This window comes from Kitasatospora sp. NPDC087271 (assembly GCF_044744605.1).
Taxonomy (GTDB): domain Bacteria; phylum Actinomycetota; class Actinomycetes; order Streptomycetales; family Streptomycetaceae; genus Kitasatospora.
On the sequence record NZ_JBIUYQ010000019.1, the window covers coordinates 1 to 115,034 of the forward strand.

86 protein-coding genes (1 of these 86 running past the window's edge) are annotated in these 115,034 nt (G+C 74.3%); 41 read left to right on the top strand and 45 right to left on the bottom strand.

The window, feature by feature from the left end; all coding sequences use genetic code 11:
- The coding region (locus ACIO9K_RS27365) for an IS1634 family transposase (RefSeq protein WP_400333904.1) at positions 1–1,080 on the bottom strand (1,080 nt) is incomplete at its 3' end.
- A 402-nt stretch (positions 1,081–1,482) separates the two neighbouring features.
- Here ACIO9K_RS27365 and ACIO9K_RS27370 point away from each other — a divergent pair.
- The 16 genes from ACIO9K_RS27370 to ACIO9K_RS27445 all read left to right on the top strand — a co-directional run bounded on the left by ACIO9K_RS27370 (position 1,483) and on the right by ACIO9K_RS27445 (position 37,538).
- Positions 1,483–2,778, top strand: a complete 1,296-nt coding sequence (locus tag ACIO9K_RS27370; RefSeq protein WP_400333907.1) for a helix-turn-helix domain-containing protein — start codon at positions 1,483–1,485, stop codon at positions 2,776–2,778.
- Between the two features lie 180 nt (positions 2,779–2,958).
- A complete protein-coding gene (locus ACIO9K_RS27375) occupies positions 2,959–3,426 on the top strand; it encodes a cobalamin B12-binding domain-containing protein (protein ID WP_400334124.1) in 468 nt (155 codons plus the stop codon).
- Positions 3,423–4,712, top strand: a complete 1,290-nt coding sequence (locus ACIO9K_RS27380) for a methylaspartate mutase (protein WP_400333910.1) — start codon at positions 3,423–3,425, stop codon at positions 4,710–4,712. Before ACIO9K_RS27375 ends, ACIO9K_RS27380 begins: the two co-directional genes overlap by 4 nt.
- A gap of 97 nt (positions 4,713–4,809) precedes the next feature.
- Complete coding sequence (locus tag ACIO9K_RS27385) at positions 4,810–5,802, top strand: asparagine synthetase A (RefSeq protein WP_400333912.1); 993 nt, start codon at positions 4,810–4,812, stop codon at positions 5,800–5,802.
- On the top strand, positions 5,799–7,070 hold the full coding sequence (locus ACIO9K_RS27390; protein ID WP_400333915.1) for a glutamate synthase-related protein: 1,272 nt from the start codon (positions 5,799–5,801) through the stop codon (positions 7,068–7,070). The genes ACIO9K_RS27385 and ACIO9K_RS27390 overlap by 4 nt, the downstream gene beginning before the upstream one ends.
- A gap of 150 nt (positions 7,071–7,220) precedes the next feature.
- A complete protein-coding gene (locus ACIO9K_RS27395; RefSeq protein ID WP_400333918.1) occupies positions 7,221–12,014 on the top strand; it encodes an amino acid adenylation domain-containing protein in 4,794 nt (1,597 codons plus the stop codon).
- 32 nt (positions 12,015–12,046) lie between these two features.
- Positions 12,047–16,519: an amino acid adenylation domain-containing protein gene (locus ACIO9K_RS27400; RefSeq protein WP_400333921.1), complete on the top strand. Its 4,473-nt coding sequence runs from the start codon at positions 12,047–12,049 to the stop codon at positions 16,517–16,519.
- A 9-nt stretch (positions 16,520–16,528) separates the two neighbouring features.
- Positions 16,529–18,286, top strand: coding sequence for a non-ribosomal peptide synthetase (locus ACIO9K_RS27405; protein ID WP_400333924.1), 1,758 nt, complete (start codon positions 16,529–16,531; stop codon positions 18,284–18,286).
- A complete protein-coding gene (locus tag ACIO9K_RS27410; RefSeq protein WP_400333927.1) occupies positions 18,283–19,080 on the top strand; it encodes a thioesterase II family protein in 798 nt (265 codons plus the stop codon). The genes ACIO9K_RS27405 and ACIO9K_RS27410 overlap by 4 nt, the downstream gene beginning before the upstream one ends.
- Positions 19,081–19,082: 2 nt before the next feature.
- Positions 19,083–20,267 carry a cytochrome P450 gene (locus tag ACIO9K_RS27415; protein ID WP_363621040.1) on the top strand — a complete coding sequence of 395 codons (1,185 nt, stop codon included), beginning with the start codon at positions 19,083–19,085 and terminating at the stop codon, positions 20,265–20,267.
- Positions 20,268–20,386: 119 nt separating this feature from the next.
- Positions 20,387–20,599 (top strand): MbtH family protein, encoded by a 213-nt coding sequence (locus tag ACIO9K_RS27420; protein WP_063350320.1) that lies wholly within the window; start codon positions 20,387–20,389, stop codon positions 20,597–20,599.
- A gap of 8 nt (positions 20,600–20,607) precedes the next feature.
- Positions 20,608–21,603, top strand: coding sequence for a TauD/TfdA family dioxygenase (locus tag ACIO9K_RS27425; protein ID WP_387812888.1), 996 nt, complete (start codon positions 20,608–20,610; stop codon positions 21,601–21,603).
- A gap of 45 nt (positions 21,604–21,648) precedes the next feature.
- The gene (locus ACIO9K_RS27430; protein ID WP_400333930.1) at positions 21,649–34,920 is read left to right on the top strand and encodes an amino acid adenylation domain-containing protein; all 13,272 of its coding nucleotides are present in this window, start codon (positions 21,649–21,651) and stop codon (positions 34,918–34,920) included.
- 6 nt (positions 34,921–34,926) lie between these two features.
- Positions 34,927–36,249 carry an MFS transporter gene (locus ACIO9K_RS27435; protein ID WP_363621044.1) on the top strand — a complete coding sequence of 441 codons (1,323 nt, stop codon included), beginning with the start codon at positions 34,927–34,929 and terminating at the stop codon, positions 36,247–36,249.
- A gap of 104 nt (positions 36,250–36,353) precedes the next feature.
- On the top strand, positions 36,354–37,166 hold the full coding sequence (ddaH, locus tag ACIO9K_RS27440) for a dimethylargininase (protein WP_400333933.1): 813 nt from the start codon (positions 36,354–36,356) through the stop codon (positions 37,164–37,166).
- Positions 37,167–37,301: 135 nt separating this feature from the next.
- Positions 37,302–37,538 (top strand): hypothetical protein, encoded by a 237-nt coding sequence (locus ACIO9K_RS27445; protein WP_363621049.1) that lies wholly within the window; start codon positions 37,302–37,304, stop codon positions 37,536–37,538.
- Between the two features lie 99 nt (positions 37,539–37,637).
- Here the strand turns inward: ACIO9K_RS27445 and ACIO9K_RS27450 are convergent, their stop codons facing one another.
- Positions 37,638–40,814, bottom strand: coding sequence for an AfsR/SARP family transcriptional regulator (locus ACIO9K_RS27450; RefSeq protein WP_400333936.1), 3,177 nt, complete (start codon positions 40,812–40,814; stop codon positions 37,638–37,640).
- A gap of 257 nt (positions 40,815–41,071) precedes the next feature.
- On the opposite strand from ACIO9K_RS27450, the gene ACIO9K_RS27455 reads away from it, so the two are divergent.
- On the top strand, positions 41,072–42,145 hold the full coding sequence (locus tag ACIO9K_RS27455) for a hypothetical protein (protein WP_363621053.1): 1,074 nt from the start codon (positions 41,072–41,074) through the stop codon (positions 42,143–42,145).
- 149 nt (positions 42,146–42,294) lie between these two features.
- Here the strand turns inward: ACIO9K_RS27455 and ACIO9K_RS27460 are convergent, their stop codons facing one another.
- From ACIO9K_RS27460 to ACIO9K_RS27485, 6 genes are all read right to left on the bottom strand, one after another.
- On the bottom strand, positions 42,295–44,148 hold the full coding sequence (locus tag ACIO9K_RS27460) for a glycoside hydrolase family 15 protein (protein ID WP_400333939.1): 1,854 nt from the start codon (positions 44,146–44,148) through the stop codon (positions 42,295–42,297).
- Between the two features lie 256 nt (positions 44,149–44,404).
- Positions 44,405–45,406 carry a 2-hydroxyacid dehydrogenase gene (locus tag ACIO9K_RS27465; RefSeq protein ID WP_400333942.1) on the bottom strand — a complete coding sequence of 334 codons (1,002 nt, stop codon included), beginning with the start codon at positions 45,404–45,406 and terminating at the stop codon, positions 44,405–44,407.
- Between the two features lie 124 nt (positions 45,407–45,530).
- Positions 45,531–46,556: a 6-phosphofructokinase gene (locus ACIO9K_RS27470; RefSeq protein ID WP_350886672.1), complete on the bottom strand. Its 1,026-nt coding sequence runs from the start codon at positions 46,554–46,556 to the stop codon at positions 45,531–45,533.
- 355 nt (positions 46,557–46,911) lie between these two features.
- Positions 46,912–47,640, bottom strand: a complete 729-nt coding sequence (locus ACIO9K_RS27475; protein ID WP_363589322.1) for a glutamine amidotransferase — start codon at positions 47,638–47,640, stop codon at positions 46,912–46,914.
- Between the two features lie 46 nt (positions 47,641–47,686).
- Positions 47,687–48,949 (bottom strand): MurT ligase domain-containing protein, encoded by a 1,263-nt coding sequence (locus ACIO9K_RS27480; protein WP_350886666.1) that lies wholly within the window; start codon positions 48,947–48,949, stop codon positions 47,687–47,689.
- 261 nt (positions 48,950–49,210) lie between these two features.
- Positions 49,211–49,915 (bottom strand): GNAT family N-acetyltransferase, encoded by a 705-nt coding sequence (locus ACIO9K_RS27485; protein WP_363625926.1) that lies wholly within the window; start codon positions 49,913–49,915, stop codon positions 49,211–49,213.
- 293 nt (positions 49,916–50,208) lie between these two features.
- Here ACIO9K_RS27485 and ACIO9K_RS27490 point away from each other — a divergent pair, with 293 nt between their 5' ends.
- Complete coding sequence (locus tag ACIO9K_RS27490; RefSeq protein WP_363589325.1) at positions 50,209–50,451, top strand: hypothetical protein; 243 nt, start codon at positions 50,209–50,211, stop codon at positions 50,449–50,451.
- A 116-nt stretch (positions 50,452–50,567) separates the two neighbouring features.
- Here ACIO9K_RS27490 and ACIO9K_RS27495 read toward each other — a convergent pair whose 3' ends face one another.
- The 5 genes from ACIO9K_RS27495 to ACIO9K_RS27515 all read right to left on the bottom strand — a co-directional run bounded on the left by ACIO9K_RS27495 (position 50,568) and on the right by ACIO9K_RS27515 (position 55,013).
- Positions 50,568–51,779, bottom strand: a complete 1,212-nt coding sequence (locus ACIO9K_RS27495; RefSeq protein WP_400333947.1) for a sensor histidine kinase — start codon at positions 51,777–51,779, stop codon at positions 50,568–50,570.
- Positions 51,776–52,576: a response regulator transcription factor gene (locus ACIO9K_RS27500; RefSeq protein ID WP_363589697.1), complete on the bottom strand. Its 801-nt coding sequence runs from the start codon at positions 52,574–52,576 to the stop codon at positions 51,776–51,778. Before ACIO9K_RS27500 ends, ACIO9K_RS27495 begins: the two co-directional genes overlap by 4 nt.
- On the bottom strand, positions 52,573–53,457 hold the full coding sequence (locus tag ACIO9K_RS27505; RefSeq protein WP_363625933.1) for a hypothetical protein: 885 nt from the start codon (positions 53,455–53,457) through the stop codon (positions 52,573–52,575). The genes ACIO9K_RS27500 and ACIO9K_RS27505 overlap by 4 nt, the downstream gene beginning before the upstream one ends.
- A gap of 175 nt (positions 53,458–53,632) precedes the next feature.
- Positions 53,633–54,442, bottom strand: coding sequence for a class F sortase (locus ACIO9K_RS27510; RefSeq protein ID WP_363625935.1), 810 nt, complete (start codon positions 54,440–54,442; stop codon positions 53,633–53,635).
- A 79-nt stretch (positions 54,443–54,521) separates the two neighbouring features.
- Complete coding sequence (locus tag ACIO9K_RS27515; RefSeq protein ID WP_400333952.1) at positions 54,522–55,013, bottom strand: hypothetical protein; 492 nt, start codon at positions 55,011–55,013, stop codon at positions 54,522–54,524.
- A gap of 409 nt (positions 55,014–55,422) precedes the next feature.
- On the opposite strand from ACIO9K_RS27515, the gene ACIO9K_RS27520 reads away from it, so the two are divergent.
- Positions 55,423–56,163: a DUF2306 domain-containing protein gene (locus ACIO9K_RS27520; protein WP_400333955.1), complete on the top strand. Its 741-nt coding sequence runs from the start codon at positions 55,423–55,425 to the stop codon at positions 56,161–56,163.
- A 96-nt stretch (positions 56,164–56,259) separates the two neighbouring features.
- Here the strand turns inward: ACIO9K_RS27520 and ACIO9K_RS27525 are convergent, their stop codons facing one another.
- From ACIO9K_RS27525 to asnB, 4 genes are all read right to left on the bottom strand, one after another.
- Positions 56,260–56,781: a hypothetical protein gene (locus ACIO9K_RS27525; protein WP_400333958.1), complete on the bottom strand. Its 522-nt coding sequence runs from the start codon at positions 56,779–56,781 to the stop codon at positions 56,260–56,262.
- A 76-nt stretch (positions 56,782–56,857) separates the two neighbouring features.
- Positions 56,858–58,282: a pyridoxal phosphate-dependent decarboxylase family protein gene (locus tag ACIO9K_RS27530; protein ID WP_400333961.1), complete on the bottom strand. Its 1,425-nt coding sequence runs from the start codon at positions 58,280–58,282 to the stop codon at positions 56,858–56,860.
- Between the two features lie 161 nt (positions 58,283–58,443).
- Complete coding sequence (locus tag ACIO9K_RS27535; RefSeq protein WP_400333964.1) at positions 58,444–59,562, bottom strand: hypothetical protein; 1,119 nt, start codon at positions 59,560–59,562, stop codon at positions 58,444–58,446.
- Between the two features lie 239 nt (positions 59,563–59,801).
- Positions 59,802–61,652 carry an asparagine synthase (glutamine-hydrolyzing) gene (gene asnB, locus ACIO9K_RS27540; protein ID WP_363585840.1) on the bottom strand — a complete coding sequence of 617 codons (1,851 nt, stop codon included), beginning with the start codon at positions 61,650–61,652 and terminating at the stop codon, positions 59,802–59,804.
- Between the two features lie 204 nt (positions 61,653–61,856).
- On the opposite strand from asnB, the gene ACIO9K_RS27545 reads away from it, so the two are divergent.
- Positions 61,857–62,132, top strand: a complete 276-nt coding sequence (locus tag ACIO9K_RS27545; protein WP_063350341.1) for a hypothetical protein — start codon at positions 61,857–61,859, stop codon at positions 62,130–62,132.
- A gap of 100 nt (positions 62,133–62,232) precedes the next feature.
- Positions 62,233–64,059, top strand: a complete 1,827-nt coding sequence (gene glmS, locus ACIO9K_RS27550; RefSeq protein WP_363629411.1) for a glutamine--fructose-6-phosphate transaminase (isomerizing) — start codon at positions 62,233–62,235, stop codon at positions 64,057–64,059.
- Positions 64,060–64,133: 74 nt separating this feature from the next.
- Here the strand turns inward: glmS and ACIO9K_RS27555 are convergent, their stop codons facing one another.
- Both ACIO9K_RS27555 and ACIO9K_RS27560 read right to left on the bottom strand, forming a co-directional pair.
- Positions 64,134–65,486: a lanthionine synthetase C family protein gene (locus ACIO9K_RS27555; RefSeq protein WP_363629409.1), complete on the bottom strand. Its 1,353-nt coding sequence runs from the start codon at positions 65,484–65,486 to the stop codon at positions 64,134–64,136.
- Positions 65,483–68,953 carry a lantibiotic dehydratase gene (locus ACIO9K_RS27560; protein WP_363629408.1) on the bottom strand — a complete coding sequence of 1,157 codons (3,471 nt, stop codon included), beginning with the start codon at positions 68,951–68,953 and terminating at the stop codon, positions 65,483–65,485. The genes ACIO9K_RS27555 and ACIO9K_RS27560 overlap by 4 nt, the downstream gene beginning before the upstream one ends.
- A 255-nt stretch (positions 68,954–69,208) precedes the next feature.
- Between ACIO9K_RS27560 and ACIO9K_RS27565 the strand changes: the two genes are divergently transcribed.
- Entirely contained in the window at positions 69,209–69,340 is a 132-nt protein-coding gene (locus tag ACIO9K_RS27565; protein WP_279634947.1) for a hypothetical protein, read from the top strand.
- Positions 69,341–69,441: 101 nt separating this feature from the next.
- On the opposite strand, the gene ACIO9K_RS27570 is transcribed toward ACIO9K_RS27565, so the two are convergent.
- The 5 genes from ACIO9K_RS27570 to ACIO9K_RS27590 form a co-directional block, all read right to left on the bottom strand.
- Complete coding sequence (locus tag ACIO9K_RS27570) at positions 69,442–70,362, bottom strand: JmjC domain-containing protein (RefSeq protein ID WP_400333970.1); 921 nt, start codon at positions 70,360–70,362, stop codon at positions 69,442–69,444.
- 482 nt (positions 70,363–70,844) lie between these two features.
- Positions 70,845–72,230, bottom strand: a complete 1,386-nt coding sequence (locus ACIO9K_RS27575; RefSeq protein WP_363585835.1) for an MFS transporter — start codon at positions 72,228–72,230, stop codon at positions 70,845–70,847.
- A gap of 531 nt (positions 72,231–72,761) precedes the next feature.
- Positions 72,762–73,517 (bottom strand): heparin lyase I family protein, encoded by a 756-nt coding sequence (locus ACIO9K_RS27580; protein WP_363625957.1) that lies wholly within the window; start codon positions 73,515–73,517, stop codon positions 72,762–72,764.
- Between the two features lie 204 nt (positions 73,518–73,721).
- The gene (locus ACIO9K_RS27585; protein ID WP_363585833.1) at positions 73,722–75,140 is read right to left on the bottom strand and encodes a solute carrier family 23 protein; all 1,419 of its coding nucleotides are present in this window, start codon (positions 75,138–75,140) and stop codon (positions 73,722–73,724) included.
- A 260-nt stretch (positions 75,141–75,400) separates the two neighbouring features.
- On the bottom strand, positions 75,401–76,354 hold the full coding sequence (locus tag ACIO9K_RS27590) for a helix-turn-helix transcriptional regulator (RefSeq protein ID WP_363629402.1): 954 nt from the start codon (positions 76,352–76,354) through the stop codon (positions 75,401–75,403).
- Between the two features lie 191 nt (positions 76,355–76,545).
- Between ACIO9K_RS27590 and ACIO9K_RS27595 the strand changes: the two genes are divergently transcribed.
- The 4 genes from ACIO9K_RS27595 to ACIO9K_RS27610 all read left to right on the top strand — a co-directional run bounded on the left by ACIO9K_RS27595 (position 76,546) and on the right by ACIO9K_RS27610 (position 80,037).
- The gene (locus ACIO9K_RS27595) at positions 76,546–77,256 is read left to right on the top strand and encodes a G1 family glutamic endopeptidase (protein ID WP_363625963.1); all 711 of its coding nucleotides are present in this window, start codon (positions 76,546–76,548) and stop codon (positions 77,254–77,256) included.
- Between the two features lie 188 nt (positions 77,257–77,444).
- On the top strand, positions 77,445–78,095 hold the full coding sequence (locus tag ACIO9K_RS27600; RefSeq protein WP_363625965.1) for a TetR family transcriptional regulator: 651 nt from the start codon (positions 77,445–77,447) through the stop codon (positions 78,093–78,095).
- A 42-nt stretch (positions 78,096–78,137) separates the two neighbouring features.
- The gene (locus ACIO9K_RS27605; protein WP_363629396.1) at positions 78,138–78,905 is read left to right on the top strand and encodes an SDR family NAD(P)-dependent oxidoreductase; all 768 of its coding nucleotides are present in this window, start codon (positions 78,138–78,140) and stop codon (positions 78,903–78,905) included.
- A gap of 91 nt (positions 78,906–78,996) precedes the next feature.
- Positions 78,997–80,037, top strand: coding sequence for an NAD(P)-dependent alcohol dehydrogenase (locus tag ACIO9K_RS27610; RefSeq protein ID WP_363625969.1), 1,041 nt, complete (start codon positions 78,997–78,999; stop codon positions 80,035–80,037).
- A gap of 86 nt (positions 80,038–80,123) precedes the next feature.
- On the opposite strand, the gene ACIO9K_RS27615 is transcribed toward ACIO9K_RS27610, so the two are convergent.
- Together ACIO9K_RS27615 and ACIO9K_RS27620 are read right to left on the bottom strand one after the other, a co-directional pair.
- Positions 80,124–80,714, bottom strand: a complete 591-nt coding sequence (locus ACIO9K_RS27615; protein WP_363585827.1) for a lytic polysaccharide monooxygenase — start codon at positions 80,712–80,714, stop codon at positions 80,124–80,126.
- Between the two features lie 198 nt (positions 80,715–80,912).
- Entirely contained in the window at positions 80,913–81,944 is a 1,032-nt protein-coding gene (locus ACIO9K_RS27620) for a medium chain dehydrogenase/reductase family protein (RefSeq protein ID WP_400333979.1), read from the bottom strand.
- Positions 81,945–82,077: 133 nt separating this feature from the next.
- Between ACIO9K_RS27620 and ACIO9K_RS27625 the strand changes: the two genes are divergently transcribed.
- Complete coding sequence (locus tag ACIO9K_RS27625) at positions 82,078–82,758, top strand: TetR/AcrR family transcriptional regulator (protein ID WP_363624571.1); 681 nt, start codon at positions 82,078–82,080, stop codon at positions 82,756–82,758.
- Positions 82,759–82,833: 75 nt separating this feature from the next.
- On the opposite strand, the gene ACIO9K_RS27630 is transcribed toward ACIO9K_RS27625, so the two are convergent.
- Both ACIO9K_RS27630 and ACIO9K_RS27635 read right to left on the bottom strand, forming a co-directional pair.
- A complete protein-coding gene (locus ACIO9K_RS27630; protein WP_363624569.1) occupies positions 82,834–83,196 on the bottom strand; it encodes a hypothetical protein in 363 nt (120 codons plus the stop codon).
- Between the two features lie 179 nt (positions 83,197–83,375).
- Positions 83,376–83,603 (bottom strand): hypothetical protein, encoded by a 228-nt coding sequence (locus ACIO9K_RS27635; protein WP_063350359.1) that lies wholly within the window; start codon positions 83,601–83,603, stop codon positions 83,376–83,378.
- A 439-nt stretch (positions 83,604–84,042) separates the two neighbouring features.
- On the opposite strand from ACIO9K_RS27635, the gene ACIO9K_RS27640 reads away from it, so the two are divergent.
- Together ACIO9K_RS27640 and ACIO9K_RS27645 are read left to right on the top strand one after the other, a co-directional pair.
- Positions 84,043–84,246 carry a cold-shock protein gene (locus tag ACIO9K_RS27640; RefSeq protein ID WP_063350360.1) on the top strand — a complete coding sequence of 68 codons (204 nt, stop codon included), beginning with the start codon at positions 84,043–84,045 and terminating at the stop codon, positions 84,244–84,246.
- Between the two features lie 354 nt (positions 84,247–84,600).
- Positions 84,601–86,043, top strand: a complete 1,443-nt coding sequence (locus ACIO9K_RS27645) for a DEAD/DEAH box helicase (protein ID WP_363585823.1) — start codon at positions 84,601–84,603, stop codon at positions 86,041–86,043.
- A gap of 92 nt (positions 86,044–86,135) precedes the next feature.
- Here ACIO9K_RS27645 and ACIO9K_RS27650 read toward each other — a convergent pair whose 3' ends face one another.
- The 3 genes from ACIO9K_RS27650 to ACIO9K_RS27660 all read right to left on the bottom strand — a co-directional run bounded on the left by ACIO9K_RS27650 (position 86,136) and on the right by ACIO9K_RS27660 (position 88,738).
- Entirely contained in the window at positions 86,136–87,014 is an 879-nt protein-coding gene (locus ACIO9K_RS27650) for an alpha/beta fold hydrolase (protein WP_400333985.1), read from the bottom strand.
- Between the two features lie 161 nt (positions 87,015–87,175).
- Entirely contained in the window at positions 87,176–87,586 is a 411-nt protein-coding gene (locus tag ACIO9K_RS27655) for a hypothetical protein (RefSeq protein WP_363585821.1), read from the bottom strand.
- Positions 87,587–87,808: 222 nt separating this feature from the next.
- Positions 87,809–88,738: a glutaminase gene (locus ACIO9K_RS27660; protein ID WP_363585848.1), complete on the bottom strand. Its 930-nt coding sequence runs from the start codon at positions 88,736–88,738 to the stop codon at positions 87,809–87,811.
- 301 nt (positions 88,739–89,039) lie between these two features.
- Between ACIO9K_RS27660 and ACIO9K_RS27665 the strand changes: the two genes are divergently transcribed.
- Positions 89,040–91,133, top strand: coding sequence for a HelD family protein (locus ACIO9K_RS27665; protein ID WP_400333988.1), 2,094 nt, complete (start codon positions 89,040–89,042; stop codon positions 91,131–91,133).
- 49 nt (positions 91,134–91,182) lie between these two features.
- On the opposite strand, the gene ACIO9K_RS27670 is transcribed toward ACIO9K_RS27665, so the two are convergent.
- Positions 91,183–91,884, bottom strand: a complete 702-nt coding sequence (locus ACIO9K_RS27670; protein WP_363624563.1) for a DUF3152 domain-containing protein — start codon at positions 91,882–91,884, stop codon at positions 91,183–91,185.
- Between the two features lie 447 nt (positions 91,885–92,331).
- Between ACIO9K_RS27670 and ACIO9K_RS27675 the strand changes: the two genes are divergently transcribed.
- Positions 92,332–92,547 (top strand): heavy-metal-associated domain-containing protein, encoded by a 216-nt coding sequence (locus ACIO9K_RS27675; protein WP_363585818.1) that lies wholly within the window; start codon positions 92,332–92,334, stop codon positions 92,545–92,547.
- Positions 92,548–92,643: 96 nt separating this feature from the next.
- Here the strand turns inward: ACIO9K_RS27675 and ACIO9K_RS27680 are convergent, their stop codons facing one another.
- On the bottom strand, positions 92,644–93,186 hold the full coding sequence (locus tag ACIO9K_RS27680) for a DinB family protein (RefSeq protein ID WP_363624561.1): 543 nt from the start codon (positions 93,184–93,186) through the stop codon (positions 92,644–92,646).
- Between the two features lie 98 nt (positions 93,187–93,284).
- Here ACIO9K_RS27680 and ACIO9K_RS27685 point away from each other — a divergent pair, with 98 nt between their 5' ends.
- Both ACIO9K_RS27685 and ACIO9K_RS27690 read left to right on the top strand, forming a co-directional pair.
- A complete protein-coding gene (locus tag ACIO9K_RS27685; RefSeq protein WP_363624559.1) occupies positions 93,285–94,259 on the top strand; it encodes a YafY family protein in 975 nt (324 codons plus the stop codon).
- Positions 94,260–94,297: 38 nt separating this feature from the next.
- Positions 94,298–94,624, top strand: coding sequence for an enoyl-CoA hydratase-related protein (locus tag ACIO9K_RS27690; RefSeq protein ID WP_400333993.1), 327 nt, complete (start codon positions 94,298–94,300; stop codon positions 94,622–94,624).
- 319 nt (positions 94,625–94,943) lie between these two features.
- Here ACIO9K_RS27690 and ACIO9K_RS27695 read toward each other — a convergent pair whose 3' ends face one another.
- From ACIO9K_RS27695 to ACIO9K_RS27705, 3 genes are all read right to left on the bottom strand, one after another.
- Positions 94,944–95,855: an immunity 49 family protein gene (locus tag ACIO9K_RS27695; RefSeq protein ID WP_400333996.1), complete on the bottom strand. Its 912-nt coding sequence runs from the start codon at positions 95,853–95,855 to the stop codon at positions 94,944–94,946.
- Between the two features lie 124 nt (positions 95,856–95,979).
- Complete coding sequence (locus ACIO9K_RS27700; RefSeq protein WP_400333999.1) at positions 95,980–96,768, bottom strand: maleylpyruvate isomerase family mycothiol-dependent enzyme; 789 nt, start codon at positions 96,766–96,768, stop codon at positions 95,980–95,982.
- Between the two features lie 64 nt (positions 96,769–96,832).
- On the bottom strand, positions 96,833–98,185 hold the full coding sequence (locus tag ACIO9K_RS27705) for an aldehyde dehydrogenase family protein (protein WP_400334128.1): 1,353 nt from the start codon (positions 98,183–98,185) through the stop codon (positions 96,833–96,835).
- 118 nt (positions 98,186–98,303) lie between these two features.
- Between ACIO9K_RS27705 and ACIO9K_RS27710 the strand changes: the two genes are divergently transcribed.
- Complete coding sequence (locus ACIO9K_RS27710) at positions 98,304–98,753, top strand: MarR family winged helix-turn-helix transcriptional regulator (RefSeq protein ID WP_400334002.1); 450 nt, start codon at positions 98,304–98,306, stop codon at positions 98,751–98,753.
- Positions 98,754–98,790: 37 nt separating this feature from the next.
- Here ACIO9K_RS27710 and ACIO9K_RS27715 read toward each other — a convergent pair whose 3' ends face one another.
- Entirely contained in the window at positions 98,791–100,140 is a 1,350-nt protein-coding gene (locus tag ACIO9K_RS27715; protein ID WP_400334005.1) for an erythromycin esterase family protein, read from the bottom strand.
- A gap of 386 nt (positions 100,141–100,526) precedes the next feature.
- Between ACIO9K_RS27715 and ACIO9K_RS27720 the strand changes: the two genes are divergently transcribed.
- On the top strand, positions 100,527–101,189 hold the full coding sequence (locus tag ACIO9K_RS27720) for a DUF6461 domain-containing protein (RefSeq protein ID WP_363624548.1): 663 nt from the start codon (positions 100,527–100,529) through the stop codon (positions 101,187–101,189).
- Positions 101,190–101,259: 70 nt separating this feature from the next.
- Here the strand turns inward: ACIO9K_RS27720 and ACIO9K_RS27725 are convergent, their stop codons facing one another.
- Genes ACIO9K_RS27725 through ACIO9K_RS27735 form a run of 3 tightly spaced genes read right to left on the bottom strand, consistent with a single transcriptional unit; the run spans position 101,260 to position 103,417 of the window.
- Entirely contained in the window at positions 101,260–101,766 is a 507-nt protein-coding gene (locus ACIO9K_RS27725; RefSeq protein ID WP_400334009.1) for a GNAT family N-acetyltransferase, read from the bottom strand.
- A gap of 59 nt (positions 101,767–101,825) precedes the next feature.
- Positions 101,826–103,049 (bottom strand): RNA polymerase sigma factor, encoded by a 1,224-nt coding sequence (locus ACIO9K_RS27730; protein ID WP_400334012.1) that lies wholly within the window; start codon positions 103,047–103,049, stop codon positions 101,826–101,828.
- Positions 103,046–103,417: a YciI family protein gene (locus ACIO9K_RS27735; RefSeq protein WP_350883944.1), complete on the bottom strand. Its 372-nt coding sequence runs from the start codon at positions 103,415–103,417 to the stop codon at positions 103,046–103,048. The genes ACIO9K_RS27730 and ACIO9K_RS27735 overlap by 4 nt, the downstream gene beginning before the upstream one ends.
- A gap of 310 nt (positions 103,418–103,727) precedes the next feature.
- Here ACIO9K_RS27735 and ACIO9K_RS27740 point away from each other — a divergent pair, with 310 nt between their 5' ends.
- A complete protein-coding gene (locus ACIO9K_RS27740; protein ID WP_400334016.1) occupies positions 103,728–104,648 on the top strand; it encodes a polysaccharide lyase in 921 nt (306 codons plus the stop codon).
- Between the two features lie 3 nt (positions 104,649–104,651).
- Here the strand turns inward: ACIO9K_RS27740 and ACIO9K_RS27745 are convergent, their stop codons facing one another.
- From ACIO9K_RS27745 to ACIO9K_RS27760, 4 genes are all read right to left on the bottom strand, one after another.
- Positions 104,652–105,056, bottom strand: coding sequence for a hypothetical protein (locus tag ACIO9K_RS27745; RefSeq protein ID WP_400334020.1), 405 nt, complete (start codon positions 105,054–105,056; stop codon positions 104,652–104,654).
- Between the two features lie 110 nt (positions 105,057–105,166).
- Entirely contained in the window at positions 105,167–106,993 is a 1,827-nt protein-coding gene (locus ACIO9K_RS27750) for an Ig domain-containing protein (protein ID WP_400334023.1), read from the bottom strand.
- Positions 106,994–107,482: 489 nt separating this feature from the next.
- Positions 107,483–108,088, bottom strand: coding sequence for an HAAS signaling domain-containing protein (locus ACIO9K_RS27755; protein ID WP_400334026.1), 606 nt, complete (start codon positions 108,086–108,088; stop codon positions 107,483–107,485).
- Complete coding sequence (locus ACIO9K_RS27760) at positions 108,085–108,465, bottom strand: PadR family transcriptional regulator (RefSeq protein ID WP_363624535.1); 381 nt, start codon at positions 108,463–108,465, stop codon at positions 108,085–108,087. The genes ACIO9K_RS27755 and ACIO9K_RS27760 overlap by 4 nt, the downstream gene beginning before the upstream one ends.
- Positions 108,466–108,727: 262 nt before the next feature.
- On the opposite strand from ACIO9K_RS27760, the gene ACIO9K_RS27765 reads away from it, so the two are divergent.
- From ACIO9K_RS27765 to ACIO9K_RS27785, 5 genes are all read left to right on the top strand, one after another.
- Complete coding sequence (locus ACIO9K_RS27765) at positions 108,728–110,323, top strand: alpha/beta fold hydrolase (RefSeq protein WP_400334029.1); 1,596 nt, start codon at positions 108,728–108,730, stop codon at positions 110,321–110,323.
- Positions 110,324–110,339: 16 nt separating this feature from the next.
- The gene (locus tag ACIO9K_RS27770) at positions 110,340–110,999 is read left to right on the top strand and encodes a DsbA family protein (RefSeq protein WP_400334032.1); all 660 of its coding nucleotides are present in this window, start codon (positions 110,340–110,342) and stop codon (positions 110,997–110,999) included.
- Between the two features lie 115 nt (positions 111,000–111,114).
- Complete coding sequence (gene ftsH / locus ACIO9K_RS27775; RefSeq protein ID WP_363585800.1) at positions 111,115–113,031, top strand: ATP-dependent zinc metalloprotease FtsH; 1,917 nt, start codon at positions 111,115–111,117, stop codon at positions 113,029–113,031.
- Between the two features lie 110 nt (positions 113,032–113,141).
- On the top strand, positions 113,142–113,975 hold the full coding sequence (gene nadE / locus ACIO9K_RS27780) for an ammonia-dependent NAD(+) synthetase (RefSeq protein WP_363624527.1): 834 nt from the start codon (positions 113,142–113,144) through the stop codon (positions 113,973–113,975).
- 120 nt (positions 113,976–114,095) lie between these two features.
- The gene (locus ACIO9K_RS27785) at positions 114,096–114,566 is read left to right on the top strand and encodes an SAM-dependent methyltransferase (RefSeq protein WP_400334131.1); all 471 of its coding nucleotides are present in this window, start codon (positions 114,096–114,098) and stop codon (positions 114,564–114,566) included.
- A 117-nt stretch (positions 114,567–114,683) separates the two neighbouring features.
- Here ACIO9K_RS27785 and ACIO9K_RS27790 read toward each other — a convergent pair whose 3' ends face one another.
- Positions 114,684–115,034 carry the final stretch of a hypothetical protein gene (locus tag ACIO9K_RS27790; protein ID WP_363624525.1) on the bottom strand. It continues 393 nt past the right edge of the window, so 351 of the gene's 744 nt are visible here — the last part of the coding sequence; its start codon lies beyond the right edge, outside the window — the gene reads right to left on this strand; its stop codon occupies positions 114,684–114,686.

Consider the following 115,034-nt stretch of genomic DNA (forward strand, 5'->3'; position numbering starts at 1 on the left):
GTTGATCGTCCAGCGCAGGCAGGAGGTGACGTGCCGCTTGGCTGCGATGACCCCGATCCGGGCCGTGATCTTCTGGTGGGTCCGATAGTGCTGGCCACCCGCCGCACTGGCGAGTTTGTCCATCTCCTCGCCGGCCCGGGCCAGTCGCTTCTCGCGAGCCCGGCGCTGGCCCGCCGCGACAGCGGTGGAGTGCACCAGGATCCGGCGCACCCGGTGCACCGGATCCCGCTTGCGGCGCCCGGCCATGGTGTGGATGTCCTCCAGCACCCGGTAGCTCTCCTGCTCGGCGGCCGGCTTGTCGGTGTCCCGCTCGGGCACCCAGTCCACCTCCTGCGCCTGCGCGAGGTCCAGAGCTGCGTAGACCTCGTCCTTGACCTGCGCGGCCGGGACCGGTGCGATGAAATCCACCCCGGCCGCGAGCAGTGCGGCGACATTCGTATAGGACACCAGCTTGGAATCGGCGACCATGAGGAACTTCTGTTCACCGGCCATGCCCCGCAGGTCCGTCATCGCGCCGACGACCTGGCTGACCTCGGCCGCACCCCCGTCGAAGACACGGGCATGGAGAGGAACGCCGCCATCGGCGGAGACCGCGAGTCCGGCCTGGACCTGCTTCAGGTCCACCCGCCGGTCCTTGGGGCGCCCGTAGCCGATGACCGGGTACTGCTCGTCCTGGTTCCCGGCAGGGAAGGCGCCATGGACGGACATGCTGGTCATGTCCCAGTGCAGCCTCGACACGTCGATCCCGAACTCGGTGATTGCCCGGGCGCCGACCGTCCCCGCGATTCTGTCCAGCTCCGGCGCGATCGCGTCCAGGGCCCGGGCCAGACGGTCGTCGTTGAGCAGAGCCGGCTCGATGCCGAAGACCTCCTCCACCGCCCAGGTGCGGGCCCAGTCCCCGACCCGCACCAGTGGTGCGGGCGAGGTCAGCCGGTTGGCGACCAGTGCCTCGATGACCTGTCCGTGCGTCAGATGCGCGCTCGCGCCGCCCGGACACACCTCGTCGACGATCCCGGCCACATCCAGCCGGCGCAGAAACTCGGCAGCGACAGGCAGAGCGCCCAGACGCTTCTCCACCACGGACGTCACCACAACTTCAAGGCGCTGACGCTGGGACCGTGGCCGCGGGGACCGGGAAGTCATCGACACATCCGGATCAACGCCACACGACCGGTCCGGGACACTCCCGGACCGGTCACACCATACGAATCAACGACCCGCGAAGTACGGGACTAGAGGAGCAGTCCGCCGACGGGCTGTGAGGCCCGCGTGAAGGTCGTGGGTGGGGCCGGTGATCGGCCGTTGATCGGGCGTAGACGGCGAGCCTGGAGCATCTGGAACCGGAGGGGACCGGTTCGGAGGCCACAGCCTGACCACCGGGTCCCACGCGGTCGGACCACGGACCGCGCGGGTGCCCAGCGCTGATGCCGCCACTGGTCCCGACCCCCATCAGGAGTCCGGACCACGAAGGGCAGACGAGGCATGGACGGCGGGCAGTGGGTGCAAGCGGTGAGGACGGCGGCGGGCTTCGGAGAGCAGTTGAGGGTGCGGCGCGAGCGGATCGGCCTGACCCAGCAGTGTCTGGCCGATCACGCCACCCTGAGCGTGCGGGCCATCCGGGACATGGAGAGCGGCCGAGTGAGACGGCCGCGGAACGAGACCGTCCGGCTGCTGGCGGACGCGCTGCGGTTGGAGGGCCGTAGCCGGGCGGACTTCGAGGAGGCCGCCCGTCGGCACCCGCTCGCCGATGAGCCGGCGGCCGTGGCGCCGGTCGCCCCGCCGGTGGCGCGCGGGGCCATCGTCGGGCGGGAGATGGAGGCCGAGGTGCTGTCCGACGCCTTCGCCGTGCACGGGGACCGGCTGGTCTCGCTGGTGGGGCTCGGCGGGGTCGGCAAGACCCGGCTCGCCCTGGAGGTGGCCCGCCGCCTGCACCTGGCCGCCTGCTGGTCGGTGCGCTGGGTGGACTGCGCCGGTGACTCGGCTCCCTGGCACGGCCGGGTGGACGACATCGTCCGGGACATCGGCGACCGGCCCGCCCTGCTGGTGCTGGACGGCGCCGACGGCGGGGTGGACGCCGCCCGGCTGGACGGGCTGTTCCACCACTGCCCCGGGCTGCGGGTGCTGATCACCGCCCGGGAGGCCTGGCCGCTGCCCGGCGGGCAGGTCGTCCCGCTCGCCCCGCTGCCCGTACCGGCCCCCGAGCTCGACGCCGAGCCGGAGGCGTTGGCGCAGATCGGCGCCGTCCGGCTGCTGCTCTCGCACCTGCGCCGGCTGCGCCCCGGCTACACCCTGGAGCGCTCCGAGGCCCCCGCCGTGGCCGCGCTCTGCCGCCACCTGGACGGCCTGCCGGGAGCGTTGGAGCGCGCGGCGGGGTGGACGCTGGTGCAGTCCACCGCCCAGCTGCTGGCCCGGCTGTCGGCCGGGCCGTTCACGCTGGCGGCACCGCCGGTGGTGTACGGCACGCGCGGTGACGTCCGGGACGAGGTGGAGCCGGCGATCCAGCGGTTGACGGAACGCCAGCGGGCCCTGCTGGACGTGCTCGTGGACGAGCCCGGCGACTGGTCGGGGGAGGACGCGGTGGTCCGCAGCGGCTGGGCGCCGCAGACCTGCCTGGCGACGGTGCACGAACTGCTGTCGCGCGGACTGATCCGCAGCGTGCCCGCCCGCGACGGGGTGCGCTTCACGGTGCTCAACGTGTGCCGCCGCCTCCTCCGGGAGGAGCCCGGGCACCGGTTCGCGCCGGCCGCGGACGTCCAACTGCTCGCCGTCGCGGGCTGACCGCGCGGCGGCAGGCCGGCCGGGTGTCGATACTGCCGCTTCTTGCCCGCATCTTGCCGCACGAGCTGCCGGTCGCCGGGCCCGATCGTTCCTAGCGTTCTCCGTGGGGCTGGACCGCCGCGGAATACGCGCCGGAATTCCCGGGCCGCCGGCTGGGGCGTCGGCGGAATTCCATCGACGATCGCTACCGACGAGGGCTGGGCTGTGGAGCACGGAAATACCGGAGAGAGAAGACTGGACGTCGTCGTGACGACGACGGCCTCGGATTCGCACACCTGGAACCTGGTGTTCCTGCAACTGCTGCTGGAGGAAATGGGCCACCGGGTGACGAACCTGGGCGCGTGCGTCCCCGACGCCTTGCTGCTCGCCGAATGCCGCCGGATCGAACCGGACCTGATCGTAATCAGCAGCGTCAACGGGCACGGTCACCAGGAAGGGCTGCGGGTGATCCCGGCCCTGCGCGCCTGCCCGGAACTGCGGCGCACCCCGACGGTCATCGGCGGCAAGCTCGGCATCGCCGGAACCGACGACCCCGACCGCGAGCGCACACTGCTCGCGGCCGGCTTCGACCGGGTCTTCGAGGAGGGCTCCGCGGTGGCCGGGTTCCGCGAGTTCGTCGACGGGCTGCACTCCCGGGTCCTGCTGTGACGAGCTTCGGCGCGTTCGTGGCGCAGGCCGCGGAGGCCGGCGCACTGGTGGTCCAGCCCCGGATGGGGATGGCGCGGGCGGCCCGGATGCGGGAGGGCCTGCTCGCCACCCGGGCGGCGGCCGCCGTCACCGTCGGCACCATCACCCTGGACAGCTACACCCGCACCGGCGACCTCGACGCCGCGCGGCGGGCACTGGCCGCCGGGGCCGGCCTCAACGGCTATCCGATCGCCACCCACCCGGTCGAGGTCACCCGGGCGGTCCTGGCCGGGGTGGCGGACGCGGGCTTCCCGGTACAGGTCCGGCACGGCTCGGCCGCGCCGGAGCACATCATCGGGGCGCTGCTGGCGGCCGGCCTGGACGCCACCGAGGGCGGACCGGTCTCCTACTGCCTGCCGTACGGCCGCACCCCGCTGCACGAGGCGGTGGCCCGCTGGCAGCGCAGCTGCGAACTGCTGTCGTCCATACGGGAGTTCGGTGCGGATCCGCACCTGGAGACGTTCGGCGGCTGCATGATGGGCCAGCTCTGCCCGCCCTCGCTGCTGATCGCCATCAGCGTCCTGGAGGCGCTGTTCTTCCGCCAGCACGGGCTGCGCAGCATCTCGCTCAGCTACACCCAGCAGGCCAACGCCGACCAGGACGAGGAGGCGCTGGCCGCGCTCGGCCGGATCGCGGGCGAACTGCTCGCGGACGTCGACCGGCACCTCGTGGTGTACGCGTACATGGGCGTGTACCCGCGCTCGCCCGGCGGCGCCCGGCTGCTGCTGGAGGACGCCGCGCGGCTCGCGGTGCGCGGCGGCGCCGCCCGGCTGATCGTCAAGACCACGGCCGAGGCGCACCGCATCCCGACCGTCGCCGAGAACGTCCGGGCGCTGGAGACCGCCGCCGAGGCCGCCACGGCGGAACGCTCCCGCCCCCGGCCCGCCGCCCCGCCGGACACCGGGATCGAGGCCGAGGCCAGGGCGCTGATCGGAGCGGTGCTCGACCTGGACGCCGACGTCGGGCGGGCCCTGGTGCGGGCGTTCGCGGCCGGCTACCTGGACGTGCCGTACTGCCTGCACCCCGACAACGCCGGGCGGACGCGCAGCTCGCTCGGCCCGGACGGACGGCTGCTGTGGTCCGCCGTCGGCTCGATGCCGATCGCCGGGCTCGCCGAGGGCGGCCGCGCGCCGATCCTCGGCTCGGCCGGGCTGCTGGCCGCGCTCTCCCAGGTCCAGCAGCGCTACGACGAGCGGGCCGAACGCTCGCCCGCACCCGCACTCCGGGGCCTGCCCGCCGCCCGGTGAGACGCCCGGTGAGAAGCCGGGTGGGACGCCGGGTGAGACGCCGGGTGAGAAACCACGCTCCACGCTCCACGAGAGAACGAGAGAAGAGGACCCGACCATGCCCGACCCCACGCTCCTGCCGCCGACCGACCCGGGCCGGCACCTGACCGCGCCGGCCACCCGCAGCGCGCTCCGGATCCAGCAGCACCTGCTCACCTCGGCCCGCGAGTTCCTGCGCGGCCGGGGCTTCACCGAACTGCTGCCGCCGATCATCGGCCCGGTCACCGATCCCGGTGCGCGCGGCTCCAAGCAGGTGGACATCGACTTCTACGGCCACCGCTACAAGCTGATGACCAGCGCGATCCTGTACAAGCAGGCCTCGCTGCTCGCCTTCGACAAGATCTTCTGCATCGCCCCGAACGTCCGCCTGGAACCGCTGGAGACCGCCGGGACGAGCCGCCACCTCGCCGAGTTCCACCAGTTGGACGTGGAGGTCGCCGGCGCGAGCCGGGACGACGTCGTCCAACTGGCCGAGGACCTGGTGGTGCACATGGTCGACAGCACCGTCCGCGCGCTGCCCAAGGAGTTCGCCGAACTCGGCCGGGACCCGCAGGCCTTCGCCGAACTGCTGCAGGGCTCCTTCGGTCGCATCCGGCACGCCGAGGCGGTCGCCGAACTCCAGGGCATCGGGCACCCGCAGAGCCCTGAGGCCGAACTCGACTGGGAGGGCGAGGCGTTGCTGTCGGCCCGCCGGGACCGGCCGTTCTTCGTCACCGACTACCCGAAGGGCTCGCGCGGCTTCTACGACCGCGAGCACCCCGACGACCCGGGCCTGCTGCGCAACTTCGACCTGCTGGCGCCCGAGGGCTACGGCGAGTTGTGCAGCGGCAGCCAGCGCACCAACGACTACGCGGAGATCGTCACCCGGATGCGGGAGACCGGCGAGAACCCGCAGAAGTACCGCTGGTACCTGGACCTGGTGCGCGAGGGCGTGCCGGCCAGCGCGGGCTTCGGCATCGGGGTCGAGCGGCTCACCCGGTACGTCGCCGGGCTGGACGCCGTCTGGCAGGCCAGCGCCTTCCCGAAGATCGCCGGGGTGGTGTCCCCGTGAGCGACCTCAGCGCGCCGGGATTCCCGGAGGAGGAGGTCCGGAACCGGGCCCGCGCCGGAGCGGCCGCCGCCTTCCCGCCCGCCGAGGAGTACGGACACGTGCTGTTCGGCGCCGGCCGGCCGGGCGCGGCGGACCGGGCGGCGCCGCCGGACGCCCTGGACGCGCTGCGGATCGTCCCGCCGCTGTTCCTGCCGCAGCGGCTGGCCAAGCTGATCGACCTCGGCCGCGAGCCCGACTACCGGGACGTCGAACTGGCCACCGTCATCGGAGGGTTCGCCTCCGCGCTGCCGGTGTACGTCTCCGCGACCGGCTCCACCCGGGCCGCCGGTGGTGACCTCGGGCTGGCACTGAGCCGGCAGGCCGGGGCACTCGGCATCCCGATGGTGATCGGCGAGAACGTGGTGCCGGTGAACGGCTACGGCCGGCTCGGCGAGGCGGCCGACCGCACGCTGCTCGGCCGGCTGCGCGCCTACACCGAGGAACTCCCGGACGGCCTCGGCGGCGTGGCCGTCCAGCAGAGCACCGAGGACGCCGACGCCGAGGTGTGGAACCTCGTCCACAGCGACCCGGCCGCCCTGCCCCTGCTGGAATCCGGACGGCTGGCCTTCGAGTTGAAGGTCGGCCAGGGCGCCAAACCGGGCCTGGGCGGCATGACCGTGCTGGAGGCCGAGGCCGCCGCCGCGCTGGGCGACCGCTTCGGGCTGGACCCGTTGTTCGGCGACGGGCGGGTGCTGCGCGCCGCCACCCCGGGCACCTTCACCGCGGAGATCCTGCGCCAGCAGATCCGGCTGATGCGCAACAACTACCCCCGGGTGCGGATCTGGGTGAAGCTCTACCCCGGCCGGGACGTGGCCGAGGCCGCCCGGGTGGCGCACGAGGCCGGGGCGGACGCCGTCGTGGTGGACGGCGCCGAAGGCGGAACCGGCTGGGCGCCCGGGGTGTTCCTGCCGCACGTCGGACTGCCGCTCGCGGAGTGCCTGCGCCGGCTGGCGGTCGCGCCGCCGCCCTCGCTGCTGGTCTCCGGGCGGATCTGGGAAGGCGCCAGAGCGGTCAAGAGCCTGGCCCTGGGGGCCCGCGCGGTGGGCCTCGGGCGGGCGGCGCTGCTCGCCGTGGCGGAGGACCGGGAATCCGGGCTCCGCCGTTTCGTGGACTGTCTGGCGCTGGAACTCCGACTGCTGATCAGTGCGCTCGGAAAGTACGCGCCACAGGCCCTGGACCGGGAGGACGTCTGGTCCCCCGAGGAATACGGAATCACCGCCGGCCGGTAGCCCCGGCCTGCCCGGGTCGATTCCTGCGGCAGGTCCGGAAAGCGGCGCCGGAAACTGCCGATTTCCTTCCTCATTTCCTGCCGATAGGGCCGTCGAATTCCCCCTATCGTCGAACTCGTCGCCGATTCATCTCACTTCTGGGGCTGGATGATGTCCTCTCGCGGTTTCCCTACTGAGAATGCTGCGCCCGAAATCACGGCGCCTGAAATCACGGTTTCCGCTTTCGAGCCGCCCACTTTCGAGCCGTTCGCCTCCGCCGTCCGCCGCTTTCCGGAGCGGCCGGCCGTCCGCACCGGTGGCCGGACCGTCAGCTACCGGGAGCTGGACGGCCTGACCGCCGCGCTCGCCGCCCGGCTCGCCCCCGGGTGGACGGTCGCCGTCACCGGCCGCGACCGGCTGGACCACGTGGTCGCGCTGCTGGCGGTCCTGCGGGCCGGCGCCACCTACCTGCCGCTGGACCGGGAGGCCCCGGAGGAGCGCAACCGCTGGATCACCGAGGACGCCGGGGCCTCCCTGGCCCTCGGCGGCGAGGAGCTCACCGAGCTCAGCGGGCTCAGCGACGGCGCGGGTGCCGTTGCCGGTGCCGGCTACGTCATCTACACCTCCGGCACCACCGGTCGTCCGAAGGGCGTGCACGTCCCGCTCGACGCGCTGACCGGCCACCTGGCCGCTGCCGTCCGGACCTTCGGCCTGACCGAACAGGACGTGGTGCTGCAGTTCGCCCGTCCGACGGTGGACGTGGCCGTGGAGCAGGTCCTCGGCGCGCTGTCCGCCGGGGCCTGCCTGGTCCTCCCGGAGCACCGACTCCTCTCCCCGGCCGAACTGCTGGACCTGCTGGACGCCGAGGGCGTCACCGTCGCCAACCTGGCCGCCGGCTACTTCCAGGACGTGGTGGCGGCCCTGGGCGGCCGGGTGCCGCGCACCCTTCGGCTGATGATCTCGGGCAGCGACAAGCTGGAGCCCGCCACCGCCGCCGCCTGGTGGGCCGCGACCGGGGTGCCGCTGCTGAACGCGTACGGACCGACCGAGACGGTGGTCACCGCCACCACCCACCGGCTCGCGGGCGAGCAGCCCGAGGCGGGCGTGCCGATCGGGACCGCGCTCGGCGGGCGGCGGCTCTACGTGCTCGACGAGCGGCTGCGTCCGGTGCCGCCCGGCACGGCCGGCGAACTGTACGTCGGCGGGCCGCTGCTGGCCTCCGGCTACCTCGGCCGCCCGGGCCTGACCGCCGACCGCTTCGTCGCGGACCCGTTCGTGGCCCCGCCCGCGGACCCGCCCGCGGCCCCGCTCGCAGACCCCGCCGCAGCGCCGAGCGGCGCTCCCGGCGCGCGGATGTACCGCACCGGCGACGTGGTGCGCCGCACGACCGAGGACGGCCCGCTGGAGTTCGTCGGCCGCAGCGACCACCAGGTGAAGGTCCGCGGCTTCCGGGTCGAGCCGGGCGAGATCGAGCAGGTGCTGGCCGGGTACCCGGGCGTCACCGGCTGCGTGGTGGTGGCGCGCGAGGGCCGGCTGGCCGGGTACCTGACCGGCGCCGCGCCGCGGTACGCCGAGGCGCGGGACTGGCTGGCCGAGCGGCTGCCCGAGCACATGATCCCGGCGACGCTCACGGCGCTGGACGCCTTCCCGCTGACCGGCGGCGGAAAGGTGGACCGCCAGGCCCTGCCCGAGCCGCAGGCCGCGCCCGAGGGCCAGCCCGCCGGCCGCCCGCCGCGCACGCCCGCCGAGCAGCTGATCGCGGCGGTCTGGGCGGACGTGCTCGGGGTGCCCGAGGTCGGGGCGGACGACAACTTCTTCCACCTGGGCGGCGATTCGCTGACGGCCGTGCGGGTGGTGGGCCGGGTCTTCGACGTCTTCGGCATGGTGTCCCCGTACACCATCTTCGACGCGCCGACGCTGGCGGAGTTCGCCGCCGCGGTGACCGCCGCCTCCGGCGGTGAGCGCCCGGCGCTGGTCCGCTCGGGCGCCGCCGGGGCCCCGCTGTCCAAGTTCCAGCGCGGCCTCTGGTTCCTCGACCAGTGGAACCCGGACGCGCCGACCTACGTGGTGCCCTGGGTGTTCCGGTTCGCCGGGCCGGTCGACCCCGAGCTGCTGCGGCAGGCGCTGGCCGGGGTGGTGGCGCGGCACGAGAGCCTGCGGACGACCTTCGAGCTCGCCGAGGACGGTCCGCGCCAGGTCGTCCACCCGGCCGTGGAGCTGCCGTTCACGCTCACCGAGACCACCGCCGACCAGGTGGACGACCTGGTGGCCGAGGCCGCGCTGGAGCCCTTCGACCTGGCGGTCGGGCCGCTGGTGCGGGCGCGGGTCTTCCGGGCCGCCGGGGCGACCACGCTGTTGCTGCTCCTCCACCACATCGTCTGGGACGAGGGCTCGCTGCCGGTGCTGGAGGCCGAGCTCCAGGAGCTGTACGCCGCGGCGGCCGAGGGTCGCCCGGCCGAGCTGCCGGAACTCGCCGTCCAGTACGGCGACTACGCGGCCTGGCAGTACCAGGACGACACCGCCGAGCGGCAGCTCGATTACTGGCGCGAGCAGTTGGCCGACGTTCCGGACGTCGACGCGCTGGCGCCGGACCACCCCCGCCCCGAGGAGCAGGCCTTCCGCGGCGCGTTCCACCGCTTCGCGATGCCGGATCCGGTGGCCGGGGCCGTGCGGGCGCTCGCCCGTAGCGAGGACGCCACCCCGTTCATGGTGCTGCTCGCTGGGCTGGCGCTCACCCTGCACCGCCGCTCCGGGCAGCGCGACCTGGTGCTCGGCTCGCCGGTGAACGTCCGTGGCCGGGCCGAACTCGACGGCCTGATCGGCTACTTCGTCAACCTGCTGCCGCTGCGTCTGAAGGTCGAGGAGGGCGTCTCCTTCCGCGAGCTGGTCCGGCACGTGCGCGAGGTGTCGATCGGTGGCTACCGGCACCAGGAGGTGCCCTTCGACGACATCGCGAACGCGGTGCTGGAGGAACGCCCCGAGGACCGCAACCCGCTGTGCCAGGTGCTGCTGGAGCTGCACCCGCTGGACACCCGCCCGCTGACCGTCGGCGGGTGCGAGGTCACCCGCGAACTGCACTCCAACCCCGTCTCCCGCTTCGACCTGTCCGTCTCGGTGGACGACCGCGGCACCGGCTTCACCGGCCGCTTCGAGTACGACAGCGACCTCTTCGAGGCCTCCACCATGGCCGGCCTGTGCGAGCAGTGGCTGGGCACCCTGGCCGCCGCCCTGGAGGTGCCGGGGCACGCCCTGTTCGAGGCGCAGGCCGCCCGGGCCCCGCAGGCCACCGCCCTGATCTCCGGTGAACGGGCCGTCCCGTACGGCGAGTTGAACGCCGCCGCGAACCGGCTGGCCCGCCACCTGGTGGGCCTCGGCATCGGCCGCGGCGACACCGTCGCCGTACTCGCCGAGCGCGGGCCGGAGATGGTCACCGCGCTGCTGGCCGCACTCAAGACCGGCGCCGCCTACACCCTGCTCGACCCGGACTTCCCGGCCGAGCGGCTGGCCGGCGCGGTCGCCGACACCGGCGCCGCCACGGTGATCACCCACCGCCACGCCACCGTGCCGTTCGCCGTCCGGCGCCAGGTGGACCTGGACGCCGCGGCCGCCGAGCTGGCCCGGTACGCGGCGCACGACCTCGGCGTGCCGGTCGACGGCGCCGATCTCGCCTGCGTGATGTTCACCTCCGGCTCCACCGGCCGCCCCAAGGGCGCGGCCGTCCCGCACCGCGCGCTCACCACCACCTACCTCGGCCAGGACTACGCCCGCTTCGGCCCGGACGAGGTCTGGCTGCAGTGCTCGCCGGTCTCCTGGGACGCCTTCGCGCTGGAGCTCTACGGCGCGCTCTGCTTCGGCGGCGCCTGCGTCCTGCAGCCCGGCCAGCGCCCGGACCCGCAGACCATCGCCGAGCTGACCCGCCGCCACGGCGTCACCGAACTCCAGCTCTCCGCCAGCCTGTTCAACTTCCTGCTGGAGGAGCTCCCGGAGACCTACGACGGCCTCAAACTGGCCATCACGGCCGGCGAGCGGGCCTCCGTCACCCACGTGGCCAAGGCCCTGGAGAACCACCCGGGCCTGGTGGTCGCCAACGGCTACGGCCCGGTCGAGAGCCTCGGCCTGACCACCTGCCACCAGGTCGGCCCGGAGGACGTCACCGGCAGCTCCGTCCCGATCGGCGTCGCGCTGAACGGCAAGGGCGTCCTCGTCCTGGACGAGCAGCTGCGCCCCGTCGAGCCCGGCGTGATCGGCGAGTTGTACGCCTCCGGCGGCGGTCTCGCCTACGGCTACCTCGGTCGGCCCGGCCTCACCGCCGAACGCTTCGTCGCCTCCCCGTTCGGTGCCCCCGGCGAGCGCCTCTACCGCACCGGAGACCTCGGCTACGTCAACGCCGGGGGCCTGCTGGAGGTCACCGGCCGGATCGACGACCAGGTCAAGATCCGCGGTTTCCGGGTCGAGCCCGGCGAGATCGAGGACGCGCTCACCCGGCACCCCGCCGTCCAGGAGGCCGCCGTCACCGTCCACGAGCCCGCCCCGGGCGACCACCGCCTGGCGGCCTACGTCACCGTCGGGGCCGACGCACCGGACCCGGAGGTGCTCCTCGACCACCTGGCCGGCCTGCTGCCCGAGCACATGGTGCCCGCCACCCTGGACGTCCTGGACGCCCTGCCGCTCAACCACAACGGCAAGGTCGACCGGAAGGCACTGCCCGCCCCCGCCGGGCGCCGGGCCGCCGCCCGCGACCCGCTGACCGAAGCCGAACGGCTGGTCGCCGAGGCCATGTGCGAGGTCCTCGACCTCACCGAGGTCGGCCGGGAGGACAACTTCTTCCGGATCGGCGGCAACTCGCTGGCCGCCGTCCGGGTCGCGATGCGGCTGTCCCGGGAGACCGGCACCCGCGTCCCCCCGCAACTGGTGTTCCGGGCCAGGACCGTGAGCGCCATCGCCGAACGGCTGGCCGCCCGATGACGGGCCGCACCGCACACGAAGGGAACGAGGCCGTGAGCCCGTCCGACCACCCGGCGCGCACCGCGCCCGCCTCGGGGCTGCAACGCGGCCTCTGGTTCCTCGACCGCCTCGATCCGCGGCAGGTCACCTACTGCACGCCCTGGACGGTCGACGTCACCGGCCCGCTCGACCTCCCGCTGCTCCAGCGCGCGCTGGACGCCCTGGTGGCCCGGCACGAGGTGCTGCGCACCACCTTCGCGCTGCACCCCGACGGCCCGCGCCAGCAGGTCCACCACACCCTCGCCGTGCCGCTCGCGGTGACCGACCTGCGCCCGCAGGGCGGCCCCGAGCAGGCCGGACGCCTGGAGGAACTGCTCACCGCCCGCTGCGCCGAACCCTTCGACCTGGCCGCCGGACCGCTGCTGCGCGCCGAGGCCTTCCACCTGGCGGACGAGCGCACCACGCTGCTGTTCACCGTCCACCACATCGTCTGGGACGGCTGGTCCGCCGAGGTCTTCGAGCGCGAACTCGCCGACCTGTACGGCGCCGCGGTGCAGGGCCGGGCCGCCGACCTGCCGGAACTGACCGTGCAGTACGCCGACTACGCGGTGGAGGAGCTCGACACCTCCTTCGAGGAGCACCTGACCTACTGGAAGGAGCAACTGCACGGCGCACCCGCCCTGCTGGAGCTGCCCACCGACCGGCCCCGTCCCGCCGAGCGGGGCGCGGCGGGACGGACCGAGGAGTTCGGGCTGGCCCCCGGCACGGCGGCGAAGGTGCGCGCCCTGGCCGAGGCGGAGGGCGTCACCCCCTTCACCGTCCAACTGGCCGCCTTCGCCCTGCTGCTGAACCGCTGGACCGGCGCCGACGACCTGGTGATCGGCACCCCCGTCACCACCCGCAACCGGCCCGAACTGGAGCACCTGCTCGGCTACTTCGTCAACCTGCTGCCGCTGCGCCTGCGGCTCGCGCCCGGGCTGAGCTTCCGCGCCCTGCTGGAGCACGTCCAGGACGTCGCCTTCGAGGCCTACGGCTACCTCGACGTGCCCTTCGACCAGCTGGTCGACCAGCTCGGCACCGCCCGCACCGCGCAGCACCCGCCGCTGGTCCAGGTGGTGTTCGGCGCCCACGGCGAGGACCGCACCCCGCTCGTGCTCGGCCGGGCCACCGCCGAGAGCCGGGTGCGCTCCAACGGCACCAGCAAGTTCGACCTCACCTGGTCCGTCTTCGACAGCAGCGGGACCGGCAGCGGGACGGGCGGCGACCCCGGCGGCGAACTGCGCGGCGAGGCCGAGTACCGCAGCGAGCTGTTCGACGCCGGGACGGTGCGCCGGCTGGCCGCCGACTTCGGCGCCCTGCTCACCGCGGCCCTGGACGACCCCGACGCCACCGTGCTGCGGCTGACCGGCCGCACCGCCGGGGCCGAGGCCGTCCGGGCCACCGACACCCCCGGCCACTGCCTGCACCGGCTGTTCGAGCAGGCCGCCGACGCCCACCCCGACCGGCCCGCCGTCAGCGACTCCGGCCACACCCTGAGCTACGCCGAACTCGACCGCCGGGCCAACCGCCTGGCCCACGCCCTGCGAGCCCGCGGCGCCGGCCCCGGCGACCGCGTCGGCATGCTGCTGGACCGCACGGCCGACGTCCTGGTCACCGTCCTCGGCGTGCTCAAGACCGGCGCCGCGTACGTGCCCGTCGACCTCGCCGCCCCCGCCGACCGCGCCGCGCTCGTCTTCGCCGACGCCGACGTCACCCTCGTCGTCACCGACCGCCCGGACCGGGCCCCCGAAGGCCCCTGGCAGGCCTACGACCTGACCGCCGAGGCGGCCGACCTGGCCGTCCGGCCGGACCACCGCCCGCCGGCCGCCGGGCGCCCCGGTGACGTCGCCTACATCATCTTCACCTCCGGCTCCACCGGCCGCCCCAAGGGCGTCGCCGTCGCCCACGAGCACGTCAGCCGGCTCATGGCGGACGGCGCGGAGCACTTCGGCTTCGGCCCGGAGGAGACCTGGACGCTCTTCCACAGCTACGCCTTCGACTGGACGGTCTGGGAGATGTGGGGCGCCCTGCTGCACGGTGCCCGCCTGGTCGTCGTCCCCTACGTCACCAGCCGCTCGCCGGAGGAGTTCGCCGAACTGCTGGAGCAGGAGCGGGTCTCCTTCCTCTGCCTCACCCCCTCGGCGCTGCGCCAGCTGGAGCCCGTGCTGCGGCGCGGCCCGCGCGACCTGTCCGCGCTGAAGTGGATCATGCTCGGCGGGGAGGCGCTGGACCCGGGCGTCGTCCAGCGCTGGTTCGAACTCGACCCGCCGCCCCCGGCCCGGCTCTGCAACCTGTACGGCATCACCGAGACCACCGTCCACGTCACCACCCACGACCTGGCCGGCAGCGCCGGCTTCGAGCGCAGCCTGATCGGCGCGCCCATGCCGCACCTCACCGCCCAGGTCCTGGACGACTGGCTGCGTCCGGTGCCGCCCGGCGCGGCCGGCGAGCTGTACATCGGCGGCGGCAGCCTCGCCCACGGCTACTGGGGCCGCCCCGGCCTCACCGCGGGCCGCTTCGTCGCCGATCCCTACGGCCCGCCCGGGGCGCGGCTCTACCGCACCGGCGACGTCGCCCGGCGCCTGCCCGGCGGAGGCCTGGAGTACATCGGACGCGCCGACTTCCAGGTCAAGCTGCGCGGCTTCCGGATCGAGCTCGGCGAGATCGAGAACGCGCTCGCCGCCCACCCGGACGTCGACGCCTGCGTCGTCACCGTGCACGACGACCGGCTCGCCGCGTACGTCACCGGGCGCGAGCCCGCCGACGTCCGCGCCTTCCTCGGCCGCTCGCTGCCCCCGTACATGGTCCCGGCCAGCTTCACCGTCCTGGAGTCGCTGCCGCTCACCGTCAACGGCAAGGTGGACCGTGCCGCGCTGCCCGCCCCCGGCCAGCGCAGCACGGCCACCGGAGGCCGCCACGTCGAGCCGCGCACCCCGGAGGAGGAGGCCTTCGCCGCCGTCTGGACGGAGGTCCTCGGGGTGGACGGCATCGGCGTCCACGACGACTTCTTCCACCTCGGCGGCGACTCCATCCGGGCCGTCCAGCTCGCCGGCGCGCTGCACGAGCGCGGCTGGGGGGTGAGCCTGCGGGACGTCTTCAACGCCCCCACGGTCGCCGCCCTGCTGCCGCTGGCCGAGCCCGTCGCCGAAGGCCCGGCCGACCACGAGCCCTTCTCCCTGATCACCCCGGAGGACCGCGACGACCTGCCGCCCGGCCTGGCCGACGCCTACCCGATGGTCTCCATGCAGCTCTCCATGGTCTTCCACATGGAGATCGCCGGCGGCACCGACAGCTACCACAACGTCAACTCCTACCGGATCTCGGGCGACCTCGACGAACAGGCCTTCCGCCGCTCGGTCGCCGAGGCCATGGAGCGCCACGCGGTGCTGCGCACCGGCCTCGACCTGTCCGGCTACGGCGAACCGCTCCAGCTCGTGTACGGGCGGCTGCCCGCGCCCGTCGAGTTCACCGACCTGCGCGGCGAGCCCGACCAGGACACGGCGGTCCGCGAGGTGTTCGACACCCACCGGTGGACGCCCTTCGACCTCACCGCCCCGCCGCTGTTCCGGATCACCGTGCAGCGCCTGGCCGAGGACGCCTTCCAGCTCACCATCTCCGAGCACCACGCCATCCTCGACGGCTGGAGCTTCACCTCGCTGTTCACCGAGATCCTGGAGCGCCACACGGCCCTGGCCGCCGACCCGCTCGGCGCCCCCACCCCGCCGCCGCGCACCGCCTTCCGCGACTTCGTGGCCGTCGAACGGCAGGCCGCCGGGGACGAGCGCTCGCTCGCGTACTGGCGCGACCGGCTGTCCGGCGTCAGCGGCCAGTCCTTCCCCGGCAGCGAGGACGTGCACGAGGCGCCGCGCACCGTCGAGCGGGTGCTGCCCGAGGCGCCCGAGCAGCTGCGGCAGGTCGCCGACGCACTGGCCGTGCCCCTCAAGTCGGTCGCGCTCGCGGCCCACCTGCACGCCCTCGCCGCCGTCACCGGGCGACGGCGCGTCACCACCGGCCTCGCCGTGAACGGCCGGCTGGAACGGCTCGGCGGCACCGAGGTGTACGGGCTGTTCCTCAACACCGTCCCGCTGAGCTGCGAGCCCACCGACGACCTGCTCGCCCTGGTGCGCGAGGTGCACCGGGAGGAACTGGACATGATGCCGCACCGCCGGGTGCCCTTCGCCCGGCTCGCCCGGCTGATGACCGACACCGCGCTGGACAGCCAGTTCGGCTACCTGCGCTTCCACGCCCTGGGCCGGCTCAGCTCCGCCCGCATCGTGGACGGCCGGATCGGCTGCGAGCCGACCCTGCGCCACGAGCCCAACAGCTTCGCGTTCGGCGCCTCGCTGATCCAGGACCCGGTCTCGCAGCGCGTGCTGCTCGCCGTGGACCACCAGCGCTCCCTGGTCACCGACACCACCGCCGAGCAGTTCATCGACACCTACACGGCAGCCCTGCACGCCATGGCCGCCTCCGTCCGAGAGTCCTGAGGAACCGTCATGACCGACCTCCTGCACCGCCTGCGCGATGCCGTCGCCGCCCACCCCGAGCGCACCGCCGTCCTCGCCGGAGCGGCCCGCCTGGACTTCGCCGAACTCGACCTGCGCACCGCCGCGCTGGCCCGCGCCCTGCGCGCCCACGGCGTCGGCCGCGGCGACCGGGTCGGCGTCCACCTCGCCCGCACCGCCGACCTGCCGGTCGCCCTGCTCGCCGTCTGGCGGGCCGGCGCCGCCTACGTCCCGCTCGACCCGGCCTACCCCGCCGAGCGGCTGGCCTTCATGGCCGCCGACGCGCGGCTCGCGGCCCTGATCAGTACGGACGGCCTCCCGGCGGCCCAGGACGTGCCGGTCCTGCGCCCGGACGCCGCCGCCGACGGGTCGGACCTGCCGGAGGCGGCCGACCCGCTCGACCCCGCCTACGTCATCTACACCTCCGGCTCCACCGGGCTCCCCAAGGGCGTCGAGGTGCCGCGCGGCGCCGTCGCCGCCCTGGCGGAGGCACTGGAGGCCGCCGGCGCCTACCGCGCCGAGCCCGGGGTGGTCGGCTGGAACGCCAGCGTCTCCTTCGACGCCTCCGTCCAGCAGTGGGCCCGGATCTGCCGCGGCGACACCGTCCTGGTCATCGGCGACGAAGACCGCGCCGACCCGGCCCGGGTGGCCGCCCTGCTGGCCGAGCACGCCGTCACCGACCTCGACCTGACCCCCTCGCACTGGGAGCTGCTGCGCGAGCCGCTCACCGGCGCCCGGGTGCCGCGGCTGTTCATGGGCGGCGAGCCCGTCCCCGAGCACACCTGGCGGGAGCTCGCCGACGGCGGCATCGACGCGCTCAACCTGTACGGGCCCACCGAGTGCACCGTCGACGCCGTCACCGCGCGGATCAGCGGCCCCGGTCCGCACCTGGGCGAGCCGCTGCCCGGCGTGCGCCTCCACCTGCTGGACGAGAAGCTCGCCCCGGTCGCCGACGGCGTCGTCGGCGAGCTGTACCTCGCCGGGCCCGGGCTCGCCCACGGCTACCCGGGCCGCCCCGGGCTGACCGCCGGACGCTTCGTCGCCGACCCGACCGCCCCCGGCGAGAGGATGTACCGCACCGGCGACCAGGCCCGACGCGGCGAGGGCGGCCGGCTGGAGTACGTCGGCCGGGTCGACCGCCAGGTCAAGCTGCGCGGCTACCGGATCGAGCTCGGCGAGGTCGAGCACGCGCTGGCCCGGCTGGACGGCGTCCAGGCCGCCGCCGTCACCGTCCACGAGCCCGCCCCCGGCGACCGCCGGCTCGTCGGCTACGTCACCGGCGCCGCCACCGCCGCCGAGCTGACCGAGCGCCTGCGGGCCACCCTGCCCGCGCACCTGGTGCCCTCGGCGATCACCGTGCTGGACGCCATGCCGCTCACCCCGAACGGCAAGGTCGACCACGCGGCCCTGCCCGTCCCCGCGGCGCAGCCCGCCCCCGCGGCCGAGGAGGCGCCCGCCGAGGGCCCCGGCGGGCTGGCGGAGCAGGTCGCCGAGGTCTGGCGCACCGTGCTCGGCCTGACCGGCGTCACGCCCACCGACGACTTCTTCTCGCTCGGCGGCCACTCGCTCGCCGCGCTGCGCGTCGTCCACCTGCTGCGCCGCCGGCTCGGCATCGAGCTCCAGCTGCGCCACCTGCTGGACTCGGCCGACCTGGCCGCCTTCACCGCCACCGTCGGCAAGGCCGTCGAGGCCGGCACCGCCGCCCCCCGGCCCGCCCTGACCGCCCGCGCCCGGGTCAGCGGCGCATGACCACCGCCACGCGGGTGCGCCCCCGCGTCGAGGGGGACTGGCTGCTCGTCCCCGCGCCCCAGCCGCACCGCCCGTTCCGGCTGTTCTGCTTCCCGCACGCCGGGGGCGACGCCACCGCCTACACCCCGCTCGCCCGCGCCCTCGCCCCGACCGCCGAGGTCTGGGCCGTGCGCCCGCCCGCCCGCGGCGGTCGCCTCGGCCACCCGATGCCCGCGAGCTTCGACCTGCTGGTCGACGCCGTCGTGGACGCCCTCACCCCGCACCTGACGGGCCGGTTCGGCTTCTACGGGCAGAGCTTCGGCGCCCTGCTCGGCTACGAGGTCGCCCGGGCGCTGCCCGCCGAGCGGCGGCCCGAACTGGTGGTCGCCGCCTCCGCCTCGCCGCCCGCCACCTGGGCCGGCCGGGACCGCCCGCAGCACACCGCGGACGACCTGCTGCGCCTGGCCGGCATGGGTGAACTCATCGAGGGTGACTCGGAGTTGAAGGAGCACGCGCTTCAGGGCATCCGTACCGACCTGGCCGTGGTCGCCACCTACCGCCCCCGCCCGCACCCGCCGATCGGCTCCGACCTGCACACCGTCGTCGGCGCCGACGACCCGATGCTCGGCTCCGCCGGACTCCAGGGCTGGGCCGTCCACACCCGCGGCGCCAGCGGCCACCACATCGTCCCCGGCGGCCACCTGCTCGCCACCGTCGACGGGCCCGGCCCGGTCGACCTGCTGACCTCCCTCATCGAGCGACCGGGCCCGGGCCACCGGGCCGGCGCCGCCGCCGACCAGTCCACGACGGAGTAGCCATGCTGACCACCACCGCGGTCGACCTCACCGACCCGGGCCTGTGGGCCCGCCCCGACACCCCCGCCCTGGTCGCGGAACTGCGCCGGGAGGCCTCCGTCCACCGCACCGACACCGTCGACGACGGGCCGATCTGGTCGGTGCTCTCCTACCGGCACTCCGCGGAGGTGCTGCGCAACGCCACGCTCTACAGCTCCGAGCAGGGCTCGCTGCTCGGCGCCGGCGAGGGCAACGTCCCGGTCGGCTCCGGCCGGATGATGGCCCTCACCGACCCGCCCCGGCACCGCGAACTCCGCGCGCCCGCCAACCCGTTCTTCGCCCCCGGCCCGGTGCGCGGAGCGTCCCGCGGCATCACCGAACTCGCCGCCTCGATCGTCGACCGGGCCGTCGAACTGGGCGAGGTCGACCTCGTCGACGCCGTCTCCGCCCTGCCGCTGTCCGTCATGTGCGACCTCCTGGACGTCCCCGAGAAGGACCGCGAGATGGTCGAGCGGGTCTGCGACGTCGCCTTCCTCGGCCGCACCCCCGAGGAGCGCCGGGCCGGCCACCAGCAGCTCATCCCCTACCTGCTGCACCAGGTGATGCTGCGCCGCACCGACCCGCGCGACGACCTGATCAGCAAGATGGCCACCTACCGGGTCGGCGGCAAGCTGCTGCCGATCGAGGACGTCGTCCTCAACCTGGACAACATCGTGGTCGGCGGCGTCCAGACCGTCCGTCACACCGCGGCCATGGGCCTGCACACCCTCGTCCAGCACCCGGAACTGTGGCGGCAGTTGCAGCGGGGTGAGGTCGGCATGGACTCGGCGCTGGACGAACTCCTGCGCTGGACGTCCGTCGGGCTGCACACCCTGCGCACCGCGAGCCGGGACACCGAGCTCGACGGCCGCACCATCCGGCGCGGAGACCGGGTCGCGGTCTGGGTGTGGTCCGCCAACCGGGACCCGGAGGCCTTCGACCGGCCCGAGGAGATCCTGCTCGACCGCGCCCCCAACAAGCACCTCGCCCTCGGCCTCGGCGCCCACTACTGCATCGGCGCGCCGCTGGCCAAGGCCGAACTCGGCGCCCTGTTCACGGCGATGCTGGAGCGCGTCGCCGTGATCGAACCGACCGGGCCGGTCGTCCACAACCGCTCGATCATCAACTTCGGCCTGGACCACTTCCCGGTGCGCCTCACCCCGCGCTGAACCGGGCCGCCGCGGACCGCCGACGGGCGCCCGAGCCGAACTGCCGCGTTCCTGCCGCGACTCCTGCCGTTGCGCCCCCCGGCCCGCCCCTACCTTCGAAGCAACCCAAGGAGGACACCATGAGCAACCCGTTCGAGGACGACAACGCCGGCTACCTGGTGCTGGTCAACGACGAGAACCAGCACTCGCTGTGGCCGGTCTGGATCGACGTGCCGGCCGGCTGGACCACCGTCCACGGCGAGGACACCCGCCAGGGCTGCCTCGACCACATCGAGGCCAACTGGACCGACATCCGGCCCGCCAGCCTGACCGCCTCCCTCGCCCGGCAGTGAGCGCGACCATGCTGACCTGGGAACTGAACCCCGGCCGTCCGGCCCTCGCCCACGCCCCGCGCACCGCCGACATCGGCGAGGCCCGCGCATGGCTGCGCGAGAACGAGACCGAGCTCACCGAAGCCCTGCACCGGCACGGCACGATCTTCCTGCGCGGCCTGCCGGTCGCGAGCACCGAGGACGTCGCCGCCGTGCGCGACGTCCTCATCCCCGAGCGCACCCCCTACCGGGAGAAGGCCACCCCGCGCAGCGACTACGGCAACGGCGTCTTCTCCTCCACCGACCTGCCGTCGCCCCAGCCGATCCGGATGCACAACGAGAACAGCTACACCCTCACCTTCCCGGGCCGGCTGCTCTTCGCCTGCCTGACCGCCCCCGAGGAGGGCGGCGCCACCCCGACCGCCGACTGCCGCCAGGTGCTCGACCACCTGCCCGCGCACCTGGTCGAGCGGATGCGGACGTCCGGCTGGACGCTCACCCGCAACTACTCGGACTACGTCTCCCTGGGCTGGCGCACCGCCTTCGCCACCGAGGACCGGGCCGAGGTCGAGGCCTACTGCCGGGAGAACGGCATCACCTGGGAGTGGCTGCCGGACGGCAACCTGCGCACCGGCCAGCTGCGCCCCGGCACCATCCACCACCCGGCGACCGGCGAGGAGGTCTGGTTCAACCACCTGGCCTTCTGGAGCGAGTGGTCGCTCGACCCGGACATCCGCGAGGCGATGACCGACGAGTTCGGCCCGGACGGCTTCCCGTTCAACACCGGCTTCGGGGACGGCGAACCGCTGGAGCGCGCCGACGTCGACGCCCTCAACGAGGCGTACCACGCCGCGACCGTGCGCGAGCGCTGGCAGGTCGGCGACGTGATGCTGGTCGACAACGTGCTGTGCGCGCACGGCCGGGACCCGTACCGCGGCGACCGCAGGATCGCCGTCGCGATGGGGCAGCCCCTCGACGTCCTGGACTGCCGGCCCAGCGTCCGGCCCACCCTGGCCGTCGCCTGACCGTCCCAGACCACCCCGTGCCGTGACGTGAGTAGAGGAAGCACCGTGATCCCGGTTTCGTACGCACAGCAGCGTCTCTGGCTGATCGACCAGATCGAGGGGCCGACCGCGCTGTACAACCTTCCGTTCGCCCTGCGCCTGCGCGGCGAGCTCGACACCGCCGCGCTGCGCGCCGCGACGGTGGACGTGGTCGCCCGGCACGAGGCCCTGCGTACGGTGTTCCCGGTGGCCGGGGGAGTCCCGGTGCAGCAGATCCTGCCGGCCGAGGAGGCGCAGCCGCGCTTCCTGGTCGTGGACTGCGCACCGGACGACTACCCCGCCCGCCGGGACGCGGCCGCCGCCGAGACCTTCGAGCTGAGCCGCGAACTGCCCATCCGGGTCACGGTGTTCACCCTCGCTCCGACCGAGCACGTGCTGCTCGTCGTCCTGCACCACATCGCCGGCGACGGCTGGTCGCTCGGCCCGCTGCTGCGCGACCTCGCCACCGCCTACCGGGCCCGGCTCGCCGGCCGCGCCCCCCACTGGGAGCCGCTGCCCGTCCAGTACGCCGACTACGCGCTCTGGCAGCGCGACCTGCTCGGCGACGAGCGCGACCCCGAGAGCCTGCTCGCCCGCCAACTCGACCACTGGCGAACCGCGCTGGCCGGGCTCCCGGAGGAGCTGGAGCTGCCGACGGACCGCCCCCGGCCGCCCGCCCCCACCGGCGCCGCCGACTCCGTCGACCTCGCCTGGGGCGCCGACCTGCACAGCGCCCTGCTCGACCTCGCCCGCGCGCACCGCACCACCCTGTTCACCGTCCTCCAGGCCGGCCTGGCCGCACTGTTCACCAGGCTCGGCGCCGGCACCGACATCCCGCTCGGCACCGGCCTCGCCGGCCGCGCCGACGAGGCACTGGACGACCTGGTCGGCTTCTTCGTCAACTCCCTCGTGCTGCGCGCCGACACGTCCGGCGACCCGAGCTTCGCCGAACTGCTCGGCCGCGTCCGGGAGGCCCAGCTCGACGCCTTCGCCCACCAGGACATCCCCTTCGAGCGCCTGGTCGAGGAGCTCAACCCGACCCGCGCCCTCGGCCGCCACCCGCTGTTCCAGACCCTGCTGGTGCTCCAGAACCACGGACAGGACGCCGAACTCGACCTGCCCGGGCTGGAGTCCGCGCCCGAACCGATCGGCCTGCGGGTCGCCAAGTTCGACCTCAACATCGGCATCGCCGAACGCCACGGCGCCGACGGCGCCCCCGCCGGGCTCACCGGCTCGATCGAGTACGCCGCCGACCTCTACGACCACACCACCGTCGCCGCGCTGGCCGCCCGGCTCGGCCTGCTGCTGACCGGTGCCGCCGCCGACCCGCACGCCCCCATCGCCACCCTCGACGTCCTCGCCCCCGAGGAGCGCACCCGCATCCTCACCGAGTGGAACGCCACCGGCGCCCCGGGCCGGCCCGGGACCCTCGCCGAGTCCTTCGAGCGCCAGGCCGACCGCACCCCGCACGCCACCGCCCTTGCCCACGACGGCGGCACCCTCGACTACGCCGAACTCGACGCCCGGGCCAACCGCCTCGCCCACCACCTGATCGCCCTCGGCGTCGGCACCGAGACCCCCGTCGCGATGCTGATGGAGCGCTCCGTCGACGTCGTCGTCGCCACCCTGGCGATCCTCAAGGCCGGCGGCTGCTACGTGCCCATGCACCCCGGCCTGCCGCCCGAGCGGATGACCGACGTGCTCGCCGACACCGGCGCCCCCGTGCTGCTCACCGACCGCGCCGACCCGGGCTTCCCGCACCGGGCCGTGGTGGTCCGCCCCGGCGACGAGGCGGCCGCCCCCGCCCACCGCCCCGGCGTGCCCGTCCACCCGGACCAGCTCGCCTACGCGATGTACACCTCCGGCTCCACCGGCCGCCCCAAGGGCGTCGCCGTCCGCCACCGTGACGTCCTCGACCTCGCCGCCGACCGGCGCTGGCAGGACGGCCGGCACGAGCGGGTCCTGCTGCACTCCCCGCACGCCTTCGACGCCGCCACCTACGAGATCTGGACGCCCCTGCTGGCCGGCGGCACCGTCGTGGTGGCCCCGCCCGGCGCCCTCGACGCCACCTCCCTGCACGCCGTCACCACCCGCCACGACGTCACCGCCGTCTTCCTCACCAAAGCCCTGTTCGACCTCGTCGCCGAGCAGGCCCCGCAGACCTTCGCCGCCCTGCGGGTCGTCTGCACCGGCGGCGAAGCCGCCTCCGGCACCCTGATGCGGCGCGTCCTGGACGCCTGCCCCGACCTGCTGCTCGCCCACGTCTACGGGCCCACCGAGACCACCACCTTCGCGACCCACCACCCGCTCGTCCACGCCGACCTCGACGGCCCCCGGGTGCCGATCGGCGGCCCGCTCGACGCCATGCGCAGCTACGTCCTCGACGCCCGGCTGTGCCCCGTCCCGCCCGGCGTCCCGGGAGAGCTGTACATCGCCGGTGCCGGGCTGGCCCGGGGCTACCTGAACCGTCCGGGGCTGACCGCCGAGCGGTTCGTCGCCTGCCCGTACGCGCCCGGGGAGAGGATGTACCGCACCGGCGACCTGGTGCGGCTGCGCGCCGACGGCGCCGTGGAGTTCCTCGGCCGGATCGACGGCCAGGTCAAGCTGCGCGGCTTCCGGATCGAACTCGGCGAGATCGAGGCGGCGCTCTCCCGCCACCCCGCCGTGCGCCAGGTCATCGTGATCGCCCGTGAGGACCGCCCCGGCGACACCCGGCTGGTCGCCTACTGCACCGCCGACGCCTCGCTCACCCCGGCCGAGCTGCGCACCTTCGCCGGCACCACGCTGCCCGGCTACATGGTCCCCGCCGCCGTCGTCCTGCTCGACGCGCTGCCGCTCAACGCCAACGGCAAGGTCGACCGCCGGGCCCTGCCCGCCCCGGACGTCGCCGCCGACGGCACCGGCCGCGAGCCCCGCGACGAGCGCGAACGGGCGCTGTGCGAGCTCTTCGGCGACCTGCTCGGCATCGACGACATCACCATCGACGACGACTTCTTCGCCCTCGGCGGCCACTCGCTGCTCGCCACCCGCCTCACCGGGCGGGCCCGCGCCGAACTCGGCATCGAACTCGCCATCGGCGACCTCTTCCAGGCCCCCACCGTCGCCGGGCTCACCGACCGGCTCGCCGACCGCGCGGCCGACGTGCCCGCCCCGGCCCGGCCGGCGCTGCGGCCCGGCCCCCGGCCCGACCGGGTGCCGCTCTCCTTCGCCCAGCGCCGCCTCTGGTTCCTCGCCCAGGCCGAGGGCCCCGCCGCCACCTACAACGTGACCCTCGCCCTGCGGCTGCGCGGCCCGCTCGACCCCGCCGCCCTGGCCGACGCCCTCGGCGACACCGTCCGGCGGCACGAGGCCCTGCGCACCGTCTTCGCCGTCCACGACGGCACCCCCCACCAGCACGTCCTCGACGGGCCGACCGCCCCGCTGCTCACCACCACCGACCGGCCGGTGGACGAACTCGCCCGTCACACCTTCGACCTGGCCGCCGACCCGCCCCTGCACGCCTACCTGCGGCCCGAGGGCCCGGACGAGCACGTCCTGGTCCTCGTCCTGCACCACATCGCCGGGGACGGCGCCTCGCTGGGCCCGCTCTACCACGACCTCACCGACGCCTACCGGGCCCGGCTCGCCGGCCGCGCCCCCCACTGGGAGCCGCTGCCCGTCCAGTACGCCGACTACGCGCTCTGGCAGCGCGACCTGCTCGGCGACGAGGACGACCCGCAGAGCCTGGCCGCCCGCCAACTCGCCTACTGGCGCGCCGCGCTGGCCGACCTGCCGGAGGAGCTGCCGCTGCCCGTGGACCGCCCCCGGCCGCCGGTCGCCACCCACCGCGGCGCCGTCGTCCCGCTGGAACTCGACGCCGAACTGCACGCCCGCCTCGGCGAGCTCGCCGCCCAGCACGGCGCGACCCTGTTCATGGTCCTCCAGGCCGCCTACGCCACCCTGCTGCACCGCTTCGGCGCCGGCACCGACCTGCCGATCGGCACTCCGGTCGCCGGCCGCCTCGACGAGGCCGTCACCGACCTGGTCGGCTACTTCGCCAACACCCTGGTGCTGCGCACCGACCTCTCCGGCCGGCCGGGCTTCGCCGAACTGCTGCGCCGCGTCCGGGACACCGACCTCGCGGCGTACGAGCACCAGGACACGCCGTTCGAGCGCCTCGTCGAGGAGCTCAACCCGGTCCGCTCGCTGGCCCGGCACCCGCTGTTCCAGGTGATGCTGACCTTCGCCACCGCCGCCGAGGCCGGACCGTCCTTCCCCGGTGTGGCGGCGGCGGAGGAGCCCGTCGACTACGGCACCGCCAAGTTCGACCTCAAGCTGTCGCTGACCGAGCGCCACCGCGCGGACGGCACCCCGGGCGGGCTCGCGGGCGGGCTGGAGTACGCCACCGACCTGTTCGACCGGGAGACGGCGGAACGGCTGGGCGCCGCGCTGGCCCTGATCCTGCGGCAGGCTGCCGCCGACCCGGACCTGGCCGTCACCGCCGCCGAGGTCCTGCCCGAGGCCGAGCGGGCCGCGCTGACGGCCGGCCCCGCGTCGGTCGGGGAACCGCCGCTGCTCCCGGCCGTGTTCGAGGCCCGGGCCGCGGCCACCCCGGAGGCGGTGGCGCTGGTCCACGGGGACACCGCGCTCACCTTCGCGGAGCTGAACGCGCGGGCCAACCGGCTGGCGCACCGGCTGATCGCCGCCGGGGTGGCCCCCGGCTCGGTGGTGGCCCTCGCCCTGCCGCGCTCGGCGGAGACGGTGGTCGGGCTGCTGGCGGTGCTCAAGGCCGGCGGCGCCTACCTGCCGCTGGACGCCGAGTACCCGGCGGAGCGGACGGCGCACATGCTCGCGGACGCCGCGCCCGCCCTGGTGCTGACCGACGCCCGCTGGCCGCTGCCCGAACTGCTGGCCGCCCTGCCCGTCCTGGACGTCACGGACGAGCCCGGCCCGGCACAGGACCCGCGGCCCCGCCTGCACGCGGCGGACGCCGCGTACGTGATCCACACCTCCGGCTCGACCGGCCGCCCCAAGGGCGTGCTGGTGCCGCACCGCAGCCTCGCGGCCCTGCTGGCCGGCCACCGGGCCACGATGATCGCGGACGCCGAGGCGGCGCACGGCCGGCTGCGGGCCGCGCTGACCGCGTCGCTCTGCTTCGACGCCTCGCTGGAGGTCGTGCTCTGGATGGTCGCCGGGCACGAGCTGCACCTGATCGGCGACGAGGTCCGCCGGGACGCCGCCCTGCTGGTCCGCCACGTGCGCGAGACCGGGATCGACACGCTGCACGTCACCCCCTCGTACGCCGAGCAACTGGTCGAGGAGGGCCTGCTGGAGGAGCCCGCGCCGAAGCTGCTGCTGCTCGGCGGGGAGGCCATCGGCCAGGGCCTGTGGACCAGGCTGTGCGCGTCCCCGCTGACCGCCGGCCACACCATGTACGGCCCCACCGAGTCCACCGTGCACGCCCTCACCCGGCCGCTCGACGGCACCCAGCGGCCGGTGCTCGGCCGGACGGTCGCCGGGACCGCCGGGTACGTGCTGGACGAGTACCTGAACCCGGCGCCGGTCGGCGTCCCCGGGGAGCTGTACCTGGCCGGGGCCGGTCTGGCCCGGGGCTACCTGAACCGGCCGGGGCTGACCGCCGAGCGTTTCGTCGCCAGCCCGTTCGCGGCGGGCGAGCGGATGTACCGCACCGGGGACCTGGTCCGCCGCACCCGCGACGGCGAGCTGGAGTACCTCGGCCGCACCGACCACCAGGTCAAGGTTCGCGGCTTCCGGATCGAACTCGGCGAGATCGAGAGCGTCCTGGCCGCGCACCCGCAGGTGCACCGGGCCGCCGTCCTGCCCGACGACAGCGGCCTGCGCCTGGTCGCCTACGTGGTCGCCGACGGCCCCCTCGACCCGGCCGGACTGCGCGCCTTCGCCGCGGAGACACTGCCCGGCTACATGCTCCCGACCGCCATCGTGCCGCTGCCCGCCCTGCCGCTGAACGCCAACGGCAAACTGGACCGCGCCGCGCTCCCGGCCCCGGACTTCGCCGCCCTCGCCGGCGGCCGGGCCGCCCGCACCCCGCAGGAGGAGATCCTCTGCGGCCTGCTCGCCGAGGTGCTCAGCCTGGACGCGGTCGGCGCCGACGACGACTTCTTCGCCCTCGGCGGGCACTCGCTGCTCGCCACCCGGTTGCTGAGCCGGGTCCGGGGCGCGCTGGGTGCGGAGTTGGGCATCCGGGACGTCTTCGAGGCGCCGACCGCGGCCGGGCTCGCCGGCCGCCTCGACGCGGGCTGCGACCGGCTCGCGCTGAGCGCCCGGGCCGAGCGGCCCGAGCGGGTGCCGCTGTCCTTCGCGCAGCAGCGGCTCTGGTTGATCGACCGGATGGAGGGCCCGAGCGCCCTCTACAACTCGCCGCTGGCCCTGCGGTTGGCCGGGGAGCTGGACACCGCCGCCCTGGAGCGCGCCCTCGGCGACCTGGTGGCCCGGCACGAGAGCCTGCGCACGGTGATCGTCGAGACCGACGGCGAGCCCCACCAGCTGATCCGCCCGGCCGACGCGGCGGCGGTGCCCTTCGACGTCCGGGACTGCCCGGCCGACGAGGTCGCCGAGGCCGTCGACGCGGCCTCTCGCCGGGCCTTCGACCTGGCCACCGAACTCCCGCTCCGGGCCGTCCTGCTGCGCACCGCCGACCAGGACCACGTGCTGGTCCTGGTACTGCACCACATCGCGAGCGACGGCTGGTCGACGGGCCCGCTGGTCCGCGATCTCGCCGAGGCCTACGAGGCCCGGGCGGCGGGCACCGCGCCCGAGCGGGCGCCGCTGCCGGTGCAGTACGCGGACTACGCGCTCTGGCAGCGCGAGCTGCTCGGCGAGGAGGTCGATCCGGAGAGCCTGGCCGCCCGCCAACTCGCCTACTGGCGGGACGCGCTGGCCGACCTCCCGGAGGAGCTGACGCTGCCGGCGGACCGCCCCCGGGGTGCCATCGCCAGCCACCACGGTGACCGGGTGTCGCAACTCCTGGGTGCCGAACTCCACCGCGAGCTGGTCGCGTTGGCGCGCTCGCAGCGGGTGACGGTGTTCATGGCCCTCCAGGCCGCCCTCGCCGCCCTGCTCACCCGGCTCGGCGCGGGCACCGACGTGCCGATCGGTTCGGTGGTGGCCGGGCGGTCCGACGAGGCGCTGGACGACCTGGTCGGCTTCTTCGTCAACACCCTGGTGCTGCGCACCGACACCTCGGGCGATCCGAGCTTCACCGAACTGCTGGCCCGCGTCCGGGAGACCGACCTCGGTGCCTACGCACACCAGGACGTGCCGTTCGAGCGGCTGGTGGAGGAGCTGAACCCGGCCCGCTCGCTGGCCCGCCACCCGCTCTTCCAGGTCATGCTGGTGCTCCAGAACAACGAGCAGGCCGACGCGCCGCCCACCGGCCTGTGGGGCGAGGCGCTGCCGGCGGCCACCGGAGTCGCCAAGTTCGACCTCAACCTGATCGCCCAGGAGTCCTTCGACCCGGAGGGCGAACCCGCCGGGATCGACTGCGCGCTCGACTTCGCGACGGACCTCTTCGACCGGGAGACGGCCGAGACGGTCGTCCGCCACTTCGCGCGGCTGCTGACGGCGGCCGTCCAGCGGCCGGACACCCGGATCGGGCTGCTCCCGTTGATCACCCCGGTCGAGCGGGCCGAACTGCTGGGCGGGGTGGTGCCGTTGGAGGCGGAGGTGCCGTTGGTTCCGGCCGTGTTCGAGGCTCAGGCCGTGGCGACTCCGCAGGCGGTGGCGCTGGTCCACGGGGACACCGCGCTGACCTTCGCGGAGCTGGACGCGCGGGCCAACCGGCTGGCGCACCGGCTGATCGCCGCCGGGGTGGTCCCCGGGTCGGTGGTGGCGTTGGCGCTGCCGCGTTCGGTGGAGTCGGTGGTGGGGCTGCTGGCGGTGTTGAAGGCCGGTGGTGTCTACCTGCCGCTGGACCCGTCGTATCCGGCGGAGCGGACGGCGTACACGCTGGAGGATGCGGCGCCGGTGCTGGTGTTGAGTGACGGGCGTTGGCCGTTGCCGGAGGTGCTGGCGGGGTTGTCCGTTCTGGATGTCACGGATGTGCCCGGTCCGGACGGGATTCCGAGCCGTCGGCTGGGCGCGGCGGATGCGGCGTACGTGATCTACACGTCGGGTTCGACCGGTCGCCCCAAGGGGGTGGTGGTGTCGCACGGGAGCCTCGCGGCTCTGCTGGCGGGCCACCGGATGGAGCTGATGGCGGGTGAGGAGCGGCGGAGGGTCGCGTTGACGGCCTCGCTGTGCTTCGACGCTTCGTGGGACGGCGTGCTGTGGATGGTCGCCGGGCACGAGCTGCACCTGATCGGCGACGAGGTCCGCCGGGACGCCGCCCTGCTGGTCCGCCACGTGCGCGAGGCCGGAATCGGCGTCCTGGAGGTCACCCCTTCGTACGCCGAACAGCTCCTGGCAGAAGGACTGTTGGAAACACCGGCACCAGGCCTCCTGTTGCTGGGCGGTGAGGCCGTCGGTCAGGCGCTGTGGACGCGGTTGCGGGAGGCACCGGGGACCCGGGCGTACAACCTGTACGGTCCGACGGAGTCCACCGTGGACGCGCTGGTGCAGCCGCTCGACGGCGCGGACCGGCCGGTGCTCGGCCGGACGGTCGCCGGGACCGCCGGGTACGTGCTGGACGAGCACCTGAACCCGGTGCCGGCGGGTGTTCCGGGGGAGTTGTACCTGGCGGGGGCCGGTCTGGCCCGGGGCTACCTGGGTCGCGCGGCGCTCACGGCGGAGCGTTTCGTCGCCAGCCCGTTCGCCGAGGGTACGAGGATGTACCGTACCGGGGACCTGGTCCGTCGCACCCGTGACGGCGGGATCGAGTACCTGGGCCGCACCGACGGCCAGGTGAAGATCCGTGGCTTCCGGATCGAACTCGGTGAGATCGAGCAGGCGTTGACCCGCCACCCCGCCGTCCGCCAGACCGTGGTGACCGTTCGGGAGAGCAGCGAAGGAGACCGACGGCTGGTCGCCTACTGCGCGGTGGACGGCGCCGCCGCCCCCGAACTCGCCCACACGCTGCGCCGGTTCGCCGGCGAGTCGCTGCCCGGCTACATGGTGCCCGCCGCCGTGGTGCCGCTCGACGCCCTGCCGCTGACCGGCAGCGGCAAGGTCGACCACCGCGCTCTGCCCGCACCGGACTTCGCCGCCCTGGCGGCGGCCGGCGGCCGGGCGGCCCGCAGCCCGCAGGAGGAGATCCTGTGCGGCCTGCTCGCCGAGGTGCTGGGCCTGGACGCGGTCGGCGTGGAGGACGACTTCTTCGCGCTGGGCGGGCACTCGCTGCTCGCCACCCGGCTGCTGAGCCGGGTCCGGTCCGTGCTGGGTGCGGAGTTGGGCATCCGGGACGTCTTCGAGGCGCCGACCGCGGCCGGGCTCGCCGGCCGCCTCGACGCGGGCTGCGACCGGCTCGCGCTGACCGTCCGCGCTGAGCGGCCCGAGCGGGTGCCGCTGTCCTTCGCGCAGCAGCGGCTCTGGTTGATCGACCGGATGGAGGGCCCGAGCGCCCTCTACAACCTGCCGCTCGTGCTCCGCGTGACGGGCGAGCTGGACGCCGCGGCCCTGGAGCTCGCCCTCGGCGACCTGGTGGCCCGGCACGAGAGCCTGCGCACGGTGATCGAGGAGGAGGACGGAACCCCGTACCAGCGGATCCGACCGGCCGAGGCGGCCCGCGTCCCCGTCGAGCCGCTGCCCGGCGGCACCGCGCCGGAGGCCTGCACCTCGCGCCCGTTCGACCTCGCCGCCGAACTGCCGATCCGGGCCCACCTGATCCCGGCCGGCCGGGACGAGCACCTGCTCGTCCTGGTGCTGCACCACATCGCCGGTGACGGCTGGTCGATGGGCCCGCTGCTGCGCGATCTCGCCGAGGCCTACGCGGCGCGGGTGGCGGGCGCCGCGCCCGAGCGGGCGCCGCTGCGGGTGCAGTACGCGGACTACGCGCTCTGGCAGCGTGAGCTGCTCGGCGAGGGCGAGGGCGAGGGCGAGGGCGAAGGCGAAGGCCAGGCCCAGGGCAGCCTCCTCGGTCGCCAACTCGCCTACTGGCGGGACGCGCTGGCCGACCTCCCGGAGGAGCTGACGCTGCCGGCGGACCGCCCCCGGGGCGCCGTCGCCAGCCACCGCGGCGACCGGATCGTCCATCCGCTGGGTGCCGAACTCCACCGCGATCTGGTGACGTTGGCGCGCTCGCAGCGGGTGACGATGTTCATGACCGTCCAGGCCGCCCTCGCCGCCCTGCTCACCCGGCTCGGCGCGGGCACCGACGTGCCGATCGGTTCGGTGGTGGCCGGGCGGTCCGACGAGGCGCTGGACGACCTGGTCGGCTTCTTCGTCAACACCCTGGTGCTGCGCACCGACACCTCGGGCGATCCGAGCTTCACCGAACTGCTGGCCCGCGTCCGGGAGACCCAACTCGACGCGCACGCACACCAGGACGTGCCGTTCGAGCGGCTGGTGGAGGAGCTGAACCCGGCCCGCTCGCTGGCCCGCCACCCGCTCTTCCAGGTCATGCTGGTGATGCAGGGCGACGGCGACGCGGCGCCGCTCGACGCGGCCGGTCTGGACGTCTCCGTCGAGCCGTCCGGCGGCGCGGTCGCCAAGTTCGACCTGAGCGTCGGCATCGGCGAGTCCTTCGACGCGGACGGCGCACCGGCCGGCCTGGAGTGCGTGATCGACTTCGCCACCGACCTCTTCGACCGGGAGACGGCCGAGGCGATCGCCCTCCGGCTCGGCCGGCTGCTGGCGGCCGTGGCGGCCGGGCCGGACCAGCCGATCGGTCGGGCGGACCTGCTGTCCCCGGTCGAGCGGGCCGAACTGCTGGGCGGGGTGGTGCCGTTGGCGGCGGAGGTGCCGTTGGTTCCGGCCGTGTTCGAGGCTCAGGCCGTGGCGACTCCGGAGGCGGTGGCGCTGGTCCACGGGGGCGTCGCGTTGACCTTCGCGGAGCTGGACGCGCGGGCCAACCGGCTGGCGCACCGGCTGATCGCCGCCGGGGTGGTCCCCGGGTCGGTGGTGGCGTTGGCGCTGCCGCGTTCGGTGGAGTCGGTGGTGGGGCTGTTGGCGGTGTTGAAGGCCGGTGGTGTCTACCTGCCGCTGGACCCGTCGTATCCGGCGGAGCGGACGGCGTACACGCTGGAGGATGCGGCGCCGGTGCTGGTGTTGAGTGACGGGCGTTGGCCGTTGCCGGAGGTGCTGGCGGGGTTGTCCGTCCTGGATGTCACGGATGTGCCCGGTCCGGACGGGATTCCGAGCCGTCGGCTGGGCGCGGCGGATGCGGCGTACGTGATCTACACGTCGGGTTCGACCGGTCGCCCCAAGGGGGTGGTGGTGTCGCACGGGAGCCTCGCGGCTCTGCTGGCGGGCCACCGGATGGAGCTGATGGCGGGTGAGGAGCGGCGGAGGGTCGCGTTGACGGCCTCGCTGTGCTTCGACGCTTCGTGGGACGGCGTGCTGTGGATGGTCGCCGGGCACGAGCTGCACCTGATCGGCGACGACCTGCGCCTCGACGCGGCCGCCCTGGTCCGCCACGTCGGCACGCACGGCCTCGACGTGGTGAACTCCACCCCGTCCTTCGCGGCCCAACTGGTCGAGGAGGGACTGCTCGACGCCCCCGCCCCGAAGCTCGTGCTGCTGGGCGGTGAGGCCGTCGGTCAGGCGTTGTGGACGCGGTTGCGGGAGACGCCGGGGACCCGGGCGTACAACCTGTACGGTCCGACGGAGTCCACCGTGGACGCGCTGGTGCAGCCGCTCGACGGCACCCAGCGGCCGGTGCTCGGCCGGACGGTCGCCGGGACCGCCGGGTACGTGCTGGACGAGCACCTGAACCCGGTGCCGGCGGGTGTTCCGGGGGAGTTGTACCTCGCCGGGGCCGGTCTGGCCCGGGGCTACCTGGGTCGCGCGGCGCTCACGGCGGAGCGTTTCGTCGCCAGCCCGTTCGCCGAGGGTACGAGGATGTACCGTACCGGGGACCTGGTCCGCCGCACCCGCGACGGCGGGATCGAGTACCTGGGCCGCACCGACGACCAGGTGAAGATCCGTGGCTTCCGGATCGAACTCGGCGAGATCGAGCAGGCGTTGACCCGCCACCCGGAGGTCGCCGCCGCCGTCGTCCGACCGGACGACAGCGGCAGCCGGCTGGTCGCCTACCTGGTCACCGACCGTCCGCTCGACCCGGCCGGGCTGCGGGCCTTCACCGCCGAGTCCCTGCCCGCCCACATGGTGCCCGCCGCCTTCGTCGCGCTGCCCGCCCTGCCGCTGACCGGCAGCGGCAAGGTCGACCACCGCGCTCTGCCCGCACCGGACTTCGCCGCCCTGCCGGCCGGCCGCCCGGCCCGCACCCCGCGGGAGCGCCTGCTGTGCACGCTGTTCGCCGAGACCCTCGGCCTGGAGCGGGTCGGCATCGACGACGGCTTCTTCGACCTCGGCGGACACTCCCTGCTCGCCATGAAGCTGCTCTCCCGGATCCGCACCGCCCTCGGCGTCGACCTCGGCATGCGGGCGCTGTTCGAGGCGCCGACCGTGGCCGGGCTCGACCGCCGGCTCGACCAGGGCCCGGCGGCCGACGCCCTGGACGTCCTGCTGCCGCTGCGCACCGGCGGCGACCGGGCCCCGCTGTTCTGCGTCCACCCGGCGGCCGGCATCAGCTGGGTCTACTCCGGGCTGCTGCGCCACCTCGACCCCGAGCTGCCGGTGTACGGCCTCCAGGCCCGTGGCCTGCGCGGCGGGGCGCCGGCGAGCGTCGCCGAGATCGCCGAGGACTACGTGCGGCAGATCCGCGCGGTGCACCCGTCCGGCCCGTACCACCTGCTGGGCTGGTCCTTCGGCGCGGTGGTCGCCCAGGAGATGGCGGTCCGGCTGCGGGCCGAGGGCGCGCCGGTCGGCCTGCTGGCCCTGTTGGACGGCGCCCCGGCGGTTCGCACGGACGCCGCCCCGCCCACCACCGAACCGGCCGACACGCTGGCCGAGTTGCTGCGCTCGCTGGGCTACGACCCGGCGGACGGCAGCGGCCAGGCCGACCTGGCGGCCGTGCTCGGCGAGGCCGCGGACATCCTGCCCGAGGTGTTCGACCGGCACCGCAAGCTGATGGCCGAGCACCTGCCCGAGCAGTACCGGGGCGACGCCGTGTTCTTCGGCGCCACCCTCGACAAGCCCGCCGACTGGCCGTACGAGCAGGCTTGGCGGCCCTACCTGGACGGCCGGATCGAGAGCCACCGCTTGGCCTGCGGGCACGGCGACCTGACCCGTCCGGAGTCCCTCGCACGGATCGCCGCCGTGCTCGCCGAGAAGCTTGGAGTGTGATCCGCGATGACCACCACCGTCCCCGCACCCGCCGCACCGCCGACCGGACCGCCTCGCGGCCGGTGGGGCCTGTGGGCCCACGGCGACTTCCGCCGGCTCTGGATCGGTGAGACCTCCAGCGGTCTCGGCACGGCCGTCGGGAGCGTGGCACTGGCCCTGGTCGCCGTCGTCACGCTGGACGCCGGCCCGCTCGCGGTCGGTGTGCTGAACGCCGCCGCCTGGCTGCCCTGGCTGTTCCTCGGCCTGCCGGCCGGCGCCTGGGTCGACCGCTGGCCGCGGCTGCGGGTGATGCTGGTCTGCGACCTGCTGCTGCTCCTGCTGTTCGCGAGCGTCCCGGTGGCCGGCTGGCTGGGCGTGCTCGGCATGCCGCAGCTGGTGGTGGTGGCCCTGCTCACCGGAGCCGTGAAGGTGTTCTTCTCCACCGCCTACGGGGCCGTGCTGCCGACCCTGGTCGGCAAGGAGGACCTGCTGGAGGGCAACGTCAAGCTGCGCTCCGGCGCCTCCGCGGCCGACATCGCGGGGCCGGGCGTGGCCGGTCTGCTGGCGCAGGCGTTCGGCGCGGCCAGCGGGCTGCTCGCGGACTCCGTCAGCTACGTGGTCTCCGCGATCTGCGTCAGCCGGATCCGGACGGTCGAGCAGCCGCCGCCGCGGTCCGCGCGGCGCGGCCTCCTGCGGGAGATCGGCGACGGGGTGCGCTTCCTGGCGCACGACCCGTACCTGCGGACGCTGGCGCTGTTCGGCGCGGTCGGCAACCTGGGGCTGAACGGCATCCAGGCGGTGCAGACGGTGTTCCTGATCCGGTCGGTCGGCGTCGAACCGGGCGCGGTGGGCATGGTGTTCGCGGTGGTCAGCGTCGGCGGCCTGGCCGGGGCGACGCTGGCCCGGCGGATCGCCCGCCGGCTCGGCAGCGCGCGCGGACTGCTGCTCTGCGAGCTGGTGGTGGCGCCGTTCATCCTCCTCCTGCCGCTCGCGGGGGAGCGACTGCCGCTGGCCGTGTGCGCGCTCGCCTGGGCCGTCGCGGTGGGCGGGGTGATCGCCGGGAACGTGCTGGCGGGAAGCTTCAACCAGGCCTACTGCCCGCCGGAGATGATCGGCCGGATCCGGGCCAGCGCGGCGACCCTGAACTACGGTGCGATCCCCGTCGGCGCCCTGGCCGGCGGCTGGCTCGGCGAGGCGCTGGGCGCCCGCACCACCATCTGGATCATGGCGGGCGTGCTGCTCTCCGCCGGAGGGGTGCTGTTGGCGAGCCCGCTGCGGGGCCTGCGCGACTTCCCCGAGCGGCCCGAGCCGCCCGAGCTGCCCGAGCGCCCGGGGCGTCCCGTCTCCTGACCGGACCGCCGCAGCACCCGGACCGCCGCAGCACCCGAACCGCCAGCCCTGCCCGTACCTGACCTGACCTGCCTGACCTTCCCTCCCGACCCCTGGAGCCTCCGATGACCCGCACCGCCCGCCCGCGCCACTACCTGATGTGCCGTCCGACCCACTTCGAGGTCACCTACGCGATCAACCCGTGGATGGACCCGGCGAAGCCGGTCGACACCGACCTCGCCGTCGCCCAGTGGGAGCGGCTCCACGCCCTCTACCAGGAGCTCGGCCACCGGGTCGACCTGATCGACCCGCTGCCCGGCCTGCCCGACATGGTCTACGCCGCCAACGGCGCCACCGTGGTGGACGGCAAGGTGCTCGGCGCCCGCTTCCGCAACGCCGAGCGGGCCGCCGAGGGCCCGGCCTACCTGGAGTGGTTCCGCGCCCGGGGCTTCGAGACGCGCGATCCGGAGCACGTCAACGAGGGCGAGGGGGACCTGCTGCTGACCGCGAGCTCCGTGCTGGCCGGGCGGGGCTTCCGCAGCGTGGCCGACGGGCACGCGGAGGCCCAGGAGTTCTTCGGGCGCCCGGTGATCGGCCTGGAGCTGGTCGACCCGCGCTACTACCACCTGGACACCGCGCTCGCCGTGCTGGACGGCGACGAGATCATGTACCACCCGGAGGCCTTCTCGGCCGGCAGCCGTGCCGTCCTGCGCCGGCTGTTCCCCGACGCCTTGCTGGTGGACGGCGCCGACGCGGCGGTGTTCGGCCTCAACGCCGTGAGCGACGGCCTGCACGTGGTGCTGCCGGAGGCGGCCGTCGGCCTGGCCGCGCGGCTGCGGGAGCGCGGGTTCCGGCCGATCGGGATGGACCTCAGCGAGCTGCTCAAGGGCGGTGGCAGCGTCAAGTGCTGCACCCTGGAGATCCGCGCGGCGGCCTGAACGACGGCCTCGACGGGCGGCCGTGATCAGTGGTGCTCGGCTGTAGATCCGCCGTTGAACGCTCCCGGCCAGACTGGTGGCACACCACGACGGAAGCCCTTCCCACCGGGGAAGCGAGCCAAGGGAGCACCAGAGATGACGCAGCGTCCGGCCACCGCCCCCACCCGCCTCCGGCTGTTCACGGTCGGTCTCGGGGTGGTCGTCGCCCTGGGCGCCGGCCTCTCCGCCACGGCCGCCGTGGCGGAGACGGCCGGCACCGGGACGGCGACGGTGGTGAGCGGCGACGCGACGCCGACGCCCACCCCCGCCCAGCCCAGCCCCACCGGCACCGTCCACGGCAGCACCGGCGACTGGAACAGCACCGGCTCCTGACCGCACCAGTTCCTGACCGCACTGGCTCCTGACCGCACTGTCTCCTGACCGCACCGGAAAGCGGCAGGATCGATTCTTCAGTGACCGGTCATCAGCTCGTCAGCGGCCCGGCCCGCAGCTCGTCACCGGAGCGCCCGACGCCCCCCGGCCACCGCCCCGACGCCCATCCGGGACGGACGGAGCCGACGACGTCGACGGAGCCGAAGAGGCCGAAGCAGCCGTAGCGGCCGAAGCGTTCGGACCCTCCCCCCGGGGCAGCAGCCCCGCCACCTCCTCCGCCTCCGGCAGCCCCAGCCGGACGAAGATCCGATGCGCCTCCCGCAGCCGGCCCCACGCCTCGGCCTCCCGCCCGAGGTCCGCCAGCGTCCGGCCCAGCACCACCAGCGCCTGGCCCTGGTCCCGCTCGGCCCCCAGCTCCTCGCACAGCGTCAGCGCCTGCCCGGCGTGCTCCAGCGCCTCGTCCGTCCGACCCAGCGAGCGCAGACTGTCCGCCATCCGGTAGCGGGCGTGCGCGGCCCGGGCCCGCAGCCCGGCCGCCGAGGCCACCGCCAGGCACTCGCCGAACCAGGTGACGGCCTCCTCGTGCCGCCCCAGCCCGTGCAGCGCCAGCCCCAGCACGTACAGCGTGTACGCCCGGCCGGGATCGTCGTGCCGGGTCCGCAGCTCGGCCAGCGCCTCGTGGCAGATCGGCACGGCCTCGGCGGCCCGCCCGCTGCGCACCCGGGCCAACGCGGCGTTCACCGTCGTCACCAGCGCCCCGGAGCGGTGGCCGAGTTCGCGGGCCAGCAGCAGCGCCTCGTCGTAGTGCCCGACGGCCTCGTCGTAGCGGCTGAGGAACTGGCAGACCAGGCCGAGGTCGTTCAGCGCCTGGCGCAGGATCACCGTGTCGCCCGCCGAGCGGGAGGCGGCCACCGCCAGCCGGGAGGCCGCCTCGGCCTCCTCCAACCGGGTGGCGGCCAGGGCGACGTTGCCGCGGAGGAAGTGCGCCCGACCAGCTGCCCGGTGGTCGGCGTGGTGGTCCGCGGCGGCGGCCAGGGCCTCCGCCGTACTGGCGAGCTGGCGGCTGGGCGGGGCGAGGACGAACGGCGTCAGCGCGATCAGCAGGTCGATCGCGGCGCGCAACGGGTCCGGTGCCGCGCCGTCGGCCGGGGGCGGCGCGGTGTCGTCCGCGACGGTCCAGCACGCCACCTGGGCGGCGAGCGCGATCGCCCCGGAACCCTCCGCCTCGGCCCAGGCCCGGGCGCCGTCCGGGCCGCCGAGGTCCACGCCCGCGCTGCGGGCCGGCCCGAGCGCACCGGCGGCCGGATCTCCCGGGACGGCGTGCTGGAAGGCCGCGCACGCGGTGGCCAGCAGGTGGTCCAGCAGCCGGTCACGGGCCTCCACGGCCGCGCCCGGGTGGTCCGGGCGCCGCCGGGCGAAGGCGCGCAGCAGGTCGTGGTACCGGTAGCGGCCGGGGAACGGCGACTCCATCATCGCCACGTCCACCAGGGACTCCAGCAGGTCCTCGGCGTCGTACTCGTCCAGGTCCAGCAGGGCGGCCGCGGCGGGCAGCCCGATGTCCCGGCCGTCCACCGAGGCGGCCAGCCGGAACGCCCGGGCCTGGGCGGGCGTCAACTGGCGGTAGCTCAGTTCGAAGGCGGCCTCCACCGCCAGGTCGCCGATGCGCAGCTCGTCGATCCGCCGCCGTTCGACCGCCAGCCGGCGGCCCAGCGTCTGGACGGTCCAGCTCGGCCGGGCGGCCAGCCGGGCCGCCACGATCCGCACCGCGAGCGGCAGGTGGCCGCAGACGAGCAGCAGCTCCCGGGCGGCCTCCGGTTCGGCGGCCAGCCGCTCGGTGCCGATCGTGCGGCCCAGCAGTTCGAGCGCCTCCGCCGGCTCGAACACGCCGAGGTCGGCCTGGACGGACGCGGGCAGGCCCGAGAGCCGGGTACGGCTGGTGGTGAGCACGGCGCAGCCGACCGCGCCCGGCAGCAGCGGCCTGATCTGCGCGGTGTCGTGGACGTTGTCGAGCACCAGCAGCAGCCGCCGGCCGTCGACCACCGAGCGGAACAGCGCCGAGCGGGCGTCCAGCCCCTCGGGCACCCCGTCGGCCGGCACGCCGAGCGCCACCAGGAAGCTGCTGAGCACCGCCTCCGGGTCGGCCGGCGTGGTGTCGGCGCCCCGCAGGTCGACGTAGAGCTGCCCGTCGGGGTAGGCGTCGCGGGCCCGGTGGGCGACGTGCAGGGCCAGCGCGGTCTTGCCGACCCCTCCCATGCCGACCACGGTCGCGATCACCAGCGCCTGCTGGTCCGGGGCGCCGAGGGCCTCGCCCAGCCGCTCGACCAGGACGGTGCGGCCGGTGAAGTCCGCCGCGTCGGGCGGCAGCTGGGCCGGTCTGGGCGACGCCGTGGTGGTGCCGGCGGGCGCGGCGGGCGCACCCGCCGCCGCGGGGCCGTCCGGCGGATCCTGCGCCTCGGGCCCGGGCCCGGCCGGCTTCACCGGGCTGGAGAGCAGCGCCGCGGGCGGCGCCGGGGCGGCGAGCGACAGGTCGCCCTCCAGGATCCGCCGGTGCAGCTGGTCCAGGTCGGCCCCGGGCTCCACCCCCAGCTCGTCCAGGAACAACTGGCGCACGCTCCGGTACACCGCCAGCGCGTCCGCCTGCCGCCCGGCCTGGTACAGCGCGCGCATCAGCAGCCCGTACGCCCGCTCGTGCAGCGGGTGCTCGGTGGTCAGCGCGGTCAGCTCCGGGATGCACCGGGAGAAGCGGCCCAGCGTCAGATCCAGGGCGATCCGTTCCTCCAGCAGGGTCAGCCGGAGCTCCTGCAACCGCTGGCGCTGCCGCTGCGCGAACGGGCCGGGGATGCCGGCCAGCGGCTCGCCCTGCCACAGCTCCAGCGCCTGGTTCAGCAGGTCACGCGCCTGCTGCGGCTGTCCGGCGGCCGCCGTGCGCTCGGCCTGCGCCGCCAGCTCCTCCCCTTGCGCCGCGTCCACGGAGTGCTTGGGCAGCACCAGCCGGTAGCCGTCCCCGACCGAGGTCAGCACGGTCGGCGCGTCCGGCTCGTCGCCGTGCAGGATCTTGCGCCACCGCCAGGCGTACGTCCGCACCGTCGTCACCGCGGTGCTCGGCGGCTCCTCACCCCACAGGGCGTCGATCAGGTCCGTGGCGCTCGCGCCGTGCCCCGGCCGGAGCAGCAGCACCGCCAGCATCGCCTGCTGCTGGGGACTGCCGACCTTCAGCACGGTCGTGCCGCGCTGCGCTCTCATCAACCCCAGCACCGAGAACCGGAAATCACCCATTCGTGCACCTGCCCGCTTCATGTGCCCGCCCCCGCCCACGCACGCGTCCGCCCCCCGATTGATGAGTCACTATCAACCCACGCCAGCCGGTGGGCTGTCGAGAGATCGTCGACCCCGTAGTGATCCGGTGTTGATCGCCCACCGTCACAATCACTGGTGTGGCCCCAGCCGTCGGCCCGGTACGACCCGCCGGGCCCGCCACACCCCCCGGGTGCCGCCGCCCGGGCGACCACCACGTCTCTCGGAGGCCGACGCCAGTGAACACCGACCTGCTCTACCGGTTGCTCGACGTCGACCCGGTCGCCGGACCGGTCGAACTGCTCCACCGCGCCCGCGGCGCCCGCGACCTCCCCTACCTGGTGCTCGCCGCGCTCGTCCGGGAGGACGTCCGGATGGGCGAGCACGCCCGCGCCGAGCTTCAGCGCGCCCGGGACCGGGCCGACTGTTACGCCCGGATCGCCCGCGACCTAGCCGACGCCACCGGGGTGCGCCCGATCCGCGACCTCCCGCTGGCCGGCTACTACCCGTCCGACCTGCCCCGGCCGCTGGGCGAGCTCACCCTCGTCAGCCCCACCGAGGCGGCGCTCTGGCAGGCCGTCAGCCGGCTGGTCACCGAACACCCGGTGGAGTCCGTGGAGGTCACCCTGATCGGCGAGCGCCCCCGGCACACCTGCGTCACCCTGCGCTGGCCGGCCGAGGACCCGCTGCTCGACCCCTGGTACCAGGTCCGGCTCGGCACCGCCGCGCTCACCGGCGACCTCGCCACCGTCCCGGTCCGGCCCTACCTGGCGGCCGACGACCACGTCGAGTGCCTGATCGCCCTCGCGGAGGAGGGACTCGGCCGCGCCTTCCGGGCGGGTGACGTGATCGACGTGGCCCGCCTGGGCCGGCAGTCCTTCGAGCCCGTCGAGACCGCCGCCGTGGTCGCCGCCTACCGGCTCGCCCCGGAGGCCGTCGCGCTGCTCGACCTCGCCGCCGAACACGTGCCGCTGGGCTCCCTGGGGGGCGTGCGCACCGTCCTGGAGGCCGAGGTCGCCCCCGAACTCCGCCGCCGCGAATCCCTCGCCCGCCCGCTCCGGCCGCGGCACGGCACCCTGCTGCGCCGCACCGTCGTCCGGCACCAGTGGGACGAAGCCCGCCTCCTCCCGGCCGGACCCGCCACCCTGCTGCTCACCCCGGTCGCCGACTTCCTGCTCGCCCCGGAGGGCGTCCGGCCGACGGCCCCCGCCCGCGCCGCCGCCCTCACGGCCCTGCGGGCCTGGGACACCACCGCCCCCGACACCCCGGACGGCGCCCCCTGCGCCCGCCTGCCGGAGTCGAAACACGGCTGAGCCCCGGGCCGCCTGCCTGACCGAACTGTGGGTCAGCTGCGCGAGGCCGGAACGAGGCCGCCCCAGAAAACCACGCTGGCCGACATCGAGCTCGCCGGGATCACCATCCCCAAGGGGGCTCCGCTCTGGCAGAACCGCAGGGTGTCCGGTCAGTAGCCGTGCTCTCGGTCAAGGGCCCTGTCCAGGGTGTCGTCGAGAGTGGTGGCCGCCATGATCAGCGAGAGATGGGTGAACGCCTGAGGGAAGTTGCCCAGTTGCTCGCCACTGGGACCGATCTCCTCGGCGAAGAGGCCGACGTGGTTGGCGTAGGTCTGCATCTTCTCGAAGGCGTAGCGGGCCGCCCGCAGGCGCCCGGCCCGGGCGAGGGCGTCGACGTAGAGGAAGGTGCAGAGGCTGAAGGTGCCCTCCGAGCCGCGCAGGCCGTCGGGCGAGGCCGCGGGGTCGTAGCGGTAGACCAGGCTGTCGGACACCAGGGTGCGCTCCATCGCGTCGAGCGTCTTCAGCCAGCTCTCCGTCCGGGGGGCCAGGAACCTGACCCTGGGGATGAGCAGCAGCGAGGCGTCGAGGACGTCGCCGCCGTAGTACTGGGTGAGGGCCTGTTCCCGCTCGTTCCAGCCGCGTTCCATCACCTGTTCGAGGATGGCGTCGCGGGCGGCGGTCCAGCGGAGGGTGTCGGCGGGACGGCTGAAGTCGGCCGCCAGCCGCAGACCCCGGTCGAAGGCCGCCCAGGACATCACCCGGCTGAAGGTGAAGTCCTTGCGTCCGCCGCGGGTCTCCCAGACGCCCTCGTCGGGACGGTCCCAGGAGTCGGCGAGCCAGTCCAGCGTGCGGGCGAGGTTCTTCCAGCCGTGGTAACCGGCCCGCATGTTGATCTCCTGGCCCTCCGCCAGGGCGTAGAGCGCCTCGCCGTAGATGTCGAGCTGGAGCTGGTCGGCGGCGGCGTTCCCGGCCCGCACCGGGTACGAGCCGCGGTAGCCCTCGAAGTGTTCGAGGATCTCCTCGGTGAGCTCGGGGTCACCGTCGACCCGGTACATGACCTGGAGGGGTTCTCCCTCGACACCGTCCATGTTGCGCAGGCGGTCGCCCAGCCGCTCGCCCAGCCAACTGGTGAACTGCGCGGCCTCCTCGACGAACCCGAGGTCGAGCAGCGCCCGTACGGACAGCGAGCCGTCGCGGACCCAGGTGTACCGGTAGTCCCAGTTGCGCTCCCCGCCGACCTGCTCGGGCAGGCCCATGGTGGCCGCGGCGATCGGGGCGCCGGTGGGGGCGTAGGTGAGCAGCTTGAGGGTGATGGCGGACCTGTTGACCATCCCGGGCCACCGGCCGCGGTAGCGGGAGCCGCGCACCCAGCGCTGCCAGAAGTCGACGACCTCCCACAACTGCTCGGACACCCCGCCCTGGGTCAGCGGAGGCGGCGGCTCACCGTCCGGTCCGTGGACGGTCAGCACGGCCGCCGCGTGCTCGCCCGTGTTCAGGGTGATCTCCCCCCGTACGTCCCGGGCCTCGGCACCGTCCGGCCGCAGTGGCACGGTGCTCTGCAGGTGTGCGGCGATGCCCGGTGCCCGGAAGGCCGCGGTGTTGTCGCGCAGGTCGAGTTCGTGGGTCGCCCGGCCGTAGTCGAAGCGCGGCCGGCACTCCAGGGTGAAGCGCACCGTGCCGCGTACGGCCCGCACCCCGCGGACCAGGACGTGCCGGTCGGTGGGCGTACCCATCCGGTCCGGCGGCATGAAGTCGAAGACCTCACCGACCCCGTCGGGTGACATGAACCGGGTCACCAGGACCGCAGTGTCCGGGTAGTAGAGCTGTTTGCAGGTGGTGGACTCCTCCACGGGGGCGAAGCGGAAATAGCCGCCGCGGTCGTGGTCCAGCAGGGCCGCGAAGACACTCGGCGAGTCGAACCGGGGGGCGGCGAACCAGTCGACGACTCCCCGGGAAGAGACCAGAGCAGCGGTTTGTAGGTCGCCGACAAGGCCGTGCTCGGCGATGGGCGGGTAGCGGTCCATGACCATCAAGCCTCCCTGAAGCCCACTCCCTCCACTCTCTGCCCGGTCCGACGGATACGCGAGGGGAGGAGAACCGCCACCGGGGAGCCGATCTGGGCGCGGTCGTGTGCGCGGCCGTGTGCGCAGGCACGCTAGAAGTGCTGGTGAGTGGCTGTTCGGGCGGTCGTCCTCGACGAGAGTCCCAACGGTTCGGCAACGGTGTTCGAGAACTCCGGGAGGGACGGAGCGCCCCGCTCCGTCCCCGGCTGGCGCTGGGTCAGCTGCGGGAGGCCGGGACGAGGGTGTTCTCGTTGGTCCGGCCGGCGGCGAAGTCGTCGATGTTGCGGGCGGTGGCGTCGATGATCTGGCCGACGGCGGTGTGGGTGAAGTAGGCCTGGTGGCTGGTGACGAGGACCTGGGGGAAGGTGACGAGGCGGGCGAGGACGTCGTCGGTGATGCCTTCGATGGAGCGGTCGGTGAAGAAGACGCCGGTCTCCTCCTCGTAGACGTCGAGGCCGACGCCGGACAGGCGCCCGGCGCGCAGGGTCTCGACGAGGGAGGCGCTGTCGATGAGGCCGCCGCGGCTGGAGTTGACGAGGATGGCGTCGTCCTTCATCCGGGCCAGCGCTGCGGCGTCGATCAGGTGGTGGGTGGCGGGGAGCAGGGGCACGTGCAAGCTGATCAGGTCGGCGCGGGAGAGGAGTTCGGGCAGTTCGGTGTAGGTCATGCCGAGGTCGAGGCAGGCCGGGTTCCGGGCGATGTCCCAGCCGAGCAGTTCGGTGCCGAAGCCGGCCGCGATGCGGGTGAAGCACTCGCCGATCTTGCCGGTGCCGATGACGCCGACCGTCATCCCGTGGACGTCCCGGCCGAGCAGGCCGTCGAGGCGGAAGTCGAACTCGCGGCTGCGCCCAGCGGCCCGGACGATCCGGCGGTTGACGGCCAGGGCCAGCGTCCAGGCGTGTTCGGCGACGGCGTAGGGGCTGTAGTAGGAGACGCGGGCGACGGTGAGGCCGAGGTCGGCGGCGGCGTCGAGGTCGATGTTGTTGAAGCCGGTGGAGCGTTGGGCGATCAGCTCGGTGCCGCCGGCGGCGAGGACGGTGAGGGTCTCGGCGTCGAGGACGGCGTTGACGCTGCTGCTGACGGCCGGGTAGCCGGCGGCGAGCGGGGCGGTGTCGCGGTTGAGGAACATGCTCAGGCAGCGCAGCCCGTGCCGGCCGGCGAAGGCCTGTTCCAGCAGCGGCCGTTCGTCGGCCTGCACCCCGTACGCGAGGATCTCCATCGGTTGCCCTTCCGCGAGTGGTCCGCTTCACCGGTCACGCTAGCGGGGCCGTCGCAGGGGCGCCCGTCGGACGCGCGAGGGCCCGGACCGGTAGCGGTCCGGGCCATCGACGGGGTGGGGGAGGTCAGATGACCGTCTCCGCCTCCAGGTAGCGCTCCTGCGGGACGGTCTTCAGCTCGGCGACGGCCTCGGCGATCGGCACCAGGTTGATGTCGGTGCCCTGCAGCGCGGTGATGTGCCCGAACGCGCCCTTGTGGACGGCCTCGACGGCGTGCCAGCCGAAGCGGGTGGCGAGCACCCGGTCGTACGCGGTCGGGGTGCCGCCGCGCTGGGTGTGGCCGAGGATCACCGGGCGGGCCTCCTTGCCGAGTCGGTGCTCCAGCTCGCGGGAGAGCTGGGTGGCGATGCCGGTGAACCGCTCGTGGCCGTAGATGTCCTTGGTGCCCTCTTCCCAGTGCATGGTGCCGGGCTCGGGCTTGGCGCCCTCGGCGCAGACCACGATGGCGAACTTCTTCTGCCGGTCGAAGCGTTCGCGGACGACGGCGGTCAGCTTGTCGATGTGGAACGGCCGCTCCGGGACGACGATGGCGTGCGCGCCGGCCGCCATGCCCGCGTTGAGCGCGATCCAGCCGGTGTGCCGGCCCATGACCTCGACGACCATGACCCGCTGGTGGGATTCGGCGGTGGTCTTCAGCCGGTCCAGCGCCTCGGTGGCGACCGAGACGGCGGTGTCGAAGCCGAAGGTGACGTCGGTGGAGGCGATGTCGTTGTCGATGGTCTTCGGGACGCCGACCACCGGCAGTCCGGCGTCGCTCATCAGCTTGGCGGCCTTCAGGGTGCCCTCGCCGCCGATCGGGATCACCGCGTCGATGCCGAGGTCCGCGCACAGTCGCTTGGCGCGCTCGACGCCGTCGCGCAGGTGGCTGGGCTGGACCCGGGACGAGCCGAGGATCGTGCCACCCTGGGCCAGGATGCCGCTCACCGAGTCGAGGGTGAGCGGCCGGTGGACGCCCTCCAGGAGACCGCGCCAGCCGTCCTGGAAACCGATGATCTCGTCGCCGTGGTCGACCACCCCCCGGTGGACCACGGAACGGATCACCGCGTTCAGGCCGGGGCAGTCACCGCCGCTGGTCAGCACTCCGATACGCATTAGCTTTGCAACTCCCGAGCAGAACCGAGGAACGGCCGGACTACAGGCTGGGACGACGAGCCGTCACCGTAGCGGGGCGCTCCCACGCCGGAGTGGCGGGGAGGTGGCCGCGGGGTGAAGGACCGGCCGATCCGGACAGAACGCCCGAAAACGGCCGCGAAGTCGAGCATACGGCCCCTGGTCCGGCCGGGCAGGAGCCGACGCGGGAGCGGCGCCGTCGGCGCCCCCGCGCGGAAAGTGCAGCCTGCTGCCGAGGAGGGTGTGCAGTAGGCAGCCCCATTGTGGTACGTCCGGGGCCGCCCCTGAACCGGGTGACCGCATCGCGGGCACCCGGGCGTCGGGGCGGACGGACGTACTACGCGGGGCGCGTCGTGGCGGCGATGCGCTCGGCGCGCAGCGCGTCGTACCAGGTGGTGTCGGCCGGCGGCAGGGCGTTGACGTCCAGCGCCAGCTTGATCAGCATGTCGGCCACGGCGGGGTTGCGGGCCAGCACCGGGCCGTGCAGGTAGGTGCCGAACACGGTGTCCCGCCAGGCGCCCTCGGTGCCGTCGCCGGTGCCGTTGCCCCGGCCGGCGACCACGGTGGCCAGCGGCTGGACGCCCTGGCCGAGGTGGGTGACGCCCTGGTGGTTCTCGAAGCCGGTCAGCTGCGGCAGGCCGAGGCGCGGGTCGACGTCGGCGAGGACGTCGCCGACGCAGCGGGCGCCGTCGCCGCGGGTGGTCCAGACGTCGAGCAGGCCGAGGCCCGGCTCGCGCTCGCCGAGGTCGTTGACGAACTCGTGGCCCATGATCTGGAAGCCCGCGCAGACGCCGAAGATGATCGCGCCGTTCTCGGAGGCCCGGATCAGGCCGCTGTCGTTGCGCAGCCGCTCGGCGGCGAGCCGCTGCGGACGGTCCTCGCCGCCGCCGATCAGGTAGATGTCGCCGCTGGTGGGGACCGCCTGGTCGGAACGGACGTCGATCCGGGTCACGTTGAGATGGCGCTGGCGGGCCCGGCGCTCCACGACCAGGGCGTTGCCGCGGTCGCCGTAGGTGCTGAGCAGGTCCGGGTAGACCCAGACCACGCGCAGGCTGCTCTCACTCATCCTCGAAGGCCTTCCGTCACGATCAGATGGGGCTGCAGGCGCGGCATCAGCCGGCCACGACCTTCCGCAGCTGCTGGAAGGCGGTGTAGTTGGCGATGGCCTCGATCCGGCCGGGCGGGGCCATCCGGACGGCCTGCTCCAGCGTGTCCACCACGTGGAACTGCAGTCCGGCGACCTCCAGGCGGACGGCCAGATCCAGCTTGCGCTGCCCCATCACGAACACCGGGTGCCCGGCGAGGCGCTCGTAGTCGACGTCCCACAGCCAGGAGGTGTCCGTGCCGTCGGCGTCGAGCGCGTTGACGGACAGGATCACCGGCGCGGGCGGGCCGTCGATCAGCGAGAAGGTCTCCAGCCAGCCGGCCGGGTTCTTGGCCAGCAGCAGCCGGATGTCCCGGCCCTGGTACTGGACCACGTCGTAGCGGCCGGCCACGGCCGTGACCGAGCGCATCCGCTCCAGCGCGACCTGCGGGGAGACGCCGAACACGGCGGCGACGGCGGCCGAGCTGGTGGCGTTGGCCAGGTTGGCCCGGCCGGGCAGCTGGAGCTGGATCGGCCAGGCGCCGCGCTGCGGGTCGATCACGTGGGTGCCCTGGAGCGCCCAGTGCGGGTTGGGGCGCCGGAAGCCGCACTCCTGGCAGAACCAGTCGTCGCCGGGGCGCTGCATCACACCGCCGCAGGCGGGGCAGGACCAGGCGTCCTCCTTCCAGGCCTGCCCGGCGGCCACCCAGACCACCTTCTTGCAGGACGAGGCGGCCCAGGTCACCAGCGGGTCGTCGGCGTTGGCGATGACCACGGCCTCGGTGTCCTGAAGGCCCTCGCGCCACTTCTCGGCCATCATCCGGGTCTCGGCGGCGCGGTCGAGCTGGTCGCGGGAGAGGTTGAGCAGGGCGATCGCCTTGGGGCGGGTGTCGCGGGCGACGCCCGCCAGGTACTTCTCGTCGACCTCGATCACGCCGAAGCGGGCGTCCGAGCCACCGGCCAGGGCGGAGGTGATGCCGGCCGGCATGTTGGCGCCCAGGGCGTTGGAGACCACCGGGCCGGCGGCGCGCAGCGCCTCGGCGATCAGGCGGGTCGTGGTGGTCTTTCCGTTGGTGGCGCTGACCAGGACGACGTCGAGGTGGTCGGCGAGGGTGGCGAGCAGGTCGGGGTCGAGCCTCAGGGCGACCTTGCCGCCGATCACCGAGCCGCTTCCGCGTCCGGCCTTGCGGGACACGGCGGCAGCGACCCGACCGGCCGTGACCGCGATCTTGGCGCGGGCCGGCAGCGAGGCGTCGCGTGCGCCTGTGGGCTCCGATTCGGTGCCTGCCATGCTCAGTGGTTCCTCCTTGCTGCGGCACCACCCGGGTCCGAATCAACGGGCCGTCGGGCGGCGGGGACGGGGCCAGCCTACCGACTCCGCCGCCCGGCTCGATGATCCGGACCCCAGGCAGCCTGCTGCGACACGGCCGGAGGCGCCGCCTCGGGCGTCCTGACGGGTCGTCGGGGAAGACGGTGTACGGAGGGGGCCTTCGCTGCTTGGGACGCTCTCCGGGCTCTCGGGGTTCCGGGTGAGGATGTGGTGAAGGAAAGATCAGCGGCCCGGGCGGGCGCAGGAGACCGGCTCGTCCGCGGCCAGCGTGGCGGTGATCACCAGGGTGCCGTCCTCGGCCCGGAAGTCCAGCGGCGCGGCCAGCCGGCGCATCGCGGTGATCAGCCCGGTGTTGGAGGCGTGGGTCACCGCGTACACGGTCGTGACACCGGCCGCCCGGGCCGCCGCCGACAGCTGCCGCAGCAGGGCCGGGCCGAGTCCGCGCCGCTGCCAGGCGTCCTCGACCAGCACCGCCAGCTCCGCCTCGTCGTCGTCCCACATCAGGTGCCCGAGGGCGACGATCCGCCCGTCGGCGGCCGTCGCGGCGAGGCTGTGGCCGTGCCGGGCGTCCAGCAGGTGGTCCAGGTAGCGGCCGGCGTCGCGGACCGGCCCGTGGTAGCGCAGCCGCAGCGAGGCGGGGGAGCAGCGGAGGTGCATCGCCAGGGCCGCGGCCCGGTCGGCCGGTCCGGCGGGGCGCAGCGTCAGCGCCGTCCCGTCCGCCAGCGTCAGCCGGGACGGCGCCTCCCGGTCCGGGTCCGTCACGGCTCGCGGCCGGTCGACCGGGGGGTGCGGGCGGGCGGACCGCAACGGGCCCCCGGTGAGCGCGGGCAGCCGGGCGGCCTGGCCCTCGGGCGCCGCGCACCTGCGGTCGGACCTGCGGAAAGGCCGGTGCCAGAGCCGTTCGGGGCGAGTGCGTGATGCCGTCATGCCGCCGACGCTACCGACGCCGCGCTTCCGGCCGGTTACGTGATCGTGAACGCAGGAATGACCTGGGCGGTTCCGGAGCGTGACCATGTTTCGGGGGGCCCGACCGGGCTCGGCCGGGCTCGGCCGGGCTCGGGCACCGGGGTGGCCGACGGGCCCGGGGCGATCGCCCGGCCCCGACCTGACCATTGACCTGGACACGCTCACGGATGGCGCAGAATCCGGGAACGGGTGAGCCCCTTCGGATAGGGATGGCTCGGCTTTTCGCCGATCCCACCTCCCCCGAAGGGGCTCACATGTCCTTCCCGTCGTCCTTCCTGAAGAAGTCCGCCCTCGTGCAGCGGTCCGTACTGGGCGTGGCGTGCTGCGCACTGCTGCTGGCCGCGCCGATCGCCCTCGCCCAGCCGGCCGCCGCCGCCGACGGGCCCAAGACGCCCCAGGAGGCTGCCGCCTGCAAGGCTGTCGTCTCCACGCTGCTCGGCGGCTTCGGGTCGATGCTCGCGAACTCGGCGTGCGTCGTCCAGCCGAGCGACAGCTGAGCGGCGACTGAGCGGCGGCCGTACGGGGGCCGCCCTCAGGCCCCGGCCGCCGTGTGGCAGCCGCTGCTCCGGCGGCCGCCACACGGCGGCCATGTCTCACGGCTGCGGTCGAGCGGTCAGGGGCGGGACGGGTCGTCGGGCAGGGTGAGGGTGGCGAGGGCGCCGCCGTCGGGGTGGTTGGTGAAGGTGAGGCCGGCGCCGATGACGCGGGCGTGGCCGGTGGCGATGGTGAGGCCGAGGCCGTGGCCGCGTCCGCGTTCGGGGGCGTTGGTGCGGAAGCGCTGGGGGCCGCGGGCGAGGAGGTCGTCGGGGTAGCCGGGGCCGTGGTCGCGGACGGTGATCCGGTGGCCGTCGACGTGCAGCCGGATCGGCGCGGTGCCGTGCCGGTGGGCGTTGATCAGCAGGTTGCCGAGGATGCGGTCGAGGCGGCGCAGGTCGGTGCGGACCTGGCGGTCGGCGGCCACGTCCACGTCGACCTCCAGACCGGTGAGCGTGACGGTGCGGCGCACCGCCCGCTCCAGCGGGACGGGGGCGAAGTCCGGGATCTCGGCGTCGGCGTCGAGGCGGGAGACCTCCAGCAGGTCCTCGACCAGCGAGCGCAGGGCCTGTACCCGGTTCTGGACGAGCTGGGTGGGGCGGCCGGGCGGGAGCAGCTCGGCCGCGGTGACCAGGCCGGTGAGCGGGGTGCGCAGTTCGTGGGCGACGTCCGCCGTGAAGCGCTGCTCGTCCTCCAGCCGCTGGTGCAGGGTGCGGGACATCAGGTCGACGGCGGCGGCGAGGTCGGCGACCTCGTCCTTCCCGTCGACGAGCTCGCCGATCCGGGTGTCCGTCCGGCCGGCGGCGATGCCCCGGGCGGCCGTCGCCGCGGTGCGCAGTCGGCGGCTGATCCGGTCGGCGACCAGGACGCCGGCCAGGACCGTGGTGAAGACCGCGGCGACGACGGTGATCAGGATGATCCGGTCGAGGTCGGCGATCGCCTGCCGGTCCTGGGTGAAGTCCACCCGGACGGAGAGCACCCCGGTCTGGACCGGTCGGGCCGCCCACATCGACTCGCCCTGCGGACCGCCGGCGAGCAGCGAGCCCTCGCGGCCGCCGGCCGCGAGCGTCCGCAGCCCCTCGGGCAGCGCCGGGTCGTCCAGGGCGAACCGGTCGGTGACCTCGCCGCGCTTGTAGGTGTCCACGGCCGAGCCGAGCGCGGCGAGCGCGGCGGCGCGGGCCTGGTCCACGTGCTGACGGATCATCGCCTGGTGGACCAGCAGGCCGACGGCCACCGCCACCAGGACGGCGATGGCGGCGACGGCGGTGGCGATCTGACGGCGCAGGGTCATGCCGGACGCCGCAGCTTGTAGCCGAACCCGCGGACGGTCTCGATCCGGCCGGAGCCGATCTTGGCGCGCAGCCGCTGCACGTGGACGTCCACCACCCGGGTGTCGGCGCCCCAGTCGTAGTCCCAGACGCGTTCCAGCAGGGTGGAGCGCTCCAGCACGATGCCGGGCGCGGCGGTGAACTCCAGCAGCAGCCGCAGCTCGGTGGGGGTGAGCGGGACGAGGTGGCCGTCGACGCGCACCTCCATGCTGTCGGTGTCCACCTGCATGCCGTCGAAGCTGCGCAGCGCGGGGGAGGGGGTGTCCGCGGGAACGGCGGTGGCGGGGACGGCGGTGGCGGGGACGGCAGCAGGCGCTGCGACGGGGACGGCGGGGTCCACCGGCTCCTCGGGCAGCGCGGGTTCGGCCGGGACCACCCGCACCCGGCGCAGCACGGTGCGGATCCTGGCGACCAGCACGGCGCTCTCGAAGGGCTTGACGACGTAGTCGTCCGCCCCGGCCTCCAGACCGGACACCACGTCGACCGGGTCGGTGCGCGCCGACATCATCAGGATCGGCAGCTGGCTCTCCTCCCGGATCCGGCGGCAGAGGCCGACCCCGTCGAGGAGCGGCAGCATGACGTCCAGCAGGAGGAGGTCGGGGCGCACGGCGTGGAAGGCCTCCAGGCCCTCCAGGCCGTCGGCGGCCGTGGTGACCGGGAAGCCGTAGCGCTCCAGGGCCATCCGGGTGGCCTCCCGGATCACCTCGTCGTCCTCGACGAGCAGGATGTGCGGGTGGGCGGGCGCGGCTGGGGGGTTCATGGCTTCGCTTCCGAGGGAGCCGAGGGCGGGCGGATGGGGACCGGGACGGCCGTCCTCGGGGAGGAGACGCCCGCGCCGGCGCCCGGCTCGGGTATGGCGGGCTTCGGTTGGGCGGATGCGCGGCCGTCGTGCGGGGAGACGGCGGGGCCGGCGCTGGGCGTGCTGGTGGGCGTCTGTGCGCTGCCGTTCGCGGGTCCGCCGCCCGGGCCGGCGATCGGGCCGGTGTCCTCGACCTTCCGCTCCAGCAGGCCGAGCCGGACGCCGTCCCACTGGTAGTGGCTGCTGGTCCGGACGAACGCGCCGGTGGGCTCGTAGAGCCACAGGTCGGATCCCACGGTCGCGGCGCTGAACCCCTTCAGCACCTCGACCTGGAGGATGGGCAGCAGCCGGTCGTCGGCCAGCAGGTAGACGTGCAGGACCACGGGCCCGGGGGTGACGACGGCGACGACCAGTTCGTCCCGCCCGTCGCCGGTGAGGTCACGGAACTCGGGGCTGCGGATGTCGCAGGCGGGGCAGGAGTCCAGGGCGCGCCGCTCCTCCGGGCCCACCGTGGAGTCCTTGGCGAGCACCGTGCGGACGTCGACCGTCCTGATGTCGTGCCCGGGGACGGTCACGTCCGGGACGGGTTGCGGCGCGGCCTGCGTGGCGGCCCCGGCGCCGGTGGCGGGAGGGCGCGGCGGCGGGGAGGCCGCCAGGTCGGGCCAGAGCGGCTGGGCCACCAGCGGCGGTGCCACCGGCTGGGTGGCGCCGTGGTCCTGGAGCCCGCCGGGGGTGGCACGGCCGAGGGCCAGGGCCGCGAGCGTCACGAGGACGGCCAGGGCGGCGAGGGCCGCCACCGGCACGGCGACGGGCCGGCGGCGGGGTGGGGATGCTGCTGCCACGGTCGGTGCTCGTCCTCCTGGTCTGCGGCGATGCGCCGGTTTGTCCCCGCACCGGCTTCGGTGGTAGGTCGCGTGGACGGCGGTCGGTGGTTCCCGTCCCGCCGTCCCGGCCGCCGCGCCGGTTCGACAGTCGAAACGACCCGACGGCCGGGACGACCGGGGCGGCGCGGCGGCTTCAGCCGGTCGCGCCGCCCGGACCGGCCAGGTCCGCCAGGACGATGATGTTGTCCGTCCAGTGCCCGTCCGAGCCGATCCGCCCGCCGCAGGTGATGAGCCTGAGAGCGGGTTCGGGAGTGTCACCGTAGACCGTTTCGGTCGGGAAGCGGTCCTTGGCGGCCTGGAGCAGCGAGCGGACCTTGAAGTCCACGGTGCTGCCGTCCGCGCGCCGCACCTGGATCAGGTCGCCCGGCCGCAGCTTCGGCACGCCGTGGAAGACCGCCGGGCCGTGCGCGGTGTCGTAGTGCCCGATGAGGACGGCGGGGCCGGCCTCCCCGGGCGTCGGCCCGTTGCGATACCAGCCGACCTCGTCGGCCCGGTCGGCTGCCGGCACTTCTACTGTCCCGTCGGGGTTCAGCCCGAGGCCGGTCACCGGGGCGTCCACCCCGGCGGCCGGGACCAGCAGCCGGGTCGGCGCCGAGGCGGCGAACGGCTTCGGCGCGCCGGCCGGGCTCCCGGCGGTCCCTGTGGTCCCCGCGGTTCCGGGGCCTCCCGAGGGCGCGGCCGCCGGGTTGTCGGTACTGCCGTGCACCGAGGGCTCGACCCGCACCACCGGGGTCTGCTGGCCGGACAACGCCACGGTGGTGCCCAGGACCAGGCAGGCCAGGCCCGCCGCACCGAACGCCGTCCGGCGCAGTGTGCCCGGGCCGGGGGAGGCCTTGCGGCGCCGCCGGCTGCGGCCACCGCGCGGGCGGCCGTGGCGGGCCGGCCCGTCGGCGCCGGGCGTGCTGTCGGGCTGCCCGCCGCCCGCCGGGGCCCCGGTACCCACCGGGCCCCCGGCGCCGCCTCCCCGCCCGGTCAAGGGCGGGGGAACGGCGCCGGGGTGCCCGGCGGACTCGGGGCCGGTGTCAGCCGCGCGCACCGGAGCGGCGGCGCAGCATCGCGAAGCCCAGCGCACCGGCGCCGACGGCCGCGACGGCCCCGCCACCGGCCAGCATCAGGCCGTTGCTGTCGGTCTCGCCGGATCCGTCGCCGGCCTGGGCCGCGCCCTTGGGCACCTCACGGACCTGGGCCTTGCCGTCACTGGAGACCCCGGCGCCACCGGCGGCGGGCTGTGCCGTGGGCGCGCCACTGACGACGGGCTGCGCGCTGGGCTTCGCGGTGGGCGTGACAGCGGCGTCCTTGCCCGCGACCGAGGGGGCGGCCGGGGCCGGCCGGGCCGGGCTGGGAGTCGAGGTGAGGGTGGCCGACACGCCGGCACCCGCAGCAGGCGTGGCGGACGGGGTCCCGTCGGCGAAGGCCTGTCCGCCGGTGACGACGGTCAGCAGCGCGCCGCCGGTCAGGGCGCAGACGGCCAGCACGCGGCGGGCGGGGGAGCGGTGGGTACGGCTCCTGCTCATACGGTGTTCTCCTTCGTCATGGACGCCTCCCGGCCGGGGCGGCCGGTGCGTCGTCCATGACGGTAGGAGGCCCGTGTCGCGGTCCCCGGCCGGTCGTGTCACGGCCGCCCATCGGCTGCGTAACGAACCCCGGGGCCCGTTGCGGCCGGGGTGGCGGGCGGTGCCTGCGCAGTGGGAGGCCGTCCGGTTGACGCCGCGTCGGGTCGTGGGGGTAACCCCCCTCCCGGCCCGGGGGGCCGCTCCATGGCCCGGGGCCGCGGGCCCGGCCACACTGGCTGCGGTTCGAACAGCGTGGTGGTAGGCCCCAGTTCCGGGGTGGTGGTGGGCGCCGCGAGCAGAGCGCCGGCCGACCGCGCGACGCGCACCGTGCACGTGATGCCGTCCCACCTCCAGCCGATCGGGGTCACCGATGACCAGTACCTCCGCCGACGCCGCGACCGCCCCCGCCCCCGCCCCGACGAGCAGGAGGGGAGGGCGCGTCCGCTGGACCGTCGTCCTGCTGACCTCGCTCGCGATCGTCGGGTACGCCGTGGGGACGTATGCCCAGGCCGGCCTGCCCATCGCCGCGTCGAAGGGCGGCGTGTCCGCCACCTACGCCGAGCGCCCGACGGCCGTCCAAGTCACCTTCTACGTCCACATCGTGACGGCCGCGCTGGCGCTGCTGGTCGGCCCGTTCCAGTTCTCCACCGCGCTGCGCCGGCGATCCCCCGCCGTCCACCGCTGGACCGGCCGCGTCTACGTCTTCGGGGTCGCGGTGGGATCCCTGGCCGCGTTCGTCATGGCGTTCTTCAACTCGGCCGCCTTCAACGGCTTCTTCGGCTTCGGCGGGCTCGCCCTGCTCTGGGCCTGGACCACCTGGCGCGGTTACCGCGCCGTCCGCGACCGCGACCTGCCGAGCCACCGCGCCTGGATGATTCGCAGCTTCGCCCTCACCTACGCCGCCGTCACCCTCCGGTCCTGGCTCGGCGTCCTCATCCTCCTCCAGACGCTCACCGCCCAGGGGCACGTCGACGGCGAGCGCTTCTTCGACAACGCCTACGCCGCCGTCCCGTTCCTCAGCTGGCTGCCCAACCTGATAGTCGCCGAATTCCTCATCCGCCACCGGGGCCTGCCCGCCTACCGTCTCACTCCGGCCGCCCCGCGGTCCTGAGCCGGACGCGGCGGGCCGGCTCGCGGGAGGGGCGTCGAACCCCCTCCTGCGGAGCGGTATTGGGGAGCCCGCCGCGTCGCCGTGGTCGCGCCGCGGTCAGCCGATGCGGGTGGGGGTGTCGAGGAGGGGGTGGCCGGTGGTGGCGAGGAGGGTGGTGAGGTCGGTGGGGGTGAGGGTGTGGGGGGTGCGGAGGTAGAGCTCGTCGACGGTGGTGCCGGGGAGGTGGTGGGGCTGGCGGGAGAGGACGGCGACGTGCTGGTCGGCCAGGGCGGTGTGGACGCGGGCCAGGCCGTCGGGGGTGCTGCGGGCGGCGGTGCGGACGCGCCACAGGGCCGTCGGGGGCGCGGGGGAGTGGGGGTGGTGGCGCTGGGACCACCAGGTGTGGAAGAGGGCGGTGGCGAGGAGGGCGAGGGCGGCGGCGGCGAGGACCACCGGGCCGTCGGGGCCGCGGACGACGATCTTGGCGACCAGGTCGGCCGCGGTGACCGAGACGAAGACGGCGGCGAGTTCGACGCTGTCGCGGCGCCAGCGGTGGGTGCCGGCGCCGCGTCGTCGGGCCCGGGGGAGGGTGGGCGTCGGCTGCATGGTCGGGTGCTCCGTGTGCTCCGTCTGCTCCATGACAGCACCCTGCCCGACGGGTGTTTCCTGTCCACGAACCCGCCGTGACCTGGTGGTTAAGGTCGCCGGGCCCGCGTTACGGTTGCAGGTCCGCGGCCGCCGCCTTGACCTCCGCGAGCAGGAGCTCCAGGTCGGCCTCGGTGGTGGCGGCGTTGAGCAGACAGGCCCGGAGCATCTCGCGGTCGCCGAGACGGGCTCCGGTGACGAAGACCCGGCCGCGCCGCTGGACGGCGGCGGGGAGTTCGCGGTTGAGGGCGTCGACGATGGCCTCGTCGTGCCCGGGGGTGCGGTGGCGGAACGCGACGATGGAGGTCTGGACCTCGGCCAGCAGCTCCAACTCCCGGTCTGCCTCGATCAGTTCGCCGAGGCGGCGGGCGAGGGCGGTGCAGCGGGCGATGTCCCGGGCGATGCCGTCGCGGCCCTTGTGGGCGATGGTGGCCCAGACCTTGAGCGCGCGGAACGGGCGGGTCTGCTCGGTGCCGTACTCGGAGAACCAGCCGAGCGCGCCGGCCGCCTCGTCGCGCAGGTAGGAGGGGACGAGGCTGAAGGTGGCGCGCAGTTCCTCGATGTCGCGCACCAGCGCGCAGCCGCAGTCGACGGGCACGCCCAGCCACTTGTGCGGGTCGAGGGCGAGGGAGTCGGCGCGCTCCAGGCCGGCGTAGCGGTGGGCGATGGCCGGGTCGAGCCTGCCGAAGGCCCCGTACGCGCCGTCGACGTGCAGCCACAGGCGCTGCTCGGCGCAGAGGTCGGCGATCGGGCCGAAGTCGTCGACGGCGCCGGTGCCGACGGTGCCGGCCGAGGCGACGACCAGGAAGGGCAGCAGTCCGGCGGCCCGGTCGCGTTCGACGGCGGCCCGCAGTTCGGCGGGGTCGAGGCGGCCGTCCGGCCCGGTGGCGACGGTGCGCAGGTGCCGGCTGCCGAGGCCGAGGAGTTCGGCGGCCTTGCGGACGCAGGAGTGGGTCTCGCCGGTGACGTAGCCGACCAGCGGCGGCAGGCCGGCCAGGCCGTCCTCGCGGACGTCCCAGCCGGCCCGGCGGGCGGCGCGGTTGCGGGCGGCGGCCAGGCACACGATGGTGGCCATCGAGGTGCCGGAGGTGAGCAGGCCGCCGCCGGCCGGGTGTGGGAAGCCGACGAGTTCGGCGATCCAGCGGACCACGGCGCGTTCCAGGTGGACGTCGGCGTGGTCGCCGCCGGCCGAGCTGGGGTTCATGGCGGAGGCGGCGAGGGTGGCGAGGACTCCGGCGGGGGCGGGGGCGGAGTTGACCCAGCCGAAGAAGCGGGGGTGGCCGTTGCCCATCGGGTGGGGGAGGACGTCCTGCCCGATGGCGGTGAGGAGGTCGGCGAGCGGGCGGCCGGCGGCGGGCAGCGGGGCGTCGAGCAGGGCCCGGCGGGCGGTGTCGTCCATCGGCTGCCAGACCGGGCGCCCGGGCAGTTCGGCGAGGTAGTCGGAGACGAGGTCGGCGGCGGTGTGCGCGGCGGCGCGGAAGTCCTCGGCGGTCATGATGGCGGCTCTCCAGGGGCGGGGGAGGCGCGGCGTCCTCGGCGCACCCTGATCGTCCGGTCCGGTGGACCGGTCGGCCGATCCTACGGAAAGGGCCCGCGCCGTGCGGCGCGGGCCCTCCAGGTGAGACGGGGCGGTCGGTCCCGGTGGGACGGGCGAGGTCAGTCGAGCGAGCTGGACAGGCCGCCGGCGGAGCGGCAGTAGCCCTGCATCTCCCTGTCGGTGATCTTGGCGCAGAGCCGGCCGGCCGCGCCGTCGTCGGTGTAGTTCACCGTGTAGTAGCTGACCAGGCCCTCGGCGCAGGCCTTGCGCTGCCAGCCGTCGGCGGCGGTGCCGCACTGCTGGGCGGCCCAGTCCTCGCGGTCGAGGTTGTACTTCATCGTCCGCGAGCCGACGCCGCGGCTGCAGTCGGTCGCCCCGCCGCTGGCCTTGCCGCTGAGGCACCACTTGAGGGCGTCGGCGTAGACCTCGGGGTGGTTCGGGTAGTCGTGCGAGGAGAGGTAGAAGGTCGGGGCGTAGAAGAAGCACGCGGACTGGAACAGGGCCGGCTGGTCCTTGCACGGGTACAGCGGGTCCTGGGCGAGCTTGTCGGCGGGCAGGTTCGCCTTGGCCTTCTCGTCCTCCTCGTCCGGGCCGAAGAGCTGCATGAACAGCCCTTCGGAACAGCGGATCTTGTTCTGGTCGCTGGGGAACTTGCTGCACAGCTCGCGCGCCTTGGGGACGTCCTGCTTGGCGACGAACATGGTGCCGTGGCCGACGCCGTGGATGCACGGGCCGGTGTTCTTGGGCGCGCAGAGCTTGAGCAGGTCCACCTCGGGCTGGGCGGAGGCGTTGAGCATCTCCTCGACCGCGCCGTGCAGGTAGCCGGCCGCGCAGGTCTCGTGCGGGAAGGAGATGACCTTCTGGAAGTCGGCGTTGAAGCGCTTGACCGCCGCGTGGCCGAGCTCGTGCGCGATCGGGTGGCAGAAGCGCACGGTGTACGGCTTCTCCTTGGTGATCTTGTCGAGGTCGGCGAGCGCGACGCCGGGGTCGCTGGCGTCCATCTCGGCCATCAGCTTGTTGCGCAGCGTCGAGCGGGTCCACACCGCCGGGTCGCCGGTCGGGGTGGCGCTCGCGGCCGCCGGTGCGACGCCGGGCGCGGCGGCGCCGGAGCCCGCGGTGGCGGCCGGGGTCGTCGCCACGGTGGCGGTCGCGGGCGACCAGTCGGTGACGGCCACCGACCCGAGGCCCAGGACGCCCAGGAGCAGGGCGGTGAGAATCGCGAATACCCGCGGTTGCATGAGGTGATCCCCCGGCGGATCGAGGTGGACGGTTCGCTCCCATCCTGACGGCACGGCGGCGGGAATCCGCGTTATCGCCCGCCATTCGGGAGGTGTCGGCGACGCTACCGCACCGTCCGACGCCCGGGCGCGGCGGGTTGGTTCCGGATGATCACCCGGGATTCGTCACCCGGATCAATCACCCGAACGGCGCAGCGGCCCGCCGTCGAGGCCGCCGCGCCGCCCGGGGCGGCCCGCCGTCAGATGTCCAGCGTCACCTGGTAGTCCGTCAGCCAGGTGTGCAGTTCGAGCGCGAAGTCGACGGCCAGCCGGACGGACTGCGGGTCGGTGCCCGGATCGAGCGCGTCGGCGAGGCGCCGCCGGTCGAGCAGGGCGAGCGCCGGGGACTTCTGCTCGGCGGCGAGCCGGGCGAGCTCGGCCCGCAGCAGCGCCGGGTAGTGCGGGTCCTCGGTGACCGGGTACGGGCTCTTCACCCGGTCGGCGACGGCGTCCGGCAGCACGTCCCGGACGGCGGCGCGCAGCAGGCTCTTCTCCCGGCCGTCGAAGTGCTTCATCGCCCACGGCGTGTTGAAGACGTACTGGACCAGCCGGTGGTCGCAGAACGGCACCCGCACCTCCAGACCGTTGGCCATGCTCATCCGGTCCTTGCGGTCGAGCAGGATGCAGACGAAGCGGGTCAGGTGGAGGTACGAGATCTCGCGCATCCGCCGTTCCAGCGGATCGGCGTCCGGCAGGTGCGGGACTTCGGCGAGTGCCTCGTGGTAGCGGGCCCGCCGGTAGCCGGGCAGGTCGAGCTCGGCGAGCAGGCCGGCGTCGAGCAGGTGTTCGCGCGGTCCTGTGCCCTGGCCGCCGAGGCCGGTCAGCGAGACCGCCCAGGGGAAGTCGTCGGCGGCGACGGCCTTCGGGTCGTGGAACCAGCGGTAGCCGCCGAACAGTTCGTCCGCGGACTCGCCCGACAGGGCGACGGTGGACTGGCGGCGCACGCCCTGGAAGAGCAGCAGCAGCGAGATGTCCATGTCGCCGAAGCCGCCGGGCAGGTCGCGGGCGCGCAGGACGGCGTCCCGCTGGGCGAGGTCGGTGAGCGCGGCGGCGTCCAGCTCGATCACGTTGTGGTCGGCCCCGACGTGCTCGGCCAGCAGCCGGGCGTACGGGCCGTCCAGGGTCGGCCGGACCTCGCTGGCGTGGAAGTTCTCGCTCTGGCCGGCGAAGTCGACGGCGAAGGAGCGCACCGGGCCGGCGCCCTCGGCCCGCAGGACCCGGGCGGCGAGGGCGGTGACGGCGCTGGAGTCCAGGCCGCCGGAGAGCAGCGAGCAGAGCGGGACGTCCGAATCGAGCTGGCGGTGGACGATGTCGTCCAGTAGGGCCCGGACGGTGGCGACGGTGGCCTCGAGGGTGTCGGTGTGCTCGCGCGCCTCCAGCGCCCAGTAGCGGCGCACCGACACGCCCTCGCGGCGGACCCGGACGACGTGCCCGGGCCGGACCTCGACGATGCCCCGGTAGGGGGTGATGCCCGGGGTGCGGGTGAAGGCGAGCAGTTCGCGCAGCCCGTCCAGGTCGACCACCGGGCGGACGGCGGGGTGGGCCAGGATGGCCTTCACCTCGGAGCCGAAGATCACGCCGTCGGGGGTGAGGTGGTAGTGCAGCGGCTTGACGCCCATCCGGTCGCGGACCAGCAGCAGTTCCTCGCTGCGGGCGTCCCAGATCGCGAAGGCGAACATCCCGTTGAGGCGTTCGGCCAGGCCCTCGCCCCACTCCAGGTAGGCGTGCAGCACGACCTCGGTGTCGCTGCGGGTGCGGAAGCGGTGTCCGGCCGCCTTCAGTTCCGCGCGCAGCTCGCGGTGGTTGTAGACCTCGCCGCTGTAGGTGAGCGCCGCCAGCAGCCGGCCGTCGTGCTCGACGGTCATGGGCTGGACGCCGCCCTCCAGGTCGATCACCGCGAGGCGGCGGTGGCCGAGGGCGGCGTGTCGCTCCAGGTGGACGCCGCCGGCGTCCGGGCCGCGGCAGATCTGGGTGGCCGTCATGGCGTCGACGACGGCCCGTTCGGCGGTGAGGTCACGGTTGAAGGCGACCCATCCGGTGATCCCGCACATCAGCAAGCCTCCGGTCTTCCGCTACGTATGCGGAAAATGACGCTACGTGTCGGAGGGGTGCGGCTACAAGGGTGCGTCGGGAAGGAGTCGGAAGGGGCTCGGGAGGACGATGTGACTGGTTGTTTGAGCTGAAAGTCGTAAAGTCTGCCCGATTTCGGGCAGGATTCTTGGCCCCAGAGGCGGCGCGGCCTAGGCTCCTCACTCGTGCCGAGCTCACCCCACCCTCACGACGACCTCCTCGCCCACCTCACCCGGACCAGCCCGCTCGGGCCCCGGGAGGCGGCGCGGGTCGTGGCGGAGGTGCTGGCGTACTTCTCCGAGAGCACCGAGGAGTACGTCCGCCGCCGCCACGGCGAGCTCCAGGCACGCGGACTGACCAACGAACGGATCTTCACCCGGCTCGCCGAGGAACTCCCCGCCCGCCGGGTCGCGGCACCCGAGCTCTCGGCCCGCCAGCTGCGCCGCATCGTCTACGGCTGAGCGCTGCCGGGGCGGGGGGCACGGCACTGGCGCATTCACAGCACTTACGGCATTCACGGCACTTACGGCACTCACGGCATTCACGAAGAGGAGACCACGCATGTGCGGAATCGTGGCCTACATCGGCCCCAAGGACGCGACCCCCTTCCTGCTGGAGGGCCTGGCCCGGCTGGAGTACCGCGGCTACGACTCGGCCGGCGTGGCCGTCACCGGGCGCACCGGTGGGCTCAAGGTCCGCAAGGTCAAGGGCCGGGTCGCCGACCTGGCCGCCGCCGTCCCGGCCCGGTTCAAGGGCGGCACCGGCATCGGCCACACCCGCTGGGCGACCCACGGCGTGCCCAGTGACGCCAACGCCCACCCGCACCTGGACGGCGCCGAGCGGATCGCCGTCGTCCACAACGGCATCATCGAGAACGCCGACGAACTGCGCGCCAAGCTCACCGCCGACGGCGTCGTGTTCCGCTCCGAGACCGACACCGAGGTGCTCTCCCACCTGATCGCCGCGCACGTCGGCGAGGGAGTCGAGCTGGAGGACGCGGTGCGCGCCGCGCTCGCCCGGGTGGTCGGCACCTACGGCATCGCGGTGCTCGACGCCGAGCAGCCGGACCGGATCGTGGCCGCCCGCAACGGCAGCCCGATAGTGCTCGGCCTCGGTGAGAAGGAGATGTTCGTCGCCTCCGACGTCTCCGCCCTCGTCCGCTACACCCGCCAGGTCGTCCACCTGGAGGACGGCGAGCTGGCCACCGTCCGCGCCGACGGCTTCCGCACCTTCACCACCGACGCCCGCACCACCCACCACCAGCCGTCCACCGTGGACTGGGAGATCGACTCCTACGACACCGGCGGCTACGAGCACTTCCTGCTCAAGGAGATCCACGAGCAGCCCGGCTCGGTCGAGCGCACGCTCAGCGGCCGGCTCGACGAGCGCTTCTCCACCGCGCACCTCGGCGGCCTCAACCTGGACGCCCGGGAGCTGCGCGAGATCCGCCGGGTGAAGATCCTCGGCTGCGGATCCGCCTACTACGCCGGCGAGATGGGCGCCCAGCTGATCGAGGAACTCTCCCGCATCCCCGCGCACAGCGAGCCCGCCTCCGAGTTCCGCTACCGCAACCCGGTGATCGAGGCGGACACGCTCTACATCGCGGTCAGCCAGTCCGGCGAGACCTACGACACGCTGGCCGCCGTCCAGGAGATCAAGCGCAAGGGCGGCCGGGTGCTCGGCGTCGTCAACACCGTGGGCAGCGCCATCGCCCGCGAGTGCGACGGCGGCATGTACCTGCACGCCGGGCCGGAGATCTCGGTCGCCTCCACCAAGGCCTTCACCTCCACCGTGGTCGCCTTCGCGCTGCTCGCCCTGCACTTCGGCCGCATCCACGACCTGTCGCCCGCCGACGGCCGCCGGATCGTCGCGGCCCTGAAGGCGCTGCCGGACCAGATCCGCGAGGTGCTCGCGCAGACCGAGGCCATCGCCGAACTCGCCGCCGAGTACGCCGGATCGGCGGGCATGATGTTCATCGGCCGGGTCCGCGGCTACCCGGTCGCCCGGGAGGGCGCGCAGAAGCTCAAGGAGATCTCCTACGTGCACGCCGAGGCCTACCCGGCGAGCGAGCTGAAGCACGGTCCGCTGGCGCTGATCAGCCCCGAACTGCCCACCGTCGCACTCGTCCCGGACGACGAACTGCTCGACAAGAACCTCACCACCCTCGGTGAGATCAAGGCCCGCTCCGGCCGCGTGATCGCCATCGCGCACCGCCGCCCCGAGGACAAGCTCGCCGACCACTGCGTCCTCGTCCCCAAGAGCGAGCCCGAGCTCGACCCGCTGCTGCTCAACATCCCGCTCCAACTCCTCGCCTACCACGCCGCCGTGGCCCTCGACCGCGATGTCGACAAGCCGCGCAACCTGGCGAAGAGCGTGACGGTGGAGTAGGGCGCCCCCGAGAAGTGACGGCCCGGCGGGCGGGACGGCTTTCCTGATGATCAGCAGCTCAACAGCTCAGCAGCTCAGCAGATCAGCAGGAAGGCGTCCCACTCCTCGGCGGCGTCGCCGGTGCCCGCCGAGGACGCCCGCGCAGCGGTACGGGCACGGGCGTGGGCGTGCAGGGCGAGGGCCGCGCCTGCCGTCCCCTCCAGGAGGCCGGGCGGGTCTCCGGTGCCGAGTGCCGTGTCGAGCCGGCTCGCGACGGTGGCGGCGAGCGCGGGCAGACGGGCGGTCAGTTCGGCGGAGCCGGAGTCCTCGGCCATCCGCTGGGCGATCCGCAGCAGGCCGCCGGTGCCGTGGCAGAGTCCGGGGCCCTGGAGGTTCCAGCCGGCGGGGTCGCGCAGCGTGTCGGTCAGCGCCGCGACGGCGGTGGTCCGCCAGTCGGAGCGGCCGTGGGCCGCGCCCGCAAGGAAGAGCGCGCGGGCCGCACCGGGGGTTCCGTAGCACCAGGCCGCCCGCGTCGGCTGGTCGGCCGGCAGCCGGCCGGCCTCCTCGTCCTCGACGCGTACGGTCATCGGCCAGGACCCGCCCACGCCGGGCCGATCCCCGGCCGGGTCGGGGCCCATGGGCACCGGCTCGGTCGGGACGGGCCTGTCCGGGTCGACCGGGCCGGGGATCCGCCGGGCGGCGAGCCAACTCGCCAGCGCCTCGATCGCCTCGTCCTGCCCGGGCACCTCCACACCGCGCAGCCGGGCCAGCGCCAGGAGGGCGAGCGGGCCCGGGACCCCGTGGGCCAGGCCCAGGTTGAGGTGCCCCCGGGGGAACCCGGGATCCGCGCCGGGCAGTCCCGGTCCACCGGCGGTCCACCAGCGCGGCAGCACACCGCCGGTCGGCTCGGCCAGCGCGACCAGCGCGGTGAGCAGGTCGGCCAGTGCCGGTCCGGCCGGCTCCAGCGCGAGCAGCAGCCGGCCCAGGCCCGCCGCGCCCGAGACGGCGTCGAAGGTGTGTGCGCGCAGGCCCGTGCCGGCGGCCAGATCGGCGCGCAGGTCGGCGACGCGCCCGGCCGCGGCCTGCCGGACCCGGGGCGTCAGCCCGTCGAGCAGCGTGCGGTACTCGCCGGGGCGCCGCGCCATGGTGCGGGCGGCGAAGGCGATCGCGGCGGCGCCGGAGAAGAGTCCGCCGCCCCGCATCGCCCCGGGGGCTTTCACGGCGGCCGCGAGGTGCCCGTGCGCGGCGCGGCGCAGCGCGGCGTCGTCCTCACGGTCGGCCAGTACGGCGAGCGCGAGCGCGGCGCCGCTGCGGCCGGCCCCGAGCGCGTGCGCCGCTGGGGGCGGCGCGGACGCCGAGGGCGTCGTGGTGCCGGCGGCCGGTTCTTCGAGCGCACCGGGCCTGCTGAGCGACTCGGCCACGGCGCGGATCGGATCCGTCGTGTTCATCGCCCCTCCCGCGGGCTGGAGCGGCGGGCCCGGTGGGCCTCGACGGCGCCTCGGGCCAGTGCGTAGGCCCGGCGTTCGGCCTCGCGGTCGATCCCGATCAGCCGGTTGTGGCCCATGTGCAGCAGCGAGGCCAGCACCGGGTCGGCCGACGACGGCTCCACCCGGGACGCGTACCGCGCGAGTGCGACGGCCCGCTGCCGCCAGGCGTCGGCCAGCGCGGGGTCGGCGGGCAGCAGGCCGCCCGCCGGGACGGTCGGCCCGTCGGGGCCGATCGCCCGCAACGCGGCCGCGCGCTGGGCCCGGAACGCCTGGTGGTGGCGCTCCGACTTCGGATAGACCCCCGCCAGCCAGGTCCCGACCGAGGGCACGCCGGGGACGGCCGGCGCGACGGCCTGCCGGTCGGTGGGGAGGCCGGTGGGGAGGTCGGCGGAGAGACTGGTGGGGAGGTCGGTGCGGCCCTCGGGCCCGTCGTCAGGAACGCGGTCTCCCACCGGCTGCCCCGCTGGCTGCCCCGCCGACTGCCCCGCGCGGCCGGCCAGGAAGGCCTGCGCGGTGCCGGCGAGGTTCACGGCGGCGAGCAGGTCCCGGGAGAGCGAGCGCTCCGCCCGGGCCAGTCGCAGCGCCGCCAGCGCGACCAGGCTGTCGGCCTGGAAGACCCGTTCGGCGTCGGCGAGCACCTCGGCGCCGCCGTAGCGGTCGGTCTCCGGCGCGTACCCCTCCAGGCGCAGGTCGGCGGCGAGCCCGGCCCGGTGCAGCTCCCGCACCCAGTCGTGCACGGTGGGCAGCAGTCGGGCGGCGAGGACCGGCGGCGCACCGTGGAAACGCAGCCGCAGATGCGGCGCGGAGTCCTGATAGCGGATGAAGAACCAGCGGTCCACGTCGGCGGGCAGGGCGTCGAGCAGCCGGGGCAGGTGTTCGACCAGGATCTCCTCCTGGCGCGCCTCGGTGGCCGCCAGCCGGGCGAACAGCCAGGATCCGCCGGGGAGTTCGACGGTCCGGTCGCGCCGGGCGGGCAGCGGGCGGCGAGGTCCGGACGCGGTCGGCCCGGTCGTGCTGCGGCGCAGCGGGACCACCAGTTCGGCGGTCCGCGCACCATCCGGTCCGCACAGCCAGCCGCCGTCGCCGGCCGGGTTGGGGTCCTCCTGGAGCACGGTGGGCTCGGCGGACCGCGCCTGGCTGTGCAACAGCCGCCGGTGCCACGGGAGGTCGAGGTCCAGGCTGATCCGCTGGTCGCCGCTGATCAGGCGGACGGCGGCCGGCACTCCCCAGCGTCGGCGCCAGCGGGCCAGGCCCTCGTCCCACTGCTCGAACGGGGCGGAGGCCGCCGGGACGGGCGCGGTCAGCCGCCAGGTGGCCGGGGCCAGCACCACCCGGCCCCGGCGGACGCGCGGCAGCACGGGCGCGCTGCTCGCCGCCCCCCAGTCCCAGGGCTGCCAGGGCCGTTGCCCGGTCAGCGTCACCTCCTGGAGGAAACGGGCCGCGTTGGGCGCACCGCTGCGCAGGTTGAGCACGTGATGGGTGGCGACGCGGACCTCGCGGCCGAGGCGGCGGGAGTACACCGCGAGCCGGTCGGGGTCGGCCAGCACGACCAGGTCGTCCAACGGCAGTACGGAGGGGCCGCCCGGGTCGGCGAAGGCGCTGACCACCACCCGGTGGTCGAGCCAGCGCGGGGTCAGGGCGATGTTGGCATGGCGCGCGCGGTACGGGGTGAACTCCAGGTGCGCTTCGAGTGCGCCGTGGTCGCCGGATCCGGTGGGCCCAGCGGACTGCACGGACCCGGCGGCCTCGGCCAGCAGTGCCCCGCCGGCCGCCGCGGGGTCGTCCGCCGACCGGCCCGGGTCCGCGCCCGGTTCGGCACCCGGGCCGCGGTCGCCCCCCGCACCCGCGAGCAGGGTGGCGAAGCGGCCGAAGGTGGCTCCGGCGCGGTCACTGCCGGCGACAGGGGAGAGCACGAGTCGGAAGTCCCCGGCGTCCAGCGCCTCCAGGGAGTCCGCCGCCAGTTCGGCGTACAGCTCCAGGGATGCGGGCGGGGTGTCGACGGCGCCGCCCGTCTCGTCGCGCGGCGGGGCCAGCCGGGCCAGCAGGTCGTCGTCCAGGAGCACTTCGGGCAGCGCGCCGTCCGGCTCCCGGTCGGCGAGGGCGCCCGCCGCCAGTTCGGCCAGCAACCGGTCGCGGGCCGCGTCGGCGTCGGTGCGGGCCCGGGCGGGCTGGGGGTTGGCCGTGCCGCGGGGGCCGGCCGGGCGCCGGTAGCCGGCCGGCGGGCCCAGGCCGGTGTCGGGGTCGAGCAGTTCGGCCAGTGGGACGGGGCTGTCCGTGCCGTACCGCTCGACGAACTCCGCGTGGTACGCGCGCAGGTGCTCGGGCCCGGGGGCCGGCGGCGACAGGCGCCAGAGGAGCGCGGCGGTCCTCTCCAGCTCGGTGCGGACCTGGTCCGGCAGGACCACCTCGGCGTCCAGGGCGAGATCCGCGTGGAGCGGGCGGTCGGCCGGGGCGAGCCGGGTCATCCGGGTCCGGAGTTCGCGCAGCAGGTCGGTGGCCTGCCCGCCGGGCAGGGCGGCGGCCTGCGCCAACGCGCTCCGGACGGCCGCCAGTTCGGGGTGCACCGGGTGGTCTGCGGGTATCCGGTCGAGCACATGGCCGAGCAGGTCGGTGCTGTCCGCCGGAGGCGTCAGGTCGGTGAGCAGGAAGCCCTGGCCGACCAGCGAGCGGACCAGGGCCGCGACGGCCTCGGCCGGGGCCGTGGGGAAGTCGGCGGTCAGCGCGGCCAGCAGGTCGCAGTGCCGGACCGGCTCGGCGGCGGTCCGGATCGCGGCCCGGACGACGGCGGTGGCCCGTACGGTCCGTTCGGCGACCGGCTCCGCCTCGGCACCGGCGGCGGCGGGCCGACGCTCGGGCAGGTACGGCAGCACCAGGCGACCGCCGCGCAGCCGGGCCTGCTGGTCCACGGCCAGCCGCAGGCCGGGCAGCACCGCAGGGTCGGTCCGCAGCCGGTCGAGCAGCGGGAGCAGCCAGCCCAGGTCGGGCCGCAGGGCGCGGCGGTCGGCCCCGCCCCAGCGGACCTTGGCCGCCGCGCCGAAGCGCGCCGGCACCACCGCGGCCATCAGCCCGAACGGCGTCGGCCGGGTGGCCATCCGCAACCGGTAGCGGCTGACCGCCTCGGCCGCCCGGCGCAGCGCGGCCGGGCGGGGCACGGTGCCTGCGGCGACCTGGTCGAGTAGGTCGGCCAGGGAGGGGCTGGAGAGCTCGATCGCCTCGCGCAGGGCCGGGTCGGCGGCGGCCTCGGCGAGGTACGTCAGGAGCGCGGTCTCGGCGGACCCCGGCGCGGTCTCGGCGGACCCCGGCGCGGGGTGCGCGGGGTCGGCCGGGACGGTGTGACGGTGCGAGCGCGGCAGCGCGGGTGTCCGCAGCAGGACCGGGCCGGTCGCGGTGAAGAGTCCGTCCTGGGGCGCTCCGTGCGTCTCGACCACTGTGCTCCTCGTGCCTCGGTGCCTGATGCCACACGCCCCGTACCGATGCCGCCACGCGGCTCGCACTCCTGACGGCGGGTCGGGTCGTGTCTACCCCGGCGATCGAAAACTGTCCACCATCGATCGAACTGTTTCGATTTTTGGCTGAGTTAATCCATTCATCCGTGCAGAACCATTGCTGGGCCCATGCAGGAGTGCCTAACGTCCGCTGCAGTCCGCCGCGGTCAACCGTGGCACTGACGAAGGGAGGCCCTCATGGCCGACGACATGCTGGAGCTGTTCGACCTTGACGTGCAGGACCTGGTCTCGACCGAGCTCGGCGAGCAGGAGGAGTCCGCGTTCAGCATCTCCTGTGAGGGGTCCTGCACCCGTCCGTGGTGCATCTAGTCCGGTAGCAGTACCGGCACTACGGGGCGCGGTTGCCCGGACCGTCTGGTCCGGGCAACCGCGCCCTCGTGCGGTCAGGCCCCGCCCGGTCTCGGCCCGGCTCAGCCGTCGGCGGCCAGCGGTCCGTGACCCGGCACCGCCTGACCGTCGTCCGTCACCGGCGCGGGCAGCGGCCCCCGGGCCAGCCGCAGCAGCTCCTGCGGGGTCAGTTCGGCCAGCCGGGCGCGGCCCAGTCGCAGCACCTCCGCGGCCGTGTCCAGCAGTTCCGCCGGTGTCGCCGGGCGCTCCGGCAGCCCGGCCGCCCAGTCGCCGCCGGCCAGCCACTCGCCGACGGCGCCGCGCAGCTGCCCCGTGCCCGCCTCCCGGATCGTGAACGAGAGGTGCACCGACAGGCCCTGGTGGCCCGTCGCGGTGTGTGGTGCCCCGCGCGGCACGTACAGCACCTCGCCCGGCCCGAGCACCGAGTTGAGCGCCACCGCGCCGGGTTCGGGGGCCAGCCCCGGGCGCCAGCGCCCGTCGGCGGGGGCCTCGTGGACCGTCCACTCCTTCTTTCCCGCGAGCTGGACGACCAGCACGTCCGCGTCGTCCCGGTGCACGTCCAGTCCGCGCCGGCCGGCACCCGTCGCGAAGCAGAACGCCTCGGTCCGACGGCCCAGTTCGACCGCGATGTCGGTGGCCAGCGCGCGCACCGGCGCGTGCCACTGGTCCAGCTGCGGCAGCAGCAGCGTGGCGCCGTCGGCCAGCAGGGCGGCGATCCGGTCAGGGTCGGCGAAGCCCTCCTCCCGGCGCCCGGCGACCACCCGGGTCGTGCAGAACTCCGCGGGCGGTACGACCGCACCCGCCCGGACCATCTCGACGTAGGGCACCCGCAGCAGTCCGCCGCGCAGCGCCTCGTCCAACTCGCCCGGCCGGGGCAGCCCCGCCGGCCAGCCCGCGGTGCGGAACACCTGCGGCCGGCGTTCTTCCAGCGCCTCGGCGAACGTCGCCGCGTCGCCCACCAATTCGGTCAGAACTCGTCCCATCGTCCATCCCTCCGTCCAGCGGCCCACCACCGGTCGACCGTCGCATAACCTACGGATGAACATCTGAGTCGGGTTCAGCGAGAATCCGCCGACCAGCCCGGGATCGGCCAGCTTCGCGCCACGGGGCGACCACCGCGATGCGCTGCGGCGGCCCGTCGCGGGCGGACGGGCCGAGGGGTGAAGCGGGCGAGCGGCGCCGGCGCCGGCTCCCGACCTGCGAGTCCCGCCGCCCCAGGTCGGGAGGCCGGCGGCGGCGGGCGCGGCCCGTTCTTGCGACAGCCCGTCCGCCCTCCGGCGTGACAGGCGGCGACGCCGGGGCGCCGGCCGTCCCGCACCGCCCCGAGGGCGTCGGCGAGCCGTTCCGATCGCCTGTGGCGAGCGTCACACTTCAGCCCCGGTCGGCCGGGCGGCGCCGCCCGGAAGGTCCCGGACAGCGCCGCCGGTGCGTCACACGGTGGCCGTCAGTGCACCTCGGCGCACCCTCAGCGCGCCGTCTGCGGGACGCGCTGGCCCGGGACGGCCGGCCTGGCGGCCGTGCGGCCGGCGGCCGGGGCGGCGCCCAGGGCGGTGCCCCGGGTCTCCTCGGCCCACAGCACGCACACCAGCAGGCCGACCACGGTGGTGCCGGCCGCGATGAGCATGGTCGGACCGGTGCCCAGTCCGGACAGCGACAGCGGCAGCAGGTAGGTGCCGACGGCCGCGCCGATCCGGCTCACCGAGGTCGCCACACCCACCGCCGTCGCCCGGATCTCGGTGGGGAACAGCTCGTTGGGGTAGGTCCAGTCGAGGACGTTGGGCCCGCCGCACAGGAAGGCGTACGCGCACAGCGCCGTCAGGGCGACGGCCGCCGGGGCGGTGGGCCACACGCCCAGCAGGGCCAGCGGGACGGCCATCAGGGCGAACGACCAGATGATGACGGGGCGCCGGCCGCGGGTGTCGATCAGGCGCAGGGCCGGGTAGCAGCCGAGCAGGAAGACGAGGCTGATCAGCCCGGTGCCCAGGGTCTCCATCACAGTGCCGCCGGGCATGCCGAAGGAGGAGAGGATCTGCGGGCCGAAGGTGAGCATCGCGAACAGCGGGCCGACCTGGCAGAGGAAGAACAGGCCGCAGAACAGGGTGCGGCGCCGGTAGGGCGGGGTCATCAGCAGGCGCAGCCCGCCGGGGCGGCCGCGCTCGGCCGGGTCGGGCATCAGCTCGCGGCCGTCCACCCGTACGCCGAGGTGCTTCTCGACCACGCGCACCGCGTCGCCGACCCGCCCGTGCGCGGCCAGCCAGCGCGGGGACTCCGGCGTGCCGCGGCGGATCACCAGGAACACCACGCACAGCACCGTGGAACTCGCGAGCATCCACCGCCAACTGCCGGGCCCGGCCAGCTCCAGGAACGCGTAGCCCACCACGTAGGCGAGCACGGAGCCGGCGTACCAGGCGATGATCTGCTGACCGAGCAGCCGCCCGCGCTGTTTGGCGGGCAGCCACTCGGCGAGCAGGGAGGTGGCGATGGGGTAGTCGGCGGCCACGGCCATGCCGAGCACGAAGCGCAGCACGGCGATCGCCCACACCGTGTCGACCCAGAAGGAGAGCACCGAGCAGGCGACCATCACGAGCAGGTCGGCGGTGTACATCACCTCCCGGCCGATCCGGTCGGTCAGCACGCCGAAGAGCGCGCCGCCGACGAACATGCCCACCAGCGCGGCGGCGCCGATCAGGCTGACCTCCGCGGTGGACAGGCCGAGCTCGGGTCGCATCCCGATCAGGGCGACGCCGACGATGCTCAGGATGTAGCCGTCGAGCAGCGGTCCACCGGAGCAGGCGAGGGCCAGTCTCCGGTGGAAGGCGGTATACGGGGCGTTGTCGATGGTCTGGGACATGTGCTGGGGGTCCTCCGGAGCGTACGGCGGCGGATGGCCCGCTCACCGTGCGCCGGGTAGACGGCAGGGAAAGACGCCGTCCGGCGGACGGCGCCATCACCCGCTCACACCGGGCGACCGTCCACGGTTGCCCGGGTGCGAGGGGGCCGCCACCGGGCCGAAGGTCGGCCGGATTCGCGACCAAGGTCCCGAAGCGGACAGGACCTCGGACCGTGTCGCGACCCCGCCCGCCCAGTCCTGCCGGGCCCTGTCGCCGTCCGGGCGCCCGCCGGCCCGCCGGGCGTGACCCTTCTCACCCGGAGGCCCCCGAGGGCCCCGATCGTGTGACCGGCGCCACATCGCACCGGTCGATGTCCGGGGGGATTCACCGATCGGGCCGCTCGGGCGCTGCGAATTGATCGGCCGGCGGGGGGCAGGTCGGCCCGGCGGCGGGCCGGCCGTGACGAGCTCCGGCGCCGCGCCGGGAAAGGCCGGAGGCCCGGACCGCGAGCTGCGGTCCGGGCCTCCGGACAGGATCTGGGCCGGGCGTCGTTACGAGCCGGCCGTGGCCGCTTCCAGGGTGGTCGCCATGATCGGGCTGGTGAACGTGTTCGTCGCGTCGCCCGAGGAGGGGTGGTAGGAGCCCCACTTGAGGTAGTTGCGGTCGCCGTCCCAGGTGGTGCCCGTGAAGGTGTCCGAGCCGGTGGTGAAGGTCTGCTTCACACCGTCGAACCAGAAGTCGATGGTGCCGTCGGTGCGGCCCAGGCGGATCTTCAGCGCGTACGAGTGCCACTGGCCGTTGGTGGTCGGCGCCGTCCACAGCGAGTGCGCGACGTGGTCGGTGTCCCACTCCTGGAGGCGGATGCGTCCGGTCGTCGCGTCGATCTCGATCGGGTGGTTCGCCGTGTCGGTGCTCGGCGAGCACTTGAGCTGGAAGACGTAGCGGCTGTTGGAGTCCTGGATGTCGACCTTGGACGACCAGCCGAGGTAGAAGGTGTCGCCCTCCTTCAGGTTGGGGCTGAGCGTCTCGCAGCGCTCCTCGCCCGCGGCCTGGAACGCCCGCCACACACTGCCCTTGGCGGGGTCCTTGACGACGCCGAAGTTCCCCGACGCGCACTGGACGGAGGCGAAGGAGGACGGGCCCTTGCTGGTGCTCGGGGTCCAGAGGACCTTGCCCGCCGCGGCGGCCCCGGTCGGGCCGGCGACGACGGCGGAGCTGCTCGCGGTGGCCGAGCCGCAGGAGATCGCGAGCGTGGCGAGGGCCACGGCGCCGACGGCGACCTTGCGGTGGTGCGACAGAAGGGACATGCCTCTCCCGGGGGGATGAGTGGCCGGAACGGACGCGCCCGGGCCGGCCGGCCCGGGTGCACGGAGCGATTCGACCACCTGACGGCCCGTCGGGCCAGGCGGAAGCACGGGCGGAAGTACCTTTCGGTCACTTCCGCCGGTCGGCTCCAGCCGTAGCCGTAGCCGTGGCCGAGGGCGCCGCCACGGCCACGGCCACCGCCCCGCTTACGGGGTGCGCCGCTGCGCCCCGCCCGACTCGCCGTCCTCGCCGGACCCCTCGTCGTAGGAGGAGGTGCCCTCGTCCAGCAGCGGCTCCTGCGTCTTGAGGTGTGCGGGGGCCAGCGCCCGCAGCGTGTGGTAGCCGGTGATGACGACCAGGGTGCCCAGCGCGATGCCGCTGAGGCTGAAGGTGTCGGTGAACTTCAGGGTGACGTTGCCGATGCCGATGATGATGCCCGCGGCGGCCGGCACCAGGTTCAGCGGGTTGCGCAGGTCCACCTTGGACTTGATCCAGATCTGCGCGCCGAGCAGGCCGATCATGCCGTACAGGATGACGGTGATGCCGCCGAGCACCCCGCCGGGGATCGCGGCGACGACGGCGCCGAACTTCGGGCAGACGCCGAACAGCAGCGCGAAGCCGGCCGCGGCCCAGTAGGCGGCGGTGGAGTAGACCCGGGTGGCGGCCATGACGCCGATGTTCTCGGAGTAGGTGGTGTTCGGCGGGCCGCCGAGCGCGGTGGAGAGCATGGAGCCGACGCCGTCGGCGGAGATCGCGACGCCGAGCTTGTCGTCCAGCGTCTGGCCGGTCATCTCGCCCACGGCCTTGACGTGCCCGGCGTTCTCCGCGACGAGCGCGATCACCACGGGCAGGGCGACCAGGATCGCGGACCACTGGAAGGAGGGGCCGTGGAAGGCGGGCAGGCCGATCCAGTCCGCCTTGCCGACGCCCGACAGGTCCAGGCGCCAGTGGTCGGTGAGGTGGCCGCCCGCGTCCACCGAGTGGATCTTGCCGAAGACCTGGTCGAACAGCCAGGAGATCCCGTACCCGAAGAGCAGCCCGAGGAAGATCGCCACGCGCGACCAGAAGCCGCGCAGGCACACCACGGCCAGACCGGTGAACAGCATCACCAGCAGCGCCGTCCACTGGTCCTGCGGCCAGTAGGTCGACGCGGTGACGGGGGCGAGGTTGAAGCCGATCAGCATGACGACCGCGCCGGTCACGATCGGCGGCATCGCCGCGTGGATGATCCGCGCCCCGAACCGCTGGACCGCGAGGCCCACCAGGAACAGTGCCGCGCCCACCACGAACACCGCACCGGTCACGGTCGCGCTGGTGCCGCCCTGCGCCCGGATCACCGCGGCCACGCCCACGAAGGACAGCGAGCAGCCGAGGTAGCTGGGCACCCGGCCGCGGGTGGCCAGCAGGAAGATGATCGTCGAGACGCCGGACATCATGATCGCGAGGTTGGGGTTGAGCCCCATCAGCACGGGCGCCACGAAGCTCGCGCCGAACATGGCCACCACGTGCTGGGCGCCGAGCCCTGCCGTGCGGGGCCAGGAGAGCCGTTCGTCGGGGCGGACGACCGCCCCCGGCGCGGGCGTACGCCCGTCACCGTGCAGCTTCCAGCGCACGCCGAGATCCATGGTGGGGGTTCGCTTTCTCTGTACTTCCGGTGAACTGTCCGCACCATTCTCCCGGTCACCGGGCCTCCCGCGCGCACCCGGCCCGGCCTTGACCTGCGCACTCGCGCGGAGCGGGGCGGGGCCCGCGTGTGCGGGAGCCGGCCCGGGCGCCGTCGGCGATGTCCTCGGTACCGCCCGCGGTACCGCCCTCGGCGGCGGCCTTCAGGCCGCTCGGCCAGGCCTCCGGCCCCGGCGGCCGGCCCGACGGTGGCGCAGCCGGCTCACAGCAGCTCGGCCCGGGCGGCCTGGATGCCCGCCTGGAACCGGGTCCGGGCCCCGAACCGGTCCATCAGCTCCCGCACCCAGCGCTGCACCGTCCGGGTGGACACCCCCAGCTGGCGGGCGATCGACTCGTCGGTGAGCCCCGCCGCGAGCAGCGGGAGCAGCCGGCGGTGCCGGTCCTCCGGGTTCTCCTCCGGCAGGGCGGGCAGCCGCATCGCCTGCGCCCAGTACAGCTCGAACAGCCCGGCCAGCGCGTCCAGCAGGGTGGAGGGCCGGATCAGCAGCACGCTCTGCAGCTCGGTGCCCGCGCTGACCGGCAGCAGCGCCCAGCGGTCGTCCAACAGCGCCAGCTTCAGCGGCAGTTCGGTGTGCACCCGGGCCTGCTCCCCGGCCGTGGTGAAGGAGTGGATCTCCGCCAGGCGCTCCGGATCGCGCAGCACCTGGCTGTGGTACACCACCCTGGTCGTCACCCCCCTTGCCAGCAGGGCCAGTTCGGTCTGCGGATCGCTGCGCCGGATGTACGGGGGCCGGTCCAGGACCCGCAACTGCCGGCGCACCCCCTGTTGCAGGGTGCGCCACAGCTCGGCGACCGACCTGCGCCCGCAGATCACCTCGGCCGGCCCGTCGGAGCCGCTGCCGTCCCGGCCCTGCCGGTAGGCGCGCATCAGCTCGCCCATCCGCCCCCGGGCGCGCCGCAGTTCGACCTCGCGCCGCAGCAGCAGTTCCTCCACCGCCACGTCCGGCGGCACCGCCGCCCAGGCCCCGGCCGCGCAGGCCTCCACGAGCCCCTGAGCGGCCAGCGAGACCAGCGCCGCGAGCACGATCGAGGCCTGGAGGTTCATCTGGGCGGCCAACCGCTGCGGGTCGGCGGCCTGGACGCCGAGCAGCCGCAGGTAGAGCTGTTCCTCGACCGTGCCGAGGCCGAGTCCGGCGAGCATGCCCGTCCCCGACACTGCGCCCTCCTCGCCCTCCACCGGCAGTGGACGAGCCGACTGTGCGCCACTCGGTGCCCGAAATCAAGGGATTGATCGGTCGACATGTTCCCGCCATGTCGGGTTCCTGCCCACGCGGCTCCCTTCCCGGCCCGCCCGCGGCGCCCGCAAGCTGGGCGGCACCCCCTCAACCCCCAGTGAAGGAGCCCCCCATGGCCCTTTCCCGCACCGGCCGGCTCGTGCTCGCCGCCCTGCTGGCCCTCCCGGCCGCCGCGGCCGTGACCCCCGCGACCGCCGCCCCCGCCACCCACACCGCCGCGCACGGCTACGGCGCCGCGCACCGCTTCGGCCACGGCGCCCGCTACGACGGCGGAGTCTGGGGCGGCTACGTCGCCCAGGGCAGCGGCTTCCAGAGCGTCTCCGGCTCCTGGACCATGCCCGCCGTGCAGTGCAACACCGCCAACGACCTGTTCGCCCCCTGGGTCGGCATCGACGGCTACGGCTCGCAGACCGTCGAGCAGACCGGCGTCCAGGCCGACTGCTCCAGCGGCTCCCCGGTCTACTCGGCCTGGTACGAGATGTACCCGGCCCCGCCGCAGTACTTCAGCGACCCGGTGGACGCCGGTGACAGCTTCACCGCCTCGGTGGTCAACGACGGCGGCTCCGGCTACACCCTGCAGATCACCGACACCACCAAGGGCTGGAGCGAGAGCACCCGCCAGCAGCTCGACGGCCAGAACGTCAGCGCCGAGGCCGTGATCGAGTCCCCGAGCCAGAGCTACCCCTCCTTCAGCCGCCTGGACTTCTCCGGCGTCACGGTCAACGGCCAGGTCTTCGACGGCTACTCCCCGCAGGCCATCAACAGCGGCCCCTACACCGAGACCCCGCTCAGCAACGGCTCCTTCGCGATAGTCCCCGCCTGATCCGGCCGCCTGATCCGGCCGCCTGACCCGGCCGCCTGAACCGGCCGCCTGAACCGTCGGTCTGACCCGTTCCACTCGACCCGCCTCCGAGCCCGCCCCGGCCCCGCCTTCCCGCAGGGTCGGGGCGGGCTCGCGTCCCGTCGGGACTCATGTCCCAATGAGACATTTCCGGGTGTACGGTGGCTCCCGTGACCACCGAGAAGGCCGAGCACAGCACCGAGGGGCGGCGTGACCGCAAGGCGCGCCGCACCCGCGAGTCACTGGCCGCCGCCGCCCTCCAGCTGGTGCTGGACCGCGGCCTGGCCGCCGTCTCCGTCGAGGACGTCACCGACCGGGCCGACGTCTCCCGCCGCACCTTCAGCCGATACTTCGCCTCCCGCGAGGACGCCGTGCTGGACTGCCTGCGCGCCGACTTCGGCCGGATCAACGCGGCGCTGGCGGCCCGCCCCGCCGCCGAGGCCCCGGTGGCCGCCTACCGCGCGGCGCTGCGGGTCTGGCTGGGTGACGAGCGGGACCCGGCCTGGCACCGGCGCCCCGGCGTGCGGGAGCTGTTCGGCCTGATCGCCGCCGAGCCCTCGCTGACCGCCGCCTACCGGCGGATCTGCGTCGACGAGGAGGAGGCCTCCATCCGGATCGCCGCCGCCCGCCTCGGCCTGGACGCGGAGTACGACCTGCGCCCGGCCGTCGCCGTCGGCCTCGGCGTGGCGGCCCTCCAGGCCGCCTCCCGCGCCTGGGTCCGCCACCCCGTCGGCGCCGACGAACCGGATCTGCCCGACCTCGTGGAACGGGCCTTCGACCTGCTCGCCGCCGAACCGCCCCCCGACGGCCCGGCGGCCTGAACCACCGCGCCCCCGGCGCACCCGCACGAAAGGACGTACGCCATGACCGGCACCGACCACCCCCAGGAGTTCACCGGCAAGGCCGCACTGGTCACCGGTGGTGCCTCCGGCATCGGCCTCGCCGTGGCCCGCCGCCTGGCGGCCGGCGGCGCGGCCGTCGCCGTCGCCGACTTCGACCTGGAGGGCGCCCGCAAGGCCGCCGCCGAACTGGAGGCCGCCGGCGCCCGGGCCCTGGCGATCGGGACGGACGTCACCGACCCGGAGTCGGTGCGGGCCGCCGTCCAGGCCACCGTGGACGGCCTCGGCGCCCTGCACCTGGCCGTCAACAACGCCGGCATCAGCGGCGCGAAGGCCCCCACCGGCGCGTACGAGCCCGAGCAGTGGCGCCGGGTCCTGGCCACCAACCTCGACGGCGTCTTCTACTCGCTGCGCTACGAGATCCCCGCCATCCTGGCGGCCGGCGGCGGCGCCGTCGTCAACATGGCCTCGATCCTGGGCACCAACGGCTTCGCCGGTTCGCCCGCCTACGCCGCCGCCAAGCACGGCGTGGTGGGCCTGACCAAGACCGCGGCCCTGGAGTACGCCGCGCAGGGCGTGCGGATCAACGCCGTCGGCCCGGGCTTCATCGACACCCCGCTGCTGAGCGCGGCCGACGAGGAGGCCCGTCAGGCACTGGTCGCCCTGCACCCGGCCGGCCGGCTCGGCCGCGCCGAGGAGGTCGCCGAACTGACCGCCTTCCTGCTCTCCGACCGGGCCTCCTTCATCCACGGCAGCTACCACCTGGTCGACGGCGCCTACGCGGCCCGCTGACCGGCCCGCCACCGGCCCGTCCGGGAGCCGGGGCAGCGCGACCGGGGGGACAGGCAAGTCCGGGGGGACCGAGAGAGGGAGTCCGAAACCCATGAAGGCAGTCCAGTACCGCAGCGTCGGCGCCGCCCCCGAGGTGGTCACCGTCCCCGATCCGGAGCCCGGCCCCGGCCAGGTCCTGCTCAAGGTCACCGCGGCGGGGGTGTGCCACTCCGACATCGCCGTGATGAGCATGCCCGCCGAGCGCCTCTCCTTCCCCCTGCCGCTCACCCTCGGGCACGAGGGCGTCGGCACCGTGGCCGCGCTCGGCGCGGGCGTGACCGGCCTGGCCGAGGGCGAACCGGTCGCCGTCTACGGGCCGTGGGGCTGCGGCAACTGCGCCAAGTGCGCGGAGGGCAAGGAGAACTACTGCCTGCGCGCCGCCGAACTGGGCATCCGCCCGCCCGGCCTGGGCGCCCCCGGGGCGATGGCCGAGTACATGGTGGTGGACAGCCCCCGGCACCTGGTGCCGCTCGGCGGCCTCGACCCGGTCCGGGCCGTGCCGCTCACGGACGCCGGCCTGACCCCGTACCACGCCATCAAGCGCTCGCTCGGCAAGCTGACGCCCGGCAGCACCGCCGTGGTGATCGGCACCGGCGGCCTGGGCCACGTCGCGATCCAGCTGCTGCGCGCGATGACCGCGGCCCGGGTGATCGCCCTGGACGTGACGGAGGAGAAGCTCGCGCTGGCCCGCGGCGTCGGCGCGCACGAGACGGTCCGCTCCGACGCCTCCGCGCCCGCCCGGGTGCGCGAACTCACTGGCGGCATCGGCGCCCAGGTGGTGCTGGACTTCGTCGGCGCCCCGCCCACGGCGGCCGCGGCCGGAGCGATGGCGGCGGTGGAGGGCGACGTGACGATCGTCGGCCTCGGCGGCGGCACCCTGGCCGTCGGCTTCGGCGCCCTGCCGTACGAGGTCTCGGTGTCCTCCCCGTACTGGGGCACCCGCGGTGAGCTGATCGAGGTCCTCGACCTCGCCCGGGCCGGCGCGGTGGACGTGCACGTCGAGACCTTCGGGATCGACGAGGCGCCGCTCGCCTACGAGCGCCTGCACAGCGGCCGGATCAACGGGCGCGCCGTCATCCTCCCCAACGGCTGACGGCTGACGGCTGGGGCCCCGGTCCCGCCGCCCCGACGAGGGGTGGCGGGACCGGGGCCGTCAGTACGGTGCAGCGGTCAGGACCGTCAGAACTGGACGTCGGTGCAGGAGTAGAAGGCGTTGCCGGTGTCGGCGACGTCCCAGACCGCCACCACCACCTGGTGCCCGGTACGACCGCTGGGGAGGGTCGCGGTGTGGGTGGTGGTGGCGGCGGGCTGGCGGCCGTTGTAGGGGACGGTCAGGAAGGGGGTGAGGTCCAGGCTGGCCCGGGTGATCGGCTGGCCGGCGTCGTAACCGGGCTTGGTGAGGTAGTACCTGAAGTTCGTGGTGGAGTGCCGGGCCTCGATGTACCAGGTGAAGGTGAGCTGCTGGCCCGCCGTCACCCGGGTGGTCGGCCAGGTGCCGTTCCGCGGGTCGTCCAGCGGGGCCCAACGGGCGTCCCCGCCGGCGCAGATGGTGCCGTCGGCCGGGCCCCGGCCGGGGAAGCCCTTCGGGCCCTCGACGCTCTGCGGTTCCCACTGGATGTCGCCGCAGTCCCACGGCACCCCGCCCGCTCCGCAGAGTGCGGACCGGCTGGGCGGGAGGTTGATGTAGCCGTGCGACTGGGCGGGCAGGGCCAGCACGAGCGGGAGCGCGATCGCGGCCGCGGCCGCGCCGGCGAGATGACGTTTGCGCATGGTGCTCCTCCGTGGGGGTGGATGGAGTGTGCGCCCGACGTAGGGCGCGCGCGTGGGGGCGCGGCCGAAGATCGTGGCATGCCTGCGTCAGGTCGGTGCTGACACCGTAGAAGCCCCCGTCCGGGCCGTCAATGGTCTGAACCATTGCCGGGTCATTGCCGAGTCATTGCCGGGCCCCGTGCCCCCGTGCCCCGCGGGTCAGGGAATCAGGACGATCTTGCCGCTGACGGTCCCGGACTCCGCCAGCCGCAGGGCCTCGGCCGCCCGGGCGAGCGGGAGCCGGGCGGCGATCCGGGCGGTGACGTCACCGCGGGCGACGGCGGCGAACACCTGGGCGAGGTCGGACCGGAGGCGGGCGCGGAAGCGGTCCCGGCCGAGGGCGCGGCCGGCCCAGATGTTGTAGAAGTGGGCGCGGCGGCCGTTGGGCAGGGTGTTCCAGAACCAGGTGCGGGCGAGGATCTTCAGCACGGGCCACTGCTTGGAGCCGGTGTCGTCGCGGGTGGAGGCGCTCCCGTAGGCGACGAGCGTGCCGCCGGGGGCGAGCAGGCGCCAGGAGTCGATCACGCTGCGCCCGCCGACGTGGTCGAACACGGCGTCCACCCCGCCGGGCGCCAGCTCCCGGACCCGGGCCGCCACGTCCTCCGTGCGGTAGTCGACCGGGGTCGCGCCGAGCTCCCGCAGGGCGTCGTGGTGCCGCGCGGACGCCGTGCCGATCACCTGCACGCCGGCCGCGCGCGCCAGCTGGACCAGGACGGAGCCCACCCCGCCGGAGGCGCCGTGCACCAGGATCCGCTGCCCGGCGCGCACCCGTGCCCGGCGGTGCAGCAGCTGCCAGGCCGTGATGCCGTTGACCACCACGGTCTCCGCCTCGGCTGCGGTGAGGCCGTCCGGGACGGGCACGGCGTCGTCGGCGTCGACGGTCACGTGGCTGGCCCACCCGCCGACCTTCATCAGCGCGGCCACCCGCTGCCCGGCCAGCCCCGGGTCGACGCCCTCGCCGGTGGCCAGCACCCGGCCGACCAGGTCGTAGCCAGGGACGAACGGGAACGGCGGCTGGTCGTAGTACCGGCCGCGGCGCATCTGCTGCTCGGCGAACGAGACGCCGCTCGCCTCCATGGCGATCAGGACCTGCCCCCGGCCGGCCCGCGGCACGGCTCCGTGCCGGATCTCCAGGCCCTCCGGCGCCACGATGCCCGGCAGCACGACCTGGACGAGGCGTTCGGTGTCCATGACGCCCTCCTTCTCGATAGATATTGTTGCCTTCGTTAGAAGTTATAACGGCAGGCATCGGTGAGAGTCAAGAGGGGGAGTGATAGCCTCTAACGAGATGGTGATGTCGTCGTCGTGAGGTCTGGAGGCGGCCATGGGCGCGTCGGATGTGAGGACTCCCCGGGAGCGCTACCGCGCCCAGGTGCAGGAGGAGATCAAGGAACGGGCCTGGGAGCAGATCGCCACCGCCGGAGCCTCCGCGCTGTCCCTCAACGCCATCGCCAAGCGGATGGGCATGAGCGGCCCGGCCCTCTACCGGTACTTCGCCAGTCGCGACGAGCTGATCACCGAACTCGTCCGGGACGCCTACCGGAGCCTCGCCGACGCCTTCCGGGCCCGCGCCGACGCGGGCACCGACGTGGCCGGGCTGGCGCAGACCCTGCGCGGGTGGGCCCTGGACGACCCCCAGCGGTACCTGCTCGTCTACGGCACCCCCGTGCCCGGCTACCGGGCGCCCGAGGACACCACCCGGATCTCCGTCGAGATCATGGCCGTCCTGCTCGATGCGTGCGCCGCCGAACAGTCGCCCGTCGAGCAGGCGCCGGCGGAGCGGTCACCGGCCGTGCCGCCGTCCCCGTTCGACGCCCACCTCGCCGAACACCGGGCCTGGGCCGGGGAGCACCCGGCCCCGCCGGCGGTCCTCCGCCTGGCCCTCGCCGTCTGGACCCGGCTGCACGGCGTGCTCTCCCTCGAACTCGCCGGCCACTTCACCGGCATGGGGTTCGACCCCGCCGAGCTCTACGCCGCCGAACTCCGCTCGCTCACCGGCCGCTGACGGCGCGGCGTGGGCCCGTGTCCGCGGACGGACAGGGCCCCGGGCGGCCGTGTGGCGCCCGGGGCCCGTCGGAGGTCAGGCGTCGGAGTAGCTGAGGTCACCCACCGTCCAACTGCTCACGTCCTCGATGGCGATCCGGTACATGCCGCCGGTGTGGGGCAGTCCGAAGTCGCCCTGGAGGATCCGCGCCCGGTGCAGGTGCAGGTGCGTCGGCCGTGCGGGCGCGCCGGCGGAGGGCGGGGAGAAGAGGGCGGCGAACGGCTTCAAGTGCTGCGAGGTGTGCAGGACTTCCGACACCCGCTCGAACCAGAGGTCCATCGGTGCGAGCCGGCCGGTGATGACCGCTCCGGGGACGACCACGGTCAAGGACATCTGGTTGCTGTGCTCGGACTCCACCATGGCGGCGATGTCAACGAGGAGCTCATCAGAGTTCGACATGCACCCAGACTATTGCGCCGCCGCCGGCTTCGGTGGCCTCGTGCACGGTTCGGCGCAGGCCGGGCGCGTGACCGTGCGCGCGGCCTGTCCTACGGCCTACGCACGGTCCGGCGTCCTGGGGAAGGTCTCGTGGATCGTTCCGGGGCCCGGGCCCTGGTGTCCCGGGGGGGAGCCCCGGGTCAGAGCTTCCACATCTCGGCGTACGGAGGGGTGAGTCGCTCCTGGCGGGAGCCGAAGTCGACGAGGACCGCGATGTCGCTGCCGTCCTCGACGTCGACGACCCGGCCGAGGCCGTGCTTGTCGTGGGTGACCCGGTCGCCCGCGGCGAACCGCTTGCGGGGCACCTCGGCCGGGGCTTTGAAGGGACTGGTGGGCAGGTGGCGCCGGACTGCCGGTGATTTCGTCATCCCGATCAGTATGCTCCGAAAAACCGGGGAGCGGACCCTTCCGGAGGGCCGGAACCCCGCCGGGTGACAGGGCACGACCAGCCGGCCCTGGCTCGGCGGACCCGCCCGGCCCGAAAAAATTCTCCGCCCGACCGGGCCCCGCCGCCGGTGACCCAACTGCCGTGGCGGCACCCCCCGTTGCCGAGCCCGTCGGCGGGTGAGCCGCTCCCGTGAGGGAGGGGCCGGAAGGACCGGCCGCGGAATGTCCACCGCGACGAGCCCGGGCCTGCTACAGTCGATTTAGTTGCAGTAGTGGTTCCCATGAACTTTGTGTGCGCCTGCTGATGTATTGCAGGCGCATTTTTTGTTTTCCGGCTCTTTCCCCGGCGGGTGCTCATCGCGGCGACTCGACGGTCCGCACGGTGCGGACTTCGTACAGTCTCTCGAAGGAGATTTTTTTATGGCTACTGGTACCGTGAAGTGGTTCAACGCGGAAAAGGGCTTCGGCTTCATCGAGCAGGAGGACGGCGGCGCTGACGTCTTCGCCCACTACTCGAACATCAACGCCCAGGGCTTCCGTGAGCTGCTCGAGGGCCAGAAGGTCGAGTTCGACGTCACGCAGGGCCAGAAGGGCCCGCAGGCCGAGAACATTCGCCCGCTGTAGTTCTCTGCCACGGCACTCGCCTGGTAGCGAGGGGCCCGCACCGTGCACTACGCCCGGTGCGGGCCCCTCGGCCGTTCCACCCCCCGAATCGCCTCCGGTCGTCCTGGCTGCCAGGCCGCCCCGGCCGTACCGGGCCCTGTGGATCCGCCTTCGGCCGTCGTCCGCCGTCCCGCGCGGGCCGTGTCGCGCCGACCGCGCACCGGCGCCCGCCCACCGGCGGCTGCACCGTCCATGCCTCGCCCGGCCGCATCGTCCGCGCCCCGCCCGGCACATCTCCGGCCCGTTTCTTGTGATCTCCGCGCGCCCGTGCAGCGGAGCCTTCCTCGCGACGTGCCGTCTTGAGGAAGGTTCCGTATGAACCGCTCGAATCGCCCGTCGCACCGCAGCCCGCACCGCCGGACCGGAGCCCCGAACCGGGCCCAGGGCCGCTCCTCCCAGCAGGAGTTCGAACTCCCGGTCAGCACCACCCCCGCCCTGCCCGCCGTCGAGTCGTTCGACGAACTGGACATGCCGGCGGCCCTGTTGAAGACGCTGACCCGCCAGGGCGTCACCTCGCCGTTCCCCATCCAGGCCACCACGCTGCCGAACTCGCTGGCCGGCCGTGACGTGCTCGGCCGGGGCCGGACGGGCTCCGGCAAGACCATCGCCTTCGGCCTCGCGGTGCTGGCCCGCACCGCCGCCCGTGCCGCCGGCCGCAGGGCCGAGCCGGGCAGCCCGCTGGCCCTGGTGCTGGTCCCCACCCGCGAGCTCGCGCAGCAGGTCACCGAGGCGCTCACCCCCTACGCGCACTCGGTGCGGCTGCGGATGGCGACCGTGGTGGGCGGGATGTCGATCGGCCGCCAGTCCCAGGTGCTGCACCGGGGCGCCGAGGTCGTCGTCGCCACCCCCGGCCGGCTGAAGGACCTGATCCAGCGCGGCCACTGCCGACTGGACGACGTCGGCATCGCGGTCCTGGACGAGGCCGACCAGATGGCCGACCTCGGCTTCCTGCCGCAGGTCACCGAACTGCTCGACCAGGTCTCCGCCGACTGCCAGACGCTGCTCTTCTCCGCGACCCTGGACCGCAACGTCGACCGGCTGGTGCGCCGCTTCCTCAAGGACCCGGTCACCCACTCGGTGGATCCGTCGGCCGGAGCGGTCACCACCATGGAGCACCACGTGCTGCATGTGCAGAACCACGACAAGAACACCCTGATCGTCCGCATCGCGGCCCGGGACGGCGGGGTGATCATGTTCACCGACACCCGGGACCGTGCCGACGCGCTGGTCGATGACCTGCTCGCCAACGGGGTGAAGGCCGCGGCCCTGCACGGCGGCAAGTCCCAGCCCCAGCGCACCCGGACCCTGGAGCAGTTCCGCACCGGCCAGGTCACCGCGCTGATCGCCACCAACGTCGCCGCGCGGGGGATCCACGTCGACGGCCTCGACCTGGTCGTCAACCTGGACCCGCCGGTCGACCACAAGGACTACCTCCACCGGGGCGGCCGCACCGCCCGGGCCGGCGAGTCCGGCACCGTCGTCACCCTCGTCCTGCCCAGCCAGCGCCGCCAGATGGCCCGGCTGGCGGCCACCGCCGGGATCGCCCCCACGGCCACCCGCGTCCACTCCGACGACGACGAACTCGCCCGCCTCACCGGCGCCCGCGTTCCGACCGGCATCCCCGTGACGATCCCCGACCCGGTCGTCGAGCGTCCCCGCCGCTCCGCCCGGGGCGCCGTCGGTGGCGGGCGCCGCCGCCCTGCCGGCGCTGCCGCCGCCCGTCATCCGCGCTCCGTGAGGTCCGCCGCGCGGTCCTGACCCGGTTCGTGCGGGCCCGGTGCGAACCGGCCCGGTACGACGGCCCCGTGCTCCTCGCCCCGACGGGCGGTGGAGCACGGGGCCGCTCGCGTTCAGGCCCGGGGCGGGCCGCCTTCCTCGGCGAGGAGGAAGTCGAGGGCCGGCCGGGTCTGGTCCCTGAGCAGGTGGCCGACCTCGGGGAGGAAGGTGACCGACACCCGGGGGGCGGCCCGCTGGAGCCGGCGGCGGGTGCCGTGCGAGTCGATGAGCCGGTCGCGGCCACCGATGGTGACCTGCACCGGCATCTCCAGGCCCGCCAGGTCGTCGTCGGTGACGACCGGCAGCTTCTCCCGCCGCGGCCGGAAGTGCTGGTGGATGAGCAGCACGTACTCGCCGAAGGCGCGTTCCTCGACCGTGGGCGGGACGGTGGTGGGGGCGGGGCCCAGGGCCAGCCCCAGCATCGTGCGCCGCCCCCAGTCCCCGAACGGCAGCACGAACAGTGCGGCGACCAGGACCCCCCGTTTCTGGCGGCCGATCCCGCAGGGGCAGCGCAGCGCCAGCCGGTCCACCCGCTGCGGGCGGCGGATGGCGTAGTCGAGGGCCAGCAGCCCGCCCAGCGACGTCCCCACGAAGGCGGCGCGTTCGACGCGCAGTGCGTCCAGCACGTCGTCCAGCCACAGCGCGTGCGCGTCGGAGTGCAGTTCGGGGCGCACGGGGGCGCTCAGGCCGGGCTCGCCGATCACGTCGACGGCGTAGACGCGGAAGTGCCGGGCCCACAGGGCCGCGTCGTCCGCCCACATCGCCGCGTTCGCCCCGGACCCGTGCAGCAGGACCAGGGGCGCCGCGTCCTCGGGGCCGCAGGCCAGGACGAAGGTCGAACCCTGGCGGGTGGGGACGTGCAGCCGTTCGGCGGGCACGGGCCAGCGGTCCAGGAGGGCGGTGTACTCCTGGGCGAGGACGCGGGCGCCCGCGTCGGAGGTGTAGATGGTCATGCCGTACTCCAGCTCGCTCGATAGGTTGGTATCTATCCTTAAACCACCGTGAGGAGTGAAGTAAAGGTGATTTTAGGGAGTGATGGGGAGCAGGTCACCTCGGGCGGAAACGACTCCGGCCCGGCCGCCGTGGGGGCGACCGGGCCGGGAGGCGGGAATGCTCAGGAGCGTTTGGGCGGCAGCACGGCCAGGGCGAGGAGGAGCACCAGGACGCCGCCGCAGGCGTTCCAGAAGCCGTTCTCCAGATCGCCGATCCCGAGCGAGAGCGGCTTCACCTCCCGTCCCTTCTGGTACACCCAGAGCACGCCGGTGACCACCGCGACCACGGCGGCCAGGAGCAGGCCCGGGCGCGAGCGCACCAGCAGCGCCAGCACCGCGATCGCCGCGGCGACGGCCAGGAGCAGGAACATCGACATGCCGGTCGACGTGGTGCGGGTGGGTGACATGCCCCGGAACAGGTCGGCGACCGGTACGGACCTCGGATCGCTCTTGGCGTACCAGGGCTGGAACGAACTGAGCACCAGCCCTGCCGCGCCGGCCAGGGCCAACAAGCTTGCTACGACGGTTCGCATGGGACGGGACCCCCACTTTCCTCTTGGTCGTGTTCCTCATGGCCGGCCGATCGTCATCACGATCGGCGCCCCCGCCTGGAGCATGCCATGGACGACCGGCCGGTCGGTGCCCAACAGCCGGATCAACGCCACAAGTTGGGCGACGGCCGGGTGCGACGCGCGGAGCCCGCGGAACGCCGGAGCGCCGGGGCGCGGGGCGGCGGTCGGGAGGCCGTCGGGAGGTCAGAAGATCGAGCAGCCGGAGAGGGTGGTCAGGGCGTCCAGGGCGGTGACCGCGGCCACCGAGTTGCCGGCCTGGTCCAGCCGGGGGCCCCAGGCGCAGACCGCGGCCCGCCCGGGCAGTATGGCGAGGATGCCGCCGCCCACGCCGCTCTTGCCCGGAAGTCCGACCCGGAAGGCGAACTCGCCCGCCGCGTCGTAGGTGCCGCAGGTGAGCAGGACGGCGTTGACGCGCTTGGCCTCGCTGCGCGACATCAGCCGGGTGCCGTCGGTGCGCACCCCGTAGCGGGCCAGGAAGGAGCCGGCCAGGACCAGGTCCCGGCAGCTGGCGGACACCGCGCAGTGCGCGTAGTAGTGGTCGAGGACGGTCTCGACCGGGTTCTCCAGGTTGCCGTGGCTGGCGATGAAGTGGGCCAGGGCGGCGTTGCGGTGGCCGTGCTCGGCCTCGGACGCGGCCACGACCGGATCGGTGTCGAGCAGCGGGTTGCCGGACTCCCGTCGGAGGAACTCGCGGACCGTCCCGGCGGCGTCGCCCGTCATGGTCTGCAGGCGGTCGGTCACCACGAGCGCGCCGGCGTTGATGAACGGGTTGCGCGGGATGCCGTGCTCGCTCTCCAACTGCACCAGCGAGTTGAAGGGATTGCCGGACGGCTCCCGCCCCACCCCGCGCCAGACCGTGTCCCCGCCGTACGCCAGGGCCAGTGCCAGGGTGAACAGCTTCGAGACGCTCTGGACGGAGAACGGCTGCTCCCAGTCCCCGACCCCGTACAGCTCGCCGTCGACGGTGGCCACCGCCATGCCGAAGGCGTCCGGGTCGACGGTGGCGAGGGCCGGGATGTAGTCGGCGACATGCCCTTGGTCGCCGGTCGCCCGCGCGGCCGCCGCCGCGGCATCCAGCAGCAGCCGGTAGTCGAGGTTCTCTCCGGCGGGCATACCGTTCAACGCTGTTCCTCCATGAGCACGATCAGGACCACGACCTGGTCCGATACAGGATTATCCGTGCTCCGGCATGCGCGGATGAGCACCGAGGACGAGGTCGGCGCCCGCGGGAGGGGCGGCCGGGGAGGCCTCGGGCGTCCGTCGATCCCCGGACCCGCCCAAAATACAACTCGGTCATTCTCTTAACTGGGTTCAGTTATGCTGCTCCGTGCGTACGCGCTCCGTGCGTACGTGCTGCGGGCGCACGGCCGGGCGGAACCGGTGGCAGGGAAGTGACGGGGAAAGGGGTGCGGCGATGGCGGGAGACCTCCGGCGCGCGGACGGCGAGCGGAAGGCGGCCGGCCTCGACGGGGAGCTGGAAGGCGAACGGGCCCATGTCGAGGCCTGCCGGGCGGCACTGGCCCGGCAGGTCGAGGACGCGGACCACCAGGTCGTCGCCGCGGAGGACGTCTCCGGCGACGGTGCCGGCGCGGAGGCCCTCGGCCGCTACCTGCGGACCCGGGCCCGGCGGATGCGGGAACTGCCGCAGAGCCCGGCGTTCTTCGGCCGGCTCGACTTCGACGACGCCCCGGAGACCGGCGACCACCGGCGCCAGCGCTACCACGTGGGCCGCCGCCGGATCTCGGCCGACCCGGCCGCGCCGCCGCTGGTGATCGACTGGCGGGCCCCCGTCTCCCGGGCGTTCTACCAGGCGAGCGCCGACCGGCCGCTCGGCCTCGCGAGGCGACGGCGCTTCGGCTGGGCGCCGTCGAGCCCCGGCGCGCCCGAGGACCTCACCGGCCTGGAGGACGAGTACCTGAGCCGCGCCGAGGCGCGGGGCGGGCGGCGAGGCGCCGGCGGCATCCTCACCGCCGAGATCGAACGCCCACGGACCGGGCCGATGCGTGACATCGTCGCCACCATCCAGCCCGAGCAGGACGCGCTGGTGCGCGGCGGGCTGACCGAGTCGGTGTGCGTCCAGGGCGCGCCGGGCAGCGGCAAGACCGCCGTCGGCCTGCACCGCGCCGCCTACCTGCTCTACACCTTCCCCCAGCGGATCCAGCGCGGTGGCCTGCTGGTCGTCGGCCCGAACCCGACCTTCCTGCGCTACATCGCCGAAGTCCTGCCCGCGCTCGGCGAGATCGACATCGCCCAGTGCACCGTCGAGGACCTGGTGGCCACGCACCCCGTCCAGGCGGACGACGACGAGCGGGCCGCCGTGGTCAAGCAGGACGCCCGGATGGCGGCCGTGCTGCGCCGGGCGCTGTACGGGCGGGTCGGCGCGACCGGCTCCGAGGCGTTGGTCGTCCCGGACGGCTCCTACCGCTGGCGCGTCCCGGCGGACGAACTGGACCGGATGGTCGCCGAACTGCGCGAGCAGGACGCGCCGTACGCGATCGGCCGGGAAAACCTCCGCACCCGGGTGGTGGCCGCACTCCAGGACCGGGCCGAGCGGCGGTCCGGGATCAAGGGTGGAGCCTGGCGGACGAGGATCGGCCGCTGCCGGCCGGTGGCGGCCTTCCTCGACGCGGCGTGGCCCGCGCTGCGCCCGGAGGCGGTGCTGGCGGCCCTGCTCGGTGACCCCGCCGTCCTGGCCGAGGCCGCGGACGGCCTGCTCGCCCCGGCCGAGCAGGCGGCGATCCGCTGGCACCGGCCGCCGCGCTCGCCGAAGAGCGCACGCTGGTCCGGGCACGACCTGCTGCTGCTCGACGAGGTGGCCGGGCTGATCGAGCGGCCGGCCGGCTTCGGCCACGTGGTGGTCGACGAGGCGCAGGACCTCTCGCCGATGCAGTGCCGGGCGATCGCCCGCCGCAGTGCCTTCGGTTCGCTCACCGTCCTCGGCGACCTCGCGCAGGCGACCGCGCCGTGGTCGGCGCGCAGCTGGCCCGAGCAACTGGCCCACCTGGGCAAGCCGCAGGCGGCCGTGGTCCCGCTGACCACCGGTTTCCGGGTGCCGGCGGCCGTGCTGGCCCTGGCCAACCAACTGCTCGCCGCGCTGGACGTGGGAGTCCCGCCGGCCCGCTCGCTGCGCCAGGACGGCGAACTGACGGTACGTCAAGTCGGTGACCCGGGGCGGGCGGTGGTGGAGGCGGTGCGCGGCGCGCTGGAGCGGGAGGGGTCGATCGCGGTCATCGCCGCGGACGCGGAGGCCCCGGGGGCCGCCTCGGCACTGCGGGAGGCCGGGGTGGCGGCCGCGTCGGCGGCGGAGGTCGGCACCTCGGCGCGGGTCACGGTGCTACCGGCCTCGCTGGTCAAGGGACTTGAGTACGACCATGTGATCGTGCTGGAGCCCGCCGCCATCGTCGAGGCCGAACCGCGCGGCCTGCACCGCCTCTATGTGGTCGTGACCCGGGCGGTGTCCCGGCTGGACGTACTGCACGCCCGTCCGCTGCCGACCGCCTGGTCCTGACGCCAGCCGGGCGGCCGGGCGGCCGGCCGCGGACGGGAGGGGCGGGCCGTCAGGGAGCGGAGGTGGGGGCCTGGACGGGCGGGCCGGTGAGCAGGGTGCCGGTGTCGGAGTAGGGCCAGCCGTTCGGGACGCAGCCGTGCAGGCCCTTGATCTGCTGCATCATCACCGGTGCCGGCGCGCCCGCGCCCGGGCAGTCGACGTGGCCGTTGCCGAGGATGTGGCCGACCTCGTGGTTGACGGCGAGCGCGTGGTAGAGCTCGGGCTTGCCGACGTAGAACTCCGACAGCTCCGTCCAGCGCTTGAGGTTGATGACGACCTGGTGGCCCACGCCGCAGTTCACCGTGCCGCCGGTGTCCAGGCCGTACTGGCCGCAGATCCGGTCGGTGGTCTCCGGGGTGGCCAGGTAGACGGTGAAGTCCACCGGGTCGGCGGGCATGCGCTGGAAGGAGGCGGTGCCACCGGCGGCCCAGCCGTACTGGACGTTCCCGAGGACCGCGTCGACCTCGGCGGCGAACTGCCCGGGGCTCTCGGCGATCCCGTTCTCCGCCCGCACCTTGTAGCGGTACAGGTGCTCGCCGGTGCCGAAGCGGGGTGAGCCGCCGGCGGCCGTGGTGAACTGCATCGGCTTCTGCCCTTCGCCCGGGGCCCACGGGTGCCACCACAGCAGGCCGGCGGTCACGGCGCCGGCCGCCACCAGGGCGAGCGCGCCGTGCCAGAGCCGCAGGCGCCGGAATCCGGTGAACCTCTTCATCGGCTGCCCCCGGCCGCGAGGCGCGCCCTCGCTCCGGTGGTCGGGTCGGGTCCGGTGGACCCGCCGGGTATGGAGGTGTGGGGCGTCGGGGTGGGCATGGCGGTGAAGGGCTCCTGGGCGGGTCCGGTCGGGATCAGACGAGTCTAGGCGGAGTTCGGACGGGTTCAGGCAGGTTCGGACGGGGTTCGGTCGCGGAAAGGAAGGGCGTTATGGGGAGGAACGGGCGAAAGCGGACCACCGGTTCAGCCGGTCGGTGACGACCCGTCGGTCGCGCGGACCGATCGGTTCCCGGAACCACTCGAAGGTGCCACCCGTGCGGCGTGTCCCTCGGCGTCGGCGGCGCTTTCCGCTGTCGTGGTGCACGTTGATCACCGGCCGCGTCCGAGCGGGCCCGGCCGGGCTTGCCCACCCCACCCCACCCCACCTCACCTCACCGGAGGCACCACCATGTCCATCACCACCGTCCTCACCGTCGACGGCATGAGCTGCGGCCACTGCGAGAGGACGGTCAGCGCCGGGCTGGCCGCCCTCCCCGGCGTCACCGGGGTCAGCGCCGACGCGCCGACCGGCCGCGTCACCGTGGCGTCCGCGCAACCGCTCGACGACGCCGTGCTCCGTGGCGCGGTCGCCGGGGCCGGGTTCACCTTCGTCGGCCGGGGCTGACCCGCCCCCGGCAACCGGCCGAGGGGGAGGGGCGGCCCGGGGCCTGTCCGGCGGATCCGCCGGACAGGCCCCGGGCGCCCGGGCCGTCCACCGGCGTCAGCCCATGCTCTTCGCGCCGTCCAGGGCCTCGCGGATGATGTCGGCGTGGCCCGCGTGCTGGGCGCTCTCGGCGACGATGTGCATCAGCACCCGGCGGGCCGACCACTCGGTGTCGGCCTCGAACCAGGGGGCCTTCGGCAGCGGCTGGGTGGCGCCCAGATCGGGGAGGGTGGCGACCAGGTCGTCGGTGCGGCGGGCCACCTCGGCGTACTCGGCCAGGACGCCGGCCAGCGTCTCGCCGGGCAGCAGGCGGAACTCGTCCGCACGGCGGGCGAAGTCGGCCTCGGTGAAGCTGCTGAAATCGGGCATGGCGGACGGGCCTTCCACGATGAAGGCCACCCAGAACCGCTCGACCGCGCTCACGTGCTTGATCAGGCCGCCCAGGCACAGTGCGCTGACGGTGGTCCGCAGGCCGGCCTGCTCGTCGGTGAGGTCGCGGGTGGTGAAGCGCAGGAAGTGCCGCTGCTTGGCCAGGGCCGCCAGCAGGTCGGCGCGCTCGCCGGTGGTGGTGCTGTTGTTCGGGGTCGCGGTGCTGGTCATGGTGTGGCCTTCCGTTCGGTTCCTGCTCCTTCGGACAAGGTCCACGCTAAACGCGATAGCGGCCACTTTCTGGCCTGAATTCCGGGATGATCGGAGTCATGGCGAACACCAGCACCCGGACGCTGCGACTGCTCTCCTTGCTCCAGACCCACCGTTACTGGCCCGGCGAGGAACTGGCCGACCGGCTCGGGGTCTCGATCCGCACCCTGCGCCGCGACATCGACCGCCTGCGCGAACTCGGCTACCCCGTGGAGGCGCAGCGCGGCGTCGACGGCGGCTACCAGCTCGCCGCGGGCGCCGCCTTGCCCCCGCTGGTGATCGACGACGAGGAGGCGGTCGCCCTGGCCGTGGGCCTCCAGGCCGCGGCGGAGAGCCCGGTGGAGGGCATCGCCGAGGCCTCGGTGCGGGTGCTGGCCAAGGTGGTGCAGGTGATGCCCGCCCGGCTGCGGCACCGGGTCGAGGCGCTGCGCGCGGTGACCGTCCCCGTCGGCGGGGGCGCCACGGCCGGGCCGGGCGTCGATCCGGACCGGCTCACCGTGGTCGCGCTGGCCTGCCGGGACACCGAGCGGCTGCGCTTCTCCTACACCTCCGCCGACGGCCGGCACGCCGAACGGCAGGTCGAACCGCACCGGCTGGTGTGCCTGCACCGCCGCTGGTACCTGGTCGCCTACGACCTCGACCGGCAGGACTGGCGCACCTTCCGGCTCGACCGGCTGAGCGCGCCGCAGGGCGGCGGCGTCCGGTTCGGGCCCCGTTCGCTGCCCGCCGCCGACGCCGCCGAGTTCGTCCGGGCCGGTCTCAACGGCGTGCCGCGCCCGTACCGGGTGGCGGCGCTGGTGGACGCCCCGGCCGCGACCGTCCGCGCACGGGTCGGTCGGTGGGGCACCGTCGAGGAGGTCGACGCCGGGCGCTGCCACCTGGAGATGACCGCCGACTCCCTGGACTGGCCGGCCATGGCGCTCGGCTCGCTGGGCGCGGACTTCCGCGTCCTCGGCCCGCCCGAACTGCTCGACCTCGTCGAGGAGTGGGGCGCGCGGTTCACCCGGGCCGCGCGGGGCGGTGTGGGGGAGTAGGGCACCGGGGCAGGACGTCGGGCGGGCTCGTGCGGGCGGTGGCTGTGCGTGCGGTCGGGTGCTGCGCCCTGGAGCTGATCCTGACCGGGGACCCGGTCCCGGCCGCCCGTGCCGCCGAGATCGGACTGGTCAACGCCGTCGTCCCGGCCGGCGAACTGCTCGACGCGGCACGGGGCCTGGTCGACCGGATCATCCGGCACGCGCCGACCGCGGTGTCCGCCTGCCTGCGGGCCGTCACCCCTGGCATCAACCTGCCGATCGACGAGGGCCTCGCCGTCGAGGCGGCCTGCTTCGCGGCCACCGTGCCGACGGACGGGGTGCGGGAGGGGCTCCGGCGCTTCCTCGACCGCCCGGCGGCCGGCTGAGCCCGGTTCGGGCCCCTGGTCCCGGTGGTTCCGGGCTGGACTCGGCGTGCTTCGGCCAGGACGACGACAACGCGGACGGCCGGGCCATCCGATCGGATGACCCGGCCGTCGCGGCTCACAGCGGCTCGGTGCTTGCCGGGGGCGGGTGCGCTCACCAGGAGACCGGGTAGCGGACGGGATGCCCGCCGATCCGGCCGGGGATCGGCGGCTATAGGTGGGATGTTTCGTCTGTTGGGCAACCGTTGGACACTCCACGGACGGACGGACGGACGGACGGACGGATGGACAGGCAGACGGGCGGGCGGCTGGGGTGGGGCGGTCAGAGCGCCGGGGGCTGTATGAGTGTCGCCGGGAGGTAGCCGGAGGAGAGGCCGAGCTGCCAGCCGTGCGCCTGGACGGCGAGTGCGGCCAGGGCGATCGGGAGGACCGGGAGCAGGCTGCGCGGGGCCGCGTCCGGGGCGCTGCTCTCGCGGTGCTGGTCGAGGCGGGTGGCGAGGGCCCGCTCGAAGGTGCTCCGGTCGTCGTCGAGCAGGACGCGCAGCAGCTGCTGGTCCGGCGTGAGCGGACCGGCGGCGTCCAGCGCCCGGGCGGCCGTGGCGCGCTCCTCGGCGTCCGGCTTGCGCAGGGGCACGGGGCCCGGGGCGACCCAGGGTGAGACGGCGGTCGGCACGACGTGGAGGTAGGAGCAGAGCGCGTCCAGCTCGGCGAGGCTCGCCGGATCGGAGGTCGAGTCCAGGTCCGAGTGGGGCAGGCCCTTGCGGACCGAGGGCCCGTAGTCGTCCTTCAGCAGCGGGCCGAGCATGCGGTGGCGCTCCTGGATCAGGCCGCTGATCACGCACATCGCGAAGGCCTCGACCCAGGTGGCGGCCGTGGGGGCGAAGTCGATGGTGTCGCCGAAGCTGGTCTCTTCGCTGGTCAGCGTCTCGCCGATGAACGGGAAGGGGACCTCGAAGTCGCCGCGGGGGAAGCAGCCGAGGGACAGCACACCGAGGGAGCACTCGGCCGCGGTCTCCAGGATGACTCGGGCGGGGTAGCCGCTGAGCGGCCGGCCCTCCAGGGTGAGCGCGCCGATGTGGTCGAGGAGCTCCTCGCCCATCGTCCGGATCTCCTGGATGGCCAGGCGGCCGTAGTGGATCCGGTACCAGCTGGTGAGGGCCCGGTCCTCGATGCCCTCCAGGGCCTGGGTGATCCGCTGGGGTGCGACCTGGTGGCGCGTGACCTCGACGTCCACGATCCGATGCCGCCTTTCCTTGATCGTCTGTTGACGGAACGGCACGCTAGCACCGGCCACCGACAGTCGATCACCCGTACGGACGAGGGGCGGCGGCCCGGCCGCCGCCCCTCGTCCGGGCAGGTCAGAACGCCGAGTTGGCGCACCAGTGCGCGAGCATTTCCTCGTCCCCGCGCACGTCGAGGCGGGCGGAGGCCAGGTCGAGGCGGCCGTACAGGAGCAGCAGCAGATCGGCGGCGCTCGCGCGGACGGTCACGTCGGCCTCCGGGCCCGGGCCGTCCGCGTCGAGCCCGAAGCGGTCGAGCCCGAAGCCGTCGGGCCGCAGGCGGATCAGCCAGTCGCCGTCCGCGGAGGTGGCGCTGCCGTCGGTGCGGGTGAAGCGGATGGTGCGGTCCGCGCCGCGCAGCTCGGCGATCCCCGGGGCGAAGAAAGCGGCGAAGGGCAGGTTGGTGAGGAATTCGGACACCCCGTCGGCGGCCAGCTCCGGGTCGAGTACCGGGGTGCGCCCGAGGGCGAGTTCCGCGTCGGCGCGGTGCACCAGGGTCTCGAACAGCATCCGCCGTACCCAGAAGCGGGCGTGCTGGTCGGCGCCCCAGGCCCACATCGGGGCGTCGAGGTCGGTTTCCGCGAACGCGGCGCCGGCCTCGGCCGCGGCCTCCGCCAGCCAGGCGGGGTAGCCGTCCGGCCCGGCGGGCAGCCGCAGGTCGACCTCGCGGCTGCGGGGCGGCTGCTGGATCCGCTGCCGGAGCAGGACGGTGAACCAGCGCTGCACGCTGCCGGTGTGGCGGGTGAGGTCGGTCAGTGTCCAGCCGGGGCAGGTGGGCACCGGGGTGGCCGGGTCGGCGTCCTGGAGGGCGGCGACGAGCCGGGCGGTCTCCGCGGCGACGGCGGCGCCGTGGTCGATGGTGGTCATGAGGGTGCTCGCTCGGTGTCGGGGTGGCGGGGAGGGGGGGAAACGATCGGACGAGGGGGAGCGGTCAGGCGAGGGGCTTGTCGACGACGGCCTTGGCGTGGCTGAAGGTGTCGAGGGAGTACTCGCCGTGGTAGCGGCCCATGCCGCTCTCGCCGACGCCGCCGAACGGCAGCTCGGGCATGGCGAGGTGGGAGACCGGCAGCCCGAAGGAGAGCGCGCCGGAGGAGGTCTCCTCGGTCAGCCGCTGCTTGGTGTGCGCGGACTCGGTGAAGGCGTAGAGGGCGAGCGGCTTGTCGCGCTCGTTGATGAAGGCGATCGCCGCGTCGAGGTCGGGCACGGAGACGACGGGGAGGATCGGGCCGAAGATCTCCGCCCGCATCACGGGGGCCTCGGGGGAGACGTCGGCGAGGACGGTCGGGGCGAGGTAGCGGTCGGCGCGGTCGTGGGTGCCGCCGGTGACGGTCCGACCGTCGCCGAGCAGCGCGGTGAGCCGGTCGAAGTGGCGCTCGTTGACGATCCGGCCGTACCCGTCGCCGGTCGCCGGGTCGTCCCCGTACAGCTCCCGGACGGCGTCGGCGAGGTGCGCCTCCAGCGCGGGCGCGCTCTCGCCGATGGCGAGGACGTAGTCGGGGGCGACGCAGGTCTGGCCGGCGTTGAGGAACTTGCCCCGGGCGATCCGCCGGGCGGTGACCGCGAGGTCGACGCCGGGTTCGACCACCACCGGGCTCTTGCCGCCGAGTTCCAGGGTGACCGGGGTCAGGTGCCGGGCGGCGGCCGCCATGACGATCCGGCCGACGGCGCCGTTGCCGGTGTAGAAGATGTGGTCGAAGCGCTGCTCCAGCAGCGCGGTGGTCTCCGGGACGGCGCCCTCGACGACCGCGACGGCCGCCGGGTCGAGGTAGCGCGGGAGCAGTCGGGCGAGCGCGGCGGAGGTCGCGGGGGCGAGCTCGCTGGGCTTGAGGACGGCCGCGTTCCCGGCGGCCAGTGCACCGACCAGCGGGGACAGGGCGAGCTGGAGCGGGTAGTTCCAGGGCGCGATGATCAGGACCACGCCGAGCGGGTCGCGCACCACGCGGGCCGCGGCGGGCTGGAAGAACTCGGGCACGGCGGCGGGCTTCGGCCGCAGCCACTGCTCCAGGTGGGTGACGGTGTGGTCGAGCTCGTTGAGCGTGAAGCCGATCTCGGTGCGGAAGGCCTCGGCGGTGCTCTTGCCGAGGTCCTCGTGCAGGGCCTGGAGGAACGCCTCGGACTGCTCGGTGAGCAGCGAGCGCAGTGCTGCCAGCTGGGCCTGGCGCCAGGCGAGCGGCTTGGTCCGGCCGGTGTCGAAGGTGGCGCGCAGGCGGGTGACCGTGGCGGCGGCGGTCTCCGGGGCGGCTTCGGTAGCGGCATCCGGGGTGGCGGCGGGGGTGTGGTTCATGAGGGTCTCGCGGTCCTTCCAGCTGCCTTGAGGTCGTCGATGGTTTATGACCTCAAGCATTCTTGGACGGTAAACCTCAATGGTTGAGGGTGTCAAGCAATGTGCCTATGCTCGAACCGTGCACCAGAACTCCCACCCGGACCCACCGGCCACGCCGGGCGAGCTGATGGATCAGCTCGCCCGGGTGGCCGCGGCCTACTACCGCCACTTCGCCTCCGCCGCGGCCGGGCACGGGCTGACCCTGATGCAGGGCAAGACCCTCAGCCTGCTCACCCGGCCGCGCTCGATGCGCGCCCTCGCCGGTCTGCTGTCCTGTGACGCCTCCAACGTCACCGGCATCGTCGACCGGCTGGAGGGCCGCGACCTGGTCCGCCGCGAGACCGACCCCGCCGACCGCCGGGTCAAGAGCATCGCCCTGACCGACCGGGGCGAGCAGACCGTCCGGCTGATCCGGGCCGACCTGATGTCCGGCCTGACCGCGCTGGAACAGCTCTCCGCTCAGGACCGGGCCGCCCTGGGCGCGCTGCTGGACCGGGCGTTCCCCGAGACGGCGGCCCCGCCGGCCTGAGGCCGGGCCGCCGATCCGGGGCGGGGCCGGAGCCCGGTCAGAGCTTCCCGGCCTCGTGGACCTGGTGGAGGTGGACGAGGACGTCGTGGGCCCGCCCGAGGGCGACGGAGGGCAGCGGGTCCTTCGTGAACGTGGACCCGGCCTCGTAGACGGGGCGGGCGGTGTCCAGCCAGTCGCGGACCACGCGCGGGGCGGTGCGCAGGTCGACGTAGTAGTCCTGGCGGCGGACCTGGTCCAGGGTGTACTCGTTCATGCCGGGCGTGGCCGGGGGCACGGTGTTCTTCTCCCAGTCGGTGTCGAGGGCGGCGCCCATGGTGAGGAAGGAGCCCCGGTCGAAGGTGAACCCGATGTTCATGTACTCCGGGCCGAAGGTGTCGCGCAGGATCGCGCCCTGCGTCCTGGGGTACATCTCGGGATCGCTGGCCAGGTAGCCGACGTGCCCGTTGTGGGCCGAGAGCAGCATCCGGTCGCCGGTGCGGCGCTGCCACCACGCGGTGTTGTCGGCCATGGCCTGGTCGCGGATGACCTCCGCGGCGTTCACCGAGGCCGGGTCGGTGAGTTCGAAGGTGGCGAAGGCGAAGGTCTGGGCGATGATGCGGGCGTGCTGCACGGCCCAGTCGTACTCCTCGCCGCCGTTGCCCCTGGCGGCGGTGACCAGGTCCAGCGCCTGCTGCGCCTTGGCGGCGTTCTCCTTCCGCTCGGCCACCGGCCGCTTCAGGTAGCCGACGGTGTCGTCGAGCGGGCGCAGGCCCGCGTACAGCCCGTCCACGCGCGCCAGGGCCGAGGGGTCGGCCTTGCGCAGGTAGGCGTCGACCCGGGCGAAGACCTCCTCGCCGAGCTTGGGGGCGCCGACGTCGTCGCCCATGAAGTGGACCGGGCGCTCCGGGTGCTGGCGGTTGTACTCGCGCATCCAGCTGATCAGGTCCACGAACTCCTGGCGCTCCCAAGGCGACTGGCCCAGCTCGTCCTTGACGATCTGCCGGGCGTCGCCCTTGCCGTCCTGGAGGAACTTGTCGATCTTCAGGCCCGCCGACCAGCTCATCTCCAGGGCGAAGGTGGTGAAGCCCTTCTCCTGGACCAGGTAGCGGAAGACCCGCTGCTTCATGGTGAAGAACTCGTGCGAGCCGTGCGTGGCCTCGCCGAGGCCCACCACCTTGGCGTCCCCGACCATCGCGCCGAGCGCCCGCAGGTCGCTGGTGCTGCCGCCGGGCTCGGTCGACCGCAGCGGGTGCGCGGACCGCTCCAACGCGCGGACCACCGTGCTCCGTTGGCCGTCCGCCGCAGGGGCGGCGGAGGCCACCGGGGCCAGCAGGGCGGTGCCGGCGGCCGCCACCGTCACCGCGATGAGTCCGCGTCGGCCGACCGTTCGCCTGTTCGCCGTGGTCATGATCTCTCCTCAGTTTTCTTGTCCCGAAAGCTCGGTGAGAAGATCATCGTTCGCGGCGGGGGTGCGGCGCGCTGGGGCCGACCGCCGGGTTCCTCGGGGGGATAACCCCCGACCTGCGTCGATGCGGGCTCCGCCGGATGGGGCGGACAGGACACTGAGGGGGCCTCTGGCCAGGCTCCCATAAGGTCATGCTCCGCCCGGCCGGGGCCTTGGGAACGGGCCCCGGCAGCCGGACGGAACGACCGGAGGACAGCCCGGCAGGGCGTCAGTCAGTGGCAGGGCCACGACCACCGGAGACCCGGTTACCACTATCAGTGTCAGTGGCGTCCGTTAGGGTGCGGACCGGCGGCCCGGCCACGCGGGCCGGCGCGAGGTGAGGGGGCGTCATGACGGACGGTAGCGAAGGGGCGGGGGGCGAGGAGGGCATCCGGTGGCTCGCGGACGCCGGGTGCTCCGTCGACGGCGTCCTGTTCGCCCGGGGGATACCGCCGCAGGAGCTCGCCCGCCGGATGGGCGCCGATCCGGCCGCCGCGGCCGGGCCGCTCAGCGGCACCGAGGTGTGGGACCTCGACATCGAGGTGTTCCGCCCGAGCGACGACGGCGACGGCGTGATCCGGGTCGGCGAGTCCGGTGACTGGTCCTTCGCGGTCGAGTACGGCGACTCCACCGGCGGCGAACGGCTCACCGAGATAGCGCGCGACGGGGTCGAGGTGGTCCACTTCCGCCCGATGCCGGACCACCCGCCCGCGCTGCTCGACTACGCCCGCGACGGCGCCGTGCTGTGCGGGTTCGGCCTCGCCGAGGAGCGCTGGCGCTGGGGCCGGGAGCCCGACCTGCTGGTCCCCGAGCTGGTCGCCGCGGGCGTCCTGGCGCCCGACGGGATCACCCGCGGCCCCGGGGGCGATCCGCCCGTGGCCGTGCGCCGCCGCACCCTCGGCGTGGTCGGGCGGCGGTTCGGGCTGAGCCTGCCCCGGGCCGTCCTCGGCGAGCTGCGGCTGCCGGCGTACGCGGTGCGGGGCAGGCCGGGGATGGAGCCGCAGGGCAGTTGAGCCCTGGCGCTGGAACCACGGGGCCGCTGAGGCCGGCGGCGGAACTGCCGGGCCGTCGAGCTGCGGCGGGTCAGGCGGCCCGGTCGAGCGGCTTGACGAGGAAGACGCAGGGATCCTCGACGTCGTGGTCCACCCCCTGCCAGTCCGTGTAGGACCAGCGGTCGACGTAGCGGACCACCGGACGGTACCCGAGCCGGGCGTACAGCGCCGCGGCCCGGGGATTGTCGTGCTCGTCGACACCAAGACCGATCCGCCCGGCGCCTCCGGCGTGGGCCAGCCGCTCGGCGTGACCGATGAGCGCGGTGCCGAAGCCGGTGCCCCGCAGCGGCTCGGCGACGGACAGGCCGTTGATCTCCGGGCAGTCCGGCACGGCGAGTCGGACCTCGGCGGCGGCGCACCCGTTCCAGCGGACCTCGCTGCTTCCGACCGGGATGCCGTCACGCCAGGCGATCAGGTAGGTGCTGCGGCCGGCCGTCTGGCGGGCGAAGCGCTGCGCGTGGAACGACGTCCGGAAGGGCGACGGCAGGTGGGTGTCCAGCAGGGTGACGTCGGCGGAGCGGCACTCGGTGATGAGCATGGTCATCAGGGTCCCGCGCCGGCCGGTCCGACGCCACGGGTTTTGGGCGCGGCGGAAGGTCAGGACCCCGGGGCCTGTCTCGTTCGGCTCGCCCGGGCCTCCAGGTAGCGCCGCTCGGCGAGGCTGGCGGTGGCCTTCGCGGCGCGCCGGTAGTGCTCGTGGGCGCCGGCCGGGTCGCCGGCCTTCTCCAGCAGGTGCGCCCGGACGGACAGCAGCCGGTGGTGCCCGGCCATCCGCCCGTCACCGTCCAGGGCGGACAGCAGGGCCAGTCCGGCGGCCGGGCCGTCGGTCTCGGCGAGCGCGATCGCCCGGTTGAGGGTGACCATCGGGTTGGGCGCGATCCGTTCCAGGATCAGGTAGAGGGCGTGCACCTGGGGCCAGTTGGTCTCCTCGGCGGTGGCCGCGTCGGCGTGCGTGGCCGCGATGGCGGCCTGCAACTGGTAGGGCCCCAGGGTCGGGCCGGCCAGCGCCGCCTCGACCAGTGCGACGCCCTCGTCGATCAGCGCCCGGTCCCAGGTCTTGCGGTCCTGCTCGTCCAGCGGCACCAGGTCGCCGGCCGGGGTGGTCCGCGCCTCCCGGCGCGCGTGGGTCAGCAGCATCAGTGCGAGCAGCCCGGTGACCTCGTCGTCCCCGGGCAACTGCGCGTGCACCGTCCTGGTCAACCGGATCGCCTCGCGCGCGAGGTCGGGGCGGTGCAACTCCGGTCCGGAGGTGGCGGTGTAGCCCTCGTTGAAGATCAGGTAGAGCACGTGCAGCACGACCCGCAGCCGTTCCTCGCGCTCCGCGCCGTCCGGCAGGGCGAACGAGCTGCCGGCGGCCCTGATGCGCTGCTTGGCCCGGCTGATCCTGGCCGCCATGGTGGCCTCCGGCACCAGGAACGCGCGGGCGATCTCGGCGGTGGTCAGACCGCCGACCGCCCGCAGCGTCAGGGCGGTCCGGGAGGCCGCGGTGAGCGTCGGATGGCAGCACAGGAACAGCAGGACGAGCGTGTCGTCGGTGTCCGGCACCTCCGGCGGCACCACCTCGGCGGCCGTCGCCGACTCCCGTTCGCGGCGCGCGCGGTCGCGGCGCAGCTGGTCGATGAGCCGCCGGGCGGCGACGGTCACCAGCCAGCCGTGCGGATTGTCGGGCATGCCCTCGGACGGCCACTGCACGGTGGCGGCGAGGACGGCCTCCTGGACGGCGTCCTCGCACCCTTCGAACCGGCCGTACCGGCGAACCAAGGTGCCGAGGACCTGCGGCGTGAGCGCACGCAGCAGGTCCTCGAAGTCCGGTGCTGTCATGCCTCCAAGTGTCCGTCGGCGAACATCACCTGCCGCACCTCGACCCCCAGGCCCTCGATCGCGGTGTCCGGGATCAGCGCCGCCAGCGCGATCGCCCGCTCCTTGTCCTCGCAGTCGATCAGGTAGAAGCCGCCCAGGTACTCCTTGGCCTCCAGGAACGGGCCGTCGGTCACCACCGGCTGGCCGTTGCGGACGGTCACCACGGCGGCCTGGGCCGGATCGGCCAGTGCCTGGGTGGTGATCAGCTCTCCGGACGCCTTCAGCGCCTCGATGAACTCGCCGTGGCCGTGGCCGATCGCCGCCTTCTCCTCGTCGGTCAGCGCGTCCATCACGGCCGGGTTGATGTGCAGGCTGATCAGGAACTTCATCTCGTGCTCCTCGTGCTCCTCGTGGTTCGCGGGCCCGGCTGGGCTCCTCGACCGGTGGTCGGAGCCGTCGCCGCGGTCTTGACGTCCTCCGCCGGACGTTCGGAGGAATCTTCGCGGCCGGATCGCCACCTCGCACCTCGCACATCTCCGCATGGCCCGCATCGGGAGGGCCGGGGGCCGGGAACCGTCCCGCCGTCACCCGGGAGTGTGATGGTCACGTCACCTCGGGCGCCGCTACTGTGACCCGGTGGCGGAGCGTCACATGGAGCGGGCGGGCCGTCCCGGCCCGGTCCTGTCAGGAGGGGCAGTCATGAAAAGCACTCGTCGTGTGTTCGGAGCGGCGCTCGCAGCCGTCGCCCTGGCCGCCTGCGCCCCGTCGACGTCGCCCGCCGCGGCCTCGATCGCCGCGCCGGCCGCCTCGGGGTCCGAGCGAGTCGGGGGAGCCGCGCCGGCCGCGGTGGCGAGCGGGAAGGCGGCCTGGACCGGCCAGTTCCGCGGTTACGGGACGGACCAGTGGAAGCACGCCTGGGGCGCGGTCGACCAGGGGACGTGGGGCGGTTCGGACCTGAGCGCGGTCGACGACGCGGCCGCTCCCGGGGGCGGCTCGGCGCTCCAGGTCACCTACGGCGCCGGGTCCTCCTCCAACCAGTGCACCGACTGCCCGAACCCGGGCGGCGGCCAGTTCTACACGGATCTGACCACCCTGGGCCTGTCCGCCCTGGCCCAGGGCCAGACGCTGGACCTGAAGTACTCCCTCAAGTTCCCGGCCGGCCGGGACTGGGGCAAGGCGGGGAAGCTGCCCGGGCTGTACGGCGGCAAGATCGGCGAGGAGTCGGGCGGCAACCACGGCGCGGGCTGGTCGACGCGCTACATGTGGCGCGGCGCCAAGGGCGTGCCGGACAACGGCGAGGTCTACCTCTACACCCCGACCAACTCCGGTCCGACCGGCTACGGGGTGGACGAGGGGCTCGGTGACTGGCGGTTCCAGGCCGACGGCGCGTGGCACAGCGTCGAGCAGCTGGTCGACCGCGGCACCGGGGACGTCACCGTCTGGTACGACGGCCGCCAGGTCTACGCGGCGCGCGGGGTGGCCTCGGGCATCGGCAGGATCCCCTTCGGCGGCGTGTTCTTCTCCACCTTCTACGGTGGCCACGACACCAGTTGGGGCCCGGCGAGCACCCAGCGCGCCTACTTCGCGGACTTCTCGCTGTCCGCCGGCGTCCAGCACTGACCGTCAGCCGACGGTCACCGTCACGGTGAAGGCCCGCTGCCCGGGCGGGCAGGCCAGCGCCTCGCCGCAGGTGGTGCGGTGGGCGGAGAGACGGGCGGTGCCGGGGGCGGCGGCGAGGAAGCCCGCGGTGACCTGGCCGCAGCCGCCGCCCGGCCGGCAGGAGGGGGCGGGGATGGTCGCGGTGGCGGTCGGACGCAGCGTCCGCGGGCTGTCGCCGGCGGCCGGGGACCAGTAGGTGCTGTGCAGCTCGACCCGGATGACGGTGCCGGGTGCCACCCGCACGGTCGTGCCGTCGGCGTGCTCGTCGAGGACCAGGGCGGGCGGGCCCGGCGTGGTGGGGCCGGTGTTCGACGAGCAGCCGGCCGCCAGGGCGAGCAGGGCCGCCGCCGCGAGCGTTCGCACGGTCACGGCTCTCCTCCTTCACGGGGTGCGGGGCGCAGCGGTGCCGGGGCGCGGTGCCGCCGGGGCGGGCCGTGGTGGCCCGCCCCGGCGGCGTCAGGGGCGTGGACGGGCGGTGGTCAGGAGACGGTCACGTCGTCGTAGTAGGTGTAGGTCGGGTCGCCCGGGTAGTTGTCGTCCACGTTGGTGAGGGTGAGCGTGTAGCTGTGGCCCGGGGTGACGGTGCCGGAGGCGGACTTCCAGCCGAGGCCGCTGGTGCAGGTCTTGGCGAGCACCGTGGTCGTGGTGTTGGTGGTGTTGTCCTTGAGGGTGGCGGTCGCCCAGTCGTAGGTGACGGTGTCCGGGCAGGTGACGTCGTACCAGAAGGCGACCTTGCTGCTGCCGGCCGGGGCGGTGAAGGTCTGGCCGGCCGTGGACGTGGTGGTGGGGCCGGTGGAGCCGAGCATCGCACCGTAGCCGCCGGTGTGCTTGGCGGCGCTGGCGGCGGCGGCGCTGCCGGTGGAGGTCCAGCCGCTCAGGGTGCCGGTCTCGAAGCCGCCGTTGGTGAGGCCGCCGCCGCCCGCGGAGGTGACGGTCCAGCCGAAGGCGGCGGAGCCGGAGGCGCCGGTGGCGTCCTTGGCGGTGACCGTGACGCTCGCCGTGCCGGCGGTGGTCGGGGTGCCGCTGATCAGGCCGGAGGCGGAGATGGACAGGCCGGCCGGCAGGCCGCTCGCCGTGTAGGTGAGGGTCTGGCCGGAGGCGCTGTCGGTCGCCGCGATCTGGAGGCTGACGGCCTTGCCGGTGGTGCCGGCCTGGGCGCCAGGGTTGGTGACGGTGACGGTGTTGCCGGTCGTGCCGCCGACGATCGGGTGGGACATCTCGCAGCCGCCCGCACCGCTGTTGAAGTCGTTCGCCCAGGTCGACTGCATGGCGAAGCTGCCGGTGGTGAAGCCGACGTTCGCCGACGCGCCCTGGCCGCTGCTGACCCAGGCGCACTTGTCGCCGTTCTCGGCGCCGCTGCTGTCGGTCCAGCCGCCGGCCGGGTTCTGGTCGGTGATGGTCTCGGCGTACTCGTGGCCCTCGACGATGGTGACGCCGTCCAGGGTGCCGGCCGTCCCCGCGTTGACGAAGCCCTGGCCGCAGCCGGAGCCCGCGTCGGTCACGTACGGCAGGTTGGTGAAGGCCAGTTCGCCGTACGGGGAGGAGACGGCGCCGCCGGTGAGCGTGGTGTCGCCGGTGTAGTCGTGCCAGGCGCAGAAGTTGCCGGACGCGGTGTTGAAGCCGTCGGGGGTGGTGCCGGTGGGGGAGACGACGACGTACTGGTCGTTCCGGTTGGCCGCGGCCGTGGTGTTGCCGAAGTGGCCGGACGCCTTGACCGCCTCGGCGCCGATCTGGTTGCCGGTCGCGGAGGCGGGCGCCGCGGCGGAGGTGTCCACCCAGACGCCGGCGAGCGCGCCGCCGGTGGGGTAGGCGACGTGCGCGGAGCTGCCCGGGCAGGTCTGGGAGCCGGTGGCGACGCCCTCGCAGTACTGCGTCATGACGCCGGACCAGAGTTCGCCGCCCGCGCCGATGCCCTTGAACAGCTGCTGGAGGCGCGGGGCCATGCCCTTGGCGTCGCCGCTGAGCGTGGTGTTGCCGTTGGCGTCGGTGCCGGAGCTGCCCCACTGGGAGCCCCAGAACACCAGGTAGACGTGCTCCGGTCCGGTGGTCACGCCGATGCTCGGACTGCCCGCCCCGCCACCGTAGTTGAGGTTGTTGGCGGAGGTGGCGCTCGGTGCGGCCTGGTGGCCGCGCAGCGGGACGGCGCCGTGCCGGTACGGGTGGTTCGCCGACGCCGCGGGGTGCGCGGCGTCGTCGGGCTGCGCCTGGGCGGGTGCCGCGGTGAAGCCGGCCGCCGCGAGGGCGAGCGCGGCGACGCCGGTGAGCGCCGCCCGTCCGGCGTGACGGAACGTGGGGGTTCGGCCCATGTGAGGGTTGCCTCTCTCATGCCGACCGCCCGGGCACCGGTGGGTGACGGGTGGTCGCGAAGGACAGGGAGAGGCCGGAGGCGGTGGAACGCCTGGATGACCCGCCGCACAACGGATCACCGGGGGGAAACAGGCCCGCCTCGGCCGCCGAGAAGCAAAGCAGCCGCCGGAGAACTGGGTCAACGAGCCTGACGGTAAAGTGAGTTGCCTTGATTCCCGCGTAATGGAAAAGCCCCCAGATCGAGGGGGCGGCGGTTCGGATTCTCCGAGCCCGCACACTGTATGCGGGTTTCCGTTAACCGTATGAACGGCCTTGGCCAAAAACGGATTTGATGGTGAGAAACAGGTAAGACATTAGTCGCCGGGCAGGCACGCGTGCAAGCGCGAGCCTCCGACGTGTGGAGACCGCCTCCCTTGCATGTGGGGGGGCGGTCTCCAACATCACCAGGGGGGGCTGGCGAAACGTCGGTGTTGATTGATGAAGCCGGTTCAGGCCATGAGCGCGGCGTTGCGCAGCCGGGCGGCGGACCGGGCCAGGAAGAACGCCGCGAGCAGGGCGGGGCAGAAGCCCACCGCGCAGGCGGCGAGGACGGCTGCCGCGGTCAGGCCGACCGGGGACACGACGGCGGCGGCGATGCCGGCCAGCGGAGTGACCAGGACGGGGGAGAGCAGCAGCAGGGCCGCCAGCCGCTTCTCCCGGCGGCTCCACTGCGTGGACCGCCAGACCCTGCTCGCGGCGATGACGGCGGCGGCCAGCGCGAGCGGGGGCCCGACGACCGGGACGAACGACAGCGGAACCGGCAGCACCGCGAAGACCAGGGTGCGGACGGTGCGGCCGCGGCTCTCCGGCTCCGGTCGGGCGCCGCCCTCCTCGTCGAGCGCGGCGTCGGCGATCTGCCGGGGGTTGCCCAGCTGCTCCAGGACCCGCCGGACGGCGGCCTCGTCGGCGGGGTCGCACTCGGCGAGCGAGACCTCGACGTGCTCGCGCAGGTCCGCGAGCAGTTCGCGGCGGCGCTCCTCGGGCAGCGGGGCGGTGTACCGGGCGACCGCGTCCAGGTGGGCGCGGACCAGGGGGTGCTCGATGGGGTTGTTCACGGGTTCTCTCCCGGGGCCAGGACGTGGTCGACGGTTTCGCGGAAGGCGGGCCACAGCGTGGTGAACTCCTCCAGTGCGCTGCGGCCGGTGTCGGTGAGGGTGTAGTACCGGCGGGACGGGCCGCTGGCCGAGTCGCGCAGGAAGGTGTCGGCGAGGCCGGCCCGGCGCAGCCGGGACAGCAGGGGGTAGATGGTGCCCTGGCTGGTCGCCAGCATCGGGAACCGGCCGAGTTCCTGCAGCAGCTCCACCCCGTACCGGGGGCCGTCCCGCAGCAGGGCCAGGACGCAGTACTCCAGCACGCCCTTGCGCAGTTGCGTCGCCACCGGCCCGTCGGCCGCACCGGCGTCGCCGTCGTGGTGTGTGATGCCAGGTACCATGCGATGCAAGATAGCATGCGACGCCAGGTAGTGGGCGATCCGGACGCTGCCGGCCGCCGAGGGCCGCGGGAGCGGGGGTCACCTCACCCGGACGGCGGGTGGCAGCCGGACCGGCGCACGCCCCTCCACCGGGCCTTCCGACGGGCGCGACCGCCCCACCGCCCCTAGGGTCTGTGGTGCGTTGACCGTGCCGAGCGCCGGGGCGCACGCCGCCCCGCCGTACGCCGGGGCGTGCCCGGTAACCCGAGAGGTGGACCGCTCCATGCACACCGTCGTCCGCGGCGCCGGCGCTTTCGGCCTGGCCGCGCTGCTGCTCGCCTCCGCCACCGGCTGCCAGGGCGACGCCCGCTCCGCCGTCGAGCCCGCGCCGACCTCCCCGGCCTCCCCGGCCGGCTCGCCCGGTTCGCCCGCCGCGTCCGCGACCGGACTCGCGGCCCAGCGGCTCGACTGGCAGGCCTGCCCGGCCCCCAGCCCCGCGCAGGGCAGCGGCACCGCGCCCGCCGGTGACTGGCAGTGCGCCACCCTCAAGGCGCCGCTCGACCACGGCAAGCCGGACGGCCCGACCATCGACCTGGCCATGATCCGGAGCCGGGCGAAGGACGAGAAGCACCGGATCGGCTCGCTGCTGTTCAACTTCGGCGGCCCCGGCGCCTCCGGCGTCGCCACGCTGCCCGCCCTCGCCGCCGACTACGCCTCCCTCAACGCCCGCTACGACCTGGTGAGCTTCGACCCCCGTGGGGTCGGCGCCAGCGCCGGGGTGAGCTGCCTGGACGACAAGGCGATGGACACCAGCCTGGAAATCGACAACACCCCCGGGACCCCCGACGCGGTGAAGGCGCTGGACGCCAGCAACGCGCAGTTCACCGCCGCCTGCGAGCACAACTCCGGTCCGGTGCTGCCCTACGTGGACACCGAGAGCGCCGCCCGCGACCTCGACCTGATGCGGCAGGTGCTCGGCGACCAGAAGCTCTTCTACTTCGGCATCAGCTACGGCACCCAGCTCGGCGGCGTCTACGCGCACCTGTTCCCGCAGGAGGTCGGTCGGATCGTCCTGGACTCGGTCGTCGACCCGACGAAGGACCCGCAGCAGGCCGCGCTCGGCCAGGCCCAGGGCTTCCAGCTCGCGTTCGACAACTTCATGAAGGCCTGCGCCGCCGAGGAGGCCGCCGCCTGCCCGACGGGTGCCGGCGGTGTCGAGGGCACGGCGGCGGTCACGGCGCTGCTGCAGAAGCTGGAGCAGTCCCCGCTGCCCACCACCAGCGGGCGGCAGCTCACCGAGACCCTGGCCGTCACCGGGATCGCCGCGGCCCTGTACAGCGAGGAGACCTGGCCCGTCCTGGCCGCCGGGCTCACCGAGGCGATGCAGCAGGGCACCGGCAACACACTGCTCCAGCTCTCCGACGCGATGTTCGGGCGCGACCCGCAGGGGCGCTACACCAACCTGAGCGCCGCCAACCGGGCGATCAACTGCGTGGACGCCCGGCAGCGCTACTCCGACCAGGACGTCGAACAGCAGCTGCCGCAGTTCCGCACCGCCTCCCCGGTGTTCGGTCCCTACTCCGCCTGGGGCCTGACGAGCTGCACCGGCTGGCCGGTGCCGGGCAAGGCCGACCACCCGGACGTCTCCGCCGCCGGCGCGGCCCCGATCCTGGTGGTCGGCACCACCGGCGACCCGGCCACCCCGGTCGAGGGCGCCCACGCGATGGCGCAGCAGCTCGGCCCGGGCGTCGGCGTCAACATCACCCTCCAAGGTGAGGGCCACGGCGGCTACAACACCGGCGACCCGTGCCTGAAGCAGGCCGTGGACGCCTACCTGCTGGACGGCACCGTGCCGGCCGACGGGAAGACCTGCAGCTGAGAAGTGGCCCACCACGATGGTGATCGATTGGCCCTGGAAAGCGGTCCACTCGGCGCCTAGGCTCTTCACCGTGACCACCAAAGTCGATTTCTACTTCGATCCGATCTGCCCGTTCGCCTGGATCACCTCCCGGTGGATCCTGGAGGTCGAGCGCCACCGCGAGCTCGACCTCACGTTCCGGGTGATGAGCCTGTCCGTCCTCAACGAGGGCCGCACCGACCTGCCCGAGCGCTACCAGCGCCTGATGACCACCGGCTGGGGCCCCGTCCGGGTCTGCATCGCCGCCGCCGAACAGCACGGCGAGCACGTGCTGCGCGACCTGTACACCGAACTCGGCACCCGCCTGCACGACCAGGACCGGCCCGCCGACGACGCCGTCATCCGGGAGGCCCTGGTCGCGGCCGGACTGCCGGAGGAACTCGCCGCCGCGGCCGACAGCACGGCGTACGACGTCGCGCTGCGCAAGAGCCACCACGAGGGCATGGACCCGGTCGGCGAGGAGGTCGGCACGCCGACCATCCACGTCGACGGCGTCGCCTTCTTCGGCCCGGTGCTGAGCGCCATCCCGCGCGGCGAGGACGCCGTCCGGGTCTTCGAAGGGGTGCGGCTGCTGGCCAGCTACCCGAACTTCTTCGAGCTCAAGCGGACCCGGACCGGCTCGCTCGACTTCTCCTGACGGCGCCGCCGGCCCCCGCGCCGGGGCCGACCGGTTCGTCCTGAACCTCCCGTCCGGGCCCTTCTCCCCCCACCATGGAGAGGAGGGCCCGGCGGCGGAGAGGCGGTGAGCGTGGATGATCACCCGAATCCGGCTGCGCGCTGCCCGCCACCCCGCGACCCCGCCGCCCCCGGGCAGGGGCCCCGAGCGGCCCCGCACCCCCGGCGGCCCTCCGCCGCCCAAGCCGCCCGCGCCCGCGATGCGCCGCTGGCTGCTGCCCGTCGCCGTCCTGGTGACCCTGCTGCTCCTCATCCTGTTCTCGCGCTCCGGCTCGACCGGCGCCAGCTACGGCTACACCGACTTCCTCAACCGGGTCGGCGCCGGGCAGGTGAAGACCGTGGACATCACCGACACCGGCGGGGTCACCGGCACCCTCAAGGACGGCACGCACTTCACCAGCCAGATCCCGACCGCCCTGGACACCTCCCAGCTCAGCGGCGAGCTGGCCGGTCAGCACGTCGACGTCACCGCCAGCCGCAGCGGCGGCAGCTCGATCTGGTCCACGCTGCTGCTGTTCCTGCCGCTGCTGCTCTTCGGCGGGCTGTTCCTGTGGTCCGGCCGGATGGCCGCCCGCTCGCTCGGCGGCGGCCTGAGTGCCATCGGGCGCTCCCGCGCCAAGATCATCGAGGCCGAGCGGCCCGCCACCCGCTTCGCCGACGTCGCCGGGTACGAGGGCGTCAAGCAGGAGGTCAGCGAGGTGGTCGACTTCCTGCGCAGCCCCGAACGCTACGCCGCCGCCGGCGCCAAGGGCCCGCGCGGGGTGATCATGGTCGGCCCGCCCGGCACCGGAAAGACCCTGCTCGCCAGGGCCGTCGCCGGAGAGGCCGAGGTGCCCTTCCTCTCCGTGACCGGCTCCGGCTTCGTCGAGATGTTCGTCGGCGTCGGCGCCTCCCGCGTCCGCGACCTCTTCGACGAGGCCCGCAAACGCGCGCCGTCCATCATCTTCATCGACGAGATCGACGCCGTCGGCGGGCGCCGCGCGGGCGGCACCCGGCTCGGCGGCAACGACGAGCGCGAACAGACCCTCAACCAGCTGCTCTCCGAGATGGACGGCTTCGACCCGACCACCGGCATCGTCGTCATCGCCGCCACCAACCGCCCGGACGCCCTCGACCCGGCCCTGCTGCGCCCCGGCCGGTTCGACCGCCAGGTCACCGTCCCGCTGCCCAACCAGGCGGAACGGGCCGCGATCCTCGCCGTCCACGTCCGCGGCAAGACCCTCGCCCCCGATGCCGACCTGAACCGCATCGCCCGCGGCACACCCGGCTTCTCCGGCGCCGACCTCGCCAACCTGGTCAACGAGGCCGCCATCAACGCCGTCCGCGCCGACCGCGCCACCCTCACCGCAGACGACCTCGACACCGCCCGCGACCGCGTCCTGCTCGGCCGCCGGGACTCCTCCAACGCGCTGCTGCCCGAGGAGCGCCACGCCGTCGCCGTCCACGAGTCCGGGCACGCCCTGACCGCCGCGCTGTGCGAACACGCCGACCCCGTCGCCAAGGTGACCATCCTCCCGGCCGGCGTCTCCCTCGGCGCGACCGAACAACTCCCCGAAGCGGAACGCCACCTGTACACCGAGGGCTACCTGATCGACCTGATCACCGTCCAACTCGGCGGGCGGGCAGCCGAGCTGGTGGTCTTCGGCGAGGGTTCCACCGGCGCCGCCAACGACCTCGCCCACGCCACCGGCGTCGCCACCCGGATGGTCCGCGAATTCGGCCTCTCCCCGGAACTCGGCCCGGTCGGCTACTCCAGCGGCTCCCCGAACTACCTCGGCGACGGCCCCGAGGACCTGTTCCGCCGCCCGTACTCCGAGCAGACCCAGCGCGCCGTCGACGAGGCGGTGGCCCGCCTGCTGCGCCGCGCCGAACGCCGCGCCGTCGACCTGCTCCGCGAACACCGCCACCACCTCGACGAACTGGCCGCCCTGCTGGTCGCCCAGGAGACCGTCGACGGCGCCGTCGTCCTCGACATCCTGCGGCACCCCGCGTAGGCGCTCGCCCCGGCCAGCCGCGGCACCGACACCACCTCGTCGAACGCGTCGAACCCGCTGGTAGCGTCCAGGGCGGGCACCCACCGTGTCACCTTCACCCGGGAGTCGATATGACCGAAACCCTGTCCGCCGACCTCCAGCGGGAGATCGCCCGCACCCTACGGGTGGCCCCCGTCCCCAGCCCCGAGCAGGAGGCCGAGCGCCGGGCCGACTTCCTCGCCGACCAGCTCCGGGCGGCCGGCGCCCGCACACTGGTGCTCGGCATCAGCGGCGGCGTCGACTCCACCACCGCCGGGCGGCTCTGCCAGCTCGCCGTCGACCGGTTGCGCGCCGCCGGACACCAGGCCGAGTTCTGCGCCATGCGGCTGCCCTACGGCACCCAGGCGGACGAGGCGGACGCCCGCCGCGCACTCGACTTCATCCAGCCGGACCGGACCCTGACCGTCGACATCAGGCCCGCGACCGACGCCGCCCTCGACGCGCTGGCGTCCGCCGGCCTCACCTTCGCCGACCGCTCCCACGAGGACTTCGTCCGCGGCAACGTCAAGGCCCGCCAGCGGATGGTGGCCCAGTACGCGGTCGCGGGCGCCACCGGCGGCCTGGTCGTCGGCACCGACCACGCCGCCGAGGCGGCCGTCGGCTTCTTCACCAAGTACGGTGACGGCGCCGCCGACGTGATGCCCCTGGACGGACTGACGAAGCGTCAGGTCCGCTCCCTGGCCGAGGCCTTGGGGGCTCCGGCGGACCTCGTCCACAAGACCCCCACCGCCGACCTGGAGAACCTCGCCCCCGGCCGCCCCGACGAGGACGCCCTCGGCGTCCCCTACGAGGCCCTGGACGACTTCCTGGAGGAGCGGCCGGTGAGCGAGGAGGTCTTCCGCACCGTCCTCGGCCACTACCGCCGCACCGAGCACAAGCGCCGCCCGCCCGCCACCCCGGCGTAGGGCGTGCCTTCAGGCCGGGTGGGGACACCACCGTCGGCAGCCCCCGGTGACGACCCGGGCGGGGGCGTGGTTACGTACGGGGAACAGGCTTCGACATCGAAGGGGGACGGCGTGGACGAGGTGACATCGCGTCCGGTGGCATGGGTGGTCGGCGGTCGGGAGGACGTCCGGGACGACGGCTGGGGGAGCGTCGGGGCGGTGATCCGGGTGGACGGCGCGCAGTTCGGCGAGGAGGCGCTGTACGGGCTGGCGGACTTCTCGCACCTGGAGATCGTGTACCACTTCGACCGGGTGCCGGCCGACAGGGTGGAGACCGGTGCCCGGCGCCCGCGCGGCAACCCGGACTGGCCGCTGGTCGGCATCTTCGCCCAGCGCGGCAAGAACCGCCCCAACCGGCTCGGCGTCTCGCGCTGCCGACTGGTCCGGGTGGAGGGCCTGGACCTGCACGTGACCGGGCTGGACGCGGTGGCCGGCACGCCGGTGCTCGACATCAAGCCCTACCTGGCCGAGTTCGGCCCGCGCGGAGAGGTCCGTCAGCCCGTCTGGTCGGCCGAGCTGATGCGCGCCTACTACGTCGCCGAGACGGACTGACGCACGGACGGGTCGGCGCCGGTCGGGGTGAGGAGTTCACGCCGGGGAGGTCGCGGACGCCCTGGTGGGCCGCGCCGGCACCCCCGCCGACGTCGCCGAGACGGGCCCCAGGGGCGGTCAGTCCCCGTCGGTGTCGGCGGCCGGGGTGGGGGAGCCGCCGGACTTGATGCCGAGTTTGGCCTCGGCTGTGGTCCAGTCGGTGGCGATGGCCTGCTGGGCGGCGGCGAGGGTGGCCTGGCCCTTGCAGATCGCGGTGTGCAGGTGCGTCTCCACCGAGTCCTTGGGGTTGTTGGGGCCCTTGCCCGGGACATGGCCGGGGGAGGGCGGCTGCACCCACAGGTTGCGCGGGTCGTTGGGGTCGCCGCCGAGTTGCAGGCTGATCAGGTGGTCGTACTCGGCGTCGCCCATCGGGCCGGTGTAGCCGTAGGACTTGGCGTTCTCGGCCTTCTCCTTGCCGGTGATGTTTGC

What these genes read in the sequence shown, in the direction of transcription:
- ACIO9K_RS27370 (WP_400333907.1), top strand. Translation starts at nt 1,483, where the DNA reads ATGGACGGCGGGCAGTGGGTGCAAGCGGTGAGGACGGCGGCGGGCTTC.
- ACIO9K_RS27385 (WP_400333912.1), top strand. Translation starts at nt 4,810, where the DNA reads ATGCCCGACCCCACGCTCCTGCCGCCGACCGACCCGGGCCGGCACCTG.
- ACIO9K_RS27395 (WP_400333918.1), top strand. Translation starts at nt 7,221, where the DNA reads ATGTCCTCTCGCGGTTTCCCTACTGAGAATGCTGCGCCCGAAATCACG.
- ACIO9K_RS27405 (WP_400333924.1), top strand. Translation starts at nt 16,529, where the DNA reads ATGACCGACCTCCTGCACCGCCTGCGCGATGCCGTCGCCGCCCACCCC.
- ACIO9K_RS27410 (WP_400333927.1), top strand. Translation starts at nt 18,283, where the DNA reads ATGACCACCGCCACGCGGGTGCGCCCCCGCGTCGAGGGGGACTGGCTG.
- ACIO9K_RS27415 (WP_363621040.1), top strand. Translation starts at nt 19,083, where the DNA reads ATGCTGACCACCACCGCGGTCGACCTCACCGACCCGGGCCTGTGGGCC.
- ACIO9K_RS27420 (WP_063350320.1), top strand. Translation starts at nt 20,387, where the DNA reads ATGAGCAACCCGTTCGAGGACGACAACGCCGGCTACCTGGTGCTGGTC.
- ACIO9K_RS27425 (WP_387812888.1), top strand. Translation starts at nt 20,608, where the DNA reads ATGCTGACCTGGGAACTGAACCCCGGCCGTCCGGCCCTCGCCCACGCC.
- ACIO9K_RS27435 (WP_363621044.1), top strand. Translation starts at nt 34,927, where the DNA reads ATGACCACCACCGTCCCCGCACCCGCCGCACCGCCGACCGGACCGCCT.
- ddaH (WP_400333933.1), top strand. Translation starts at nt 36,354, where the DNA reads ATGACCCGCACCGCCCGCCCGCGCCACTACCTGATGTGCCGTCCGACC.
- ACIO9K_RS27445 (WP_363621049.1), top strand. Translation starts at nt 37,302, where the DNA reads ATGACGCAGCGTCCGGCCACCGCCCCCACCCGCCTCCGGCTGTTCACG.
- ACIO9K_RS27450 (WP_400333936.1), bottom strand. Translation starts at nt 40,814, where the DNA reads ATGGGTGATTTCCGGTTCTCGGTGCTGGGGTTGATGAGAGCGCAGCGC.
- ACIO9K_RS27460 (WP_400333939.1), bottom strand. Translation starts at nt 44,148, where the DNA reads ATGGACCGCTACCCGCCCATCGCCGAGCACGGCCTTGTCGGCGACCTA.
- ACIO9K_RS27465 (WP_400333942.1), bottom strand. Translation starts at nt 45,406, where the DNA reads ATGGAGATCCTCGCGTACGGGGTGCAGGCCGACGAACGGCCGCTGCTG.
- ACIO9K_RS27470 (WP_350886672.1), bottom strand. Translation starts at nt 46,556, where the DNA reads ATGCGTATCGGAGTGCTGACCAGCGGCGGTGACTGCCCCGGCCTGAAC.
- ACIO9K_RS27475 (WP_363589322.1), bottom strand. Translation starts at nt 47,640, where the DNA reads ATGAGTGAGAGCAGCCTGCGCGTGGTCTGGGTCTACCCGGACCTGCTC.
- ACIO9K_RS27480 (WP_350886666.1), bottom strand. Translation starts at nt 48,949, where the DNA reads ATGGCAGGCACCGAATCGGAGCCCACAGGCGCACGCGACGCCTCGCTG.
- ACIO9K_RS27485 (WP_363625926.1), bottom strand. Translation starts at nt 49,915, where the DNA reads ATGACGGCATCACGCACTCGCCCCGAACGGCTCTGGCACCGGCCTTTC.
- ACIO9K_RS27490 (WP_363589325.1), top strand. Translation starts at nt 50,209, where the DNA reads ATGTCCTTCCCGTCGTCCTTCCTGAAGAAGTCCGCCCTCGTGCAGCGG.
- ACIO9K_RS27495 (WP_400333947.1), bottom strand. Translation starts at nt 51,779, where the DNA reads ATGACCCTGCGCCGTCAGATCGCCACCGCCGTCGCCGCCATCGCCGTC.
- ACIO9K_RS27500 (WP_363589697.1), bottom strand. Translation starts at nt 52,576, where the DNA reads ATGAACCCCCCAGCCGCGCCCGCCCACCCGCACATCCTGCTCGTCGAG.
- ACIO9K_RS27515 (WP_400333952.1), bottom strand. Translation starts at nt 55,013, where the DNA reads ATGAGCAGGAGCCGTACCCACCGCTCCCCCGCCCGCCGCGTGCTGGCC.
- ACIO9K_RS27520 (WP_400333955.1), top strand. Translation starts at nt 55,423, where the DNA reads ATGACCAGTACCTCCGCCGACGCCGCGACCGCCCCCGCCCCCGCCCCG.
- ACIO9K_RS27525 (WP_400333958.1), bottom strand. Translation starts at nt 56,781, where the DNA reads ATGGAGCAGACGGAGCACACGGAGCACCCGACCATGCAGCCGACGCCC.
- ACIO9K_RS27530 (WP_400333961.1), bottom strand. Translation starts at nt 58,282, where the DNA reads ATGACCGCCGAGGACTTCCGCGCCGCCGCGCACACCGCCGCCGACCTC.
- ACIO9K_RS27535 (WP_400333964.1), bottom strand. Translation starts at nt 59,562, where the DNA reads ATGCAACCGCGGGTATTCGCGATTCTCACCGCCCTGCTCCTGGGCGTC.
- asnB (WP_363585840.1), bottom strand. Translation starts at nt 61,652, where the DNA reads ATGTGCGGGATCACCGGATGGGTCGCCTTCAACCGTGACCTCACCGCC.
- glmS (WP_363629411.1), top strand. Translation starts at nt 62,233, where the DNA reads ATGTGCGGAATCGTGGCCTACATCGGCCCCAAGGACGCGACCCCCTTC.
- ACIO9K_RS27555 (WP_363629409.1), bottom strand. Translation starts at nt 65,486, where the DNA reads ATGAACACGACGGATCCGATCCGCGCCGTGGCCGAGTCGCTCAGCAGG.
- ACIO9K_RS27565 (WP_279634947.1), top strand. Translation starts at nt 69,209, where the DNA reads ATGGCCGACGACATGCTGGAGCTGTTCGACCTTGACGTGCAGGACCTG.
- ACIO9K_RS27570 (WP_400333970.1), bottom strand. Translation starts at nt 70,362, where the DNA reads ATGGGACGAGTTCTGACCGAATTGGTGGGCGACGCGGCGACGTTCGCC.
- ACIO9K_RS27575 (WP_363585835.1), bottom strand. Translation starts at nt 72,230, where the DNA reads ATGTCCCAGACCATCGACAACGCCCCGTATACCGCCTTCCACCGGAGA.
- ACIO9K_RS27580 (WP_363625957.1), bottom strand. Translation starts at nt 73,517, where the DNA reads ATGTCCCTTCTGTCGCACCACCGCAAGGTCGCCGTCGGCGCCGTGGCC.
- ACIO9K_RS27585 (WP_363585833.1), bottom strand. Translation starts at nt 75,140, where the DNA reads ATGGATCTCGGCGTGCGCTGGAAGCTGCACGGTGACGGGCGTACGCCC.
- ACIO9K_RS27595 (WP_363625963.1), top strand. Translation starts at nt 76,546, where the DNA reads ATGGCCCTTTCCCGCACCGGCCGGCTCGTGCTCGCCGCCCTGCTGGCC.
- ACIO9K_RS27605 (WP_363629396.1), top strand. Translation starts at nt 78,138, where the DNA reads ATGACCGGCACCGACCACCCCCAGGAGTTCACCGGCAAGGCCGCACTG.
- ACIO9K_RS27610 (WP_363625969.1), top strand. Translation starts at nt 78,997, where the DNA reads ATGAAGGCAGTCCAGTACCGCAGCGTCGGCGCCGCCCCCGAGGTGGTC.
- ACIO9K_RS27615 (WP_363585827.1), bottom strand. Translation starts at nt 80,714, where the DNA reads ATGCGCAAACGTCATCTCGCCGGCGCGGCCGCGGCCGCGATCGCGCTC.
- ACIO9K_RS27620 (WP_400333979.1), bottom strand. Translation starts at nt 81,944, where the DNA reads ATGGACACCGAACGCCTCGTCCAGGTCGTGCTGCCGGGCATCGTGGCG.
- ACIO9K_RS27625 (WP_363624571.1), top strand. Translation starts at nt 82,078, where the DNA reads ATGGGCGCGTCGGATGTGAGGACTCCCCGGGAGCGCTACCGCGCCCAG.
- ACIO9K_RS27630 (WP_363624569.1), bottom strand. Translation starts at nt 83,196, where the DNA reads ATGTCGAACTCTGATGAGCTCCTCGTTGACATCGCCGCCATGGTGGAG.
- ACIO9K_RS27635 (WP_063350359.1), bottom strand. Translation starts at nt 83,603, where the DNA reads ATGACGAAATCACCGGCAGTCCGGCGCCACCTGCCCACCAGTCCCTTC.
- ACIO9K_RS27640 (WP_063350360.1), top strand. Translation starts at nt 84,043, where the DNA reads ATGGCTACTGGTACCGTGAAGTGGTTCAACGCGGAAAAGGGCTTCGGC.
- ACIO9K_RS27645 (WP_363585823.1), top strand. Translation starts at nt 84,601, where the DNA reads ATGAACCGCTCGAATCGCCCGTCGCACCGCAGCCCGCACCGCCGGACC.
- ACIO9K_RS27650 (WP_400333985.1), bottom strand. Translation starts at nt 87,014, where the DNA reads ATGACCATCTACACCTCCGACGCGGGCGCCCGCGTCCTCGCCCAGGAG.
- ACIO9K_RS27655 (WP_363585821.1), bottom strand. Translation starts at nt 87,586, where the DNA reads ATGCGAACCGTCGTAGCAAGCTTGTTGGCCCTGGCCGGCGCGGCAGGG.
- ACIO9K_RS27660 (WP_363585848.1), bottom strand. Translation starts at nt 88,738, where the DNA reads ATGCCCGCCGGAGAGAACCTCGACTACCGGCTGCTGCTGGATGCCGCG.
- ACIO9K_RS27665 (WP_400333988.1), top strand. Translation starts at nt 89,040, where the DNA reads ATGGCGGGAGACCTCCGGCGCGCGGACGGCGAGCGGAAGGCGGCCGGC.
- ACIO9K_RS27670 (WP_363624563.1), bottom strand. Translation starts at nt 91,884, where the DNA reads ATGAAGAGGTTCACCGGATTCCGGCGCCTGCGGCTCTGGCACGGCGCG.
- ACIO9K_RS27675 (WP_363585818.1), top strand. Translation starts at nt 92,332, where the DNA reads ATGTCCATCACCACCGTCCTCACCGTCGACGGCATGAGCTGCGGCCAC.
- ACIO9K_RS27680 (WP_363624561.1), bottom strand. Translation starts at nt 93,186, where the DNA reads ATGACCAGCACCGCGACCCCGAACAACAGCACCACCACCGGCGAGCGC.
- ACIO9K_RS27685 (WP_363624559.1), top strand. Translation starts at nt 93,285, where the DNA reads ATGGCGAACACCAGCACCCGGACGCTGCGACTGCTCTCCTTGCTCCAG.
- ACIO9K_RS27700 (WP_400333999.1), bottom strand. Translation starts at nt 96,768, where the DNA reads ATGACCACCATCGACCACGGCGCCGCCGTCGCCGCGGAGACCGCCCGG.
- ACIO9K_RS27705 (WP_400334128.1), bottom strand. Translation starts at nt 98,185, where the DNA reads ATGAACCACACCCCCGCCGCCACCCCGGATGCCGCTACCGAAGCCGCC.
- ACIO9K_RS27715 (WP_400334005.1), bottom strand. Translation starts at nt 100,140, where the DNA reads ATGACCACGGCGAACAGGCGAACGGTCGGCCGACGCGGACTCATCGCG.
- ACIO9K_RS27720 (WP_363624548.1), top strand. Translation starts at nt 100,527, where the DNA reads ATGACGGACGGTAGCGAAGGGGCGGGGGGCGAGGAGGGCATCCGGTGG.
- ACIO9K_RS27725 (WP_400334009.1), bottom strand. Translation starts at nt 101,766, where the DNA reads ATGCTCATCACCGAGTGCCGCTCCGCCGACGTCACCCTGCTGGACACC.
- ACIO9K_RS27730 (WP_400334012.1), bottom strand. Translation starts at nt 103,049, where the DNA reads ATGACAGCACCGGACTTCGAGGACCTGCTGCGTGCGCTCACGCCGCAG.
- ACIO9K_RS27735 (WP_350883944.1), bottom strand. Translation starts at nt 103,417, where the DNA reads ATGAAGTTCCTGATCAGCCTGCACATCAACCCGGCCGTGATGGACGCG.
- ACIO9K_RS27740 (WP_400334016.1), top strand. Translation starts at nt 103,728, where the DNA reads ATGAAAAGCACTCGTCGTGTGTTCGGAGCGGCGCTCGCAGCCGTCGCC.
- ACIO9K_RS27750 (WP_400334023.1), bottom strand. Translation starts at nt 106,993, where the DNA reads ATGGGCCGAACCCCCACGTTCCGTCACGCCGGACGGGCGGCGCTCACC.
- ACIO9K_RS27760 (WP_363624535.1), bottom strand. Translation starts at nt 108,465, where the DNA reads ATGGTACCTGGCATCACACACCACGACGGCGACGCCGGTGCGGCCGAC.
- ACIO9K_RS27765 (WP_400334029.1), top strand. Translation starts at nt 108,728, where the DNA reads ATGCACACCGTCGTCCGCGGCGCCGGCGCTTTCGGCCTGGCCGCGCTG.
- ACIO9K_RS27770 (WP_400334032.1), top strand. Translation starts at nt 110,340, where the DNA reads ATGGTGATCGATTGGCCCTGGAAAGCGGTCCACTCGGCGCCTAGGCTC.
- ftsH (WP_363585800.1), top strand. Translation starts at nt 111,115, where the DNA reads ATGATCACCCGAATCCGGCTGCGCGCTGCCCGCCACCCCGCGACCCCG.
- nadE (WP_363624527.1), top strand. Translation starts at nt 113,142, where the DNA reads ATGACCGAAACCCTGTCCGCCGACCTCCAGCGGGAGATCGCCCGCACC.